The 110661-nt window shown below is 61.1% G+C and carries 108 protein-coding genes and 7 pseudogenes (1 of these 115 running past the window's edge); 64 read left to right on the top strand and 51 right to left on the bottom strand.

The window, feature by feature from the left end:
* The first annotated feature begins 80 nt into the window (after positions 1–80).
* The gene (locus C4J83_RS11970; protein ID WP_106580139.1) at positions 81–1007 is read left to right on the top strand and encodes an alpha/beta hydrolase; all 927 of its coding nucleotides are present in this window, start codon (positions 81–83) and stop codon (positions 1005–1007) included.
* A gap of 192 nt (positions 1008–1199) precedes the next feature.
* Here C4J83_RS11970 and C4J83_RS11965 read toward each other — a convergent pair whose 3' ends face one another.
* Entirely contained in the window at positions 1200–2360 is a 1161-nt protein-coding gene (locus tag C4J83_RS11965; RefSeq protein WP_119735376.1) for an alpha-hydroxy acid oxidase, read from the bottom strand.
* Between the two features lie 121 nt (positions 2361–2481).
* Here C4J83_RS11965 and C4J83_RS11960 point away from each other — a divergent pair, with 121 nt between their 5' ends.
* Entirely contained in the window at positions 2482–3267 is a 786-nt protein-coding gene (locus tag C4J83_RS11960) for a DeoR/GlpR family DNA-binding transcription regulator (protein ID WP_119735377.1), read from the top strand.
* On the opposite strand, the gene C4J83_RS11955 is transcribed toward C4J83_RS11960, so the two are convergent.
* The 3 genes from C4J83_RS11955 to C4J83_RS11945 are packed head-to-tail and all read right to left on the bottom strand — an operon-like array spanning position 3232 to position 4603.
* Positions 3232–3960, bottom strand: coding sequence for a DUF72 domain-containing protein (locus C4J83_RS11955; RefSeq protein ID WP_256660663.1), 729 nt, complete (start codon positions 3958–3960; stop codon positions 3232–3234). The genes C4J83_RS11960 and C4J83_RS11955 overlap by 36 nt on opposite strands.
* Positions 3957–4388 (bottom strand): DNA methylase, encoded by a 432-nt coding sequence (locus C4J83_RS11950; RefSeq protein ID WP_106580142.1) that lies wholly within the window; start codon positions 4386–4388, stop codon positions 3957–3959. The genes C4J83_RS11955 and C4J83_RS11950 overlap by 4 nt, the downstream gene beginning before the upstream one ends.
* A 2-nt stretch (positions 4389–4390) precedes the next feature.
* Positions 4391–4603: a hypothetical protein gene (locus C4J83_RS11945; RefSeq protein WP_119735379.1), complete on the bottom strand. Its 213-nt coding sequence runs from the start codon at positions 4601–4603 to the stop codon at positions 4391–4393.
* Positions 4604–4805: 202 nt separating this feature from the next.
* Here C4J83_RS11945 and C4J83_RS11940 point away from each other — a divergent pair, with 202 nt between their 5' ends.
* Together C4J83_RS11940 and C4J83_RS11935 are read left to right on the top strand one after the other, a co-directional pair.
* Complete coding sequence (locus C4J83_RS11940) at positions 4806–5309, top strand: DUF4142 domain-containing protein (RefSeq protein WP_106580144.1); 504 nt, start codon at positions 4806–4808, stop codon at positions 5307–5309.
* A 30-nt stretch (positions 5310–5339) separates the two neighbouring features.
* Positions 5340–5900, top strand: coding sequence for a type 1 glutamine amidotransferase domain-containing protein (locus tag C4J83_RS11935; RefSeq protein ID WP_106580145.1), 561 nt, complete (start codon positions 5340–5342; stop codon positions 5898–5900).
* 60 nt (positions 5901–5960) lie between these two features.
* Here C4J83_RS11935 and C4J83_RS11930 read toward each other — a convergent pair whose 3' ends face one another.
* On the bottom strand, positions 5961–6167 hold the full coding sequence (locus C4J83_RS11930; protein ID WP_106580146.1) for a PLD nuclease N-terminal domain-containing protein: 207 nt from the start codon (positions 6165–6167) through the stop codon (positions 5961–5963).
* Positions 6168–6328: 161 nt separating this feature from the next.
* Between C4J83_RS11930 and C4J83_RS11925 the strand changes: the two genes are divergently transcribed.
* The 4 genes and pseudogenes from C4J83_RS11925 (at position 6329) to C4J83_RS11910 (ending at position 8195) form a co-directional block, all read left to right on the top strand.
* A complete protein-coding gene (locus tag C4J83_RS11925; RefSeq protein ID WP_119735380.1) occupies positions 6329–6886 on the top strand; it encodes an ATP-dependent Clp protease proteolytic subunit in 558 nt (185 codons plus the stop codon).
* Positions 6887–7075: 189 nt separating this feature from the next.
* Positions 7076–7552, top strand: coding sequence for a PA2171 family ribosome-binding persister protein (locus tag C4J83_RS11920; RefSeq protein WP_106580148.1), 477 nt, complete (start codon positions 7076–7078; stop codon positions 7550–7552).
* 170 nt (positions 7553–7722) lie between these two features.
* A pseudogene (locus tag C4J83_RS31115) lies at positions 7723–7833 on the top strand (KGG domain-containing protein); the annotation flags it as partial.
* A gap of 59 nt (positions 7834–7892) precedes the next feature.
* Positions 7893–8195 (top strand): hypothetical protein, encoded by a 303-nt coding sequence (locus tag C4J83_RS11910; protein WP_124417129.1) that lies wholly within the window; start codon positions 7893–7895, stop codon positions 8193–8195.
* Between the two features lie 91 nt (positions 8196–8286).
* Here C4J83_RS11910 and C4J83_RS11905 read toward each other — a convergent pair whose 3' ends face one another.
* Together C4J83_RS11905 and C4J83_RS11900 are read right to left on the bottom strand one after the other, a co-directional pair.
* Positions 8287–8832, bottom strand: coding sequence for a putative natural product biosynthesis protein (locus C4J83_RS11905; protein ID WP_124417128.1), 546 nt, complete (start codon positions 8830–8832; stop codon positions 8287–8289).
* Positions 8833–8894: 62 nt separating this feature from the next.
* Positions 8895–9278, bottom strand: coding sequence for a DUF2946 domain-containing protein (locus tag C4J83_RS11900; protein WP_119735384.1), 384 nt, complete (start codon positions 9276–9278; stop codon positions 8895–8897).
* Positions 9279–9457: 179 nt separating this feature from the next.
* Between C4J83_RS11900 and C4J83_RS11895 the strand changes: the two genes are divergently transcribed.
* From C4J83_RS11895 to C4J83_RS11885, 3 genes are all read left to right on the top strand, one after another.
* The gene (locus C4J83_RS11895) at positions 9458–10066 is read left to right on the top strand and encodes an SCO family protein (protein WP_119735385.1); all 609 of its coding nucleotides are present in this window, start codon (positions 9458–9460) and stop codon (positions 10064–10066) included.
* Positions 10066–10533: a copper chaperone PCu(A)C gene (locus C4J83_RS11890; protein ID WP_106580154.1), complete on the top strand. Its 468-nt coding sequence runs from the start codon at positions 10066–10068 to the stop codon at positions 10531–10533. The genes C4J83_RS11895 and C4J83_RS11890 overlap by 1 nt, the downstream gene beginning before the upstream one ends.
* Positions 10534–10959: 426 nt before the next feature.
* Positions 10960–12582 (top strand): argininosuccinate lyase, encoded by a 1623-nt coding sequence (locus tag C4J83_RS11885; protein ID WP_124417127.1) that lies wholly within the window; start codon positions 10960–10962, stop codon positions 12580–12582.
* Between the two features lie 55 nt (positions 12583–12637).
* Here the strand turns inward: C4J83_RS11885 and C4J83_RS11880 are convergent, their stop codons facing one another.
* Positions 12638–13852 (bottom strand): cation:dicarboxylate symporter family transporter, encoded by a 1215-nt coding sequence (locus C4J83_RS11880; RefSeq protein ID WP_124417126.1) that lies wholly within the window; start codon positions 13850–13852, stop codon positions 12638–12640.
* Between the two features lie 117 nt (positions 13853–13969).
* On the opposite strand from C4J83_RS11880, the gene C4J83_RS11875 reads away from it, so the two are divergent.
* Positions 13970–14884, top strand: coding sequence for a LysR family transcriptional regulator (locus C4J83_RS11875; RefSeq protein ID WP_106580158.1), 915 nt, complete (start codon positions 13970–13972; stop codon positions 14882–14884).
* Between the two features lie 3 nt (positions 14885–14887).
* On the opposite strand, the gene C4J83_RS11870 is transcribed toward C4J83_RS11875, so the two are convergent.
* Entirely contained in the window at positions 14888–15217 is a 330-nt protein-coding gene (locus C4J83_RS11870; RefSeq protein ID WP_119735388.1) for a DHCW motif cupin fold protein, read from the bottom strand.
* Positions 15218–15357: 140 nt separating this feature from the next.
* On the opposite strand from C4J83_RS11870, the gene C4J83_RS11865 reads away from it, so the two are divergent.
* On the top strand, positions 15358–15876 hold the full coding sequence (locus C4J83_RS11865; RefSeq protein WP_124417125.1) for an HIT family protein: 519 nt from the start codon (positions 15358–15360) through the stop codon (positions 15874–15876).
* Positions 15877–16562: 686 nt separating this feature from the next.
* Here the strand turns inward: C4J83_RS11865 and C4J83_RS11860 are convergent.
* Positions 16563–17045, bottom strand: coding sequence for a GNAT family N-acetyltransferase (locus C4J83_RS11860; RefSeq protein ID WP_124417124.1), 483 nt, complete (start codon positions 17043–17045; stop codon positions 16563–16565).
* A 176-nt stretch (positions 17046–17221) separates the two neighbouring features.
* Here C4J83_RS11860 and C4J83_RS11855 point away from each other — a divergent pair, with 176 nt between their 5' ends.
* Positions 17222–17557: a hypothetical protein gene (locus tag C4J83_RS11855; RefSeq protein ID WP_124417123.1), complete on the top strand. Its 336-nt coding sequence runs from the start codon at positions 17222–17224 to the stop codon at positions 17555–17557.
* Here the strand turns inward: C4J83_RS11855 and C4J83_RS11850 are convergent.
* Positions 17547–19160, bottom strand: a complete 1614-nt coding sequence (locus tag C4J83_RS11850; protein ID WP_124417122.1) for an ATP-binding response regulator — start codon at positions 19158–19160, stop codon at positions 17547–17549. The genes C4J83_RS11855 and C4J83_RS11850 overlap by 11 nt on opposite strands.
* Before the next feature lie 114 nt (positions 19161–19274).
* Here C4J83_RS11850 and C4J83_RS11845 point away from each other — a divergent pair, with 114 nt between their 5' ends.
* Positions 19275–19877 carry a LuxR C-terminal-related transcriptional regulator gene (locus C4J83_RS11845; RefSeq protein ID WP_106580164.1) on the top strand — a complete coding sequence of 201 codons (603 nt, stop codon included), beginning with the start codon at positions 19275–19277 and terminating at the stop codon, positions 19875–19877.
* On the opposite strand, the gene C4J83_RS11840 is transcribed toward C4J83_RS11845, so the two are convergent.
* On the bottom strand, positions 19874–20308 hold the full coding sequence (locus C4J83_RS11840; RefSeq protein WP_119735394.1) for a GNAT family N-acetyltransferase: 435 nt from the start codon (positions 20306–20308) through the stop codon (positions 19874–19876). The genes C4J83_RS11845 and C4J83_RS11840 overlap by 4 nt on opposite strands.
* Positions 20309–20525: 217 nt before the next feature.
* Here C4J83_RS11840 and C4J83_RS11835 point away from each other — a divergent pair, with 217 nt between their 5' ends.
* From C4J83_RS11835 to argE, 4 genes are read left to right on the top strand one after another with little or no spacing between them, the layout of a single operon-like run.
* Positions 20526–21857: a flavin-containing monooxygenase gene (locus tag C4J83_RS11835; protein WP_372239300.1), complete on the top strand. Its 1332-nt coding sequence runs from the start codon at positions 20526–20528 to the stop codon at positions 21855–21857.
* A 23-nt stretch (positions 21858–21880) separates the two neighbouring features.
* Positions 21881–22291: a RidA family protein gene (locus C4J83_RS11830; protein WP_010171793.1), complete on the top strand. Its 411-nt coding sequence runs from the start codon at positions 21881–21883 to the stop codon at positions 22289–22291.
* 10 nt (positions 22292–22301) lie between these two features.
* A complete protein-coding gene (locus tag C4J83_RS11825; protein ID WP_106580167.1) occupies positions 22302–22979 on the top strand; it encodes a DUF1028 domain-containing protein in 678 nt (225 codons plus the stop codon).
* On the top strand, positions 22976–24121 hold the full coding sequence (argE, locus tag C4J83_RS11820; RefSeq protein WP_124417120.1) for an acetylornithine deacetylase: 1146 nt from the start codon (positions 22976–22978) through the stop codon (positions 24119–24121). Before C4J83_RS11825 ends, argE begins: the two co-directional genes overlap by 4 nt.
* Before the next feature lie 71 nt (positions 24122–24192).
* Here the strand turns inward: argE and C4J83_RS11815 are convergent, their stop codons facing one another.
* Positions 24193–25272, bottom strand: a complete 1080-nt coding sequence (locus tag C4J83_RS11815; RefSeq protein WP_124417119.1) for a LacI family DNA-binding transcriptional regulator — start codon at positions 25270–25272, stop codon at positions 24193–24195.
* A gap of 305 nt (positions 25273–25577) precedes the next feature.
* On the opposite strand from C4J83_RS11815, the gene C4J83_RS11810 reads away from it, so the two are divergent.
* From C4J83_RS11810 to C4J83_RS11800, 3 genes are read left to right on the top strand one after another with little or no spacing between them, the layout of a single operon-like run.
* Positions 25578–26900 (top strand): MFS transporter, encoded by a 1323-nt coding sequence (locus C4J83_RS11810; protein WP_124417118.1) that lies wholly within the window; start codon positions 25578–25580, stop codon positions 26898–26900.
* 23 nt (positions 26901–26923) lie between these two features.
* On the top strand, positions 26924–27910 hold the full coding sequence (locus tag C4J83_RS11805) for a dihydrodipicolinate synthase family protein (RefSeq protein WP_124417117.1): 987 nt from the start codon (positions 26924–26926) through the stop codon (positions 27908–27910).
* Entirely contained in the window at positions 27900–28829 is a 930-nt protein-coding gene (locus tag C4J83_RS11800; RefSeq protein ID WP_124417116.1) for a PfkB family carbohydrate kinase, read from the top strand. The genes C4J83_RS11805 and C4J83_RS11800 overlap by 11 nt, the downstream gene beginning before the upstream one ends.
* Here C4J83_RS11800 and C4J83_RS11795 read toward each other — a convergent pair.
* Positions 28826–29737, bottom strand: a complete 912-nt coding sequence (locus C4J83_RS11795) for a LysR substrate-binding domain-containing protein (protein WP_124417115.1) — start codon at positions 29735–29737, stop codon at positions 28826–28828. The genes C4J83_RS11800 and C4J83_RS11795 overlap by 4 nt on opposite strands.
* Before the next feature lie 250 nt (positions 29738–29987).
* On the opposite strand from C4J83_RS11795, the gene C4J83_RS11790 reads away from it, so the two are divergent.
* From C4J83_RS11790 to C4J83_RS11780, 3 genes are all read left to right on the top strand, one after another.
* Positions 29988–31403 (top strand): purine-cytosine permease family protein, encoded by a 1416-nt coding sequence (locus C4J83_RS11790; protein WP_124417114.1) that lies wholly within the window; start codon positions 29988–29990, stop codon positions 31401–31403.
* 407 nt (positions 31404–31810) lie between these two features.
* Positions 31811–33250, top strand: a complete 1440-nt coding sequence (locus C4J83_RS11785) for an ATPase domain-containing protein (RefSeq protein ID WP_119735403.1) — start codon at positions 31811–31813, stop codon at positions 33248–33250.
* A gap of 23 nt (positions 33251–33273) precedes the next feature.
* The gene (locus tag C4J83_RS11780) at positions 33274–33651 is read left to right on the top strand and encodes a response regulator (RefSeq protein WP_124417113.1); all 378 of its coding nucleotides are present in this window, start codon (positions 33274–33276) and stop codon (positions 33649–33651) included.
* Between the two features lie 183 nt (positions 33652–33834).
* Here C4J83_RS11780 and C4J83_RS11775 read toward each other — a convergent pair whose 3' ends face one another.
* The 4 genes from C4J83_RS11775 to C4J83_RS11760 form a co-directional block, all read right to left on the bottom strand.
* Positions 33835–34239: a DUF6896 domain-containing protein gene (locus tag C4J83_RS11775; RefSeq protein WP_124417112.1), complete on the bottom strand. Its 405-nt coding sequence runs from the start codon at positions 34237–34239 to the stop codon at positions 33835–33837.
* Between the two features lie 210 nt (positions 34240–34449).
* On the bottom strand, positions 34450–35073 hold the full coding sequence (locus tag C4J83_RS11770; protein ID WP_124417111.1) for an SMI1/KNR4 family protein: 624 nt from the start codon (positions 35071–35073) through the stop codon (positions 34450–34452).
* A 17-nt stretch (positions 35074–35090) separates the two neighbouring features.
* Complete coding sequence (locus C4J83_RS11765; RefSeq protein WP_124417110.1) at positions 35091–35786, bottom strand: YwqG family protein; 696 nt, start codon at positions 35784–35786, stop codon at positions 35091–35093.
* A 263-nt stretch (positions 35787–36049) separates the two neighbouring features.
* On the bottom strand, positions 36050–36970 hold the full coding sequence (locus C4J83_RS11760) for a LysR family transcriptional regulator (protein ID WP_124417109.1): 921 nt from the start codon (positions 36968–36970) through the stop codon (positions 36050–36052).
* A 174-nt stretch (positions 36971–37144) separates the two neighbouring features.
* Between C4J83_RS11760 and C4J83_RS11755 the strand changes: the two genes are divergently transcribed.
* The 6 genes from C4J83_RS11755 to C4J83_RS11730 all read left to right on the top strand — a co-directional run bounded on the left by C4J83_RS11755 (position 37145) and on the right by C4J83_RS11730 (position 43647).
* Positions 37145–38359, top strand: a complete 1215-nt coding sequence (locus C4J83_RS11755; protein WP_124417108.1) for an MFS transporter — start codon at positions 37145–37147, stop codon at positions 38357–38359.
* Positions 38360–38448: 89 nt separating this feature from the next.
* Positions 38449–39387: an alpha/beta hydrolase gene (locus tag C4J83_RS11750; protein ID WP_124417107.1), complete on the top strand. Its 939-nt coding sequence runs from the start codon at positions 38449–38451 to the stop codon at positions 39385–39387.
* Between the two features lie 777 nt (positions 39388–40164).
* Positions 40165–40776 (top strand): DUF6037 family protein, encoded by a 612-nt coding sequence (locus tag C4J83_RS11745; RefSeq protein WP_124417106.1) that lies wholly within the window; start codon positions 40165–40167, stop codon positions 40774–40776.
* Between the two features lie 651 nt (positions 40777–41427).
* Positions 41428–41919, top strand: a complete 492-nt coding sequence (locus C4J83_RS11740) for a GNAT family N-acetyltransferase (protein ID WP_124417105.1) — start codon at positions 41428–41430, stop codon at positions 41917–41919.
* Positions 41920–42019: 100 nt separating this feature from the next.
* Positions 42020–43165, top strand: coding sequence for a hypothetical protein (locus C4J83_RS11735; RefSeq protein WP_124417104.1), 1146 nt, complete (start codon positions 42020–42022; stop codon positions 43163–43165).
* A 56-nt stretch (positions 43166–43221) separates the two neighbouring features.
* The gene (locus tag C4J83_RS11730; protein ID WP_124417103.1) at positions 43222–43647 is read left to right on the top strand and encodes a GNAT family N-acetyltransferase; all 426 of its coding nucleotides are present in this window, start codon (positions 43222–43224) and stop codon (positions 43645–43647) included.
* Here C4J83_RS11730 and C4J83_RS11725 read toward each other — a convergent pair.
* Positions 43634–44131, bottom strand: a complete 498-nt coding sequence (locus tag C4J83_RS11725; RefSeq protein WP_256660662.1) for a hypothetical protein — start codon at positions 44129–44131, stop codon at positions 43634–43636. The genes C4J83_RS11730 and C4J83_RS11725 overlap by 14 nt on opposite strands.
* Positions 44132–44134: 3 nt before the next feature.
* Positions 44135–44674 (bottom strand): GNAT family N-acetyltransferase, encoded by a 540-nt coding sequence (locus tag C4J83_RS11720; protein ID WP_256660661.1) that lies wholly within the window; start codon positions 44672–44674, stop codon positions 44135–44137.
* 47 nt (positions 44675–44721) lie between these two features.
* Between C4J83_RS11720 and C4J83_RS30465 the strand changes: the two genes are divergently transcribed.
* A complete protein-coding gene (locus C4J83_RS30465; protein ID WP_164487898.1) occupies positions 44722–44874 on the top strand; it encodes a hypothetical protein in 153 nt (50 codons plus the stop codon).
* Between the two features lie 75 nt (positions 44875–44949).
* The gene (locus C4J83_RS11715; protein WP_124417101.1) at positions 44950–45840 is read left to right on the top strand and encodes an AraC family transcriptional regulator; all 891 of its coding nucleotides are present in this window, start codon (positions 44950–44952) and stop codon (positions 45838–45840) included.
* On the opposite strand, the gene C4J83_RS11710 is transcribed toward C4J83_RS11715, so the two are convergent.
* On the bottom strand, positions 45782–46369 hold the full coding sequence (locus C4J83_RS11710) for a LysE family translocator (protein ID WP_124417100.1): 588 nt from the start codon (positions 46367–46369) through the stop codon (positions 45782–45784). The genes C4J83_RS11715 and C4J83_RS11710 overlap by 59 nt on opposite strands.
* Positions 46370–46594: 225 nt before the next feature.
* Here C4J83_RS11710 and C4J83_RS11705 point away from each other — a divergent pair, with 225 nt between their 5' ends.
* Complete coding sequence (locus C4J83_RS11705; RefSeq protein WP_119735414.1) at positions 46595–47437, top strand: alpha/beta fold hydrolase; 843 nt, start codon at positions 46595–46597, stop codon at positions 47435–47437.
* A gap of 64 nt (positions 47438–47501) precedes the next feature.
* Positions 47502–48080: a TetR/AcrR family transcriptional regulator gene (locus tag C4J83_RS11700; protein ID WP_164487924.1), complete on the top strand. Its 579-nt coding sequence runs from the start codon at positions 47502–47504 to the stop codon at positions 48078–48080.
* Positions 48081–48091: 11 nt separating this feature from the next.
* On the opposite strand, the gene C4J83_RS11695 is transcribed toward C4J83_RS11700, so the two are convergent.
* Positions 48092–48652: a phospholipase D-like domain-containing protein gene (locus C4J83_RS11695; protein WP_124417098.1), complete on the bottom strand. Its 561-nt coding sequence runs from the start codon at positions 48650–48652 to the stop codon at positions 48092–48094.
* A gap of 34 nt (positions 48653–48686) precedes the next feature.
* Between C4J83_RS11695 and C4J83_RS30460 the strand changes: the two genes are divergently transcribed.
* The gene (locus C4J83_RS30460) at positions 48687–48824 is read left to right on the top strand and encodes a hypothetical protein (RefSeq protein WP_164487923.1); all 138 of its coding nucleotides are present in this window, start codon (positions 48687–48689) and stop codon (positions 48822–48824) included.
* Between the two features lie 138 nt (positions 48825–48962).
* Here the strand turns inward: C4J83_RS30460 and C4J83_RS11690 are convergent, their stop codons facing one another.
* Positions 48963–49397: a winged helix-turn-helix transcriptional regulator gene (locus tag C4J83_RS11690; protein WP_106580186.1), complete on the bottom strand. Its 435-nt coding sequence runs from the start codon at positions 49395–49397 to the stop codon at positions 48963–48965.
* A 105-nt stretch (positions 49398–49502) separates the two neighbouring features.
* On the opposite strand from C4J83_RS11690, the gene C4J83_RS11685 reads away from it, so the two are divergent.
* Complete coding sequence (locus tag C4J83_RS11685) at positions 49503–50201, top strand: SDR family oxidoreductase (protein ID WP_124417097.1); 699 nt, start codon at positions 49503–49505, stop codon at positions 50199–50201.
* Here the strand turns inward: C4J83_RS11685 and C4J83_RS11680 are convergent.
* The gene (locus C4J83_RS11680) at positions 50191–51075 is read right to left on the bottom strand and encodes an NAD(P)/FAD-dependent oxidoreductase (protein WP_106580188.1); all 885 of its coding nucleotides are present in this window, start codon (positions 51073–51075) and stop codon (positions 50191–50193) included. The two genes, C4J83_RS11685 and C4J83_RS11680, sit on opposite strands and share 11 nt — an antisense overlap.
* 144 nt (positions 51076–51219) lie before the next feature.
* On the opposite strand from C4J83_RS11680, the gene C4J83_RS11675 reads away from it, so the two are divergent.
* Positions 51220–51657 carry an Rrf2 family transcriptional regulator gene (locus tag C4J83_RS11675; RefSeq protein ID WP_106580189.1) on the top strand — a complete coding sequence of 146 codons (438 nt, stop codon included), beginning with the start codon at positions 51220–51222 and terminating at the stop codon, positions 51655–51657.
* 4 nt (positions 51658–51661) lie between these two features.
* Here C4J83_RS11675 and C4J83_RS11670 read toward each other — a convergent pair whose 3' ends face one another.
* The 3 genes from C4J83_RS11670 to C4J83_RS11660 form a co-directional block, all read right to left on the bottom strand.
* Positions 51662–53107: a mechanosensitive ion channel family protein gene (locus C4J83_RS11670; protein WP_124417096.1), complete on the bottom strand. Its 1446-nt coding sequence runs from the start codon at positions 53105–53107 to the stop codon at positions 51662–51664.
* A 167-nt stretch (positions 53108–53274) separates the two neighbouring features.
* Positions 53275–54141 (bottom strand): pirin family protein, encoded by an 867-nt coding sequence (locus C4J83_RS11665; RefSeq protein ID WP_124417095.1) that lies wholly within the window; start codon positions 54139–54141, stop codon positions 53275–53277.
* Positions 54142–54217: 76 nt separating this feature from the next.
* Entirely contained in the window at positions 54218–55423 is a 1206-nt protein-coding gene (locus tag C4J83_RS11660) for a multidrug effflux MFS transporter (RefSeq protein ID WP_124417094.1), read from the bottom strand.
* 100 nt (positions 55424–55523) lie between these two features.
* On the opposite strand from C4J83_RS11660, the gene C4J83_RS11655 reads away from it, so the two are divergent.
* The 6 genes and pseudogenes from C4J83_RS11655 to C4J83_RS11635 all read left to right on the top strand — a co-directional run bounded on the left by C4J83_RS11655 (position 55524) and on the right by C4J83_RS11635 (position 63631).
* A complete protein-coding gene (locus tag C4J83_RS11655) occupies positions 55524–56630 on the top strand; it encodes an efflux RND transporter periplasmic adaptor subunit (protein WP_124417093.1) in 1107 nt (368 codons plus the stop codon).
* A 2-nt stretch (positions 56631–56632) separates the two neighbouring features.
* Positions 56633–59716: an efflux RND transporter permease subunit gene (locus tag C4J83_RS11650; protein WP_124417092.1), complete on the top strand. Its 3084-nt coding sequence runs from the start codon at positions 56633–56635 to the stop codon at positions 59714–59716.
* A gap of 146 nt (positions 59717–59862) precedes the next feature.
* A pseudogene (locus C4J83_RS31260) lies at positions 59863–61082 on the top strand (type IV secretion protein Rhs); the annotation flags it as partial.
* Positions 61076–62599, top strand: a pseudogene (locus C4J83_RS11645) (RHS repeat-associated core domain-containing protein); the annotation flags it as partial. The pseudogenes C4J83_RS31260 and C4J83_RS11645, both read left to right, overlap by 7 nt.
* Positions 62596–62910: a contact-dependent growth inhibition system immunity protein gene (locus C4J83_RS11640; protein WP_124417091.1), complete on the top strand. Its 315-nt coding sequence runs from the start codon at positions 62596–62598 to the stop codon at positions 62908–62910. The pseudogene C4J83_RS11645 and the gene C4J83_RS11640, both read left to right, overlap by 4 nt.
* Before the next feature lie 406 nt (positions 62911–63316).
* On the top strand, positions 63317–63631 hold the full coding sequence (locus C4J83_RS11635) for a hypothetical protein (protein ID WP_124417090.1): 315 nt from the start codon (positions 63317–63319) through the stop codon (positions 63629–63631).
* Positions 63632–64031: 400 nt separating this feature from the next.
* On the opposite strand, the gene C4J83_RS11630 is transcribed toward C4J83_RS11635, so the two are convergent.
* The 4 genes and pseudogenes from C4J83_RS11630 to C4J83_RS11615 form a co-directional block, all read right to left on the bottom strand.
* Positions 64032–65261, bottom strand: a complete 1230-nt coding sequence (locus C4J83_RS11630; protein ID WP_106580195.1) for a M20/M25/M40 family metallo-hydrolase — start codon at positions 65259–65261, stop codon at positions 64032–64034.
* A 49-nt stretch (positions 65262–65310) separates the two neighbouring features.
* Positions 65311–66369, bottom strand: a complete 1059-nt coding sequence (locus C4J83_RS11625; protein ID WP_124417089.1) for a diguanylate cyclase — start codon at positions 66367–66369, stop codon at positions 65311–65313.
* 88 nt (positions 66370–66457) lie between these two features.
* Positions 66458–67091 (bottom strand): annotated as a pseudogene (locus tag C4J83_RS11620) (LysE family translocator).
* On the bottom strand, positions 67088–67927 hold the full coding sequence (locus C4J83_RS11615) for a sugar phosphate isomerase/epimerase family protein (protein WP_124417088.1): 840 nt from the start codon (positions 67925–67927) through the stop codon (positions 67088–67090). Before C4J83_RS11615 ends, C4J83_RS11620 begins: the two are co-directional and overlap by 4 nt.
* A 136-nt stretch (positions 67928–68063) precedes the next feature.
* Here C4J83_RS11615 and C4J83_RS11610 point away from each other — a divergent pair, with 136 nt between their 5' ends.
* Entirely contained in the window at positions 68064–69476 is a 1413-nt protein-coding gene (locus C4J83_RS11610; RefSeq protein WP_124417087.1) for an aminotransferase-like domain-containing protein, read from the top strand.
* Here C4J83_RS11610 and C4J83_RS11605 read toward each other — a convergent pair.
* From C4J83_RS11605 to C4J83_RS11585, 5 genes are all read right to left on the bottom strand, one after another.
* Positions 69454–70533, bottom strand: a complete 1080-nt coding sequence (locus tag C4J83_RS11605) for a sigma-54 interaction domain-containing protein (protein ID WP_106580200.1) — start codon at positions 70531–70533, stop codon at positions 69454–69456. The genes C4J83_RS11610 and C4J83_RS11605 overlap by 23 nt on opposite strands.
* Positions 70534–70630: 97 nt before the next feature.
* Positions 70631–71296 (bottom strand): methionine ABC transporter permease, encoded by a 666-nt coding sequence (locus C4J83_RS11600; protein WP_124417086.1) that lies wholly within the window; start codon positions 71294–71296, stop codon positions 70631–70633.
* Entirely contained in the window at positions 71293–72039 is a 747-nt protein-coding gene (locus C4J83_RS11595) for a methionine ABC transporter ATP-binding protein (RefSeq protein WP_124417085.1), read from the bottom strand. The genes C4J83_RS11600 and C4J83_RS11595 overlap by 4 nt, the downstream gene beginning before the upstream one ends.
* Entirely contained in the window at positions 72036–72830 is a 795-nt protein-coding gene (locus C4J83_RS11590; protein ID WP_124417084.1) for a MetQ/NlpA family ABC transporter substrate-binding protein, read from the bottom strand. The genes C4J83_RS11595 and C4J83_RS11590 overlap by 4 nt, the downstream gene beginning before the upstream one ends.
* A gap of 13 nt (positions 72831–72843) precedes the next feature.
* Positions 72844–73875, bottom strand: coding sequence for an isopenicillin N synthase family dioxygenase (locus tag C4J83_RS11585; RefSeq protein WP_124417083.1), 1032 nt, complete (start codon positions 73873–73875; stop codon positions 72844–72846).
* Between the two features lie 248 nt (positions 73876–74123).
* Between C4J83_RS11585 and C4J83_RS11580 the strand changes: the two genes are divergently transcribed.
* The 5 genes and pseudogenes from C4J83_RS11580 to C4J83_RS11560 all read left to right on the top strand — a co-directional run.
* Complete coding sequence (locus C4J83_RS11580) at positions 74124–74864, top strand: response regulator (protein ID WP_106580205.1); 741 nt, start codon at positions 74124–74126, stop codon at positions 74862–74864.
* Positions 74861–76165, top strand: a complete 1305-nt coding sequence (locus tag C4J83_RS11575) for an ATP-binding protein (RefSeq protein ID WP_124417082.1) — start codon at positions 74861–74863, stop codon at positions 76163–76165. The genes C4J83_RS11580 and C4J83_RS11575 overlap by 4 nt, the downstream gene beginning before the upstream one ends.
* Before the next feature lie 175 nt (positions 76166–76340).
* A complete protein-coding gene (locus C4J83_RS11570; RefSeq protein ID WP_124417081.1) occupies positions 76341–77423 on the top strand; it encodes an LLM class flavin-dependent oxidoreductase in 1083 nt (360 codons plus the stop codon).
* Positions 77424–77763: 340 nt separating this feature from the next.
* A pseudogene (locus C4J83_RS11565) lies at positions 77764–78071 on the top strand (LLM class flavin-dependent oxidoreductase); the annotation flags it as partial.
* Between the two features lie 279 nt (positions 78072–78350).
* Positions 78351–78659 (top strand): annotated as a pseudogene (locus tag C4J83_RS11560) (LLM class flavin-dependent oxidoreductase); the annotation flags it as partial.
* A gap of 672 nt (positions 78660–79331) precedes the next feature.
* Here the strand turns inward: C4J83_RS11560 and C4J83_RS11555 are convergent.
* The gene (locus C4J83_RS11555; RefSeq protein ID WP_106580745.1) at positions 79332–80126 is read right to left on the bottom strand and encodes a class II aldolase/adducin family protein; all 795 of its coding nucleotides are present in this window, start codon (positions 80124–80126) and stop codon (positions 79332–79334) included.
* A 122-nt stretch (positions 80127–80248) separates the two neighbouring features.
* On the bottom strand, positions 80249–81154 hold the full coding sequence (locus C4J83_RS11550; RefSeq protein WP_124417080.1) for a LysR family transcriptional regulator: 906 nt from the start codon (positions 81152–81154) through the stop codon (positions 80249–80251).
* Between the two features lie 224 nt (positions 81155–81378).
* Here C4J83_RS11550 and C4J83_RS11545 point away from each other — a divergent pair, with 224 nt between their 5' ends.
* The 7 genes from C4J83_RS11545 (at position 81379) to C4J83_RS11515 (ending at position 88859) form a co-directional block, all read left to right on the top strand.
* A complete protein-coding gene (locus tag C4J83_RS11545; RefSeq protein ID WP_119735435.1) occupies positions 81379–81990 on the top strand; it encodes a cysteine dioxygenase family protein in 612 nt (203 codons plus the stop codon).
* A complete protein-coding gene (locus C4J83_RS11540; RefSeq protein WP_124417079.1) occupies positions 81987–83570 on the top strand; it encodes a rhodanese-related sulfurtransferase in 1584 nt (527 codons plus the stop codon). The genes C4J83_RS11545 and C4J83_RS11540 overlap by 4 nt, the downstream gene beginning before the upstream one ends.
* Positions 83571–83669: 99 nt before the next feature.
* A complete protein-coding gene (locus tag C4J83_RS11535; protein WP_106580741.1) occupies positions 83670–84644 on the top strand; it encodes an ABC transporter substrate-binding protein in 975 nt (324 codons plus the stop codon).
* 14 nt (positions 84645–84658) lie between these two features.
* Complete coding sequence (locus C4J83_RS11530; RefSeq protein ID WP_124417078.1) at positions 84659–86023, top strand: LLM class flavin-dependent oxidoreductase; 1365 nt, start codon at positions 84659–84661, stop codon at positions 86021–86023.
* Positions 86020–86703 carry a peroxiredoxin-like family protein gene (locus C4J83_RS11525; protein ID WP_124417077.1) on the top strand — a complete coding sequence of 228 codons (684 nt, stop codon included), beginning with the start codon at positions 86020–86022 and terminating at the stop codon, positions 86701–86703. Before C4J83_RS11530 ends, C4J83_RS11525 begins: the two co-directional genes overlap by 4 nt.
* A gap of 22 nt (positions 86704–86725) precedes the next feature.
* The gene (locus C4J83_RS11520; RefSeq protein ID WP_124417076.1) at positions 86726–87898 is read left to right on the top strand and encodes an acyl-CoA dehydrogenase family protein; all 1173 of its coding nucleotides are present in this window, start codon (positions 86726–86728) and stop codon (positions 87896–87898) included.
* Positions 87899–87911: 13 nt separating this feature from the next.
* Complete coding sequence (locus tag C4J83_RS11515) at positions 87912–88859, top strand: D-isomer specific 2-hydroxyacid dehydrogenase family protein (protein ID WP_124417075.1); 948 nt, start codon at positions 87912–87914, stop codon at positions 88857–88859.
* A gap of 659 nt (positions 88860–89518) precedes the next feature.
* Here the strand turns inward: C4J83_RS11515 and C4J83_RS11510 are convergent.
* From C4J83_RS11510 to C4J83_RS11470, 6 genes are all read right to left on the bottom strand, one after another.
* Positions 89519–90406, bottom strand: a complete 888-nt coding sequence (locus C4J83_RS11510; protein WP_119735442.1) for a LysR family transcriptional regulator — start codon at positions 90404–90406, stop codon at positions 89519–89521.
* A gap of 181 nt (positions 90407–90587) precedes the next feature.
* Entirely contained in the window at positions 90588–91205 is a 618-nt protein-coding gene (ycaC, locus tag C4J83_RS11505) for an isochorismate family cysteine hydrolase YcaC (RefSeq protein ID WP_106580735.1), read from the bottom strand.
* A gap of 21 nt (positions 91206–91226) precedes the next feature.
* A complete protein-coding gene (locus C4J83_RS11500; protein WP_124417074.1) occupies positions 91227–93065 on the bottom strand; it encodes an amidohydrolase in 1839 nt (612 codons plus the stop codon).
* Positions 93062–93652: an antibiotic biosynthesis monooxygenase gene (locus tag C4J83_RS11495; RefSeq protein ID WP_119735444.1), complete on the bottom strand. Its 591-nt coding sequence runs from the start codon at positions 93650–93652 to the stop codon at positions 93062–93064. Before C4J83_RS11495 ends, C4J83_RS11500 begins: the two co-directional genes overlap by 4 nt.
* Positions 93653–94109: 457 nt before the next feature.
* Positions 94110–94601, bottom strand: a complete 492-nt coding sequence (locus C4J83_RS11480; protein ID WP_124417071.1) for a hypothetical protein — start codon at positions 94599–94601, stop codon at positions 94110–94112.
* A 453-nt stretch (positions 94602–95054) separates the two neighbouring features.
* Positions 95055–95963: a LysR family transcriptional regulator gene (locus C4J83_RS11470; RefSeq protein ID WP_124417070.1), complete on the bottom strand. Its 909-nt coding sequence runs from the start codon at positions 95961–95963 to the stop codon at positions 95055–95057.
* Between the two features lie 204 nt (positions 95964–96167).
* Here C4J83_RS11470 and C4J83_RS11465 point away from each other — a divergent pair, with 204 nt between their 5' ends.
* Together C4J83_RS11465 and C4J83_RS11460 are read left to right on the top strand one after the other, a co-directional pair.
* The gene (locus C4J83_RS11465; protein ID WP_106580720.1) at positions 96168–96566 is read left to right on the top strand and encodes a helix-turn-helix domain-containing protein; all 399 of its coding nucleotides are present in this window, start codon (positions 96168–96170) and stop codon (positions 96564–96566) included.
* A gap of 58 nt (positions 96567–96624) precedes the next feature.
* Positions 96625–99387, top strand: a pseudogene (locus C4J83_RS11460) (ATP-binding protein).
* On the opposite strand, the gene C4J83_RS11455 reads toward C4J83_RS11460, so the two are convergent.
* Both C4J83_RS11455 and C4J83_RS11450 read right to left on the bottom strand, forming a co-directional pair.
* A complete protein-coding gene (locus tag C4J83_RS11455; RefSeq protein WP_124417069.1) occupies positions 99334–100833 on the bottom strand; it encodes an ATP-binding protein in 1500 nt (499 codons plus the stop codon). The pseudogene C4J83_RS11460 and the gene C4J83_RS11455 overlap by 54 nt on opposite strands.
* A gap of 95 nt (positions 100834–100928) precedes the next feature.
* Positions 100929–101879, bottom strand: a complete 951-nt coding sequence (locus C4J83_RS11450; RefSeq protein WP_106580723.1) for a GlxA family transcriptional regulator — start codon at positions 101877–101879, stop codon at positions 100929–100931.
* Positions 101880–102059: 180 nt separating this feature from the next.
* On the opposite strand from C4J83_RS11450, the gene C4J83_RS11445 reads away from it, so the two are divergent.
* Together C4J83_RS11445 and C4J83_RS30925 are read left to right on the top strand one after the other, a co-directional pair.
* Positions 102060–102782, top strand: a complete 723-nt coding sequence (locus tag C4J83_RS11445) for a pirin family protein (RefSeq protein ID WP_106580724.1) — start codon at positions 102060–102062, stop codon at positions 102780–102782.
* Positions 102783–102929: 147 nt separating this feature from the next.
* Positions 102930–103355: a hypothetical protein gene (locus C4J83_RS30925; protein WP_124417068.1), complete on the top strand. Its 426-nt coding sequence runs from the start codon at positions 102930–102932 to the stop codon at positions 103353–103355.
* A 62-nt stretch (positions 103356–103417) separates the two neighbouring features.
* Here the strand turns inward: C4J83_RS30925 and C4J83_RS11435 are convergent, their stop codons facing one another.
* Positions 103418–104416, bottom strand: coding sequence for a quinone oxidoreductase family protein (locus tag C4J83_RS11435; protein WP_124417067.1), 999 nt, complete (start codon positions 104414–104416; stop codon positions 103418–103420).
* 102 nt (positions 104417–104518) lie between these two features.
* Here C4J83_RS11435 and C4J83_RS11430 point away from each other — a divergent pair, with 102 nt between their 5' ends.
* Positions 104519–105382, top strand: coding sequence for a LysR family transcriptional regulator (locus C4J83_RS11430; RefSeq protein ID WP_124417066.1), 864 nt, complete (start codon positions 104519–104521; stop codon positions 105380–105382).
* A 1-nt stretch (position 105383) separates the two neighbouring features.
* On the opposite strand, the gene C4J83_RS11425 is transcribed toward C4J83_RS11430, so the two are convergent.
* Positions 105384–106343, bottom strand: coding sequence for a GlxA family transcriptional regulator (locus C4J83_RS11425; RefSeq protein WP_124417065.1), 960 nt, complete (start codon positions 106341–106343; stop codon positions 105384–105386).
* A gap of 107 nt (positions 106344–106450) precedes the next feature.
* On the opposite strand from C4J83_RS11425, the gene C4J83_RS11420 reads away from it, so the two are divergent.
* A complete protein-coding gene (locus C4J83_RS11420; protein WP_124417064.1) occupies positions 106451–106993 on the top strand; it encodes an acyl-CoA thioesterase in 543 nt (180 codons plus the stop codon).
* A gap of 2 nt (positions 106994–106995) precedes the next feature.
* On the opposite strand, the gene C4J83_RS11415 is transcribed toward C4J83_RS11420, so the two are convergent.
* Positions 106996–107472 carry a (R)-mandelonitrile lyase gene (locus C4J83_RS11415; RefSeq protein WP_124417063.1) on the bottom strand — a complete coding sequence of 159 codons (477 nt, stop codon included), beginning with the start codon at positions 107470–107472 and terminating at the stop codon, positions 106996–106998.
* Positions 107469–108464, bottom strand: coding sequence for an aldo/keto reductase (locus C4J83_RS11410; RefSeq protein WP_124417062.1), 996 nt, complete (start codon positions 108462–108464; stop codon positions 107469–107471). Before C4J83_RS11410 ends, C4J83_RS11415 begins: the two co-directional genes overlap by 4 nt.
* Positions 108465–108574: 110 nt before the next feature.
* On the opposite strand from C4J83_RS11410, the gene C4J83_RS11405 reads away from it, so the two are divergent.
* The gene (locus C4J83_RS11405) at positions 108575–109468 is read left to right on the top strand and encodes a LysR family transcriptional regulator (protein ID WP_124417061.1); all 894 of its coding nucleotides are present in this window, start codon (positions 108575–108577) and stop codon (positions 109466–109468) included.
* A gap of 498 nt (positions 109469–109966) precedes the next feature.
* Here C4J83_RS11405 and C4J83_RS11395 read toward each other — a convergent pair whose 3' ends face one another.
* Positions 109967–110661 carry the 3' portion of a hypothetical protein gene (locus C4J83_RS11395; protein ID WP_124417059.1) on the bottom strand. It continues 61 nt past the right edge of the window, so the window shows 695 of its 756 coding nt (coding positions 62–756); its start codon lies beyond the right edge, outside the window; the stop codon is at positions 109967–109969.

The raw sequence follows: 110661 nt of genomic DNA, 5'->3' as shown, positions 1-110661 counted from the left end.
CATTCACGACTGTCGAATTAATTCCTGCCCCTTAAAGCCATCTGGTAAAACCCCAGCTTCGCTTTTGTCCTGGAACCTTCATGTCATCTCGTTTTTTGTCTCGCCTGGGCCTGCGCTGGTTTCCCCTGCTGTGCATGGCCATCCTGATCATCGGCCTGCCGGTAGGTTGCGCGGTGCTTCAACACAAGGAGCGTGAGCTGGTGTTTCGCATTGAGCCGGGTACCGCCGGCTGGTACACCGGCTTGCCCAAGGCCGTGCAGGAATTCGATATAAAACCCGCCAGTTTCAAATCAGGCCAGAACCTGCATGGCTGGTGGTACCCGGCCGACAAGCAGGATGCTCCGGCGATTCTGTACCTGCACGGCGTGCGCTGGAACCTCACCGGCCAGCTGTTTCGCATTGAACAACTGCACGCACTGGGCTTTTCGGTGCTGGCCATCGACTACCGCGGTTTCGGCCAGAGTCACGGCGACTTGCCTTCGGAAACCAGTGTGTATGAAGACGCCCGCATCGCCTGGGAGCGCTTTCAGGTGCTGCAGCCAGACCCGAGCAAACGCCTGATCTACGGGCACTCGCTGGGTGGCGCGGTGGCCATCGACCTGGCGGCGCAGTTGAGTCAACAGACGCCGGTGCCCGTGCGCGGCCTGGTGATCGAATCCACTTTCACCTCGCTGGGGGACGCGGCCGCGGCCGTGGCCAACACCTCGCTGCCGGTGCGCTGGCTGCTGTCGCAGAAGTTCGACTCCATCGACAAGATTGCCGGCGTGCACATGCCGCTGCTGGTGGTGCACGGGCTGGCCGACCCCTACGTGCCACCACGTTTCAGCCAACAACTGTTCGACGCCGCTCAAGAGCCCAAACGGTTGCTGCTGGTGCCTGGCGCCACGCATAACAACAGCATGAGCCTGGCCGGGCGCAACTATGGGCAAGCGCTGGAAAAACTGATGCAAGCGCAGATGCCCGCACAGGTGGTGACGCACTCCACAGGTCGCAACGGCGACTCTTGAAAGTACTTTTCGGCACTGGGTCCGCGCTTGGCTGTCAAGCGTAAACCCTGCCCATACTGGCCCGCGTCGCAAGTTGATCAAATATTAACCGAGGGTTAAATCGCCAACCCTGCCGGGCCTTCGCAAAGTTATCCACAGAGATACCCACGGTTTTCGTGGACAACTCTTTTTACTTTTTTACGATCTTTTTGCTCAGCAAACCCCTTGGGGAAAGGTGCCGGGCAGCAAAATATCGCGATTCACATCGCGTATATCGTTATAGCCGCACAGCGCCATCGACACATCCAACTCACGGGCAATGATGTCAAGGGCCTTGGTCACGCCCGCTTGGCCCATGGCGCCCAAACCATACAGGTGCGGTCGACCAATCATGGTGCCTTTGGCGCCCAGTGCCATCGCCTTGAGCACGTCCTGGCCGGAACGAATGCCGCCGTCGAGCCACACTTCAATCTGATTGCCCACCGCCTCGACAATTGCCGGCAGTTGGCTGATGCTCGACGGTGCACCATCGAGCTGGCGCCCACCGTGGTTACTCACCACCAATGCATCAGCGCCGGAGTTAGCCGCCAGCCGTGCATCCTCGACGTCGAGAATGCCCTTGATAATCAGCTTGCCACCCCAGCATTTCTTGATCCATTCCACGTCGTCCCAGCTCAGGCGCGGGTCGAACTGCTGGGCGGTCCACGACGACAGCGAACTCATGTCCGCCACGCCTTTAACGTGGCCGACAATGTTGCCGAAACCACGGCGTTTGGTGCCCAGCATGCCCATCACCCAGCGCGGCTTGGTTGCCATGTTGAGGATATTGGGCAGGGTCAGTTTGGGAGGCGCTGACAAGCCGTTGATCAAGTCCTTGTGGCGTTGCCCAAGAATCTGCAGATCGAGGGTCAGCACCAGCGCATCCACACCCGCAGCTTTGGCGCGCTCGATCAATTGCTCGATAAACCCGCGATCTCGCATCACATACAGCTGGAACCAGAATGGCTGGCCAACCTGTTCGGCGATGTCCTCAAGAGAACAGATGCTCATGGTCGACAGCGTGTAGCGCAGGCCAAAAGCGGCGGCGGCGCGGGCAGTCAGGATTTCGCCATCGGCGTGCTGCATGCCCGCAAGCCCCGTGGGCGCCAGCGCGACCGGCATGGCCATGTCCTGGCCGATCATGCTGGCGCGGATCGAACGTTGATCGATGTTGCGCGCCACGCGCTGACGAAATTTGATGCGGGCAAAATCGCTTTCATTCGCCCGATAGGTGCTTTCAGTCCAGGAGCCGGAATCGGCGTAGTCGTAGAACATCCGTGGGACACGTTTTTGCGCCAGCTTGCGTAAGTCTTCGATGGTTGTAATCAACGACATCTAGGTCACCTCTCCCTGAACTGAGCCCAGAGAGTAACCGCCGATCAGCCGCGCAACCAGTCATTGCGTTTATATCGGCAGAAGCCTAATCTCGCACAAACCCGCATAAAGACGCATAAACATGCAAAACACTCATCAAGCCATTGACCTGCCTTCGTTGCGCAAACAGAAGATCCTGTTGCTGCTGGAGCGCGACGGCAAAGTGACCGCATCCGAATTGGTGGATCACTTTGCCGTGTCCCAGGACACCATCCGCCGCGATCTCGGTGAACTGGCCGCCGCCGGCCTGTTGCAACGCGTGCACGGCGGTGCCCTGCCCCGGCCCAAAGACACCGGCAAAGACTTCTTCACCCGTGTGGGCGAGACCAATGAGGTCAAACGCCACCTTGCGCGCCTGGCCGCCGATCGCGTGGAAGACGGCCAGATCGTGCTGTTCGACTCCGGCTCGACCACGCTGCAAATCGCGCAATCCCTGCCACGCGCGATCCGCCTGACGGTGGTTACGCCGTCGCCGATGATTGCCATCGCCCTGGCCGACCACCCGGATGTGAAAGTGATTGTGGCGGGCGGCCAACTCAACCCTGCCACCTTGTCCACCAGCGGCCACGAAACCGTGCGCCTGATCCAAAGCATCAAGGCCGACCTGCTGTTTACCGGCGTGTGCGCGTTGCATCCGCAGGTGGGCATCAGCTCGTTGCATTTCGACGAAGTGGCGGTCAAGCAAGCGTTGCTCGACAGTGCCTCCCATGTGGTGGCGGTGACCATGGCAGACAAGCTCGGCGCGGTGGAGCCCTTTGTGGTGGGCCCGTGCAGCCGCATCCATACGCTGATCACCGAGTGGCACGTACCGAGTGTCGAAGCCTATGAGCAGTTAGGGCTGGAAGTGCTGCGCGTGGAGGTTGAGTAGGTACAAGGCATCGGCGGTGGCATGACCGCTGGCGGTGTTGTCGAAGATGCACCAGGTGGGAATGCCTGCGGCAACGTAGTGGCTCAGTTGCTGCGAGAATGCCTGCACGCGTTCCGGCCCATACGCGCTGTGATAAATACGCGGCGAGCCGTGCAATCGCCAATACTGCACGCCCTGCCAGCCGATGCCCGCGTCGATGACCGGCGGGTCGGCGACCACACGACCTATGTGTAAATCCTGCAATAACGCCTCGGCCTCAAGCCAGCTGGCATGGCGCGGTTCCAGGACCACGGCACCGGCAAAACGTTGGCGTAGCGCGGTGAAAAACGGCGCAGCAATCGCCGCGTCATAGCCGAAAGACGGTGGCAATTGAATCAGCAGGCAGCCCAGCTTTTCACCCAGTCTCAAGCACTGCTCAAGGAATTCATCCAGCGCGGTTTCGCAGCGCTGCAAGCGCAATTCATGGGTGATGCGCTTGGGCACCTTGACCGAAAAACGGAACGCCGGCGGCACCGATTGGGCCCAGCGCTCATAGGTCTTGGGCAGGTGCGGGCGATAAAACGAACTGTTGATTTCCACGGCGTTGAAACGCGACGCGTAACGCTGCAGGTGTGTACCCTCGCTCGCAAACGCCGCCCACTGTTCACGCGGCAAACTCCACCCCGCGCAACCCACATACAGCGCTGCCGTCAAAACAGCACCTTGGCGGCATCGCGCATGAAAATCTCGATGGTCTTGGGCCCGACTCCCGCAAATTCACCCAGGCGCTTTTCGAAGGCCTCACGGTCTTCGCTGGCGCTGCGAATATGGCTGATCTTGCCGCCATACTCGGCATTCAATTTGGCACTCAGGTCGAGCAAGCGCTGCGCCGTGGTTTCGTCATAGCGCACGTAATGCGCGCGCCCAAGCATCGACACCAACTCCCTGGAGGTGCAGTGCTGCAACTTGCGCGCGGTATCGCGGCCTTGCTCTTCAACAATCACCTTGTATGCCTGGGCAGCGATCGGCGCCTGAATGCGCTTGCCCATCAGGAAGCTGGCGATAAACCACTTGAACAGGCTGGCGTCGTCTTCAGGCCTTAATTCGATGCCCAACTGCGCAGCCGTAATCGACCTGGCCATGCTCAGTGGCCCAACTTGCGCTCAGCCTTGGCGGCTTGCTCGTTGATGGCGTCCGTTTGGCGTTCGATGTCTTTGATCGACGTGGGCGTCAGCACCTTGTCGACACTTTCAGTTTTTGGGTTCGGGCGTTCCAGCGTGTGGCCCTTGTCGGCTTTGTCGGTGCCTTTTTGGGCGTCTTCGGAACTGATCGGGGTTGGGGTTTTATCGGCAGTCACAGTCTGTCTCCAGGCAGTTGAAGGCCCACAAAAAATAGCAGGCGCTTATGCAGCAGAGCCTGTCGAATTTCGATAGTTCAAGGAAATTGGCATGCATGACCACCGGAGAAAAAACCGCGAATTAATTTAAACCTTTTGCCGAGGCGCCCCCTCAACAGTCAGGTACGGCATCACGCCACTGTCGATTTCAAGGAGATCCACCATGACTACTCTGCTGATGAAACAAATGGGCCTGACCTTTGTGCTGGTTGCAGGCTCGATTTCCACGGCCATGGCCGCAACGTCCAACAGCTTTGTCGACGACGCCGCCCAGGGCGGTATCACCGAGGTGGAAGCCGGCAAGCTGGCCCTGGAAAAAAGCAGCTCGGCCGACGTAAAGACTTTTGCGCAGCACATGGTTACCGACCACACCAAAGCCAATCAGGAACTGACGGCATTGGCGAAAAAGCTGGATATCGAAGTCCCCGATGACGCCGCCCTGACCGACAAGGCCAAAAAAGCCATTCTCGAAATGCGCGACGAGTCGTTCGACAAGGCCTACGCCAACAACCAGGTCGCCGCTCACGAAAAAACCGTCGAATTGTTCCAGAAAGAAGCCGCCTCCTCGGACAACGCCGAGCTGAAGGCCTTCGCCGCCAAGACCCTGCCGACCCTTGAAGCCCACCTGAAAATGGCCAAGGAGCTGCAAGCCAAGCACGACCACTAAAACCATCCCTGACCCAGGAGACACTCGACCATGAGTTCGCAACTCAACGGCAAGAAAATCCTCATCATCACCTCCAATACCGGTATCGAACGCGATGAGCTGGTCAAGCCACTGGAAGCGCTGCGCGGTTATGGCGCCACGGTGACTCATGCGTCCAGCAAAGGCGGCACCACTCAGACCTTCGTCGGTGACACCGAGAAGGACAAGACTGTGGAATCCGACGTGCAATTGTCTCAGGTTACCAGCAGCGACTTTGACGCCCTGGTTATCCCGGGCGGCACCGTCAACGCTGACACCTTGCGCCAGGATGCCGCCGCGCTGCGCCTGATCAATGACTTCGTCAAGGCCGGCAAAACCATCGCGGCGATCTGCCACGGGCCATGGACGCTGATCGATGCTGGCGTGATCAAGGGCAAAACCCTGACCTCGTACAAAAGCGTGCGGATCGACCTTGAAAACGCCGGAGCCGCCGGTTGGGTGGATGCCCAGGTCAAGGAATGCAAGGCCAATGGCTGGACCCTGATCACCTCGCGTACCCCGGATGACTTGCCGGCGTTCAACGAAGCGATTGCTAAAGCTGTTGCGGGCTAAACCACCCGCTTGAACGTAAACAGGCGCCCAATGGGCGCCTGTTTGCGGTCTTCAATGGACTCAGCTTTTACGCTGCTCGGCCATTTCACGTTTTGGCCCGAACAAGGCCCAGACAATCAGCCCGAACAGCGGCACGAAAATAAGAATGATCAACCACAGCCCTTTGGTCTCCCAGCCACCGGTGCTGCGTAATACGACGTTGATCGCCCATAGTTCCAAGATCAGCAGAATCACGGCCAGAATGATCCAGATAGTTTCCAATTGCATAGCTCACCTCCTGAGGTCTATGCATTAGGTCAAGCAGATGGCCTGAGGGTTCCATTCGATTTTCAGCAAGGGCTCACGCCCAACGGTTGCAGCTAATCCTGCGTGACCTTCTAGACTCAACACTGAATCACCTCGCCTGCACTGACTTAAGGAGGTTCAGGATGACCGAGCACGTTATCCACTTTCACTGCCAGATCGACCAGAGCACCACCGAGCGCTTTCGCGACTGTTGCCTGGACGCTATCGGCGAAGGCGCCAGTTCCCTGCTGCTGAACCTGTCGACCACCGGTGGCAGCACCAATTTCGGCTTTACCCTCTACACCTTCCTCAAGGCGTTGCCGGTGCCCTTGTGCGCGATCAACGCGGGCAACATCGAGTCCATGGGCATCATCATGTTCCTGGCGGCGAACCGACGCATCACCACGCCACACTCTCGATTCTTGATCCATCCGATGAACTGGTATTTCAGCCAGAGTTCAGTCGATCACCAGCGTCTGCGGGAATACCTGTCGAGCCTGGATAACGACCTGGCGCGCTATGTGAAAATCTATGAGTTGGAGACCACTCGTGCCGAGACCCAGCTGGACATTTTCAAGTGCCTGTCGGCTGAGGAAAAAGTCATCGCTGCGCATGAATCGCTGGCCTATGGCATCGCCCACGAGGTGCAACAGGTAGTGTTCGCCGAAGACATCAAGCATTGGAAGGTCAGCGGCGCATAGAGGCGGCGTATTGCAATCTGCCGCCCGCCCAACCATGCAAGCTGCACGAATTCGCTGCCTTGCATATCTTCTTATCTCATTGATTAATATAGATTTATTAAATTTATTCAAGTTGGTACAACTGATGCAACCTCCAGGGCACGAGGCGTGCACTTCGACATGCCCGAATGCTATCCGTGAGGTTTCACCATGAATGCAATCGACCTTCTCAAGGCTGACCACGAACGCGTCAAAGCGCTGCTGACCCAACTGAGCGAGTCCACCGAGCGTGGCGTCAAGAAACGCACTGAATTGCTGGCCAAACTCGAGATGGAAATCAGCCTGCACACCCGACTCGAGGAAGAGATCCTTTACCCGGCCTTCCGCAAGGCTGGCGGTAAAGAGCAGGACATCATGTACCACGAAGCCAAGGAAGAGCACCGCACCGTCGATGCCCTGGTGCTGCCCGACCTGAAACAGACCGAGCCGTCCACCACTGAGTTTTCCGGGCGCGTCAAAGTGGTCAAGGAACTGTTGGAGCACCACATCGAAGAAGAGGAATCCGAGATGTTCCCGCAGGCCAAGAAGCTGTTGGGCAAGACCGTGCTCGAAGCCCTTGGCGCAGAAATGGAAGCGATGAAAGCTGCGCACAAGAAAGCCCAGGGCGCCAAGCCGATCGCGGCCTGATGCCCGTTCGTCGCATGGCCACGAACTATTTCAAACTTTGATTTGGCTTACGCATTCCCAATTAGGCGACACCGTTGATTCATTCATTGAAGAGGGATTTTGAAATGGCTACCAGCGGAAAAACCACGACAGGTGCAGGCGGTAAAGCCAAGCCAGACACGGCCAAGAAAAGTGGCGGTCAAGGCTCCGGCGGCAATTTTGCCAACGACCGTGAAAAAGCTTCTGAAGCCGGCAAAAAAGGCGGAGCCCACAGCTCCGGCGGCGGCGCCAAGAAGTCTTGATTGAAGCACCACCGGGGCCCGGGTTTCCCGGGCTTCGGCCCACGCAAGGGGATTGAGTCATGAAGACCAGTATTTCCCACAGGATGTTGCTCGTCGTCGGCGTCTCAGCGCTGCTGGCGAGCCCTGCTTTCGCCGCCTTTGGCGATGCCGTCGCCCCCGCCGCGAATTCACTGAGCGGTAACAGCGCAGCAGGTTCTGCTCTGCCGCCAGGCACCTATCCGAGCAGCCCTTCCGACAGCGACAAAAAAACGGAAACGCCACCCAAAGAGAAGGCCTCGACGAGCGGGACTTCACACAAGCAACTCGACGCGAAAAAAACCCAGAAAAAGACGCCGCGCAGCAGCGGCGGCAGCAGCAACTAGCCACTCACAAGGGCCAGGTGAAACGCCTCGCCAGCTACCTTGCTGCCGAGGCCACGGCGTGGCCTGGGACCCGCCGCGACCTCCCAGGGACTCAGGGCACCGGCAACCAACCGCTGAAATCACCCTGACGGTTCAACGGGCACCAGCCAAAGTCATCCAGCGGCGCTGGCAATGGCTGATGTTCGACGCCTTCCAACCCACTGCCCTTCCAATCGAAAATCCTCGCCCCTCGCCACCCCAGAACCACGCCCTGCGCCTGGCTTTGATCGGTAGTGATCCAGCGCGCCGCCGCGGCCGCCATGAAAGCCTCGATGGGCTCCTCGTCAATCTGTGATCGATACCCCGAGGCGAGCAGCCAGCGGCAGACGTTGAGGTGGTACGTCCAATCCAGCGGCGGCTGGTTGTGATAGGCCCAGGTCATGAAACTGCGAAACAGGTTCAACCCTTCCGGAGGATCCAGCTTGAGCAAGGCCGGGCAGATGTCGAACAAGGTGTGCCAATACGGCAATAAACGCGCATCCAGGTGCACGAAACAGCGCGAATTGCTCGGGTAATCAGGCAGCGTCGGTTCGGCGCGCATACGCCGAGATGCCTTGCTGACCAGGCGACTGGCGCCTGCAGGCAATACAGAGATCATCAAATACACTCACAGTCGTGACGATAGAACGCCTCCTGAACACAGGAGACCCAAGGCACACGTCAGAATGCGGGGGAAGCGCGAGGGTTGGCCGAGGGCCAGGAATAACGCGGCGGCGCCTTGTTGCGCCGCTCATGGGCAGGACGTGGGGCGTGTCCGAGCCCCAACAGCCAGGCCAGCCCGATGAGGAACACGATGGCCACGGTGACGGCAGCGCATACCGGGCAGGCAAAGTAGTTCGAGATGTTGCCAGAAGACGGGTTACCCAACCCTTTGTCGGAAAGTGGCGCCTGGCTGCCGTCCACCGAGCAGAACGCACCGCCAATGCCGTTGAGCTGCTCGCCAAGCATCTGTCCATGGCCCAAACCGCAGACGAACAGGTTCATCAGCACGCAGAAGTACAGGGCCCAGGCGATCAGCGAACGGTCGGGGTGGCTCAATTTCATGGCGGCGACTCTACCACTGAAGCGCCAAAGGGATGAAGCACGGCGCGCCCTGTGGCAGAACGTCGCAGATTACGTGGGCTGGCCTGGGTTGGTAGACTGTGCGCCCGCATCATTACTCCTTTTCAAAGCCTGCTATGCCGTTGCAGAGTCATCCAGGCGTTTCACAGGATGCACAGTTGATGAGTACGTTATTCACCCGCCGCAAAGTGCTGACCGGTATGGGCCTGTTGGGCCTGGGCAGCCTGCTGGGCGGCTGTGATTACAGCCCCAAGCTGAACTTCAAGTACGGCAAGGACCTCAGTGACAAGATCATGGGCCGCACCTTCAAGCTCAAGAACACCGACGGTGAAACCGTCACCCTGAGCTCGTTCCGTGGCTTGATGCCGGTGGTGTTCTTCGGCTTTACCCAGTGCCCCGCCGTGTGCCCGACCACTCTGGCCCGCGCCGCCCAGGCCAAGAAGCTGATGGGCCGCGACGGCGAGATCATGCAAGTGGTGTTCATCACCCTCGACCCCGAGCGCGACACCCCGGCGATTCTCGACAAGTACGTCAAGGCCTTCGACCCAAGCTTTGAAGCGCTCTACGGCACCCCGGAAGAAATCGCCGTGGCCGCCAAGGAGTTCGGGATCTTTTATGAAAAGATCCCCGCCGGCGACACCTACACCCTGTCGCACACGGCCACCAGTTTCGTCTTCGACACCCGCGGCAACCTGCGCCTGGGCCTGTCGGCATCCCTTACCGCTAAAGAGTGCGCAGAAGACCTGCTCACCGTCATGGAGGTCTGCTAATGACTGCTGTTCAACACCTCAAGCGCACCCTGATCGGCCTGTCCCTGCTGGGCCTTGCGGCGCACGCCAGTGCCCAGGTGCTGGTGACCGACGCGTGGGTTCGCGCCTCTGTGCCGGGCCAGCCGTCCAGCGGCGCGTTCATGACCGTCACCGCCGACAGCGACAGCAAACTGCTCAGCGTGGCGTCGCCGGTGGCCAAGGACGTGCAGATCCATGAGATGAGCATGAAGGACGACGTGATGCGCATGGGCCCGGTGGACTCGGTCGCCCTGCCTGCGGGCAAAGCGGTCAAGCTCGACCCCAATGGTTACCACGTGATGCTGATGGGCCTGACCGGGCAAATCAAGGAAGGCGACCAAGTGCCGCTGACCCTGACGGTGGAGAACGCCAAAGGCGAGAAACAGTCGATTGAAGTCAAAGCGCCAGCCCGTGGGCTGGACGGCATGGACCACAGCACGATGCACTAAGCCACCTCGTGGCGAACCGCGCTTGTTGCAACGAGCCGGCTTGGCGTGTCGAGCAGCTTGTGGTGGATAGCGGGCTTAGCGTGGCGAGCGGGCTTGCCCCGCGTTGGGCTGCGCAGCGGCCCCAGTCAATCCACCGCAATCCATCAGCAATAACGCGGCGCCTGGTTTCAGGGCCGCTTCGCGCCCAACGCGGGGCAAGCCCGCTCGCCACAACAGGCCCGCTCGCCACCCCAAGGCCGCTCGCCACGATAAGCTAGCCCAACACAACAAGCCCTTCCCAGCCCACGCCAACGCCATATCCAAAAGCTCTGCCCTCAACACTTTCTATATATTTTCAATCTACAAACAGACCCGATAGCCTGATGTTGACGCGCGCGCCTCACCGCGTTCGACGGCTCATAATTCCAACAATAATCGGGTACCACTGTGAACACATCTCCCCGCGCCCTCAAAAGCCTGCTTCACCTGGCTGTGGCCTTCGCCCTGTTCCACAGCGTCGGCGCCCAGGCGGCCAACACCGGCGAACTGCCCTGCGCCACCACCGAACAATGCGCGGCCCAGGCGGCCAAAGTCGGTGCCACGCCCGACAGCGCGCAAACCGGGCACAACGCCAAGGGCGACCCGACCCAGACTCAATTCGCCTGGCTGAACCGCATCAACAAGGCCTCGATCGTAATGCTCACCGAAGAAGGCATCGTGGCGCCGGCCATGGGCCAGAAGATCGCCGGTGGCGTGCGTTACGCCATTGCCCAGGCCGACCAGCCCGGCGGCAAGCGCCCCAGCGATGTGCTGCAGCTGGAAAAAATCATGACCGACAAGATCGGCCCTGAAGCCTCATTGATTCACTCCGGCCGTAGCCGCCAGGACATGCTCGCCACCTACCGCCTGGCCGCCCTGCGCAGCCAGGTGCTGGCCTACAGCGAGGCACTGAACGCCACCCGCCTGCGCCTGCTCGACATTGCCGACAAGAACGTCGACACCCTGGTGCCTGCCTACACCAACGGCGTGCAGGCCATGCCCATCAGTTACGCGCATTACCTGCTGGCGTTTGAAGCCGCCTTCGACCGCGATGGACAGCGCATCCGCGAGCTGTACGCCCGCTTGAACCAGAGCCCGATGGGCACTGCGGTGCTGGCAAACTCGGCTTACCCGCTGAACCGCGAGCGCCTGGCTGAACTGCTGGGCTTTGATGGGGTGCGCGAGAACTCGCTGGATTCGAGCCAGGTCTCGACCTACGACATTCCCATCGAGGCGGCCAACCTGGCGTCATCCTCGGCAATTCGCGTGGGCGCGATGATCGGCGACATTCACACCCAGTACCACCAGATCCGCCCGTGGTTGTTGCTCGATGAAGAAGCCACCTACACCAGCAGCGCCATGCCGCAAAAACGCAACCCGGGCTTGCTGATGCGTGCACGTGAAAGCGCCTCGGACGTGGTCGGCCTGGCCCAGGCCGTGACGCTGCGCGCGCACAACGTCACCACGGGCATGACCGATTACAAGTTTGCCTTCGACTCGCTCGGCGTGTTCCGCTCGACCACCGAAATGTTCGAGGCCATGGACGCGGTACTCGACGCCCTGCAGATTAACCCGCAGCGCGCGCTGGAAGAACTCGAATCGGAATGGACCACCTCGATGGAGCTGGCCGACACCCTGGAGCGCCAATACAAGGTGCCGTTCCGCATCGGTCACAGCTTTGCCTCGTTGATCGTCACCCAAGCGCGCAGCAACGGCACCACGCCGAAGACCTTCGCGTACGCCGATGCGCAGAAGCTGTATAGGCAGGCGGCGGACACGTACAAGTGGACACCGAACACCTTGCCGCTGGATGAAGCGGGCTTGCGAGCCGCGCTGTCGCCGACCACCATGGTGCAGACGCGCAAAGGCACCGGCGGCCCGCAACCGCAGGAGGTCAAGCGCATGCTGGTGGAGGCGCGCAAGACGTTGGAGGGGGATCAGCAGTGGCTCAAGGAGCGACGTGAAAAGCTCAAAGGCGCCGAAGAAAACCTCGACACGGCGTTCGACAAACTGGCCAACACCAACGGTTGAAGCGCATTCCAAAGGTGAGAGCGGGCTTGCTCGCTTCCACCTTTTTGCGCCGGGTTCAGTCTGAAATCGCCATTTGCCGGCGCAACATCTCAGGATCTATCGACTTCTGCCGTCGGCATATCGCCAGGCATGCCACACAGTTGCCCAGCACATTGGTCAGCGAGCGGCATTTCATCAGCCGCTCCACTCCCAGCAATAATCCCACCGCTTCCAGCGGCACCCATTGCAGGATGTTCAAGGTCGCGATCAAGGTGAGCAGCGCCGAACCTGCCACGCTGGTCGAACTTAATGAAGTGATCAGGCACACCAGCAACACCGCGGCCAATTGCGGCACTGCCATTTCCACCCCGCCCCTGTGCGCCAGAAACATGATGGCCGTGGTCAGGTACAGGTTGGTGCCGGCCAGGTTGAAGGTGTAGCCGGTGGTCAAAACAAGCCGCACTAATTGACGGTCACAACCTGCCGCTTCAAGTTTGCTCACGCAACCAGGAAGTGCTGCCACGGAAGAACCGGTGAAGGCCACCAGTAACAATTCTTCTTTTAAATAAACAATAAGGCTGGGCAACTTGATACCCACCCACCGCGTGATAGCCGCGAACACAATCATCACAAATAAGGCACAGGTTATATAAATAACCAGCACAAACTTTATCAAGGGCACTACCGAACTAACGCCATACTTGCCCACCACAAACGCCATGGCGCCAAAGGCCGCCAACGGTGCCCATTGCAAGATAATCCGCAACAGATAAAACAACCCTTGCACCGCGGTTTCCAAACCGTTCAGGCAGCGATTGGCGAAGGCGCCGCCACGCCCCAGCAGCAGCCCGCAGATGATCGCCGCCAGCATCACTTGCAGCACCAGGCTTTGCGTAAACACGTGATAAAGCGTTGACCACGAGCACAGCAGGGACAGCTCAGTCATCCCCAGTGCAGGTGCAGGCGGCGCGGGCAAGGCGCCATGCCCGAGGTTGAACGCCCAGCCGGTGGCCATGCCGACCAGCAGCGCAGCGCAGGACATCAATTGGAAATACACAATGATCCGACGCACCACATGCCGCTGACCGGGCGCGCGCTGGATACCCGCAACCCCGGTGGCCACCAGTACAAACAGCAGAAACGGCATCAATAAACCGACTAACTTTATAAAGCCGTCACTGAGCAGTTTCAGGTCAACTGCCCGCTCCGGATACGCCCAACCCACCGTTATGCCGAGTGCGATGGCAATCAAAATAGACAGGCTTGTGTTGCTGGCGTATCGGATCGACATCAGCGCTCTTGCCTGTTTTTATTTATTGTTATTGTCGTTAACCGCCGCGTTCGGCATATTGACCGCCTGGCCGCTTCTAGCCGCAGATAATAAAGTCTTGTCACGGGATACACCACCATGGAACTTCGTCATCTGCGCTATTTCATCATGGTGGCCGAAGAGCGACATTTCACCCGTGCCGCCGCGCGCCTGAACATGCAGCAACCGCCCCTCAGCCAACAGATTCGCGCCCTCGAACAGGAACTGGGTTTCGACCTGTTCAAACGCCATCCCAAGGGCGTCGACCTCACCGCCGGCGGCCTGGTGTTTCTCGACGAAGCCCGCGTGATCCTCGCCCGCGTCGAGCACGGCGCGCTCAAGGCCTCCCGTGCTGCCCAGGGCATCGAAGGCACGCTGGTGATCGGTTTTACCAGCTCGGCTGCCGCTCACCCGCTGATCCCGCGCATCATCCGCGCCTACCGCGAGCGCTACCCCGGCGTGGAACTGTCGATCAACGAAGGCAGCGCCCGGGAAGTGACCGAGGACGCCATCGAAAAACGCATCGACATCGGCATCCTGCGCGCGCCGGTCAGCACCCATCAAAGCCTGACATTCCACCGTCTGCTCAACGAAGAAATGCTGCTCGCCCTGCCCACCGGGCATCCCTTGCTCAAAGAGCCTGGCAGCACCCTGCCGCTGATCGCGCTCAAGGACGAACGCTTCATCCTGGTCCGCCGCCCCGGCGCGCCGGGCATGTACGCCAACCTGATCACCGCCTGCCAGAACGCCGGGTTCGAACCGAAGATCGCCTTTGAGGTGGAACGCATGCTGACCAACGTCAGCCTGGTAGCGGCTGGCGAAGGCATCTCGGTGGTGCCGGCGTCGATGCGCGATGTGCACCGCGAAAGTGTGGTGTATTGCCGGATCAGCGACGCCAGGCCCAAGCTGCTGGCGCCGATTACCCTGGTGCGGCGCGCGTTCAACCCGTCGGCGCCGCTGCAGAACTTTATTGACCTGGCGCGGGCGTCTGCTGGGGTGTATCGCAAAGGGTGAGGCTCAATCCACGATAAACAGCTTCGCGCCGGTGAGGGTGGATGAGCGATGCCCTTCCATGTCATTGCCCACCTGGTAACTCATCCCGGCCGTGAGGGTGAACTGGCGGCCGTCTTCCAATTGCGTGTGCAATTGCCCTTCCAGACACAGCAACACATGCCCGCGCCAGCACCAATGATCGGCCAGGTAACCGGGCGTGTATTCGACCATGCGCACACGGGTGGTGCCGAAGTGGCACGTGCGCCACAGGGCATTGCCGGTGACGCCTGGGTGCAGTTCAGGTTCGAGGGTGGACCAGTCGGTGGTGGCAAACGGGACGGCGGTCAGTTGCATGGTGGGCTCGGTCATTATTTAACGTGGCTCGACCCTATCCGCCCGCCACGCGCAGCGGTAGACACAGATCGCCGGCTTTTGTGGGATACAGGAGCTCGCGCTTGTTATCCTGCCCGCCCGGCTCTCATGGACGCGTGCTTATGCCGATCGACCCCGCTTTCATCCTTCACCAAACCGAGCACTGGCGGCTCAATCATCACCTGGCGTCAAAGCTGCCGGGCTACCTGATGCTGGGTGCCAAGGCACCAATCGACTCGCTCGCCGACATGCCGGAAGCCGCGCTGGCTGAGCTGGGGGGCTTGCTGGCTAAAACCCAACGGGTGATCGAGGCGCAGCTGCAGCCCAAATGGCTGTACATCAGCCGCTACGGGCACATGCCCGGCTTCCCGCTGCACTTTCACTTCATCCCGGTGTACGACTGGGTCGAGCAGACGTTTTGGCAGGACCCGCGATACCGCGTGCTGCAACGTTTTGGCACCCAGGAGCCAGCGCAGACGCTGACCGACGGGGCCGAGTTGACGCTGTTTGTATGGCGCGAGTTCGGCGAAAGCCCAACGCCGCCGGCGGTTCAGGGGGACTCGGTTAAACAGGTTATCGAGCGACTGCGCACGGCCCTTCAAGCCCACCCCCGATCCCCTGTGGGAGCTGTCGAGCTTTAGCGAGGCTGCGAAGGCGGCGGCACTGCCGAAATAATTGTTGCCTGAACCACCGCTTTCGCAGCCTCGCCGCGGCTCGACAGCTCCCACACGGACCGCGCCCATGCCCAGACGCCGGCGAGCCTTCGGTTGATCCCCTGCGCACGCCCCCCCTCAAGCCCGCCCCCAATCCCCTGTGGGAGCTGTCGAGCTTTAGCGAGGCTGCGAAGGCGGCGGCACTGCCGGAACAACGGTCGCCTGACCCACCGCTTTCGCAGCCTCGCCGGGGCTCGACAGCTCCCACACGGACCGCGTCCATGCCCAGCGCCGCCGAGGCTTCGGTTGATCCCCTGCGCACGCCCCCTTCAAGCCCGCCCCCGATCCCCTGTGGGAGCTGTCGAGCTTTAGCGAGGCTGCGAAGGCGGCGGCACTGCTGAAATAATTGCTGCCTGAACCACCGCTTTCGCAGCCTCGCCGGGGCTCGACAGCTCCCACACGGATCGCGTCCATGCCCAGACGCCGCCGAGGCTTCGGTTGATACCCTGCGCACGGCCCTTCAAGCCCACCCCCGATCCCCTGTGGGAGCTGTCGAGCTTTAGCGAGGCTGCGAAGGCGGCGGCACTGCTGAAATAATTGTTGCCTGAACCACCGCTTTCGCAGCCTCGCCGGGGCTCGACAGCTCCCACAGCGATCATCGATGTTAGCCGGAGCTAGTTCGCGTCCTCGGCAACCAGTCGCTTGGTCATCGGTATACACGCCAGTGTCAGCCCCGACGGCGAGTGATACACCGCTTGTTTGTCGCCCGCATAACCGCACGCTCTGTAGAAGCTCGCCGCGTTGAGCGTCGAATCCAGCACGACGTGCTCAATGGCCAGTTCCCGCGCGAGGTTTTCCAAGTGATCAAGCATTGCCTTGCCGTACCCGCGTCCGGCAAATTCAGGGAGCACAAACAGCGCGCCCACTTCGTGGTTATCCGGGTCGAGCATCCCGGTGACCACGGGCTCGCCATTCACCCAGCCCAGGTAAAACGGCTTGTCCATCAGCGCGCTGTAGCCGTCTTCGGCGCGGCCGCGGGTCCACAGCAGCATCTGTTCGCGGCTGTAGGCGCCGATGCATTGGCTGCGGATGGCCAAGAGGCGAATGTCGAACGCCGCCTGGGCGTCCGCTTGGGTGGCGCGTTTAATCTGCAGCATGCTTCTCTCCGTCCATGACCTCATCGTGCCATTAGCACACTTGTGCTAATCGACCCCTTTGCCCGGCGGCGCTATATTCCACGGCACTTCCAACGCTCCCCCCGGCACCGCACGCCTGTTGCGCGAGGGTGCCTTGCGCGCTGGAAAAACCCTGACAATCCCAAGGAAGAACCCTCATGAACCTGCACGCCTGCGTTACCCGTCTCACCCTGCTTGGCGCCCTGATCATCAGTGTCGCCGGTTGCAGCAACGTCAAGCCCAATGAAGACCATCTCAAGACGCTGTCGGAAACCAACCTCGGTGAGCCGGTCAAGCGTATCTCCAACGTGCGCAATGACTCCATGACCACCTACTACATCGCCAGCACCGCGTCTGGTGATTACAACTGCACCGTGCCCAGCGGTGCCAGCGGCGGCTTGTTCACCGTGGCCAGCTTTGGCTTGATGAAACCCAGCGCCTGGTGCATGCCCAAAGGCGCCAAAGGCGGTCAGGCCGCACCGTTCATGCAGTGACGGCTGGCTGGCTGAGGTCACGCAGCGTGCCGCGTAGCTCCGCAGGCCGCACCGGTTTGGACAGAATCGCGATCTTGCGGTCATGCAGGGCCGCCTGGATTTTTTCCACGTCGTGCCCGGTCAGGATCAGCGCCGGCACCGCCCAGCCGCGTTGCTGGCACAGGGCATCGATGCACTCGATGCCGGTGGCGTGGTTGCCCAGGTCATAGTCGGCGACGATGATGTCGCAGTCGCTGACCAGGCCCTGCCCGCTGGATTCGGCCTGCACCTCGCAGCCCCAGCGCTCCAGCAAGGCCTGGGTGGCCAACAGCACGTTGTGGTCATCTTCCACCAGGCAAACTTTCAGACCCGTCAGCAAGCCGGCCTGGCGCGGGTCGTCTCGCGCCGCCGGTTGGCGCGGCGCCGTCGCCAGTGCCAGGCCGTACAGGCTCACGGAGGTGCCATGGCCCAGCCCAGAACGCAGGCTCACGTGCACGCCCATCAACTGCCCCAGCCGCTTGACGATGGACAGCCCCAGGCCCACGCCTTCGACGTCCTTGTCACGCAGTTGGCGTACCCGATAGAACTCTTCGAAGACCTTCGCCTGATGCTCCTCGGCAATGCCCCGCCCCTGGTCGTGCACCTGAAGCGACACGCCGCCGTTGCGAATGCGCGCGCCGATCAGTACTGGCCGCTGCGCGCCATATTTGAAGCAATTGGAGAGCAGGTTTTGCACCATCGTCGCCAACATCGCGGGGTCGACCTGCACCCAATACGCACACGGCCGCAGGCGCAGTTGCACCCCGGCCCAGTGCGCCGCCTCGGCGTGCTGGTGCACCAGGTCGGCGAGGAATTCGCCCAGGTGAATCACTTGGTATTTGGGCAACAGCCTGCCGTTGTCGAGGGTGTAGAGGTCGAGAATCGAACGGAACAGCTGCGACACGTTGAGCAGCGAGCGGTCGATATTGTCCACCAACCGCTGTTCGTCATGCCCAAGCTTTGCCTCACGCAAACACGCCGTAAACAGCCCGATGGAGTGGATCGGCTGGCGCAGGTCGTGACTGGCCTGGGCCAGGAACCGCGATTTTTCCAGGTTGGCCGCGATGGCCTCTTCGGACGCCTTGCGCGTGCGCTCGAGCAAAATATGCGCGTACACCGGGATCACCGTGCTGGTGATCATCAGCATCAGCACCATGAACGGTTGCGCCTGCCACAGGGGCGTCAGCCGGTACACGATCAGCAGCGCGAGCAACGCCAGCCCCGTGGCAATCGCCAGGTAGCGCGAGCCGTAGCGCATGCCGTTGCCCAGGTTGACCCACACCATCACGGCATACAGCGGCAATGCCGCTTCACCGCCCACCACCAGCCCGAACGAGGTGCCGGTGTAGTCGTGGATCATGCCCAGCACCCGCCGCGTCGGGTAATGCCCGGGCCAGCGCGCGATGACCTGGCGCAGCGCGATGGAGGCCAGCAGGAACGCGACGATGTACAGGATCACCGGCACGTAGGTGTCCACCGACTGACCGGGAAAGAACCCCAGCGCGCCGATGTAGATAATCGCGATGGCGGCCACCACAATGCGCAGGTTGGCCTGATCGAGTTCGGAGTGGGTCTCATGACTCATGGATGACGTCCTTGTGCGGCAATCGATCTGTCCGGAACGCGCCAGAAGCGTCCCTGTGGCGCGGTGCTAAAGTAGCATGGCACAACACTCGCTTGCCCCAGGAAGGAGCACACCATGACCGGCCGGATCATCATAGCCGACGACCACCCGATGTTTCGCGAAGGCATGCTGCGCACCGTGCAGCGCCTGCTGCCCGAGGCCGTGGTGCAAGAGGCCGGCGACCTGGACGCGGTGCACGCATTGACCCGCGACGGCAGCGATATCGACACACTGATCCTCGACCTGCGCTTTCCCGGCCTGACCTGCATGAGCCAGCTGGCCGAGCTGCGCCAGCACTTGCGGCGCAGCACCTTGATCGTGGTGTCGATGGTGGATGACCCGGCGCTGATCGAGCAGGTTATGGCGCTGGGTGCCGACGGGTTTATCGGCAAGAACATCACCCCGGACGAAATCGGCCAGGCGCTCCTGGCGATTCGCGACGGCGAAGTGCTGGTCAAGTTCGCGCCCTCCGGCCTGCTGCCCCTGGGCACCCCCACCCTCACCGCGCGCCAGCAAGAGGTGCTGCGCCTGATCGCCCAAGGCAAGACCAACAAGGAAATCGCCAAAGCCCTGGCGATCTCGCCATTCACCGTGCGCATTCACGTGTCGTCGCTGCTGCGCAGCTTGAAGGTGCCCTCGCGCGCGGCGGCGGCCGTCAAGTACTGCGCCGAGCGCTAGGCGTTTTCGTTGCCGGGGCGCGTGAAGGAATAACGGTCGATGTCCGTTCGCAGCGTCCAGCCCTGCCCTTGCCAATACGCGGCGGCATGGGTGTTGGTCTTGAATACATCGAGGTGGCATTTGTCGATGCCCAGTTGCTCCAGCGCACCGAGGCAGCGCTCGATCAGTGCCTGGGCGATGCCTTGGCGGCGATAGTCCGGCAGCACCAGCAGGTGTTGCAGATAGCCACGCCGGCCATCATGGCCGCACATCACGCAGGCGATCACCCGGCCGGCGGCGTGGGCGACAAAACTCATCTCGGGGTTGCGCGCCAGGTAGCGCTCGGTGGCCTCGCGGGAATCGGCGTCGCGCAGGGAAATGCCCGGGGTGTTTTGCATCAGGGCGAGGACCGCGTCGTAGTCGGCGGGGGTCATTACACGGATCGTAGGCATGGCGTCTGTCCAATGTGGGAGCGGGCTTGCTCGCGAAGGCGATGGCTCAGTGAAAGCTATATTGACTGAAATCCCCCATGCGCGGGCAAGCTCGCTGCCACGTTCGCTCTGCGCCATTCAGCGCGATCGTGTCAGCCGCTCTGCATCCGATATTTATGCTCTGTTCCCAGCTTAATAATATTTTATTAAAAATCGCCCTCCCCCTAGCCTTGACGCCATGCCCAAGCTGAATCCAACTGCATTACGCAAGGACAGACACATGACGCAAGCAATAACAAAAACAGACACCCTGGTTGTGGGAGCCGGTCAGGCTGGCGTGGCCATGAGCGAACACCTGAGCAAGCACGGTGTGCCGCACCTGGTGCTGGAGCGCAGCCGCATCGCCGAGCGCTGGCGCACCGGGCGGTGGGATTCGTTGGTGGCCAATGGGCCGGCCTGGCATGACCGTTTTCCAGGCCTTGAATTCGATGACGTCGCCGCCGATGGTTTCGCGCCTAAAGAGCGCGTGGCCGATTACTTTGAAGCCTATGCGCGCAAATTCAACGCACCGATCCGCACCGGCGTGGAGGTGACCTCTGTGGTGCGCAATGTCGGCCGCCCGGGCTTTACCGTGCACACCAGCGAAGGCGTCATCGAAGCCAACCGCGTCGTCGCGGCCACCGGGCCGTTCCAGAAACCGGTGATTCCAGCAATTGCGCCCAAAGACTCCGCGCTGCACCAGATCCATTCCGCCGACTATCGCAACCCTGCGCAACTGCCCGCCGGCGCCGTGCTGGTCGTGGGTGCCGGCTCGTCCGGCGTGCAGATCGCCGATGAATTGCAGCGCTGCGGCCGCCAGGTGTACCTTTCGGTCGGCGCCCACGACCGCCCGCCGCGTGCCTACCGCAACCGCGATTTCTGCTGGTGGCTGGGCGTGTTGGGCGAATGGGATCAAGCCGCGATGAAGCCTGGCCGCGAGCACGTGACCATTGCAGTGAGCGGTGCCCACGGCGGCAAGACCATCGATTTTCGCGAGCTTGCCCAGCAAGGCATGACCCTCGTCGGCCTGACTCAATCCTTCAACGGCAGTACCGCCACCTTCCAGGCGAATTTGGTGGACAACCTGAAACGAGGCGATGAGAACTACCTGGCCCTGCTGGACGCGGCAGATGCCTACATCGAGCGCAATGGCCTCGACCTGCCGATGGAACCCGAAGCACGCCGCGTGTTCCCCGACGCCGAATGCATCAAACACCCGATCCTGGAACTGGACCTGGCAGAGGCCGGTATCACCTCGATCATCTGGGCCACCGGCTTTGCCGTGGATTACAGCTGGCTGAAGGTCGATGCCTTTGACGCCGCCGGCAAGCCGCAGCACCAGCGCGGCGTGGCCCCCGAATCGGGGATTTACTTCCTCGGTTTGCCTTGGCAATCGCGCCGTGGCTCGTCCTTTATCTGGGGCGTTTGGCATGACGCCAAGTACGTGGCCGACCACATTGCCATCCAGCGCCAATACCTTGAGTACCGTGAACCCGCACCGATTGTTCAACCCTCACCTGTCAGCGCCTGATCACTTTTTTCTGGAGTTTTTTGATGCCTACTCACACGCGTATCCGCATGTTCAACACCAAGGAAACCTACCCCAACCAGAGCCTGGACAACGACCTGTGCCAGGCCGTGCGCGCCGGCAATACGGTGTATGTGCGCGGCCAGGTGGGCACTGATTTTGACGGCAACCTGGTTGGCCTCGGCGACCCGCGCGCGCAAGCCGAGCAAGCCATGCGCAACGTCAAGCAACTGCTTGAAGAAGCCGGTTCCGACCTGAGCCACATCGTCAAGACCACCACCTACCTGATCGACCCGCGCTACCGCGAGCCGGTGTACCAGGAAGTCGGCAAGTGGCTCAAAGGCGTGTTCCCGATTTCCACCGGGTTGGTGGTGTCGGCCCTGGGCCAGCCGCAGTGGTTGATGGAAATTGACGTGATCGCCGTCATCCCCGAATAAGGAGCCACACATGACCTTTTCAATCGTCGCGCGCTGCGCGGACACCGGCCAGCTGGGCATCGCCATCAGCTCATCGAGTATCGCCGTGGGTGCGCGCTGCCCGTGGCTGCGGCCCGGTGTGGGCGCGGTCTCGACCCAGAACATCACGCTGCCGGCCCTGGGCCCGGACGTGCTCGACCTGCTCGAACACGGCCTCGCACCGGCCGAGGCCGTCGACAAGGCCCTGACCCGCAACGGCTACAGCCAGTACCGGCAACTGACGGCGATTGATCACCTGGGCCGCAGCGTGCATTTCAGCGGCAGCGAAACCCTCGGTACGCACCACGCGGTGTCGGGCGAACAATGCGTGGCGGCGGGCAATATGCTCGCTGACCGCGCGGTGATCGAGGCGATGGTCACGGCCTTCGAGCAAGGCGAAGGCCAACTCGCCGACCGCCTGCTGGCCGCCATGCACGCGGCCATCGCCGCCGGTGGCGAAGCCGGCCCGGTGCACTCTGCCGCCTTGGTGGTGGTGGGCGAACTGACGTGGCCGATCATCAACTTGCGGGTGGACTGGGCCGATGAACAGCCGATCGGCGAACTGCAAAAACTGTGGGACGCCTACCGCCCACAAGTGCAGGACTACATCGACCGCGCGCTCGCCCCCGACCGCTCGCCCGGCTACGGCGTGGCCGGGGACGAGCGATGAGCACCAGCCGCCAATTGCTGCAGACGCTGGTGGGCTTCGACACCACCAGCCGCGAATCCAACTTGCAGTTGATCGCGTTCGTGCGCGACTACCTGGCCGAATTCGGCGTGACCAGCGAGCTGGTCTACAACGCGCAGCGCAGCAAGGCCAACCTGTTTGCCAGTGTCGGCCCGACGCAGCTGCCGGGCATTGTGCTGTCGGGGCACACCGATGTCGTGCCGGTGGATGGCCAGCCGTGGACCGTGCCGACGTTTGAGTTGACCGAGCGCGACGGCAAGCTGTTTGGTCGCGGCACGGCGGATATGAAGGGGTACATCGCCTGTGTGCTGGCGCTGGTGCCGGCGTTGGTGGAAGCCGACTTGCGCCTGCCGGTGCATATCGCCCTGTCTTACGACGAGGAAGTCGGCTGCCTGGGCGTGCGCTCCTTGCTGGCGGTGCTGGAGCAGAGGCCAGTGAAGCCGATGCTGTGCATCATCGGCGAGCCGACCGAACTCAAACCGGTGCTCGGCCACAAGGGCAAATTGGCGATGCGCTGCGATGTACATGGCGAGGCCTGCCATTCGGCGTATGCGCCGTCTGGTGTGAATGCGATTGAGCATGCCGCCGAGTTGATCGGTGAGCTGGGGCGGATCGGCCAGCGACTGCGCGAGCAACAGGATTCGCGCTTTGATCCGCCGTTCAGCACGGTGCAGACCGGAATGATCTCGGGTGGCAAGGCGCTGAATATCGTACCGGCAGACTGTCGGTTTGATTTTGAGATTCGCGCCTTGCCGTCGCAGGACCCAGGCGACGTGGCGTCAGCGCTTCGGGCCTACGCCGAACAGCAGGTGCTGCCGCGTATGCAGGCGGTGAGCGCGCAGAGTGCGATTCGGTTTACCGAGTTGTCGGCGTATCCGGGGCTGGTGACCGATGAGCGCAGCCAGGCAGCGCAGCTGATCGCAGCGTTCAGCGGTTCGCGGGATTTCGGCACCGTGGCGTTCGGCACCGAGGGCGGGTTGTTTGATGCGGTGGGTATTCCCACAGTGGTGTGTGGGCCCGGGAGCATGGACCAGGGGCACAAGCCGGATGAGTTTGTCAGTGTGGCGCAGTTGCAAGGCTGCGATGCCATGTTGCAACGGATGCTGGACTCGATTCGCGCCTGAGCCGCCAGGCTGTCAAACCCGCACAGCAACGGTGAGGGGGAGCAAGTCCCCTCTCACCCTCAAGGGTGTGTTCAATCCTGGCGTGGCGCCGCGCCCGTCGACTCGCGCTCAATGAGTTGCACCTCCAGCATCGGCGGCGCCTCACAGGCAAGCCCGGCGAGACGATCAATCAGGTACTGCGCGGCCAGTTCGCCGATCTGCCGGTCGGGCACCTGAACAGTGGTCAAGGCTGGCCGACTGTGGGCCGCGATCTCGATGTCGTCGAACCCGCAAATGGACAATTGACCGGGCACCGCAATGCCCAGCGCCTGGGCTTCCAGCAATGCGCCGATGGCAAGCATGTCGTTACCACAAATGATCGCAGTGGGCGCCGGTTGTTGGCTCATGATGTGTTGGAGGCTGGCGCGGGCAAACGCGACGCGCCCCTCGTTCAGGCTCTGGGCGCGAATGGCCTGATGCTGAGGCCGCAGGGCCAGCCCTTGTTCGGCCAGGGTGGCGTGCACGGCCTGCAGTCGGTCCTGGATGCGGCCGTTGTCGGTGACCGACTGGAAAATGATGCCAAAACGCTGATGCCCCAACGCCAGCAGGCGTCGGGTGATCATTGCGTAGGCCTGCCCATGGTCAAACCCCGCGCAGGGGTGCCGTGCACCGGCGCGCTTGCCAAAGGTGACCACATACGGCGTGCCTTTGGCATCCAGCTGATCAAATAACGCATCGGGGTAATCATCCCCAAGCAGTGCCAGCGCATCGACGCCGCGCGCCAGCATGCCTCTGGCCTGACGATAACCTTCGCCCGGGTCATACGCCGAGCAGGCGACAAACACCGCCAGCCCCTGGGCACCCAAACGGTTCTGGAACGCCTGCAACTGCTGGTGAAATTTCTCGTGTTCCAGGGTCGGCACGATCACGCCGATGGTGTACGAGCGCCTGGAAACCAACGAACGCGCCGCCGCGTTAGGCACCCAGTCCAGTTGGTCGATGGCCGCGCGTACCTTGGCGCGGGTTTTCTCACTGACGCGTTGCGGCTCATTCAAATAGCGCGAAACCGTTGCGGTCGACACATTGGCGATCCGGGCGACATCGGCGAGCACCGGTTCCTGGGTAATGGGCGCATGAGGCGTGTCGCGGGGCGTGGTGATTGCTGCGGGCATAGGTGGCTTCATGTCAAAAAGTAAGCGTTACGCACAACCTAAGCGGGCACCTCGGCGCAGTCAATGAATCGTTGACAGCCAGCAAACTGAAAATCTAGGATGTAAGCGCTAGACAAAAATAAACATTTTCAACATATGCTGTTTATATTGGGCACTCTGCGTTAAAGGTTCGTGCAACCACGGACGATTTTTGTCGGGATGGCAAACGATTACATAATGCCATGTGCTGCCACGTCAGCCGGGAAGCCGGGCCAACGTGCCGGGTCAGCGCACGCTGTCAAAAACAATAAAAAGAGACATCCATCATGAGTCAGACACCTGCACACCCGATTGCGCCACCGCGCATTCGGCGCCAGCAAACCCTTGCCCTCAGCCTGCTGGTGCTCAGCGGCCTCATCAACTACCTGGACCGCGGCACGCTGGCCGTTGCCAATGAATTCGTGCGCGCCGACCTTGATCTGTCGCTGGGCGAAATGGGCATCCTGCTCTCGGCTTTTTCCTGGAGCTATGCGCTTTGCCAACTGCCCGTCGGCGCCCTGGTCGACCGCATCGGGCCACGCTGGTTGCTGGGCGGCGGCCTGGTGCTGTGGTCCCTGGCCCAGGCGGCTGGCGGCCTGATGTCGAGCTTTGGCTGGTTCTTGCTCGCCCGCGTGCTACTGGGGATCGGCGAGTCGCCGCAATTCCCGTCTGCCGCGCGGGTGGTGAGCAACTGGTTTCCACTGCGCTCACGCGGCACGCCCACCGGCATCTTCAATTCAGCCTCGCCGCTGGGTATCGCGCTGGCCCCGCTGTGCCTCTCGGCGCTGATCGCGGCACTCGACTGGCGTTGGGCGTTCTACCTCACCGGCGCCGCCGGGCTGTTGGTCGCGGTGGTCTGGCTGGTGGTCTATCGCGACCCGGTCAAGGACACGCTCACCGAGGAAGAACGTCGCTACCTGTACAGCGATGAACCCCACGTCACCCCCCCCAAGGTCACGTTCGCTGACTGGCGCGCACTGTTCTGCCACGCGACAACCTGGGGCATGATGCTCGGCTTCATGGGTTCGGTGTACTTGAACTGGGTCTACCTGACCTGGCTGCCCGGCTACCTGCGCAGCGCCCGGCACATGAGCCTGGAGATGAGCGGCGTGGCTGCTGCGATTCCGTTCCTCTGCGGGTTTATCGGCGCGCTGGTCGCCGGCTGGGTGTCCGACCGCATTACCAGGCGCAGCGAAACCGCGGTGCTGGGACGCCGCAACGCAATGGTCGTCGCGATGGTGGGCATGGTGATTTTCACCATCCCGGCCGCGCTGGTAGAGAGCAATGTCATCGCCGTGGCCTGCATTTGCGTGGTGATCTTTTTGGCCAACGCGTCCTCGGCGTGCGCCTGGTCTTTGGCCACCGCCGTCGCGCCGGCCAATCGCGTGGCTTCACTGGGGGCGATCCAGAACTTCGGCGGCTTCCTGGGCGGCGCACTCGCGCCGATCATGACCGGCTACATCGCCCAGACCTGGTCGTTCGTGCCCGCACTGCTGACCGGCGCCGCCATCGCCATGATCGGCGCCCTGTCGTACCTGTTCCTGGTACGCCACCCCATCCCCGACACCCCGCCCGCCTGCGCGGTCACCGCCGTGGCGGCTCACCCATGAACATTCATCCAGAGGACGCCGCTATGCCCCGCCCTGCCCAACCTGTCATCGAAGGCATCGTGCCGGTGATGCTCACGCCCTTTGACGAGACTGGCCATATCGACTTCCCCGGCGTCGACCGCTTGGTCGAGTGGTACCTGGGCCTTGGCTGCGACGCGTTGTTCGCAGTGGCGCAGTCCAGTGAGATGCAATGGCTGAGCCTCGACGAGCGCACGCAACTTGCCCGGCATGTGGTTGAGCGAGTGGCCGGGCGGGTGCCGGTGGCGGTGTCCGGCCATATCAGCGACTGCCTCGAGACCCAAGTGCACGAGCTTAATGCGATGGCCGCCAGTGGCGCCGACGCCGTGGTGCTGGTGACCAACCACCTTGACCCGCAACGCCAGGGCAGCAAGGTGTTTCTCGATAACCTGCACACCCTGCTCGAACGCCTGCCCGTTGACGTGCCCTTGGGCCTCTACGAGTGCCCGGCGCCCTACCGGCGCTTGCTCAGCGACGAGGAGCTGCAGGCCTGCATCGACAGCCAGCGCTTTATCATGCTCAAGGACGTGAGCTGCGACCTGCAAGTGGTCAAGCGGCGCGTTGCCTTGGCGCAGGGCTCGTCGCTGCGCATTCTCAACGCCAATGCGGCGATCGCCTGGGACGCCCTGCAAGCCGGGGCCGCAGGCTTCAATGGTGTGTTTACCAACTTCCACCCCGACCTGTATCAGTGGCTGCGCCTGCATGGCGCACAACACCCGCCACTGGCGCAAGAGCTCGCGACCTTTCTGGTGCTGGCGGCCACCACAGAAGGCATGGGCTACCCGGCCCTGGCAAAAATCTACCACCAGCGAATCGGCACCTTCGCGTCCATACGTTGCCGGGTGATCGACTACGACGTGCGCGAACGCCATTGGGCCCTGGACGCCGTGCTCGATAAAATCGTCGCGGGTACCGAACACTTTCGCGCCAGAATCCGCGCGCTCGATACCCTGCAGGCGACACTGCCGGGAGAACCGCGCCATGGCGGATAACCGTGTCATCTGCGTGGGTTGCGCGCTGTGGGACACCATCTTCAGCGTGGATCACATCCCGTCGCGCGGCACCAAGATTCTCCCCCGCCAGGCGGTCCAGGCCGCGTCAGGCATGGCCACCGCCGCAGCGGCAAGCATTGCGCGCCTGGGTGGCCCGGTTGCCCTGTGGGCGCGTATCGGCGACGACGCCACCGGCACAATGCTCCTCGATGACCTGAGCCAGTCCGGCGTCTGCACCGCATGGATTCGCCAGGTGCCTGGCGGGCGCACGCCGTTCTCGACCATCCTGGTGGACCGTGACGGCGAGCGGCTCGTCGTGCCGTTCATCGACCCCACACTGGAAGCCGACGCCGCCTGGCTGCCCCTCGACGACATCGCTGGCGCGGCGGCGGTAATGGCCGACATGCGCTGGCTGCAAGGGGCTCACGCAGCTTTCAGCGCCGCCCGGCGGCTGGGCGTGCCGACCCTGCTGGATGCCGACGTCGCCGCCGTGCAAGACCTTAACGCGCTGATCCCCCTGGCAGATCATGTGCTGTTTTCCGAACCGGCCTTGCAGTTGCTGGCTGGCAACGTCCCGCCCGAAGAGGCGTTATTGGCCCTGGCGTCGCGCTGCGAAGCCAAGGTGATCGGCGTCACCCTGGGCGAACGCGGCTCGCTGATCTGGCAGCGCGAAGCGGCGAGCACTGCGGTGCAACACTTCACGACACCCCGCATTCGCGCAATCGACACGCTCAACGCCGGGGATGTCTGGCATGGCACCTATGCGTACGGCCTGGCGCATGGCTGGACGCTGGCCGAGCGCGTGCGCGCCGCGAGCGTTGCCGCCGCGATCAAATGCGAAGTGTTTGGCGGCCACCGGGGCGCGCCGACCCTGGCACAATTGGTCGCGCGCCTGGGCGCAGAAATGTCGCCGTGCTAACCCAGCAGCCGCGCGAGCTCTTCGCGGCAGTAGTCGACGAACAGTTGCACCGGCTTGGTCAGCGGCGCACGACGCAGCCAGACTGCCGATAGCCCTGAGCCGGTCACCGTCTCTGCCAACGGTACACACACCACCTTCTGGCCATCGTAGGTGTATTCGGTAAACGGCTTGGTCACCAGGATCGAAAACCCGAACCCCCTGCCCACCATGCCCCGCACCATCTCGATCGACGGCGAGCTGAACACGATATTGGGCGTCAGCCCGCGCTCTTCAAAGATGCTCACGAAGTAGGTGCGGCTCGGCAGCACATCCAGCAAGATCATGGGCTCCAGCACCAGGTCCGCCAGCGACACCCTGGCCTGCTGCGCAAAACGGTGATCCGCCGGCAGCAAGGCATACGGCTGTTGCGGCGGCATCAGCGGCGTGGTTTCAATCGTGCCGCCCAGGTCATGCTCGAACAGCATCGCCACATCGATACTGCCCGCCGTCAGCGCCTGCACCAGTTCTTGCTGCTCGCCATCACGAATACGGATTTCCACGCCCGGCCACAGCGCCTTGAAGCCCGCAATCAAACGCGGCAGGTACAAGGGCGCCACCGTTTCGAAGCAGCCAATATCGATCTGCCCCGCCACCACATCATTGTCGGCCAAGGCGTTCTGCTCGAACTCATGGGCCACCCGCAACAGCTCCAGCGCCTTGCGATAAAACCGTGCGCCGCTGGGCGTGAGTGAAACGCCCTGAGCGTGATGGCGGATAAACAACTGCACGCCAAAGCTGTCTTCCAGTTGCTTGATCGCGGTGGAGACCGACGGCTGCGCGATATACAGCTTGCGCGAGGCCTCGGCGACGCTGCCGCACTCGGCCGTGGTAACAAAATATCTGAGCTGGCGCAGGTTATAGGCAGCCATCGGGACCTCCGGAAACGTGGGACTTCGCCCCAAACAAGTGCGCGAAAATCGGCTTTTTCACACTGATTCAAGCCCCTGCAACATACCGGAGCAAAAAATCCGGCGAGATACTTTTTTTAAGGTCTATAGCAACAAACTTACTAATTTACCTCCCTGCGTCCATTGCAGATGATCACTCCAACAACAAAGCGTCGCCCACGCGTCGCACAGCGAAGTACGTCAACGTACTCACCTTGCCTTGGAGCTCGTCATGGTTACCACTGCAACATCCTCCGCCCCGCTTATCGAAAAACACACGATTGGATACGTGCCCCCGGAAGATCGCCACGGAAAGGTAAGAGACCTGTTCACCCTGTGGTTCGGCGGCAACATCGCACCGCTGCCCATCGTCACCGGCGCGTTGGGTGTGCAGCTGTTCCACTTGAACCTGGTGTGGGGCATCGTCGCCATCCTCGTCGGCCATCTGGTCGGCGGCGTGCTGATGGCGTTGCACTCAGCCCAAGGCCCGCAAATGGGCATCCCGCAAATGATCCAGAGCCGCGCCCAGTTCGGCTCGCTCGGCGCCCTGCTGGTGGTGATCATCGCCGGCGTCATGTACATCGGTTTCTTCGCCTCCAACATCGTGCTGGCCGGTAAATCCCTGCACGGCGTGGTCGACAGCGTGCCCGTGCCGGTCGGCATCGTCATCGGCGCCATCGGTTCCGGGATCATCGGCATCATCGGCTACCGCTTCATCCACGTGCTCAACCGCATCGGCACCTGGGTGCTCGGCGCCGGCATCGTGCTGGGCTTCGGCTATATCTTCACCCATGTGCAGACCACGGATTTTCTGACCCGCGGCAGCTTCAACATTTCCGGCTGGCTGGCCACCGTGTCCCTCGCGGCGCTGTGGCAAATCGCCTTCGCACCTTACGTGTCGGATTATTCGCGCTACCTGCCGGCCGACGTCCGCGTGGCGTCGACGTTCTGGACCACCTACCTGGGCTCTGTCCTTGGCTCCAGCCTGGCCTTCATCTTCGGCGCCGTCGCCGTGCTCGCCACCCCGGTCGGCATGGACACCATGGACGCCGTCAAACTCGCCACCGGCGCCATCGGCCCACTGATGCTGGTGCTGTTTTTGCTCAGCGTGATCAGCCACAACGCCCTTAACCTCTACGGCGCGGTACTGTCGATCATCACCTTGGTGCAGACCTTTGCGTATCGCTGGATTCCTACCGCCAAAAGCCGTGCGGTGATCTCGATTCTCGTCCTCGCCGCCTGCGCGATTGCGGCGGTGTTCGCCTCCAAAGACTTTATTGGCCACTTTGTCGACATGGTGCTGGTGCTGCTGGTGGTATTGGTGCCGTGGACGGCGATCAACCTGATCGACTTCTATGCGATTCACAAAGGCAAATACGATATTGCCTCGATCTTCCGCGTGGATGGCGGGATTTACGGCAAGTACAACCCACAGGCGCTGCTGGCGTATGCCATCGGGATTGCAGTGCAGATTCCGTTTATGAATACGCCGCTGTATGTAGGGCCGATTTCCGAACACATCAATGGCGCGGATTTGTCCTGGGTGGTGGGGTTGGTGGTGACGTCGCCGTTGTATTTCTGGTTGGCGAGTCGCGACAGTGCGTATAAGCGACGCATGGAGGGGGGCAAGTTGGTGGGTGGCATTTGAGGTAAAAGGCTGAAGCGTTCTTGGAGTAATGGGTGGAACCATCCCTATCGTGGCCTTGCAGCTGCGGTATGGGTGGTTTTTTTCGTTTGGGCTGCGGTTACGCGCGTGAAGGCTGTGCACGCGTGCACGTGCGCAGCGGTTGATCAGCCTGTTGAGGTGTTATGGCCAACGATGACCCAAGTTCAATTCGAGGGCTGGCTTAGTCTGGCAAAGCTGCTGAAACGTAGCGCGCTGCTTAGTCTGCTTTGGGCCATAAGTTGCCACTCGTGAGGGGTTCTTGCGACATAACAACGGCGACTTGCGCGACAACTTTCCATTTAACCCTAATGGCTCCCGAGCCGAAATGGAGTAGCATTCCACCCAGTAGCTTGGTTTAAACAGATTGTTTTTCGGATCAGGGTCGCATTGTGGAAAAGCTAAAACGCCTTCAAAGCGGAATAGAAGGGCTCGATGCTCTGCTCAAGGGCGGATTGGTCGAGGGTGCTTCATATATTATTCAAGGACGCCCAGGGTCTGGAAAAACGATCCTTGCCAACCAGCTGGGGTTCCATCATGCGAATAATGGGGGCCGGGTTCTGGTCGCCACGCTGCTGGCAGAGTCACATGACCGTCTTTTTCAATTTCTTTCTACGTTGAGCTTTTTTGATTCATCCAAAGTCGGTGCCGAAATTCAATTTGTCAGCGCCTTTGACACGCTGGAAAACGACGGGCTGGATGAAGTAGTCAAGCTGCTTCGGCGTGAGATAAGCCGCCAAAAAGCCACCGTGATGGTAGTAGACGGGCTGCTCAACGCGCGTTCTAAAGCCGATTCGCCCATAGACACGAAAAAATTCATTTCAGAATTGCAAGGGCACGCCGCTTTCGCCGGTTGCACGGTGCTGTTTCTTACCAGCTCCCGACTTGATGACGGAAGCCCTGAGCACACCATGGTAGATGGCGTCATCGAGATGGGCGAAGAGCTGTATGGCACTCGCTCGGCACGTCGCATCCAACTGCGTAAAACCCGCGGCAGCGGAGCAATGACCGGTCTTCATGAGTGCGAAATCACCGACCATGGCTTGGTGGTTTACCCTCGCCTCGAAAGTCTTTACAGCCACCCGTCCGCCCCGGACAGCGCTGACATGACGCGCATCGCCAGTGGCGTTGGATCACTGGACGGCATATTGGGCGGAGGCCTTTACAGTTCCAGTGTGTCTCTAGTCATAGGGCCCTCCGGGATTGGTAAAACGACCCTGGGTCTGAAATTTCTGTCCGAGTCGACGGTGGATATGCCAGGGCTGCATTTTGGCTTTTACGAGAGCCCACAAAGGTTGCGGCTCAAAGGTCAGTCACTGGGTATCGATATCAAAGCCATGGAAGACAGCGGCGCGCTGAGCATTGCCTGGCAGCCAACCACCGAAGGCCTGCTGGATGGGCTGGGAGCACGATTGCTGAGCATCGTTGAGGAAAAGGGCATCAAGCGCCTGTTCATCGACAGTCTCAGTGGCATGACGCGAGTCTCGACCAACCCGGCGCGCATTACCGACTTCTTCAGTGCGCTGATGAACGAGTTGCGGTCCAGGGGCGTTACGGTTTTTGCATCCTGGGAAATGCGGGATTTGTTTGGCTCCGAGGTCAGCGCACCCAGTTCCGACCTGTCCAGCATCGTCGATAACCTGATGCTGATGCGGTTCTCTGAGAATCGCGATGAACTAAGCAGGACGTTATCCATTCTTAAGGTACGAGATAGCGCTTATGACCCCTCTCGATTCGAGGTCGTCATCCAAGATCAAAATGTTTTTCTGAGAAAGGCTTCAAGTCATGAACCTTCAGTCATCACTGAGTCATCACCTGGTTCAATTTCTTAAGCTTTCGAGTGGGTTGAACTAACATGACCACCATTCTGGTCGTCGACGACGAGTATTTGATCGCTGATATTCTCAGCTTCGCGCTGGAGGATGAGGGGTTCATGGTGGTAACGGCCAGCAATGGTCGAAAAGCACTCGAGGTGCTGGACAGAGAACGCCCTGCCCTGATCATCACCGACTTCATGATGCCGGTCATGGACGGCCAGGAGTTCGCCACCGCTGTCCGCGCCCTTCCCGCAGGCAATCATTTACCGATCATTTTGATGAGCGGCGCTCAGGCGCACATTGGCATGCAGCGATCGGACTTGTTTGATGTTGTGCTGCCAAAGCCCTTCGATATCGATTTGATCATTGCCGAAGTCAGGAAGCTGTTGTCCTCTGATCAATCAGTCGTTCTCTGAGTCATGAGGCGGGTGGGTAATTGAACGTATTTGCCCGCCCAGTGGCCTTTAACTGAAGCTGACCCCTCGCACTGCAAGGTTATCAGCGGCGTAGAACCACCCGCGGCGGGCCAGGTGAAGCCTGCCTTGCGTCGACCGGCGCTTGGTCTGAGAACTTCGAACGGACTGTGTCGACACGAGTTGTCAGGTGGCATCCGCCAAGTAGTAAAGGATGTACCCGCAATACATAAGAGCACCGGCCTCCACCTCTGCCTCAAAGCACTTTTTGAGTGCATCCTCATCAGCAAAACCGTACGCCGACAACTTGTCACCGGCGAAATCAGCAAGTCGCCACACGTCGAAACCATCGATCTCACCGTGGGCCCCAAAGTCGAAGTCCACCGTGCCTGTGGGGAGGCTGACCGCGCAGCCGTAGCCGTGCTTGAAGTAACGAACGCCGCCTTCAAGCTCGCCGTGCTGAGGAATGTCATTTACCACCCAATCCACATTCGTCGCGGGCAGCGGGATGCCAGACCGCTGCATCATGGCCACCGCGACGCCGACACTTGCCTGGTAGTCGCTGATCAAAATGGCGAGTTGATTATTCATACCGTCTCACTGTTATAGATGTCCGTGATGGCCAGAAAAATAGTTGGCCCGTTCAGTAGTGTTGGCGCTCGGTAGCAATCCCGTGCGTTCAGGGTGTGAACCGCGCCCGCACTGTTCAAGTTTGACTTCACACTCATCAATCATCAGGGCATCTGCAGGTAACAAACCTGTTCAATTTGATAGAGGATTCAAAGCGCCCGAACGCTTGTATCAGATCGGCCTGTCCACAATCCGTGCATTCCAGAGGTCCCGATAGCGCTCGCGCCAACCCGGGCTGCCTTGATCCAGCCACGCCACTGTCGCCTCGATCGTATCCGCGCTGATGACAAAGTGATTGATATGCTCGGCAATCCGCTCCTGCGACAGGTGCAGCATGTCCAGGTAGGCATTGAAGCTGTCCGCCAACACCACGTACTCATCGCCTTGCTGGCGACGCCCCGTCCATGCGGGTAAACCCGCGACCATCGCGCCCACGTCCTGACGGCCCTCGCGCAGGTCAAGCAGCAACAGGCTCGCACCGCCATCGCGGCCGATCGGCAACACCCCCGTAGTGGGGAAGTCAGGTTGCTTGCGCAGTTGCTCCAGTTCATAAGGGTTGGATTCATAGCCTTCGCCGGGCTGCAGCCCATACAGCGAAAAGCTCAGCAATTCCTTATCGCCATTACTCATGGTGGCCAGCACGTCGTAATCCACGGTGCCGCCGTTGCACACCTTGAGAAACTGCCGGTAATCGTCCGGCAGGCGGGCACCGAGCAGCGCCTCCAGTTGCGAGATGGCCTGCTCGGAGGCGCCTTCGCGGGTGTCGTCGAGCATCAATCCACGGTAGTCAGTCATTAAGCGCTCGCAGAACCTTAGTAAAAATCATAATAAAGTGCCCATTCACCGGTTTCGATGTGCTTCCAGAACATCAGGCTCCCGCTGTGGACCACGTTCAGATTGATCTTTGCGTCGGACGAAATCTGGAACACAAACTCGAAGCCTTCACCCGGATCAACCCCCGACTGGCAGAACGAGGGGTAACCGCCGATCTTGTGTTCGTAGGTGTGAGTGACCAGGTCGTAATAGCTGGGTATCTCGCCCGCCCGTTCCAGCGTAAGTATGGCTTGCTCAATGTCGGCCGGCACACCGCCGCCATCCCACAGTGGAAAGTCTTCCGGCACCGCTTGCGCTTTGAGCGGGAAGGGTTTGAGAAACGAACCGTCCACCGGCAGCGCCTTGCGAACCAATACATCATCCGCCGCATATTCGCGGACAACCCAGTTGTTCCCCATCGGCTCAAAGGGCTCTGGAAGCGGATTTGAAATAAACACCGTCAGCACACGAACCCCTTCCAGCAGCGGGCTGCTGAAGGGCATGGCGGGCAGAAAAAATTGCGCATAGGGAAGCAATGGCTGCCCCGCCTGATTGGTCGGCACGCCTTCATCAGGTCGGAACACAAAGACATTCCCCAGCCAGCTTTCTTCATCGGTGCCAGAGGGACGAAAGCCGCCAGCAACGAACTTCACTGCAGGGCGGGCCAGGCGTTGCTTGATCAGTTGAATGTCCATGGCGATGTAAACCTTCCTTTTTGCGACTCACCTGACAGGTTGGGTTTTGGCGATAGCTGCCGTTCGCGGCTGGTAGCTACCGGCCAGAGGCAGACATTGCTACACAGCCAGATCTCAATTATTTACCAAGCGATATAGCGCGTGAACATGGGTTCTCGCGAGCCCCGCACGATGACGTAATCCTGTTCAGGAATGCCCTATCGGTAGTCGGCTTGAGTTAATCAGGCAGGAGCCTCGCGACTTCTGCTGCCAGGGTCGAATAGCTAGCCTGAAAGCGCCCCGTCAGAAGCCTGCGCACTGGCGCTCTCGTTGAAAAGCCCAAGGATGAAATCGCGTATATGCACGATGCGCGGATTGCGCATCGAGGCCTTGTTCCACACCAGGTACAGATTGTTGGTGGGCGCGGTCTTCTCCGGGGTGATCGAAACCAGTCGTCCCGACGCCCGCGCCTCGTTGCATTGGTAGTCAGGCAGCACGCTCCAGCCATGTCCCTTGATGACCAGGTCCTGGATGATACGAAGATCCGGGACGGTCAGCGCCGCCTGCAGCGTGGGCGCAAACTGGAACATGGCTGTCCACACCGGCCGGATCAGTGGCAGGTCCTCGTCATACGCGATGAGCGGAACACTCGCCAACTGTTCCGCGGTCGGGCGTTTGCCAAGCACGCTGGCAATCTGCGGCGCGAGCACCAGCAGAAACCGCTCGGTGAGCAGCCTGGCGAATCCGTGCGAATGCTCATCTGGCATGGAAGCGGTGATCGCCAGGTCGGCCGTCGAGGCATTAAGCAGGCTGTAGATACGTTCCCGGTTGCCGGTGTGCAGGCGGATCCGGAAACCTTGAGCCATCAATGGTGCCAGCCCCGCAGCGACCTTCGCATTGATGAAGTCGGAGGGCCCGGCGATATGCACGGTGCCGCCTCCCTCGCTCCCCAGGCGGTAGGAGGCCAACCGCATTTGCAAGCCGTCGAGCATCGGCCCGATCGCGCGCGCCAATTCATCGGCCGCCTCTGTCGCTGTAACGCCTCGGGCGCGCCGCACGAACAGGGGCTTGCCGACAAACGCCTCCAGTGCCTGGATGTGCTGGGATGCCGCCGGCTGAGTAATACCCAGCGCCTCTGCCGCGCGGGTAAACGACTGCAGCCGATAGGCCTCAATGAACGTACGAAGGTGATCCAGATGGCTCATGAGGTCATCGCGTCCTGGCTGTCACGCTCTCACGACAGAGAATAGCGTCGACTCTAGCCATAAAAATATTTATCCGAAGACCAAAGAATAATAATTTTTTCAATTTCAGGCAATTCTCTAAGATTTCGTATCCGTCGGACCTGCTCCGACCACCTGCCGTTCGAGAGATACGTCATGCCATTTGTTGTTTACATCTTTTCACTCAGCGCATTTGCACTGGGCCTTGCCGAATTCGTCCCCATCGGCCTGACTGACGTCATGGCCCACAACCTGAATATCGATGTCAATCAGGTCGGTAGCGCTGTGACCGCCTATGCACTGGGTGCAACTTTCGCCGCCCCGTTCCTGACCGCCCTGACGGCAGGGTGGTCGCGAAAGCGGGTCATGCTGATGACTGCGCTGGTCTTCACCGTCGGTAGCGTGGCTGCTGCCTTTGCGACGAACCTTTCTACCCTGCTGATTGCGCGCTTTGTGGCAGGCATGGGGCACGGCCTGTTCCTTGCGGTGGCTTCCAGCACGGCGGCGCGCCTTGCCGGTCCGAAGAAGGCAGGCAGCGCGGTGGCGGTGGTGTTTGGCGGCTTCACCCTTGCCATGGCGATAGGTGTACCCGTCAGCACGTACCTGGGTGGCGTGATCTCCTGGCGCCCGGTGCTTGGCGCAATCGGGGCATTCGGGGCATTGGGCTTCCTTGGGCTGCTGCTGGGCATGAAGGAGCCAACGGAGGCTCAGGGTCGGGAAGGTGCCGGCGACGTGGGTCAAGCCTTTAAAGCGATCTTTAACCCAGTTCTGCTGTTCGCGGCCCTTGTGACCGTACTCGGCTATGCTGGCTCGTTCACTGCCTATACCTACATCGCCCCGTTACTCACCCAAGTGACACAGGTCAGCAGCCACACCGTCGGCGTTTTCATGCTCGTCTATGGCGTGCTCGCCGCAACCGGCAACGTGATTGGTGGCGCACTGAGCGATCGGTTCGGGGTAAACCGCACAAGCGTAGCCTTGATCGCCGGCATTGCGTTGATCACTTTGGGGATGTGGGGTTTCGCGTCCTCGACGATTGCGATGGGCATCCTTGTCGGGCTGCTAGGCATGTTTACCTTCGCCGCAGTGCCGGCCCTGCAAGCCCGCCTGATCGGCGTTGCCGAGTTGCATGCGCCGCACGCCCACGGTGTAGCCGCCGGGCTGAACATCGCGGGGTTCAACTGCGGTATCGCGCTGGGCTCGTGGGTAGGCGGCGCGACGCTCGGCACGCTGGGTATTTCGTACACCGGCCTCGCGGGCGCATTGGTTTCGGCCCTGGGCCTCGTGGTGCTGCTCTTGCAATTGGCACGCCGTAGTGGCGGCAAGTATCGCGAAACGGTGTGTAAAGACCTCCCGGCGTCACCAGGATGACGAGAGAGTAGCCAAATCGAAGCAGGCGCAGCGTCGCGTGCTGTTGCAGCACAGTTGGCGCCAATCGTAATGACTGGAAGGTAACGATCATGACAAGCCTCACCCACAACGCTCCCGAGCGCATCACTGTCCGAATTCCGACCGCGTCGGGTGACGAGATCGAGGCGTGGGTCTACCTGCCAGGAGGCACTGGCCCTCATCCCGTGGTGGTAATGGCCCACGGCATCGGCGCGATCAAGGCATGCGGGCTGGCCCCGTTCGCCGAGCGTTTTCGCGAGGAGGGATTCGTCGCCATCGCCTTCGACTACCGCAACTTCGGTGGCTCCGATGGGCAGCCGCGGGAAGTACTCTCTGTTCCGCGCCAGCGCGAGGATTATGCAACGGTCATCGGCTGGGCCGCCGACCAGCCCTACATCGATCCGCGCAAGGTCATTATCTGGGGCACATCGTTTGCCGGTATGCATGTCGTCGAGCTGGCTGCTTCGGACACTCGCCTGGCAGGTGCAATCACTCAGGCGCCACTCACGGACGGCTTGGCCGCAGCAATCATGGCCCCGCCCAAACTTGGCGTTCGGCTGTTCGGGTTGGCGCTGCTCGATGTACTCGGCGCCCTGGTGGGCCGCCAGCCGATCTACATTCCCGGTCACGGCAAACCCGGGGAACTGTCCATCGGTGCCACACCTGACGGCGTGTTCGGGGAAAGGCTCATGACGCCGAAGGATGGGACGCCATGGCATAACCGGGTGGCCGCGCGGTCATTGCTGAGTTTCTCGTGGCGCCGCCCCGTGCGCCGTGCCGCGTCAGTGCGCGTTCCCTTCCTGCTCGTCGTTCCGGAGTCAGACTCGATTGCGCCAGTGCCGGCTGCGCTCAAGGTTGCACGCAAGGCTCCGCGGGCTGAATTGTTCCGCAGCGCTGGTGGTCACTATGACGTCTACGAAGGCGGGGCAGGTTTCGCCGACGTGTTACGCACGCAGGTCGAGTTTCTCCATCGACACTTCGGGGCAGCAATCGAAAAAAAACATGTTTGAGGCACGTTCCGGACAGGCATTCGGTGCTGTCGAAAGAGAGGAATAGGATCAGACCACTATGTTGATAGGCATAGTGTTAAAGGGGGTCTGACCCCGTTTTATTCGTCTCCGCCGTTTCTTCTGCCATAGTCCTACCGTGAATAGTTATATGGGGTTGAACTCAAACTTTAGACCAAGTGGATCGCTCCGGTTTTGAGCTCACTTGAACCCGGCTGCTTTTGTCCGCTGTTGGCCGAGAGTGGACGTTTACGGATGACTTGAAGACGTTTGGAAGCAAGGTACTATTCAATCGCTCCTTGCTCCCAGCTCCAAGATGAAACGGGTAAAGACTGAGGGCCAGCCATGTAACAAACTCGCTAACTCCGCTGACCCCATCTCCAGAGGGTGGCGCATCCGGTGGTAGAGCAGGAAATAGCGTATCCAGTACCAGTAGGTCTTCTCGATGGGAATGCTGTAGTGATTCACCCCAATAACGTTACAAACTGCTCTCGCAGGCGTGTCTTGTATATATCGCATTCATGCTGTATTTTTGATTGCACAAAAATAAAAAGTTAAACGAATACAGGTTGTATGCAGCAGCAACAAGATAACCAATTGTTTTATAGAGAGAACTTACGTACTGAATCGACCGGGCGAGGTATTGTTATGAAGAAGTCACTAACATGCAATCATAAAGCCGCCTACCAACTCAACCGTTATATTCCATAGGAATCGTGCCTCCCAATAGTTGCATTCTATTCAATACAAAAGGCACGACTGATCAATAAGAGTAAAAAGATGAGTGTATTTGAAAGCTTCAAGTTGTTAAAAGCGGACATGATTGCAAACGGTTGGGCTATAGAAGGTTTCCCTTTCAATTACAAAGGCCTTGACTACATCGTCTTAGCAAAATTGTACGAGAAAGGAGAAATAAAGCCGAAATACGCCCTGCTAAAAATAGAGATATTGAAGAGTCAAAATATTAATGAACGACTGATTTCAGCTGTTAACGCAAATGGTTTTCTTATTGAACCGAAACTATTGAGAGAGTTTTTTAATATAGAGTATGGTGAAAACCTTGGAGATATATTGAGTCAGTTTAATGAATACTTTGCTCAATTTATTCCAACTCAAATAACTTTAGGTAAACCACCACGGATTGAGGAAGCAATGATTGCATCTCTATCAAAGAGTGATAGCCAAGACCCTAAAAAGCGCTACTGTTATGGTGTTAGGAGAAATCAAGATGGGCGAGCAAGAACACCGTTCAATGACAATAAAACTAGACTTCTAAGACCTACTTTATACCAAGAGTTCAGTGCAGATCAATCAATAAGCTTTTGCTACTCAATCGACACTAATGATCACAAGTCTGATGCAGTAATAATTCAGAATTTTTCTAATAGATGATTTCCAGATTTTGAATATAACAAAGCCATCAAGAGCGGACGCAAAAGCTTGGCTTGCGCTCCTTCGTCGCTAATTTTAGCCAAGCCTTTTTCGCAACTTATGGCGGCGTTAGGCTCTCAGGGCAACCAGAACACCCGTAAATTTTTCCCATGCATATTAAATTGATGAGAACAATTCGTCTCATAGCACTAGAGCGGAAATAGGGGTCAGACTACCATTATTGAAAACGTGGTCTGACCCCTATTCTCGCTCAGGATGCCGCGGATGTGTTTTCTGTGATTGAGACGCGGGGAGTTGATGTGCCTGCTGTGGCTTGATGAAAGGTGAGTTGTGAGAAAACCCGCTTCGGCGGGTTTTCTGGCTTTCGGCGGTCGGTTCAAGCCCACCTTTTTTGTGGTGAGCGGGCTTGCCCCGCGTTGGGTTGCGCAGCAGCCCCAGAAACAGCCACTAAAATTTGCCTGGCGTACCGCGTTGGTTTTGACTGGGGCTGCTTCGCAGCCGAACGCGGGGCAAGCCCGCTCGCCACAAAAAGCCCGCGCGCGGCGTTGAATGGGCCGGCGTACTGCAACAAGGCAGCTCGCCACAATCCGTGTCAGGCCCTTGATGTTTCTTTATGATGTGGCCTTTCGCTTAACGTCCCAGGAAATACCCATGCCCGCCCTCACCTTCCGTAACGCCCTCCCCGCCGATGCCGCGCGCTGCTTTGAAATCGAAATCAGCGCTTACGAAGGCGATGAGGCCGCGACCCTGGAGAAAATCGCTACGCGCATTGCGCAGTACCCCGAAGGCTTTTTGATTCTGAAAGCAGATGGCGAGGTGGTGGGTTTTATCAACTCTGGCTGCGCCCATCAGGTGGTGATGTCGGACGAGGCGTTCAAGGAGTTGGTGGGGCATTCGGCCGACGCGCCGAATGTGGTGATCATGTCGGTGGTGGTTGACCCGGCGCAGCAGGGCAAGGGCTATTCCAAGCGGTTGATGACCGAGTTTGTGCAACGCATGCAGGCCATGGGCAAGCAGACGATTCACTTGATGTGCAAGGAGCAGCATGTGCCGTTGTACACGCGCATGGGTTACAGCTATGTGCAGCCTTCGCCTTCTGACCATGGCGGGATGGCGTGGCATGAGATGGTGATGGCTTTATAATAGCCACCCTTATAGTTCATCCTTTTGCCGGCGCCCGACAATGCGTCCTGAACTGATTCGGAGCAGTTCGTTCGTCCTCACTTCTGGGAAGGAACCCCACGTGATCAACGCAAGACCGATTACCTTTCAACAAGCGTTGAAGAAGAACCTCAAGCGCGCACTGACCTTCTGGGCGCCGCTCAGCGTGATTTTTACCGGGCTGGGCACGCTGCTGGGGTTTTATACGCTGTCGACTTACGCGACCGCGATTGGTCGCCCGGATGTGATGGCGGCCGCACTGGAGGCCAAGTCTGCGCTGATTCCCTGGCTTGCTACTGTGATTGGCATGCTCGCCGTGTACATTCTGATCCTGGTGTCGACCACGGTACTATTCGGGCTCACGGTGTCTTTGTTCAATGATGTCCCGTCGCTGCAGCCCAAGCTGGTAAGCATTCTTTTGCTGCCTGTATGGGTGGGGATTGTCGCCTTGCTGTGGCAGATCTTCGAAGGACCACGCCTGAGTGACGGTGAGAAACTCTTATGGGTCCTGCTGTTGCTAGGGCTCGCACTTGGCTCAATGCTGGCGCGCACCACTTTCAGATTGGCAGTCGACACTTGCGCCACCATGGCCGGCCCCGGCAATGCCAAGAGCTGGCCGCTACGCTGCTGGTTCATGCTGATGCTGTCTTTGCTGCTGGTCAGCACGGTGTTGTCCGCCATATTCCCCGCCAGCCTTATTCTTAAGGCCTATATAGGCGAGGACACGCCCGATGCAATCACTCGGCTGATGCTGATCTCGATGTTCGCCGCCTGCATCACCCTGCTGCCAGTAGTGATTTTCTATGTCAGCCGGGCGGACCTGTTCAAGCGACTGACACTTGTTCTGGCGGCCGTTCTCGGGAGTGGAGGGATGATCATCAGTATTTCGCCCGGCGGGTCGGCGGCCCTGGTTTATTCGGCAGCGTTTGTCATGAATGCTCGAGCCCCTGCGGAGTCCAGGTTCTTGCTGACCAAAACCTATGCGACCGAAGATTTCGACACCCGCGTGTGGGGAAATGTAGAAACGTTGCGTGGTCAACCCGTCGTCTCTGCGTTCCCGCTGTTTTCTTTCGGCGACGTGCTGTTGTTGTGCCCTACCAGCCTGATCAAAACACAGCGCAAAGAATGGCCGGAACAGTCTGCCTACTGCGCGCTCACCCAAAGCGGCAACGCGATTCGCGTACCCAAGAAATTGAAACCGGTCACGCCCCCCCAGACGACACCATGAAACAGTCGACCCCACGGGATAGTGTCAAGGCGTTGCAAAGCGAGGAACCCAACACGATGCCGCACCCCCAGATTGAAATCAGCGACCAACCCAAACCCGACGCCGAGCGCCTGCTCGGCAACGGTCTCGCCGCGTTCAATGAAGCCATCACCGGTGCCAACGACCGCCAGCCACTGACGGTGCTGGTCAGGGATCCGGGCACTCGGCAGATCCTCGGCGGCATCACCGGCAAAACCTCTTTGGGCATGGCCTTCCTCGACCTGTTCCACTTGCCCGATGCCCTGCGCGGCTCGAGCCTGGGCAGCCAATTGCTGCAAGCCTTCGAAGACGAAGCCCGGCGCCGGGGTTGCTTGAGCGCGGTGCTGTACACCCTCAGTTTTCAGGCACCGGCGTTTTACCAGAAGCAGGGGTGGGTGCGGTTTGGTGAGGTGCCGTGCTTGCCTGCGGGCAGCAGCCGGGTGTTTTTGTCTAAGGCGCTTTGAGGGTTTGCCAGTCGAGGCCCGCAAAGTGTTGCGTGAATTCGAGTAGCTCGCGGTCGATGACTTCGGCATGCCCATGCACTCCGCTGTCCGCCAGGCTGTACGCATCATCAAAATACCCGCACGCCTGCAGGGTGCCGGGTAAGTCGTAGCCTGACCGGGTCCATAGACGGTAAATGCCCTCGGCCAGGCGTCGCCCGAAGGCGGGGTCACCAAGAAGTCGGCTGTGCGCAACCGACAGCACATAAGGCAGCATTTCGTCTTCGGCCATGGCCGGCGCGGCGACTTGCAATAGCTGCCACATGACCTCCTCGCGACTCGACCTGCTCATGAGCGCGAGTTCTATCAGCGCATAGGGAGGATGCTGCAGTGTCGCCAGTGTCGTATCCGCCCATTGAATGACCGCGGCCACATCGATAACGCCGATGTCCAGGGCGCACCTGAGGTAGGCGACGGTTACACCAAAGGCTGCTTCATCCTCGCTCATCATTCACCCGCCGGCGCTCAGGGTTTTACCAAACAACCGGTTCTCGTGGGTTTCGCCCTGGAACGTATAGGTCGGCGAGCCCAGCAGTTCGTAGCCGCGGCGCGGGTAAAAACCCAGTGCCCGTTCATTGCCGACCCACACCGTGGCCCACAACAGTGAAGCCCCGGCCAGCGCTGCGTGTTGCTCGGCCGCTTGCAGCAGTTGGTAGCCGATACCCCGGCCGGTAAAGCGCTCCTGGATGTACAGGCGTTGTAGCTCGGCAACGTTGGAGGATGGAAGCATTGCGTGCCCGGCGCGCAGTTTGATTTGAGCAAAACCGACGAGGTGGCCGTTGGTTTCTGCCACCACCAGAGCGCTGCCGGGTTCGGTCATCAGCTGCGAGATGGTAGCCGGCGCAAAGGCTTGCAGCGCTTCGGTGGCGATGGCGCTGCGAATGCCTTCGGTAGCGTAGGTATCGAGAAATACCTGCATGCCCAGCACGCCGATGCATAAGGCATCCTGGGGGCTCGCGGCGCGAATCTGGATGGGCGAAGACGATGTCATGTGCGGCTCTAGGGCTGAAAACGGCGTGAGCAGGGTTTTTAGCATAAATGGACCTTGGCCGGCGTATTCCACCCGCAAGCCACTCCCATTTTGCGCACAAGGGGTTTGAGGCTGAACTGTCGGGTGGAGTACTCGACGGCTGGCACCTGCCGACCGGCTACACCTACCAACACACTCGCGATGCCGACGGCTGCGTGTAGAGCTCAGCGTTGCTGACGGCCCTGGCGGTCTGTGTAATGATCGCCCTTCGTTCCTCAAGGGATGGAGCCACCGCCATGTCGCTGAACACCGCTGACCCCGCACAAGCGCCGCGCTTCTGGCGTGATGCGCGCATGCCGTTCATCGAAGCGCGGACCATAGCCGATGGGCGCAAGGTCACTTATACCCGTCACGCCCACGAGCATTTTTCCATCGGCGCGATCACCACCGGGCGCAGTTATTACCACTACGGCGCGCAGACGTTTGAGATCAGCGCCGGCACGGTGGTGTTGATGAACCCCGGCGATGTGCATGCGTGCAATCCGATCTACGACCAGCCTTGGTCGTATCACATGATTTACCTCGACACGCCTTGGCTGACCGACCTGCAATACCAGCTGGGATTCAGTACCGATCAGGGTTATCGGCCGTTCAACACGCCTTACACCCGCGATCCGGTACTGTTCAACGGTTTGATCGAGCTGTACGCAATGCTGCTGGATGAGCACGCCGAACTGCTGCAAAAACAGAGCGCGCTGGTGAGTTTTTTCACCGAGGTGCAACAGCGTCTGAACCCTTCATTGACGCCAGTGCGGGAGGTCAACCACAAGCTGGAGCGGGCCGCCGAGTACATCCGCGCGCACTGCACCGAGGCGTTGAAGCTCGAGGAGATTTGCCTGGCGGCCGAGCTGTCGCCGTCGTATCTGATCCGTGCGTTCAAGCAGTATTACGGGCTGACGCCGCATGCCTTTCTGGTCAACCGGCGTATCCAGTTTGCCCGAACTCAATTGCGCAACGGCGAGTTGATCGCTGACGTGGCGCTGGCGGCAGGGTTTGCCGACCAGGCGCATTTTCAGCGCGCATTCAAACAGCATTTCGCCGCTACGCCGGGGCAATACCGCGACTTGCTCAAGCCATCAGCAAATAACCCACACTGGCCACCAGCAACGCGGCCATTGAGCGGTTGAACAGGCGTACGCCTTGCGGGTTGCTCAGGTAGCGTCGCAAGAACGTCCCGGCGTATGCCCAGCACGCCACCGACAGGTAGCAGATCACCAGGTAGAGCGCCGCAAACAGCCACACTTGGCCCGCATCGCCGTCCGCCACAAACAACCCCATCCCTGCCACACAGGCCAGCCAGGCTTTGGGGTTGAGCCATTGCATGATCGCGCCGTAAAGCATCGACGGCGCAGTGGCGATCCCATCAGCGTCGAGCCGGCCATCGTCCACCGCCAGCTTCCAGGCCATGTACAGCAAAAACGCGACACCGCCCCACTGGATCAACTGGGTCAGGATCGGCCAGCGCACCAACACTTCATGCAGGCCCAGGCCGATCAGCACCAGCAGCAAGGTGAAGCCGACGGCGGCGCCAAACACGTGTTTCTGGCTGGCGGCAAAGCCGAAGCGCGCGCCGGCGCTGAGCGCGACCACGTTGACGGGGCCCGGTGTGATGGAGGTGGCCAGGGCGAAGGCGGCCATGGAGAGGATCAAGCTCATTGCGATTCCTTTTTGTTGTGTCAAGCGAAGATGGCACCACGGTAAAGCGCTGAACGTGCGTGGTATTGAAGAAAATCACCCTGAGCACTTAGACGGTTTTATTCCATTGATATAACTGCATTTTTTTCTCTCATTCGGTGAGTTTCGATAGACAAAAATGCATATTTTCAACACCGAGGCCAATGCTAGAGTTCAGCGCCTTCTCACTGCAAAAAAGGAATCGCCATGTCACGTCGCCTGCTGGCAGTTGCCTGCCTGATGCTGTCTTTCTCTGCGGTCCACGCTGCCGAACGCTGGGAAACCCTGCCGCCCACCCCAGCACCGGTGGCCGGTGCCAAAACCGGTTACGCCGCCGTCAATGGCATCAAGGTCTATTACACACGCACCGGCCACGGCTCGCCGGTGGTGTTGCTGCACGGTGGCTTGTCCAATTCGGATTACTGGGGCAACCAGGTCAAGGCCCTGGCGGCCAAGCACACGGTGATCAGTATCGACAGCCGTGGCCACGGGCGCAGTTCGCGGGATGACAAACCCTACGGCTACGACTTGATGGCGGATGATGTAGTGGCTGTGCTCGACAGCCTGAAAATCCCGCGTGCCGATATCGTCGGCTGGAGCGACGGCGCGATCATCGGCATTGACCTGGCGCTGCGCCACCCGGACCGCATCGGCAAAGTGTTCGCCTTCGCCGCCAACACCCAGACGTCCGGCGTCAAAGACGCGGTCGAGAAAAACCCGACCTTCGCCGCCTTCATCGAACGCGCTGGCAAGGAGTACGCCAAGCTGTCGCCGACGCCCAAAGAGTACGACGCGTTTGTCGAGCAGATCAGCCATATGTGGGCCAGCCAACCGAACTGGACCGACGCGCAACTGGCGAGCATCAAGACCCCGATTCTGGTGGTGGATGGCGACCATGACGAAGCGATCAAGCGCGAACACACCGAGTACATCGCCGCGACCATTCCGGGTGCCGGCCTGCTGATTCTGCCGAACACCAGCCACTTCGCCTTCCTGCAAGACCCGGCGTTGTTCAATGCCGCGCTGTTGGACTTCCTCGACAGCAAATAGACCCTGTACCCTGTCGGCGCGCACCGGTTGCGCGCCCACAGTTCCCAGCCACGTCAGGACGCCAATGCCCAACCCCATTCCTCGCCGGCGCGATGCCGCCGTCACCCGCGAAGCCATCGTGTCGTCTGCGCGCAAGGCGTTTGCCCGATCAGGCTACGATGACACCGGGCTGGGAGAAATCGCCGCAGGCGCGGGGGTGACCGTAATGCTGGTCAACCGCTATTTCGTCTCCAAGGAGCAGCTGTTTGCCGAAGTGATCGCCGAGGCGCTGGCCAACCCGCGCGCCCTGACGCAAGGCAACCTCAGCGCGGCAACCCTCGGCCGCACCCTCGCCACCGCGTTAGTCAGCATCACCGAAGCGGGCAGCACGCCGCTGGATGGCTTCCTGATTATGCTGCACTCGGCGTCGAGCAAGCGCGCGACGGCGATTGGCCGCGAGCACGTCGAAAAAGGCCACCAGGCGACCATGGCCGCCGCGCTCCAGGGCGCGCATCGCGAAGAGCGCGCAGCGCTGGTGATGGCGCTGGTGTCAGGCTTTCAAGTGATGCGCCAGATGCTCGAACTGTCGGCGCTGGCCAAGGCCGACCCGCAGGTGTTGATCGACTTGCTGACGCCGCTGTTTCAACAACTGGTGGACGGCTGAACCTGGCTACTTCACGAACAATTCCGGTCCCGCGCCTTCACATGGCCGGGGCGATGGCAGGCATCGAACCAGGGGTTCTCCCCGCAGCCGGCGGTTTGGCCAGGCGCAAGGCGTGCAGCACGCAGGGCTGGCCGGCATTGACGCGAAAGTGGAAGTGATCGAGTAGGCGCAACGCCTCGATGGCATGCACCACGGCGATCTTGGGCGTCACGCACCTTGCCGTTGATCTGGCTGAGGAACACGATGGAATACAACACCGAACTGCTGGCTTGCCCGATGCTGGTGGCGATAGGGTTCAGGGACAGCGCGCCGTCGGCGTGGGGCGCAAAGCACAGTGAGACTTTTGAGCCGGGCTGATCGCGCACCTCCCAGCACTGCGGTGAAAGCGGATGCTTGCGCAAGGTCGCGGGCGCGGTCCGGTAGGCGTCGAATACCTCGGCACACTTGCCGGCCACGTTTTCATCGTCGAACAGCAGCACGTTGTTGGCCTGAATATACAGGCCGCGCAGGGCGAGACTGGTGGAGCCGCCGAGCACACGTATGGCCTTGCCCGCGCGCCCCACAATCAGCACTTTGTTGTGCTGCTGGCTGGGAAAATGCAGGCGCTTGACCTGCGCCCCAGTGGTTGGCGCCGGGGCAGCGCACTTCGATGCTGAAGCCCACGAAGGCGGGCGGCGCCAGGTCTTGCGCGAGGTCGAACGCCAGCAGCGCAGCGCCCTCGCCGCGGTACAGCTTGACGGTTAGCCCCTGGGAGCTGGTCTTGCTTTCAAAGTCGGTGATCATGGCGTGTCTCCTCTCCTGGAAGACCTCCGTACACCGGACGGGGCGTTAACCCGCTCACCACTGGGAGGCGGTCTTGTACAGTCCAGCGACTACGCCGCATCAAGCCACCGGCGCTTGCGTAACGATGTCTTCCAGGCCCAGCACCCGGCCATCCTCAGACACGATCTCGACCTTGCGCAGCGGCTTGAGCGAACGCGCATCCAGCACGCGCGCACTGACATGCTCAGGCTCAGTGTGCGCCTCGCCCCATTGAGCCAGCGTGACCAGCACCGGCATCAGCGCGCGGCCCTTGTCGGTCAGTTGGTATTCATTGCGCGCGCCGACCTCACTGGTGTGCAGCAGGCCTTGCTCGACCATGTCCTTGAGGCGGGTGGCGAGGATGTTTTTCGCTACGCCCAGGTGTTTCTGAAAGTCGCCGAAGCGTGTCACCCCGGCAAACGCGTCGCGGATGATCAACAGCGTCCACCAATCCCCCACCACATCCAACGCACGGGCGACCGGGCAGCCGTCGCCTTCCAGGCATTTGCGTTTCATCGTCGGGCCTCCAGCAATCAGAAATATTCGGTTGCATTATAGGACCAACAGGCTCAGGATAAAAAAGGTTTCATTATTAAACCTAATTTATCGCGGGAGCTGATCATGGATATTCGTGGAAAAGTGGTGTTGGTCACCGGCGCCAACCGTGGCCTGGGCAAAGCCTTTGTGACTGCGCTGCTGGCAGCGGGCGCGGCCAAGGTGTATGCAGCGGCGCGCGACCCGGCCAGCGTGAACATTCCCGGCAGCACGCCGATTGCTCTGGACATCACCGACCCGGCCAGCGTGCAGCGCGCCACCGAGCAGTGCACCGACGTCAGCGTGTTGATCAACAACGCGGGCTTTCTGAAGTACGGCTCGTTGCTCGCCGACGACAGTGTCGAGAACCTGCAGCAGCACTTTGAAGTGAACACCTTCGGCACCCTGCGCCTGAGCCGCGCATTTGCGCCAATCCTGGCCAAGCAAGGCGGCGGCGCGCTGATCAATATCCTCTCGGTATTGAGCTGGCTGAGCCCGCCCGGCTCCGGCGGCTACAGCACGTCGAAATCCGCCCAGTGGGGCCTGACCAACGGCCTGCGCGGTGAACTGCGCGAGCAAAATACCCTGGTGATCGGCGTGCACCCGGCCTATATCGACACCGACATGGTGGCCGATGTCCAGGCACCGAAAAGCACGCCCCAGGAAGTGGTCGCGATCACCTTGCAAGCCCTGAGCGAAGACCGTGAAGAAGCATTGATCACTGACATGACCCACGCGGTGAAAGCTTCGTTGTCCACCGCCAGCCCGGTCTACCTCACCCGTTGATCAACGAAAAGTGCGCGCCCACGCCGGCGCGCACGCCCTCGCCCACCGCCAGCGCCACGGAGCCGGCGGCAAGCGAGGTATCGCCACAGGCAAACACACCGGTCACGGAGGTCTGGCGCGTTTCATGGGTGTGCACATAGGCGCCCGTGGGGCCGTCGGCCAATTCACACCCCAATTGCGCAGCCAACGGGCTGATGCGGGTGCGCGACAGGGTGAAGACACCGTCCAGCGCAATGACGCGGCCATCTGCCAATTCCAGGTCGGCGCGTTCGCCGCTGATGCGCGTGACGGTTGTGCTTTCCACTGAAACTCCCCGTCGATCCAACTGCGCCTGCTGTTCGGCATCCGGCGTGAACACGCCATTGGTGAACAAGGTGGTGGTGCCCCAATCCGGCAGCATCAGCGCGTGATGCATCGCCAGCGCGGAGGTGGCCAATACGCCGATGCGGCCTTGGTCGAGTTCATAGCCGTGGCAGTAAGGGCAATGAAACACGCGTGTGCCCCAGCGTTCCTGCAGGCCTTCGATGGCGGGTAATTCGTCGACCACACCGGTGGCGAGGATCAGGCGTCTGGCCTTGAACTCGCCATTGCACTGGGTGCGCACACTGAAACCGCCCTGCTGCACGACGGCTGTGATCACGCTGTCCTGCACCCAGGTTACCGTCGGGTACTCCATCAGTTGGCTGCGGCCCTCGGCGGCGATGACATCGGGTGACTGGCCGTCCTGACCGAGAAAACCATGGGAGGTGGCGGCAAAGCGATTGCGCCGCTGACCGGCATCGATCATCAACACCTTGCGCCGCGCCCGCGCCAACTGCAGGCCTGCAGACAGGCCGGCATAGCTGCCGCCCACAATAATGACGTCGTGCACCATGAACGTGACCTCGTGTGTTGCGCGCACGGTTATCCGTGCGCTTTCACGACACACCGTAAGTTACGTAAAAATACCGCGTCAAGCGTCTCGCAACTTTTCAGGTTACAAACGATACTTTGCGCCGACTCGACTGGGGATTATTTGATGAGAAACGACACCCGCCTCTCGCGCATGCTGCATGTGCTGATCCATATGGGCCGCCATGAAGAGCGCGCCACCTCGGAAACCATCGCGCAGATGCTAGGCACCAACCCGGTGGTGGTGCGACGCACCCTGGGGTTGCTCAAGGAAAAGGGCTATGTGCGCTCGGAAAAAGGCCATCAGGGCGGCTGGACGCTGGGCAAACCCTTGAGCGACATCACCTTGCTGGATATTCACAACGCGCTGGGCACGCCGTCGATTTTCGCCATTGGCCTGTCCACCGACCACCCGCAATGCCTGGTGGAACAGGCCGTAAACGCGGCCCTCACGGACGCATTCGACCAGGCGCAGGCGCTATTGATCGCGCGCTTGGGCGATGTAACGCTGGCGCAGTTGGCGGATGATTTTGACCAGCGCTACCGCGTCGCGATGGCGCCCTGAGCGCTTACAACCCGCGACTGCGCAACCACTGCAAAAAGCCTTTTTTGACTGGCACCACCGGCGATTCCTGGGTCATGGCCTGCGCTGCGTGCACGCGAAAATCCAGCAGCGCCTTCATCGCTTCGCTGATGTCATGCCGCGCGTCCAGGCAGGGTTTGAGGTATTCCTTCTCGATGCGGTACAGGGTGCAGAAGGTCTTGGCGGAAAAGTCCGCCAGCGCCGCCTGGTCGGACAGAATCCCCGCCTCGCCAATCACTTCACCCGGCCCCATGCGCCCGGCTTCGAATTTGTGACCGCCCTTGATCAGCATCACCGAGACCACACCGGACTCGACGATAAACAAATGATCGCTGACCTCCCCCGCCGGCAGGATCATTTCGCCAGCACGGTAAGTGTGCAGCGTCATGTTCTGGCTGAAGGTGTCTTTCTCCTCCTGGCGCAGCGTGGAGAAAATCGACGAGCGCTCCAGCAATGCGCGTGCGCCGGACAGCGCTGGCGGCGCGCCGCTTTCGGTGGCGGACAGCAACCCCACACCCGCCGCCTGCAGGTGCCTGAAAGCCAAATCGTAAAGCTGGTTACGCACTTCACGCTTGAGGGTCATGGCTGGCACAAAGCCGCTGATTTCATACTCGACGCCGCCACTGGCGGAGGTCTTGAATGCCACGCTCGGCGCGGGGTTGGCCAGCAGCGGCCGGCACCCTTGCATGGCGCGCTCGAGCGCCTCAATCACGATTTGCGGACGCGCATGCGGGCTGACTTGCAGGCTGACGGCCAGGCCGAACATGTCGGCGGGGCGTGAGAAGTTGATGATCTTGGCCTTGGCCGCCAGAGAATTGGGGATCACCGCCATGCTGCCCTGGGAAGTCTGCAGGCGCGTGGCACGCCAGTCGATATCGGTGACGCGGCCTTCGGTGCCGTCGATGGAGATCCAGTCATCCAGCTGATACGGCTTGGTGGTGTTGAGCACGATCCCGGAAAACACGTCGCTCAAAGTGCTTTGCAACGCCAGGCCGACAATGATCGCCACCGCGCCGGAGGTGGCGAGCACGCCCTTGACCGGCAGGTCGAGCACGTAGGCCATGGCGGCGATGATCGCGATCAGGAAGATCACCGCGCCCATCAAATCCTGCAGCAAGCGCCCACCATGGCCGACCCGTTGCATCATCACCGCACCGAGCAATACCGTCAGGGTTCGTGCGGCGAACAGCCACCAGCCGATCTGCAAAGCAGTAGCCGACAGGTGCAAGGCGGTGTTGTCGGTGTACGGCGCGAGCTGCATGGGGTTCATGCCGTCGTTGAACAGCACGGCGCTGTACACGGCAAAGATCGCCAACCGCGCCGCCAGCTTCCAGTTGGCGAGGTTGACGGAAATAAGCCGCCACACGGCAATGTCGATAAAGATCAGCGCCACGGCGCACAACATCGGGTGATCAGCAATAAATGAGGGCATCCAGGCGACTCCAGGGCGAATGCTCAGAAGATCGCATGAATCGGGAACGCTGGAAAACAAAATGTGGGCGCTGGCTTGCCGGCGATACCGACACCTCGGTGTATCAGTGGCTCCGAGGTGATGCTATCGCAGGCAAGCCAGCTCCCACAGGGGTTTGCGCTCGACCGTCAAGCCTGCATCTGTCCGAAACGACCGGACTGGTAGTCGGCAAATGCCTGGTGGATTTCCTGCTCGGTGTTCATCACGAACGGGCCGTGGCCGACGATAGGTTCATCAATCGGTTCACCGCTGAGCAGCAGCACCTTGGCGTCGTCGTTGGCCTCAAGGGTGATGTGCTCGCCGTCGCGCTCGAACAACGCCAGTTGCCCTTGGCGTGCCACTTCCTCGCCATTGACCAGCACGGTGCCACGCAGGATCACCAGCGCAGTATTGCGCCCGGCGTGCAGGTCCAGCGTGACCGCTTTACCGGCGTTCAGCCGCAAGTCCCACACGTCTATCGGCGTGAACGTGCGCGCCGGCCCTTGAGTACCGGAAAATTCACCGGCGATCAGGCGCAATTGCCCGGCGTCGTTGGCCAACGGCAGCACCGGAATGTCGCCGTCGACGAGGGTCTGGTAACCGGCGTCGGCCATTTTGTCCTTGGCCGGCAAGTTGACCCACAGCTGCACCATTTCCAGCGCCCCGCCGCTGCGGGCAAAGGCTTCGGAATGGAATTCTTCATGAATGATGCCTCGCGCGGCGGTCATCCACTGCACATCGCCGGGTCCGATCGTGCCCCCGGCACCGGTGGAATCACGGTGCTCCACTTCGCCGTCATACACGATGGTCACGGTTTCAAAGCCGCGATGCGGGTGCTGGCCTACACCGCGACGTTGTTCGGTGGGGGTGAAATCGGCCGGGCCGGCGTGGTCCAGCAACAGGAATGGGCTGATGTGCTTGCCCATCGCGTCGTAGGAAAACAGCGTGCGCACCGGAAAGCCGTCACCGACCCAATGGGCGCGGGGGCTGGTGTAGATGCCGATGATTTTTTTCATGGTGTACCTCCAAAGTGCCTACACCCTAAGTCCGTCGGCCTCTGAACACTAGCCGGCAAAAGCAGCCCTGATCGTCCTACGTATAGGACAGTCCCTTGACCGGACGTTGGCGCAACAAGTGGAACGCGACAAACGCCGACACCGCAAAGCTGGCCTCAATGACGATCATCGGCGTGGCACTGCCATCGCGCAAATGGCTCAGCAACAGGCCGCTGCAGGTCGCACCAAACATCTGCGAAAACCCCATCAGGCCAGCGGCCAGCCCCGCGCGGTGAGCGTTGGGCATCACCGCGCCCGTGACCGAGCCGGGGAGCACCAGGCCACCGCCCAGGGTCACCAGCGCCACCGGAATGTCCAGGCCCAGCACCGACAGGCCGAACAGCTCGTAAATCAGCACCGCCGATACGCCGCCGATGGCCACCAGTGTCACGCCCATCGCCACAATCCGCTGCGGTCCCAGGCGCATGATGTTCCGCCGAGTGTAGGTGGAACCGACGATCAACATCGACACAATCACGCCAAAATTGATGCCGTATTCAAGGCTGCTGAAACCCAGCAGGTTGATAAACACCGCCGACGAACCCGCAATCACCGAGAACATCGCGCCATAGGTACAGGCCAATGCCACGGCGTACGCCCGGTATTGACGGCCCTTGAGCAAATCCAGGTAGTGCCCGCCGAGGGTACGCCAATGGCCGGCCGTGGGATCGAGGCAGTGGTTGCTCTCGCGAAAGAACAGCACAGCCAACACCAGCACCACACTGCCAATGATCAGGGCCACAACAATCGGCGCGTGCCAGCCCAGCAGCTTGATCAGCAGCCCGCCAATCATCGGCGCGACGACAATGGCGTAAAGCATGCCGATCATGGTCAGCGCCAGGGCCGGCCCGGCTTCGGCTTGCCACACGTCACGCACCACGGTGCGCGCCAACACCAGCGCGGCGCAGGCGCCGAGGCCTTGCAACACGCGGGCGGCAATGAATTGGCCAATGTCGTTGACCAGCAGCATCGAGAAAGTCGCCAGCACATACAGGACCAGGCCGCCGATCAGCACCGGACGACGGCCGATACGGTCCGACAACGGCCCGAACAGCAACTGCCCGAGGCCGAATGCAGCAACAAACGCCGACAACGCCATCAGCGCCGAACCGGCTGGCGCCGCCAGCGCCTGCTCGATAGCGCCAAGGCCTGGGATGATCAATTGAGTCGACACTTCACCCAGTGCCGTGAGGGCCACCAATAAAAATAACAAGCTTCGCGAGGGGGCCGGGACGTTTGCCATGGGGAATATCCGGGGGCTGGATTAATTTATATTTCGACCATAATATGCGTAAAAAATTATGTCCATAATTTTTTATTCACTGGTTAGCCCGGAGCCCGTCATGATCCCTCTTCCCCTGCGTCTTCTCACGCCTTTAGCCCTGTTGATCCTCCTCGGCGGCTGCAACAGCAAGGCCGACACCGCCGCCGAAGTGCCGCTGCCCCGCCCCGTGCGCGCGGCCAAAGTCGAAGCCGCCGGCACCCAGCAAAGCGCGTACACCGGCGTAGTGGCTGCGCGCACAGAAAGCGACCTGGGCTTCAGGGTCAGTGGCAAGGTCATAGACCGCAAGGTCGACCCCGGCCAACATGTCTCCCGTGGTGACACCCTGCTGGTGCTGGACATCGGCGACTTCGAGCTGGCCCTGCGCTCGGCCAGGAACCGCGTGAACGCGGCCCAGGCGCAAGTGCGCCAGCGCCGCGATGATGAAAACCGCTACCAACGCCTGGCCAGCACCGGCGCCGTGTCGCGGCAGATTTTCGACCAGTCGGCGACCAACCTGCGCGTCGCCGAGGCTGAGCTGGCTTCGGCGCAATCGGACGCCAGCCAGATCGAAAACCGCCGCACCTACTCGGTGCTCAAGGCCGACGGCGACGGCATCATCACCGATGTGCGCGTGGACCGCGGCCAAGTCGTCGCCGAAGGGCAGATCGTCGCGCGCCTGGCCCATGACGGCGCTCGCGAAGCCATCGTCAACCTGCCCGAAAACCAACGCGACCACGCCTCACAAAAAGCCTTGGCGTTCCCCTTCGGCGCGCCGGACCAGGCCGTGACTGCCACCCTGCGCGAGCTGTCCGCCAGCGCCGACCCGACCACCCGCACCTACCGCGCGCGCTATGTATTGCACGGCGCCGTTGACCGTTTCGCCCTTGGCTCGACCATCACCGTTCGCCTGCAAGGCAACGGCCAGGCCCAGCAAACCCGCGTGCCCATCGGCGCGTTGCAAGACGCCGGGCAAGGCACCGGCGTGTGGCTGATTGGCGCTGACGACACCGTCAGCTTCGCCCCCGTCAAGGTCGCCAGTCTCGGCCAGGAGGATGCCCTGCTCGACAGCGGCCTCACACCCGGCCAGACCATCGTCGCCCTCGGCGCGCACCTGCTGCACAGCGGTGACGCGGTGCGCCTGCTGCCCGCACAAGCACTGGCCCTCAACCGTAAACAGGACCACTGAGCATGCGCGGCATCAACCTCTCCGAACTGGCGGTGAAACACCGCGCAGTCACGCTGTTTCTGATCATCGCAATCCTCGCCGCCGGCGTCTTCTCGTTCGGCCAACTGGGGCGCGCCGAAGACCCTTCATTTACCGTCAAGGTCATGACCATCACCGCCGCCTGGCCCGGCGCAACCGCCCAGGAAATGCAGGAGCAAGTCGCCGACCGCCTGGAAAAACGCCTGCAGGAACTGGACTACTACGACCGCGTCGAGACCATCGCCCAGCCGGGTTTCGTGTCGATGCGCATGACCTACAAAGAGTCCACGCGCCCCAGTGAAATCCAGGATCTGTTCTACCAGACCCGCAAAAAGCTCAGCGATGAAGCGTCGAAACTGCCCAAAGGCGTGATCGGGCCGTTCTTCAACGATGAATATTCCGACGTGTATTTCGCCCTTTACGCACTGGAAGCCGAGCACTTGCCACATCGCCAGCAAGTGCAAATGGCCGAAGAACTGCGCCAGGGCTTGCTCAACCTGCCGGGCGTGAAAAAGGTCAACATCCTCGGCGAGCAGGCCCAGCGGATCTTTGTGGAGTTTTCCTACGAGCGCCTGGCAACCCTGGGCATCAAGCCCGATCAGATCTTCGCCGCCCTCGCCGCGCAGAACGCCGTAGCGCCATCGGGATTCGTCGAAACCGCCGGCGCCCGCGCCTATATCCGTATCGACGGCGCCTTCGACAGCCTCGCGCTGATCGAAAACGTGCCGCTGGAAGTCAACGGCCGTGTGCTGCGCATTGCCGATGTGGCCACCGTCAGCCGTGGCTATGAAGACCCGCCCAGCTACCGGATTCGCCATCAGGGCGACCCGGCGCTGATGCTCGGCGTGATCATGGAAAAGCACTGGAACGGCCTGGAGCTGGACAAAAGCCTCAAGGCCCAGGAAGCCAAAATCCAGGCCGATCTGCCGCTGGGCGTGAACTTCGCCAAGGTCTCCGACCAGGCGAAAAACATCAGCCTGGCCGTGAATGAATTCATGCTCAAATTCTTCGTCGCCCTGGCCGTGGTGATGGTCATCAGCCTGCTGGCGCTGGGCTTTCGCGTGGGCCTGGTGGTGGCCGCCGCAGTGCCGCTGACCTTGTCCGTGGTGTTTGTGATCATGCTGCTGACCGGGCGTGAATTCGACCGTATTACCCTCGGCGCGCTGATTATTTCCCTGGGTTTGCTGGTGGACGACGCGATTATCGCCATCGAGATGATGGTAGTGAAACTGGAGGAAGGCGTTGACCGGATTCACGCCGCCACGTTTGCCTGGAGCTCCACCGCCGCGCCGATGCTGACCGGCACGCTGGTGACGATCATCGGCTTTCTGCCGGTGGGTTTTGCGCGCTCGGGCGCCGGGGAATATGCCGGCAATATCTTCTGGATCGTCGGCTTTGCGTTGATTTCGTCGTGGCTGGTGGCGGTGGTGTTCACGCCGTACCTGGGCGTGAAATTGCTGCCGCAGATCAAACCGGTGCCGGGCGGCCACGACGCCATCTACGCCGGCCGTTACTACCAGAAACTGCGTGATGTGGTCCAAGCCTGTGTGCGCAGGCGCTGGTGGGTGACGGGCTTGGTGGTGGCGGCCTTTGTGCTGTGCGGCTTGGGGATGGGCGTGGTGAAGAAGCAGTTCTTCCCCAACTCTGACCGTTCCGAACTGATCCTTGAGGTGTACATGCCGCCCGGCAGCGCGTTCAAAAGCACCGAGGCGGTGGCGGCGCAGTTGGAGAAAGCCCTGCTGCAAGAGCCACAGACCCGCCTGGTCGATACCTATGTGGGCGGCGGCGCGCCGCGCTTCTTCCTGTCGCTGAACCCCGAGTTGCCCGACCCGGCGTTTGCCAAGCTGATTGTGCAAACCCCGGACTCGCATGCCCGCGATGCGCTGAAACTGCGCATGCGTGAGCGCATAGCGGCCGGTGAATTCCCGGCTGCGCGTGTGCGTGTAACGCAATTGCTGTTCGGCCCGCCCGTGCCGTTTCCGGTGGTGTTTCGTGTGTCCGGGCCAAACGTGGATGTACTGCGCGGCGTGTCCGAAGAGGTGCGTCGCATTGTCGCCGCCAACAAGCTGACCAAAGACGCCTTTCTCGATTGGGGCGAGCGCACCAGCGGCTATCGCCTGGTGCTTGATCAGGACCGCCTGCGCCTGCTGGGCTTCACGCCCAATGAGGTCAAATCGCAGCTTAATGCCTTGCTCAGCGGCAACCCGATCACCGAGGTGCGCGAAGGCAATCGCACCGTCTCCGTGGTCGCCCGCGCCCAGGGCAACCAGCGCGAAGACCTCGGCAATCTCAACAATATGACCCTGACCAACAGCGCTGGCACCTCGGTGCCGCTGGCTCAGGTCGGGCATTTTCAGGCGGTCATGGAAGAACCGATCCTCAAGCGCCGCAACCGCGCGAGCACCGTGGAAGTGCGCGCCGACATCATCGACGGCGTACAACCGCCCGACGTGGAAATGGCCGTGTACAAAGACCTGCAACCGCTGATCGCAAAGCTGCCTGTCGGTTACCAGATCGACATCGGCGGCCCGGTGGAAGAAAGCGCCAAGGCCAACGTCGCGCTGGCCGCACTGTTCCCGATCATGATTTTGCTGACGCTCACCGTGATCATGTTCCAGGTGCGCTCGTTCGGCGTGATGTTCATGGTCTTCGCCACCGCGCCCCTGGGCCTGATCGGCGCGGTGCCGACCTTATTGCTGTTCAACCAGCCGTTCGGGTTTAACGCGATTCTGGGCCTGATCGGGATTGGCGGCATCCTGATGCGCAACACGCTGATCTTTACCGATCAGATCCGCCAGAACCAGGAGCACGGCATGGCGATTCGCGAGGCGATTGTCGAAGCCACCGTGCGCCGCGCACGGCCGGTGATTTTGACGGCGTTGGCAGCGGCGCTGGCGTTTATCCCGCTGACGCTGTCGGTGTTCTGGTCTTCGTTGGCCTATGTGCTGATTGGCGGCGTGCTGGTGGGCACGGTGTTGACGCTGTTGTTCCTGCCGGCGCTGTGCAGCTTGGTGCTTGGGCGGGAGAGGACGAAGACTACCGAAACATCCCACGTAACCGCCGGATAAGCTCTACAGATATCGCCTGAAAACCTCTGCAAAGTCCTTTGCCTGATCACACAGTGCGAGGGATTGCAGATGGTTTCTTCGGTTAAAGCCTCGGTTCATGGGGCTGCCGCTTGAACACGGCCATCGGCAGGCTGGCCCTGGCCCCAATGGATGCAAAGACGGTCGATGTTGAAACCGTCTTGCGTGACTTTCGGGAATGCCTGAACACCTTTGATGAATGGGCGTCCAGCTTCTGGAGCTTTTCGGCGCTGGATGTCGAGCAGGTGTTTAAAGTCGGGGAGGAAGTGGCGCTGGTCGCCCCCATTAACCGCTCGATCATTCCCAGCAGCACCGTCGTCACCTGCCAGGCCAACGGCACGTTGACCCTGGTGCACATGTTCCAGAGTACTCAGTTCGTGCCCATTGGCAACACGCCCGTGGTGTTGCAACGCATCGACCCCAACGGTGGCCCCCTGGGCGAGCCGATCCACAAGACCATCGGCCCCAGCGGCATTCTCGAAATCACCGAGTGTGATCGCAACCAGTAGTACCGAATCAATTTCTATCCCAACGTTTCCAAGGATCACGTCAAGGCGCTGTATGCGTCTTATCAGTCGGTGATCGGAGATCTGGACGTGCGTCTGCGCGACGAGTGGAACGGCACGTTTCAGGCGCAGTGGAAAACCTATACGGACGCTACTCCGCTGGACCGGCGTCGGCTGCTGGAGGCAGCCTTTCTCAATGGCATGGGCAAAGCGCTTTACAGCCTGTGGGACAACATAACGCAGCTGTACGACATGTTGGCGGACATCAAGCCTAACAGCGAAAAGTTGCTGCACTACATCTCCCAAACCGAACTCGATGAGCTGCTGAAGCTCGGCAACGACGCGATCGCCATCGGCCTGCTGGTGCTCAGCGATGAGCCGCTGTTGTTCATTATGTGTCGGCGATGGTCAGCTGGATGCGCATGCTGCCACCGCAAGAAATGAATGAGCTGATGGGGCAAATCACTGGCGAGGTGTTGATCAACCTGCTGCTGATCTGGGCGACGGCGGGTATGGGCGTGGCGGTGCGTCTGGGTACGCAGGTACTGGGGCACATGAAGTCTGGACGCGGGCGGGATTTGCTGGAGTTGCTGGCTAAAAAGCTGGTGATGCCCCGGTTGGAGTCGCATGCCGAGGTGGTTAAGCCGTTGCTGTTGAGTAGTGCGGCGACGCCGATCAAGACGGTGCCGGTTGCGCCGTTAAAGGCTGGGGATCAGTTGGTATCCAACCCGGTGCCTGCGGTTCGCAGCAAGACGCAGCGGACGGCGTTGGTGCGCCAGGAACATGTGGATGATGTGCCGGCCGCTGCGAAGAACCCGCAGGGAGATGCAGCGGCGCCTGCGGCCAGCTGAAAAACCTGCGCCTGCCGGATAACAACCGCCTCACCTTCAACCACGACAAAAGCGGCCACCTCGCCACCGTCGAGCTGAACGGCAAAACCCTCACCTCTCACCTGTTCAAAACCGGAAAAGAACGCCAACGCCAACAAGGCCAGCTCCTCAGCCACTACGACTACGACGACCAAAACCGTCTACACGCCCACGCGGTGACGCAAGAGGAACACAAGCTCTACCGCCGCCACTACGACTACGACAAATCCGGCAACCTCACCCGCCTGCTCGACACTCGTAAAGGCGAGCATCACTACCACTACGACCCCCTCGCCCGCCTGACTCGAGCGGATCACTCGCAAGACGTGCAAGAGCGCTTCGGCCACGACCCGGCCGGCAACCTGCTGATGCAGGACCGACCCGGCCCGGACATCGTGGCGGGGAATCGGTTGGTGATCCAAGGCGATCATCATTATGACTATGACGCGTTCGGCAATCTGATCCGCCAAAGACGCGGTAAGGGCCATCAACTCGTTACCGAGTACCGCTACGACTGCCAGCATCGGCTTATCGGCATTACCCAGCCGAACGGGCAAACGGCCAGCTATCGCTATGACCCGTTCGGTCGGCGTATCAGCAAAACCGTTGATGGGATAACCACTGAGTTTTTCTGGCAAGGCGACAAGCTGGTTGCGGAGCATCACGCGGAAAGGCATCGCAGTTACCTCTACGAACCGGACAGCTTTCGGCCCTTAGCACTGCTGGAAGGTTTCGGCCCGAAAGACACCCAGCCCTTCCACTACCAACTCGACCACCTCGGCACCCCGCAGGAGCTCACCGCCCCGACGGCGGAATCGTCTGGTCCGCGCACTACCGTGCCTATGGCCAGATCAGTCGCCTCGACATAAACAAAGTCAACAACCCGCTGCGCTTCCAAGGCCAATACTTCGACGAAGAAAGCGGCCTGCACTACAACCGCCATCGCTACTACAATCCAGATATTGGTCGTTACCTGACACCCGACCCGGTGAAGCTGGCGGGTGGGATCAATGCGTACCAGTACGTACCTAACCCGACGGGGTGGGTAGATCCGTTGGGATCTGAGTTGTAAGAACACGAACTGTCCTGAAGGTCCGTACAGCAAAATAGTTCCAGGAGGAGGTTTAGCCGCGCACGAGCGGGCAGGAGGGCATCTAATGCAAAAGCATATCGGTCGAACTGATAGACAATTGCTGGATCGATTACAGCAGGAACCAAACATCCCAGCGGCTTCTACTTTTCATGATCGCGCCACAGCAGAGTTCGCAGTATCAACTGTACTAGATGACAACAAAACCCAAATAAATAACTTCCTTGCAGGGCAAAACAATCAGATCGTCATTATTCAAAAAACTGAAGAACCTCTAGGTACTAGCTTTAAAAAGAACACGACAGCAGCCGTTCCGGGAACAGAAATCTACCTTATCATTCGCAGAGATGAAAACATGCATAATGGTTACCGAATTCATACTGGATTTCCAAACCCATGAACCAAGACTATCCCGAGCTACAGCAATTCCTTGCAGGGTATTTCAATCAGGATTGGATGGAAGACCACAAAAGCGCGAGCGATGTAATTGACTTCTTTATCTCTGACGTCTCTGCAGACACATTATTCAAAGTGCAATCAGAATTACATAGATTAATAACATCCCAAAAAACCGAACAAGCGCCCCAAGATTATCTATTCGCCGATATTGGATGCTACTACTATTACCTTAACGAATGGGAGAGCGCCCGAACGTGGTTGAGGCACGTTGCTTCAGCATTGGAAAGTAGTAAAGCCTCAAATAAAAAATAAAGAAAACAAACTTATAAACCAATCAATCTTTGGCCCCTTTGGCGAGCTTGACCGCGCTGGGTCGTCCGGCAGCCAAAAGAGGGGCGACGCGATTTAACCGGCCGATAAGCGTCCAGTTTTGGGGCTGCTACGCAGCCAACGGTGGGCAAGCCCGCTCATCACGTAAAACTGGCTTCCGCATTGAACACGACGATAGAAGTGGCGCTCTTATAAACGTCTGGTCTGCCAAGAAAAAAGGGCCGCATTATCTTTTCGATACAAACCAAAAAATGGTAATAAAGCTGACCAAAAGGTTTGAAACAAATGAACTATTTTGATGAATAACTCATTAAAGAGTTTAAAAGCCTCAATATAAATTTTACCGTTCTCTCTGAAGCTAAGCATGTAGCAATAGTCGATAGCATCAATGATGACAATGCCTTTCTCCGGAAGCCAAATTGCCTGGAGCAAGTTAACAAATAGCATTAACTTTGGACTTCAAGCCTCAGATCTGGCTATATCGCTACTGATCGAAGAGCTCAACAAAGTAACCAACGACAACCTGTACTTCGTCGGCGACGTATGCTCGGACGGTTATTTAGTCGATCATAGAGGCCTGAGTCAGGTGGTGAAAATCCTCTCTGAATTTCCTCAGCACACCTACATCGTGCCGGAACCGATGACGTGGATCGCATGCCTTTCATTTGAAGGCTATATTGACTACGCAACTATTTGTGAATAGAAACTAATGGGTAAATGTTCGTGTCGGCTGATGCACCTCCCAGCAAGTCGAAATAATAGATCCTCGTGAGTAATTCACCGACATCTACCAATTAGTCAACGAGGTCTGGAAAGACGACCTTCAAAAAGCCAGCCTCGAAGACCAATCCACATGGTGAATGCCACCGGCATCACTGACGCGCCTAGAAATACTGTGGCGGGCAGGCTTGCCCTGCTTGGGACTGAAGCCCCAACAAGGGCGACGCGCCTCTTAAGCCAAAACCGCGTCGCCAGTTTCGGGCCTGCTGCGCAGCCCAACGCAGGGCAAGCCTGCTCGCCACAATAAACCCGCTAGTCACAACAGGCCTACTCACCGGATACCAAGGTTCACCCTCAAAAAATGAGTGAACCCAGCGCAGCAATCAACGCTTCGAAAGCTCCATAATCATCCGGCTAAGCAAGTAAATTCGCGGCGCTACACTCTCCACTTCCGCATATTCCTCTGGGGTATGTATGTTGCCACCGACAATCCCGAACCCATCCAGCGTCGGTGTCCCAACCCCGGCAGACAAACTGGCATCCGCTGCCCCGCCGCTGCCTTCGATGGTCAACTTACGCCCCAACTCCCCGTAAATCCCCTGGGCGATTGCGACCAGCTTGTCCGACTCCGGCGTCTGCGGCATTGGCGGTAAACCGCGCAGCAAACTGGTTTTCACTTCGGTGTCCGCAATCAACTTATTCGCCGAAACACGGGCCAGGTCCTTCTCGATCCGGTCGAACTCTTCCGGCAATGCCGCGCGTACGTCCGCCTTGGCCGTCGCCTGGTCGGGGATGACGTTGACGCGGTCGCCGGCCTTGAGCACGGTGAAGTTGATGGTGGTTTTCTTCTCTTCGTCGCCCAGTTTGCCCAGTTGCAGGATCTGGTGCGCCGCTTCCATCGCGGCGTTGCGGCCCAGTTCCGGGGCGACGCCGGCGTGGGCGGCTTTGCCTTTAACTTCAACCACGGCGGTGGCGCTGCCTTTGCGCCATACCACCAGGCCGTCGGCTGGGCGACCGGGCTCGAGGTTGAGGGTGACGTCGTGGCCCTTGGCGGTGGTGCGAATCAGTTCGGAGGCAGCGTCGGAGCCGGTTTCTTCGCTGGCATCGAGCAGGAAGGTGATCTGTGCGTAGTCCTTGAAACCCTGATCTTTCAGCACCTTCAGCGCATAGATGCCAGCGACGATGCCACCTTTGTCATCCATCACACCGGGGCCATAGGCGCGGCCGTCCTTGATGTGGAACGGGCGTTCGGCGGCCGAACCTTCCTTGAACACCGTGTCCATGTGGGCCATCAGCAAAATCTTGGCTTTGCCGGTGCCTTTGAGGGTGGCGATCACGTGACTGTTGTTGGCCGCTTTGTCCGGCACCAGCTCGATGCTGAAACCGAGCTGCTTCAATTCTTCTACGGCGATGTCGCGCACTTGGGTCAGGCCGGGCTCGTAGCCGGAGCCCGAATCAATATTCACCAGACGCTCAAGCAGCTTCAGCGCTGGGGCCTTGTATTGTTCGGCGCCGGTCTGGATCTGTTTGTGGGGTTCAGCGCTGTAGGCCGGCACGGCGAAGGACATGGCCAGGGTCGCGGCCAGGAGGGTACGGGAGAAGGTGAAGAGCATGGACCGATCCTTGTTTTTTTGTTGGGGGGTGCGCCAACACCCTACCCCACTAGACCGATCGCAACCAACTCCCTTGCACTGAACTCACACGGTTGCGCCCGCTGCTCTTGGCCTCATACAACGCCTGGTCGGCGTCGTTGAGCCAACTGGTCGAATCCGCGTGCGCAGGTTGATACGGCGCCAGGCCAATGCTAAGGCTGGCGCGCAGTGTCGGGTCTTGGGTGTACGCCAATGCGTTGAAGCGGTCGCGCAAGGCGTCCATCACTTCGGTGGCGCGGTGCAGGGGCATGTCCGGCAGGATCACGCAGAACTCATCGCCGCCATAGCGCCCGGCAAGGTCGGTGGTGCGCAGGTTCTGTCGCAGCACTTTGCTCAGTTGGCGCAGCACGATATCGCCGGTAACGTGACCATAGGTGTCGTTGATAGTCTTGAAATGGTCGATGTCGATCAGCGCAATGGCCGCGCCCACCTGCTCTCTGCGACAGCGTTGGAATTCGATCTCCAGGTGGTCCTTCCAGGCACCGTGGTTAAGCAGGCCGGACAGGCTGTCGGTGCGGCTCAGCGCCAGCAACTCGCGTTTGTGCCGGGCGAGGGTCACGGCCTGGCGATAGCAGATCCAGCCCAGAACCAGCGGGTACACCATCAGAATCGGCAAGCAGGCGTAAAGCTGGGTTTCAGTGGTAACGGCAATGAACGCCGGGGCGAACACCAGCAACGACGCGCCGACACCCAAGGCCTGCGCCACCCAGCCTGCCAGCATGAAGCGCGGCCCACCAATGGCGACGTTGTTCATGGTCATCATCGACAGCGTGGTGACACTGTGCAGCGGGTTGAAGTGCATGGCGCCGACCCAGAACCCGCCGCAAAAGGAATCAAACAACAGGTTACGGCGTTCGCTGCGCAGTGAGTTGCTGGCGCGGCGCGACCATTGATAGGCAATGTGCGGCCAGACAAAGGCGTTGATCAGCATCCACGCCCACACCCACAGCGGGGGATGCAAGGGGTACATGCCAAACACCACGCACACAAAACCGAGCGTCAGCCCCAGCGTGCGCGACTTATACAACCGTGAAGCGAGCGGAAGTCCATTTCCTCCGGCGGTTGACATGGCTTGATGTGATCCTGGATGAATGCCTGGAGTCTATCAGGGCAACGTCAAATCGCCACTACCGCTCATAAACCTGCGAATCGCGCCCTCAGTGCGAAAAACCGCGCGCCAGCATCAGCGCCACACCCAGCAACAGCACTGCCGTGACCCGTTGCAGCAACACCCTCCGCCTGGGGGTTTCCAGCACGTGCTTGATGCGTTGGCCGAAAATAGCAATACAGGCAGCCGCTGGCAAACTGCAGCAACAGGAACGTCAGCCCGAGGATGGCGATATCTGCCGCGCGGCTGTGCCCTCCCGCCCCGGCAAACTGTGGGAACACAGCGCTGAACATGATGAGTGTCTTGGGGTTGGAAAACCCGGTCAGCAAGCCCTTGCCGAACAGGCTGCGCGCGCCCTGCGCGGCACCGTCCCGGTTGATCGATACGCCGCTGCTGGTCCACTGCCGGTAGGCCAGGTAGAGGATGTAGGCCACACCCACACACTGGAGGGTCTGAGTGATGGCAAGGTTGCCCTTGATCAATTGCGAGAAGCCTACGGCAAAGATCAGGATCGAAATCAGGTACGACACACTGGCGCCGATCTGCGCCGGGATCGAGCTGCGCAGGCCGTCCTTCAACCCCAGGCTCAACAGCAGCAGGGTCATCGGGCCGGGGCTGAAGGTCATGGTGGCGCAAAACAGCAGAAAATAGACAAACGAAGAAAGCGTCAACGTACTGGTCATGAGCCCAGACCCGGGTTGGCAGAAACAACGGCGAAGGTGCGCGCCAGGTCGGCCAGCGCGGCCTGCGCACTGTGGTGACAGGTTTCAAAGGCCACCAGGCCTTTCCAGTTCGTCTCGACGATAGCTCGCAGCACCGCGGCGTACGCGCAGTTGTCAGCGTCGTGCCCCTCCTTGTGGTTGCTGAAGGAAATACCCTTGATCAGCGCGGGGTACTTGCGCATCACTTGCGCGGGCAAGCGGCTGTCGATGTGTGTGTGGCCGGCGTCGAGCAAGCAGTACACATTGCTGTGCGCTTGCAGGTGCTCGAACACAAAGGCGAATTGCGCTTGGTGGGTGAAAATCCGGTAGTTGACGTAGTTGGACAGACTCTCCAGGTAGATATCCGTGCCCTTGGCCTCGGCGTACTGCGCCAGCTCCCTGACCGATTTGAGGTAATGCTCAAGGGCGATGTCCTTGGCCTCCAGCACCCTTTGCGGACCCACGATGCAGCCGCCGTGGATGATCAATGGCGCGCCCAAACGACTGGCGACATCGACCTCTCTTTCCACGTACTCCACCGCCGCCGCACGAAAAGCGCCGACATCGCTGCCCAGCGGCGCCTTGAAGTTACTGTGGAATATTGGCTGAACACCGCTGGCGGCGATCTTCTCCTGCAGGCTGGCGATGCGCGCATCAGTCCAGTCCTCGACCCTTTCGCCTAACAGGCTGGCGTCGATGTACCAATGGCTGTAGCCCCCGTCAATGGCGCTTTGCAGGCCCTTTTCGGCCCCCAGGTATTTATGCTGGGCCACCCCCAGGCAGAACGGCACACCGGGGTTGATCAGTTGGCTGTCCATCACGTAATCCCTGTCATTGATGGCCCGCAGTCTAGAGCGGCAGCCTTGCACAGGGCAGGTAAAGTAATGCCTAATCCAGCCGAACTTTACCGGTAAAAATCACCGGTAAAATTACCGGCAAATACCAGGAAGGTTTATGTTTGTACCCGCCATCGCCTTTGTTGACGGCACACCCAAGGTTCAGCAGATTGTCGACGCGTTCAGCCAGGCCATCGAGCACGGCGACTGGGCGCCGGGCAGCAAATTGCCGTCGGTGCGTGAATTGACCCAGACCCTGGGCGTGGGCAAATTCACCCTCAATGAAGCGCTGGACCGCCTGCGCGGGCGTAACCTGCTGACCTCCAGCCAAGGCCGCGGCTACTTCATGGCGATGGACAGTGCCCGCCCCGCCTCGATGACCTGGGTCGACCTGTTGCCCCAAGACCTGCTCAGCGTGTTGCGCCGCCCTTTGGTCACCGCCGGCGGCGAGCTGCGTCCCGGCAGCGGGCACTTGCCGGAGGGCTGGTTGAACAACGACGCCATCCGCCAAGCCCTGCGCAGTGTGGTGCGCGCGCCGTCGTTGCGCATCGCCGGGCTGGGCGCGCCGGCCGGGCTGTTGCCGCTGCGCCAGGCGCTGCAACAAAAGCTGCACGCTGAAGGCCTGTCAGTGCCGGTGGAACAAATCATCACCACGCCCAACACCGTGCAAGGCCTGGACATGCTCATGCGCCTGCTCGCCCGCCCCGGCGACACCGTGCTGCTGGACGCGCCGTGCTACTTCAACTTCCACGCCAACCTGGCCTTGCACGGCGTCAACGTGGTGACCATCGAGCGCCGCCCCGATGGCTTTGACTTCGCCGCCCTTGAAGCACTGCTGGCCGAACATCGCCCCAGTCTGTACCTGACCACCAGCGTGCTGCATAACCCCACCGGCCATTCCTTCAGCCCCAGCCAGGCGTTTCGCCTGCTGCAACTGACTCAGCAATACCACTGCCATATCGTCGAGGATGACCTCTACGGCGACCTGCACCCAAACCCGCCCCCGCGCCTGGCGGCTCTCGCCGGGCTGGACCAGGTCACGTACCTGTCTGGTTTCTCCAAGATTCTGAGCGCCAACACCCGCGTCAGCTATGTGGTGGCCGCGCCGCAACTGGCGGCGAACCTGACCAATATGAAGTTGATGAGCGGTGGCGTGACCTCAGAGCTGTTCGAGCAACTGGTCTATCGCATGCTCAGCGAAGGCAGCTACGCCAGGCATCGCAAGCGCATGGTGCAAAGGTTGATGGAGTCCGGCGGACGCGTCGAGCAATGGCTCAAGCGTTGCGGGTGCGAGCTGCCGATGGCGTATGAGGGCGGGATGTTTATCTGGGCGCGGCTGCCGCAGGCGGTGGACGGCGAACTGCTGGCCCAGCACGCGTTGAAACACAGCATGGTTCTGGCGCCGGGCGCCTTGTTCGGTTATGACCCGGCGCACCTCAATGCGATGCGTTTTAATGTCGCCCACAGTGATGAACCGCGCGCGCAGCAACTATTTGAGACACTGCTGCTCAAGGCCGTGCGCGCCCCTTGAGCATGCCGTGGTTGACCAGCAAGGTGCGCATCGCGTTGCGGGTGATCCCCAGCAAGTCTGCGGTGCGTAGTTGGTTGAAGCCACAAAACGCAAACGCCTCGCGCACGATCAGGTCCTCGATATCGTGCAGCAAGGTGTCTCCCGGCACCTCGAACAACCTCAACAGCTGCTCGCGCATCACCTCCTGCGGGATGCGCGGCGCACCACTATTGGCGCTCGCGTGCAGCGCGCTGAGCCCGGCGGAGAACTTCAGGTGGCTGGGCATGATCGGCTTGTCGCCGGCCACCAGCAGCGCCAGGTGCACGACGTTTTCCAGCTCGCGGATATTGCCCGGCCACGGGTACTCCAGCAGCGCCTGGGTGGCGGATTCGGAGAGCATCGGCTCGGCGATCTTGAGCTTGGCGCTGTACAACCGGCGAAAGTGCTCCACCAGCGGCAAGATGTCCAGCGGCCGCTCGCGCAGCGGCAGCACCTGCACCTGCGCAACGTTGATGCGGTAAAACAGGTCCAGACGAAAATTGCCGGCCTCCACCGCCTGTTCCAGGTCGATGTTGGTGGCTGTCACCAGGCGGATATTGATCTTGACCGGCTTGCGCGAGCCGACCCGCACCACCTCCTGTTCCTGCAGCACACGCAGCAACTTGACCTGCAGAGGCAGTGGCAGGTCGCCGATTTCATCCAGGAACAGGGTGCCGCCATCGGCCTCTTCAAACCAGCCGATCCGCCGCCCGGAAGCACCGGAAAACGAGCCGGCTTCATGCCCGAAAAACTCGCTTTCGGCCAGGTTCTCGCTGATTGCGCCGCAGTTCACCGGCACAAACGCGCCAGTGCGGCCGCTGGCGCTGTGGATGTAGCGCGCCACCAGCTCCTTGCCGGTGCCGGTTTCGCCATTGATCAACACCGGCGCTTCACTGGGGCCGACGCGTTTCAAATAATCGAGCAGTTGCAACGAGCGCGGGTCGGAAAACACCAGGGCCTTGGCACGGATCGACAGCGGGTCTTTTTCGCCCTGGGGCAAGGTCAGGATCGGCGTGGGCTGCCCGTGGGGACGGTTCATGAACAATTTCCCGGCGGCGAGATAAAAGAAGTGACGGTGACTTTACCCAGCCGCGCATATAACTAGAAATATTAAAAATTCATTAGTACATAACCGTTTATCGGCGGTGCGCCAGCGAACTCACACAGCGATCCCCCAGGCTTTGCACGCCCTGCACCAACACCACCAGCACGATGACCGTGACCACCATGATCTGGTTGTTGAAACGCTGATAACCATAACGAATCGCCAGGTCGCCCAGCCCGCCGCCACCGATCACGCCAGCCATGGAGGAAAAGCCGATCAGCATCACCAGCGTCAGCGTGACGCCGGCCACCAGCGCGGGCAAGGCTTCCGGCAGCAGCACTTTGAGGATCACATGGCGCACGTCACCGCCCATGGCGACGATGGCTTCTATGCGCCCCTTGTCCACTTCATCCAGGGCGGTCTCGACGATGCGCGCAAAAAATGGAAAAGCGCCAATCGTGATCGGCACCACGGCCGCCGTACTGCCCAATGTGGTGCCGACGATCAGGCGCGTCAGCGGGATCAACGCGATCAGCATCACCACAAACGGCAATGACCGCCCCAGGTTGATCACGGCGCCCAACGCCCGGTTGAGCCGTGGCAAGGGCAGCAAACCGCCGCGTCGGCTGACAAACAGCACCACGCCCAGCGGCAAGCCGATCAACAGCGTGAACAGGCCCGCCAGCAGCACCATGTACAGGGTTTCGCCGGTGGCGTTGAGCAGCAGTTGAACAATCTCGTTCCAGTCGGTTTTCATACGGCCCTCACCACGGGCAGGGTTGGCGCCAGCGAACGGCCCAGGCGCGATGTCGGGTCGGCTTGCAACTGCAGCAGCGTGCCGCTTTCCACCACGCGGCCATCGGCCAGCGACACTGCGCTGTCACAGATGGCCTTGACCACGTCGAGTTCATGGGTGATCAACACGATGGTCACGCCGAACTGCCGATTGATGTCGCGCAACAACTCAAGAATCGACGCGGTGGTTTGCGGGTCCAGCGCGCTGGTGGCCTCATCCGATAACAAATAGGCTGGACGCGCCGCCAATGCCCGGGCAATGCCCACACGTTGTTTCTGCCCACCGGAAAGCTGCGAAGGAAACGCCTCAGCCTTGTCACTCAAACCCACCAACGCCAGCAACTCGGCCACCCGCGCCGCGCGCTCGACCTTGGGCACCTGGGCGATTTCCAGCGGCACCGCGACGTTGCCCGCCACCGTGCGTGAATGCAGCAGGTTGAAGCCCTGGAAGATCATGCCGATGCGCTGGCGTTGCTCGCGCAGTTGCTTGTCGCTCAGTTGGGTCAGGTCCTGGCCATCCAAAAGGATGCGCCCGCAGGTGGGCCGCTCCAGCAGGTTAAGGCAGCGCAACAAGGTACTTTTACCCGCCCCGCTGCGGCCGACGATGCCAAAAATCGAGCCATCGTTTATCTGCAACGACACGTTATCCAGCGCCGCCGGCTGGCCGTCGGCGTAGGTTTTGCTGACGCCTTCGACGACGATCATTCGGCCGCCACCGGAATCACGGAGCCCGCATATTTTTCGCTGATGAACGTGGCCACCTCCGGCGAGCGCAGGTCCTTGGCGAGCTGCTTGATGCGCGGGTCATCGACCAGTTTTGGCGTGGTCACCAGGATATTCGCGTACGGGTTGCCCTCGGCTTTCTCCAGGCCCAAGGCGTCTTTGGCCGGCACCAACCCGGCTTCCAGAGCGAAGTTGCCATTGATTACCGCCAGGTCCACATCGTCCAGCGCCCGTGGAATTTGCGGCGATTCAATCTCCAGAATCTTCAAGTGCTTGGGGTTCTCGGCGATGTCCTTGGGCGTGGCCTGCTCCTTGGACGCGTCATTGAAGCCCGGCTTGAGCGTGATCAGGCCGTTCGCTTGCAACAGGTACAAGGCGCGGCTGAGGTTGGTGACGTTATTTGGCACCGCCACCGTGCCTTTGTCCGGCACCTGAGCGAAGCGTGTGTGGCGATGCGAATAGATGCCCAACGGCTCGATATGCACGGTGGCGGCCACGGCAAACTTCTGGCCGAGGGCCTGTTCCTGGGCGTTAAGGAATGGCAGGTGCTGGAAGTAATTGGCGTCGACATCACCGTGCGCCAGCAGCTCGTTGGAGTTCACGCCGCTGGGGATCTCGATGATTTTCAGGTTCAGGCTCGGGTCGATTTTCTGCACATACTCGAGGATCTGCGCATGGGGAATCGGGTCGGCGGCGACACGCAGCGCATCGGCGGCCGACACACTCAATGAGGCCAGCAATGCCGCCAACGTCAGTGCGGTTTTCTTCAACATGGTGATCTCCTGATCAGGCGGACAGTGCGTGGGGAAGTGTGGCGTCGGCGTAAAAACGTTGGGCGACATCCGGGTGCGAGCGCAGGCGGCCCTTGAGGTAGTTCCAGCCGACATCGCGCAGCAACGGGTTGCGCGGGTCACTGGTGGGGCCGTGGGCATCACGCAGCAGTTCGGGGGCCAGGTCATACACCGGCACCACCGCATCCAGCTGCGCGCCGAGGAAGAACGCCAGGGACAGGCGCTCGCTACCGAGCGGCGGCGACACCACGCGGTGTACGGTGGCGCGCAAGTACCCGTTGCTGGCCAGCTCAAGCAGTTCGCCGATATTCACCACCAAGGTTGCGGGGCGTGGCGACGCATCAATCCAACGGCCCTCCTCCACTTCCACCTGCAAACCGGCCTGCTCGTCCTGCAGCAAGAAGCTCAAAAAGCCGGAGTCCTTGTGCGCGCCCACGCCCTGGCGGCTTTGTTGCGCGTGGCGGCCGGGGTAGCGAATCAGCTTGATGTGTTCGTTGGGTTGGTCGCCGTACAGTGCGTCAAACGCGTGCTCGGGCAGCGACAGCGCCTGGGCGAAGGCGCGTAGCAAGCGCAACGACATGTGCGTCATTGCCTGCTGCCAGGCCAGCACCAAGGGCTTGAGTTCGGGTAAGGCCACAGGCCATTGGTTCGGGCCTTGCAGACGGGCCCACGCGGCCGGGTGCTCAGCCCCACTCAACGGCTCGCGTTCGGCGCCGACGTCAAACTGTTCGCGCAGGTCTGGCTGGCCGCGAGTGATCTCCGACGCGGCGCGGTTGTAGCCGCGAAAGTGCGCGGAGTTGAGCATGCCGACCGCCAGTTTGTCGGCCTCGGGCAAGGCAAAAAATGCGCGCGCCTGCTGCTGCACCTGAGCCAGCAGCGCCGGATCGATGCCGTGACCGGTCAGGTAGAAAAAACCGATCTGCCGCGCAGCAGAGCGCAATGCATCGAGAAAGTCGCCGCGTTGCTCAGGCGTGCCGTCAAGCTGCGACAGATCCAGCAGCGGCAAGGTGGTGATTGATTGCAGCATCGGCGGCTCACTCCATAAGCGTCTTGGGTTGGAGCAACCAAGCTAAACGATCTTAAAAAACCTTAATAAATACCTTTTTAGCATTAGCTTAGGCGTGCGGGTGAACGACGCCGGACGCTAGCCTGTCGGTTTTTTTGCCTCGCTGTGTATCTCGTTATCGCCAGATACACTGCAATACAAAGGGCACAAGGCAAAGCCTGCGGCGATGGCTAGACTGCGGCCCATGAGCATTTAACGAGGAACGCAGCATGGACCATGTCGACCATATCCTGATCGTCGATGACGACCGCGAGATCCGCGAACTGGTGGGCAATTACCTGAAGAAAAACGGCATGCGCACCACGGTTGTCGCCGATGGCCGTCAGATGCGCAGCTTCCTCGACACCACCCCGGTTGACCTGATCGTGCTGGACATCATGATGCCCGGCGACGACGGTTTGCAGCTGTGCCGCGAGCTGCGGGTGGGCAAGCACAAAGCCACGCCGGTGCTGATGCTCACCGCGCGCAACGATGAAACCGACCGCATCATCGGGCTGGAAATGGGCGCCGACGATTACCTGGTCAAACCCTTTTCCGCCCGCGAACTGCTGGCACGGATCAACGCCGTGTTGCGCCGCACGCGCATGCTGCCGCCGAACCTGGTGGTGAGTGAAACCGGACGGCTGATCCGCTTCGGGCGCTGGCGCCTGGACACCACCGCCCGCCATTTGCTCGACGAAGACGACACACTGGTGGCCTTGAGCGGCGCCGAATACCGCCTGCTGCGGGTGTTCCTCGATCACCCGCAGCGCGTGCTCAACCGCGACCAACTGCTCAACCTGACCCAGGGTCGTGACGCGGATCTGTTCGACCGCTCCATCGACCTGCTGGTCAGCCGCCTGCGCCAACGCCTGTTGGATGACGCACGTGAACCGGCGTATATCAAGACCGTGCGCAGCGAGGGTTATGTATTTTCCCTGGCGGTGGAAATCCTTGGAGCCACGCAATGAAATGGCGGTTGGGTTGGCCGCGCACGCTGGCCTCGCAGTTGTCACTGATTTTCCTGATCAGCCTGGTGTGCGCCCATGGGTTGTCGTTCAGCGCGCAATTCTACGAGCGCTATATCAGCGCGCGCACCGCGATGCTCGGCAACCTGGAGAACGATGTGTCGACCTCGGTGGCAATCCTCGACCGCCTGCCCGCCAACGAGCGCGCCAGTTGGCTGCCGCGTATCGACCGCCAGAACTACCATTACCTGCTCAATGCCGGCGAGACCGGTGAGCCGATGAGCAGTGACGACGTGCCGATGGCCGCCACCTCGATTGCGGATGCGCTGGGCGAGCAGTACGCGTTGACCTTTCGCACCATTCCCGGCCTGCAGAAGCACTTCCAGGCGCACCTGACCCTGGCCGACGGCAACCCGATCACCCTCGACGTACGCCCGGCCGCCCTGCCCGTGGCGTATTGGTTGCCGGTGGTGCTGATCCTGCAATTGGCGCTGTTGCTCGGCTGCACCTGGTTGGCCGTGCGCCTGGCGATTCGCCCGCTGACGCGCCTGGCCCGCGCGGTAGAAACCCTCGACCCCAACGCTCATCCGACGCCGCTGGACGAACACGGCCCGACCGAAGTGGCGCATGCGGCGGCGGCGTTCAACCAGATGCAACAACGCATCGCCGAATACCTCAAGGAGCGCATGCAGATCCTCGCGGCGATTTCCCACGACCTGCAAACGCCGATTACCCGCATGAAACTGCGCGCCGAGTTCATGGAAGAGTCTGCCGACCGCGACAAACTCTGGAGTGACCTGGGGGAAATGGAACACCTGGTGCGTGAAGGCGTGGCCTACGCGCGCAGCGTGCACGGCGCTACCGAAGCCAGCCATCGCATCAACCTCGACGCGTTTCTGGACAGCCTGGTGTTTGATTATCAGGACATGCACAAGCAGGTCAGCATCACCGGTAAAAGTGCGCTGGTGCTCGACACCCGCCCTCACGCTTTGCGGCGGGTGTTGGTGAACCTGCTGGACAACGCGCTGAAATTCGCCGGCAGCGCAGAACTGGCAGTCGGCTCGACGCCAAACGGGCAGCTGTCGATCAGCGTATTGGACCGCGGACCCGGGATTGCCGAGGACGAACTGGTGCGCGTCATGCAGCCATTTTATCGGGTAGAAAGCTCACGCAATCGCGGCACCGGCGGCACCGGGCTGGGCCTGGCGATTGCGCAGCAACTGGCGGTGGCGATCGGTGGCTCACTGACTTTGAGCAATCGCGCGGGCGGTGGGCTGTGCGCGCAGATTCGGCTGAGCTTGTAGCTCGCCTTTTAATGCACGTTACTAATAAATAAATCGAATGATAATTCCATATTTTAATACTTAGGTTAGAACCAACAGGCATTTTACAGACCCGGCTTCTGCCCTTACTTTTGAGCCGAGTGACCGACCCCACGCCCGGAGGAGGTGTTGATCCCGTACCTGACAAGGACTGACCATGAGCATTGAATTCATCGGCTATATCGGCGGCCATCACGCCTCTGAGATCCACCCGCGCAGCGGCCCGACCCTGCAACCGGACTACGTCGAAACCGTGGCCCGCGCCCACGAAGAGGCGGGCTTCGACCGCGCCTTGGTGGCCTTCCATTCCAGCAGCCCGGACAGCACGTTGATCGCCGCGCATGCCGCCAGCGTGACCCAAAAGCTGCAGTTTCTAATCGCCCACCGCCCAGGCTTTGCTCAGCCCACGCTGGCTGCGCGCCAGTTCAGCACCCTGGATGTTTTCAACGGCGGGCGCACCGCCGTGCACATCATCACCGGCGGCGATGAACGCGAACTGCGCGCCGATGGCAGCCACATCGGCAAGGACGAACGCTACGCACGCACCGACGAGTACCTCAGCGTAGTGCGCCAGGAATGGACCAGCGAGCAGCCCTTCGATTTCGCGGGTACGTACTACCAGGTGGAAGGCGCGCACTCGACGGTGAAGTCACCGCAGCAGCCGCACATTCCGCTGTATTTCGGTGGCTCCTCCGCGGCAGCGATTGCGGTGGCGGGCAAACATGCCGATGTGTATGCGCTGTGGGGTGAAACCTATGAGCAAGTGCGAGAAGTAGTGACTCAGGTGCGTGCCGAAGCGGCCAAGCATGGGCGCACGATCCGCTTCAGTTTGTCGTTGCGCCCGATCCTTGCCGAGACCGAGGAACTGGCGTGGGCGCGCGCCGAGACGATCTTGCAACAGGCCACGGCGCTGGCTGAGAAGAACGGATTCGTGCGACGGGAACCGCCGAACGAAGGCTCACGCCGGTTGCTGGCAGCCGCGGCGCAAGGCTCGCGGCTGGATAAGCGGTTGTGGACCGCAGTTGCCGGGCTGCTCGGCGCCCAAGGCAACTCCACCTCACTGGTGGGCACCGCCGAACAAGTCGCTGAAGCCCTGTTGGATTACTACGATTTGGGGATTACCACCTTCCTGATTCGCGGCTTCGATCCGCTCAATGATGCAATTGATTACGGCAAGCGCTTGATCCCACTCACCCGCCAATTGGTCGCAGAGCGCGAGCAGGCCCGGCAGGTCGCGTAAGTGGGACCTGGCTTGCCTGCGGTGGCATCAACTGGTTATGCCTGATAGACCGAGGTGCCTGCATCGCAGGCAAGCCAGCTCCCACAGAAAAGCCAAGCAGTGCGGTGCTGGCAGCTGAACTCGGTCAACTTGTGGGAGCGGGCTTGCTCGCGAAGGGGGTGGGTCAGCCAGCACATGTGTAGCTGACACACCGCCTTCGCGAGCAAGCCCGCTCCCACATTTGGAGCTCAGTGCATCAGACAAAGATGTGTTGCTGTGCTGTTGATCCGCTTTTGCTTCAACCACTCAGGTCGGCTTTCAGGCCGCCGTGCTCTGCTTTTGATTTTGATCTGACAGGCCCCGTCAACCACGCTGGCCGAACGCAGGCTCACGCCGGTTGCTGGCAGCCGCGGCGCAAGGCTCGCGGCTGGATAAGCGGTTGTGGACCGGATTGCCGGGCTGCTCGGCGCCCAAGGCAACTCCATCTCACTGGTGGGCACCGCCGAACAAGTCGCTGAAGCCCTGTTGGATTACTACGATTTGGGGATTACCACCTTCCTGATTCGCGGCTTCGATCCGCTCAATGATGCAATTGATTACGGCAAGCGCTTGATCCCACTCACCCGCCAATTGGTCGCAGAGCGCGAGCAGGCCCGGCAGGTCGCGTAAGTTGGAGCTGGCTTGCCTGCGATGGCATCGATTGGGTGTTACTGATACACCGAGGTGCCTGCATCGCAGGCAAGCCAGCTCCCACAGAAATGCCAAGCAGTGCGGTGGTGGCGGCTGAACTCGGTCAACTTGTGGGAGCGGGCTTGCTCGCTCCCACATTTGGAGCTCAGTGCATCAGAAAAAGATGTGTTGCTGTGCTGTTGATCCGCTTTTGCTTCAACCACTCAGGTCGGCTACCAGGCCGCCGTGCTCTGCTTTTGATTTTGATCTGACAGGCCCCGTCAACCACGCTGGCCGAACGCAGGCTCACGCCGGTTGCTGGCAGCCGCGGCGCAAGGCTCGCGGCTGGATAAGCGGTTGTGGACCGCAGTTGCCGGGCTGCTCGGCGCCCAAGGCAACTCCACCTCACTGGTGGGCACCGCCGAACAAGTCGCTGAAGCCCTGTTGGATTACTACGATTTGGGGATTACCACCTTCCTGATTCGCGGCTTCGATCCGCTCAATGATGCAATTGATTACGGCAAGCGCTTGATCCCACTCACCCGCCAATTGGTCGCAGAGCACGAGCAGGCCCGGCAGGTTGCGTAAGTTGGAGCTGGCTTGCCTGCGATGGCATCGATTGGGTGTGCCTGATAGACCGAGGTGCCTGCATCGCAGGCAAGCCAGCGCCCACAGAAAAGCCAAGCAGTGCGGTGCTGGCAGCTGAACTCGGTCAACTTGTGGGAGCGGGCTTGCTCGCGAAAGGGGTGGGTCACTCAGCACATGTGTAGCTGACACACCGCCTTCGCGAGCAAGCCCGCTCCCACATTTGGAGCTCAGTGCATCAGACAAAGATGTGTTGCTGTGCTGTTGATCCGCTTTTGCTTCAACCACTCAGGTCGGCTACCAGGCCGCCGTGCTCTGCTCTTGATCTTGATTTTGACTTTGATCTGACAGGCCCCGTCAACCACGCTGGCCGAACGCAGGCTTGAATCCGTGGGTAACCCGGCAGGACGCCGGGTTAGCCGTGTTGGGCCATGGATGGCCCGTCACGGCGGCCCACGGATTCAAGCCTTCGTTCGGGCACACCGAGCCCGAGCGAGGTGCCGAGTGGTGGGGCAAAGACCTTTTGGTTACTTTTGGGGCGTTTGCCAAAAGTGACCCGCTGTAAGAGCGGAACCGCCAGCCGCCGTGACCGCAGCAACGGATCTGCCCCCAATCTACCTAAACACCCCCCCTCACAAACAAACACCCCCCCAAGCCCCCCCACCACTACCGACGTCAGTTTTTATACTCGGTATCAGTACGCTCCAACTGCCGAACCAACGCATTCCAATGCCGCGCCACACCCGGCCCGGCCCCGTTGCTGAACACCTTGGCCTGCTCTTCAACCTTGGCCACCACCTCCGCCGGCGGAAAGATCAACTGCGCATTCCCGCCCGCCTGCGCCGCCACCTGGATATTGCACGCACGCTCCAGCCCCTGCAGCTGCTGAAACGCATGCTCAACGCTCACCCCCGCCGTCAACAACCCATGGTTACGCAAAATCATCACACTCTTGTCCCCCAGGTCCGCCACCAACCGCTCACGCTCGTCCAGGTCCAGCGCCACGCCTTCATAGCCGTGGTACGCGATACGCCCGGAGAACGCGATAGAGTGCTGGGAAATCGGCAACAGCCCGTCCTTCTGCGCCGACACCGCAATACCGTCACGGGTATGCGTGTGCAGCACCGCTTGCAGGTCATGCCGCGCGCCGTGGATGGCGCTGTGAATCACATAACCTGCGTAATTGATGCCCAGGCCCGTAGGGTCGTCGACAATCGTGCCGTCAAGGTCAACCTTGACGAGGTTGGACGCGCTGATTTCATCGAACAACAAGCCAAAGGCATTGATCAGGAAATGCTCATCCGGACCCGGCACGCGGGCCGAGAAGTGCGTGTAGATGTGATCGGTCCACTTGTACAACGCCGCCAGCCGATAGGCCGCGGCCAGTTTGACGCGCACCTCCCACTCTTCGGGCGATACGCGCTGGCGGACGTTGCTGGAAACGCTGGATAGAGAGGTGACGCTGCTCATGGCAAAACTTCCTGGATGGCCTTAAGTACTTCCAGGCAGCCTAGGGGATGCCGAAAAATAATAAAAAGCACATTTTAATCTAAGCTAATTATTATTTTTTTTTATAAAAAACACGTCCTCGCTCAGGCGGCGTTGCGGATCTTGTGCAGCGAGTCCGCGACCAGCTTGCCGAATGCATCCACCGGTCCCTGCAGGTTGCCGAGAAAATGCGGATAGATCAGCCACAAATCCATCACCGGCTTGAAATCCTTGAGCGGCATGACCGCCAGCTGCTCACGGTGAGCGCTGCGCTCCAGCAAAGGCCGCGGCACCAGCCCCAGGCCCAAACCGTCTGCCACCAGCCCCAATTGCAACTCGGTGCCGAAGGTTTCCAGGTTCACCCGCAATGCCAACCCCTGATCAGACAAGGTGCGCTGCAAGCCGGCCCGGAAACCGCAGCCATCCGGGTTCAGAATCCAGCCGTTCTGGTACACATCGGCCAACTTGCACGGCTTCTTCGGCAACTGCGCCTTGGCACACACCACCACCAACTCCATTTTGCCGATGGACTCACCGACGATGTTGTCCGGGAAAATCTTGCCTGCCGGAAACAGCGCCACCGCCGCGTCCAGTTCACCGCGCTCGATCTTGCCGACCAGTTGGCTGCCCCAACCCGTGGCGACTTGCGTGCGCAAGTCGGCGTATTCGGTGCGCAGGTGCTTGAGCGCATCGAGCAGCACCACGTCGCCGATGGTCTGCGGCACGCCCAGGCGCAATACGCCGGTCGGCGGCGCATCGGTGGCCACCAGTTCGCGCAGGGCATCCATTTCGCGCAGGATCAGCCGGCATTGTTCATAAACGCGCGTACCGATCAGCGTAGGCTTGAGGGGCTTGGTGTTGCGGTCGAACAGCTCCACACCCAGCGCCTGCTCGAAGTTCTGCACGCGGCGGGTAATGGCCGGCTGGGTCAGTTGCAACGACTCGGCGGCATGGCTGATGGACTGGCAACGAATCACTTCGACAAAGGCATCGATATCGTCAATTTTCATTTGGGCCGCACATAGAGAACAGTCATTAAGATGTGTGCGAAGCATAGTTGCAGGAACGCTGCATGGATAGTCCACGCTGTGATCGATAACGTCTAACGCTATGCAGAGCGGTTCTAAATTACCTAAAGCTATAAGCTAATCATTAAAAAATAGCATATTAACTATAAACATTATGCTTATATAAACCCATCAAACCCTCCCGTTAAAGCAGCGATGGAAGTGCCATGACCCAGGCCCGACACCCCGAGAGACTCAGAGCCTTTATAGGCGCCCTGGCGGAATTGATCGACGGCAATCCACGCGAAGGCGACCTGCTGCACCGTGGCGGCAAGCTCTTGGCGCAACTGGTCAGCCACGATGACTGGCTGCCCGACGAATACGCCCAACCCGACCCCGCGCGTTACCAGCAATTTCTGCTGCATGCCGATTCGCGCCAGCGCTTCAGCATCGTCAGCTTTGTGTGGGGGCCGGGGCAAAGCACGCCGATTCATGACCACCGCGTGTGGGGCTTGATCGGCATGCTGCGCGGTTCGGAATTTTCCCAGGGCTTTGAACGCGCACCCGACGGCCGCCTCGTTGCCGAGGGCAAGCCGATTCAGTTGGTGCCGGGTCAGGTCGAGGCCGTGTCGCCCAAGGTCGGCGATATCCATCAGGTCAGCAATGCCCACAGCGACCAGGTGTCGATCAGCATTCATGTATACGGTGCCAATATCGGTGCGGTACGCCGCGCGGTGTATCAGCCCGACGGCAGCGAGAAACTGTTTATCTCCGGTTATTCCAACGCCTACCTCCCGAACATCTGGGATTTGTCCAAAGAAAAGAGCCCTGCCCTATGACCACCGTATCGAACCGCAGCTTCGCCCAGATCCGTCAGGCCCTGTTGGACCGTGAAGAAGTCGCCCTGGTCGATGTGCGCGAAGAAGCGCCGTTTGCCGAGTCGCACCCGCTGTTCGCTGCGAATATCCCGCTGTCCAAACTGGAGCTGGAGGTGTACGCGCGCATTCCACGCCGCGATACCCAGGTCACCGTCTACGACAACGGTGAAGGGCTGGCGCAGCGCGCTGCCGAGCGCCTGGTTGCGCTGGGCTACACCCAGATCAGCCTGCTTGAAGGAGGGTTGGACGGTTGGCGCGAGGCCGGTGGTGAGCTGTTTATCGACGTCAATGTGCCGAGCAAGGCGTTTGGCGAGCTGGTCGAGAGCGAGCGCCATACGCCGTCCCTGGCCGCCGAAGAAGTCCAGGCCCTGCTCGACAACCAAGCCGACGTGGTGGTGCTCGACGCGCGCCGCTTCGACGAATACCAGACCATGAGCATCCCCACCGGCATCAGCGTGCCCGGTGCCGAGCTGGTGCTGCGCGCGCGTGAACTGGCGCCGGACCCGTCCACCCGCATCATCGTCAACTGCGCCGGGCGCACGCGCAGCATTATTGGCACTCAATCGCTGATCAACTCTGGCATCGCCAACCCGGTGTCGGCGCTGCGTAACGGCACTATCGGCTGGACCCTGGCCGGCCAAAAACTCGCCCACGGCCAGTCGCGGCGCTTTGCGCCAACCCGCGAAGAACACCGCCAGATCGCTGCCCGGGACGCGCGCCGCGTGGCCGACAAAGCCCGCGTCGGCCGTGCGACTTTGGCTGATCTGCAACGCTGGCAGCAGGAACCGCACCGCACCACGTACCTGTTCGATGTGCGCACCCCGGAAGAATTCGAAGCCGGCCACTTGCCTGGCGCACGCTCTACTCCGGGTGGCCAGCTGGTGCAGGAAACCGATCACGTCGCCAGCGTGCGCGGTGCGCGCCTGGTGCTGGCGGATGACGACGGCGTACGTGCCAACATGTCCGCCTCCTGGCTCGCGCAACTGGGCTGGGAGGTGCATGTGCTCGACGACCTGCAAACGGCGCACTTCAGCGAAACCGGTGCCTGGGTAGCACCCGTGCCCGCGCCGCAGCAAGCCGAGTTGATCAGCCCGCACACCCTGGCGGAGTGGCTCGCCCACGGCGACACGGCGGTGCTGGATTTCACCCCCAGCGTCAATTACGTCAAGCGCCACATTCCCGGTGCTCACTGGGTCTTGCGTGCGCAATTGCCCGAGGCGCTGGCCAAGGTACCGCCCGCCGAGCGTTATGTGCTGACCTGCGGCACCAGCCAACTGGCACGCCTGGCGGTGACCGAAGTCGAAGCGCTGACCGGCAAGCCGGTGTTCCTGCTGCAAGGCGGCACCACGCACTGGATCGCCGAACAACTGCCGCTGGAAACGGGAGAAACGCACCTGGCCTCAGCGCGTATCGACCGCTACCGCCGACCGTACGAAGGCACCGACAGCCCCAAGGAAGCCATGCAGGCCTACCTGGATTGGGAGTTCGGCCTGGTCGAGCAGCTAGCCCGCGACGGCACCCATGGTTTCTATGTGATCTGAGCCCCCTTAACGCCTGCCCCGGACCGGGGCAGGCCGCACCGACCCCTTTCCAGGCGGAGGTAACCCACACCTTTTCGATCTGTCTGGAATCTATCGCTCATGACCTTTACCCCTGCGTTCAAACGCCTGTTGCTGGGCACCGCCCTCGCCTTTGGCCTGCTCACCACCGCCCAGGCCGCCGACCTGCAACCGCTGCGCGTGGCCAATCAAAAATCCACCATCAAGGCCCTGCTGGAAGCCTCGGGCGAAACCCAAAACGTTCCCTATACCCTCCAATGGTCGGAATTCCCCTCCGCCTCACCGTTGGGCGAAGCCCTGAATGCCGGCGCCGTGGATGTTGGTGCGCTCGGTGATGCGCCGTATGTGTTTGCTCTGGGCGCCGGCGCCTCGCTCAAAGTGGTCAGCATCATCCACGCCGAAGGGCGCAACACCACCGCCCTGGTGGTGCCCAAGGATTCACCGATCAAGACGGTGGCCGACCTCAAGGGCAAGAAAATCGTCACCGGCCGCGGCTCCATCGGCCACTACCTGGCGATCAAGGCCCTGGCCAGCGCCGGGCTGACCACCCAGGATGTGCAATTCATTTTCCTGCTGCCTGCCGAATCGCGGTTGGTGCTCGATAACGGCACCGTCGACGCCTGGGCCACATGGGACCCGTACACCACGGTGGTCACCTCACAAAGCCAGGCCAGGGTGCTGGTCAGCGGCAACCCGTTGCTGAGTAACCACCTGTATTTTGCGGCCACCCAACAGGCCATCAGCGAAAAACGCGCGCAACTGGACGACTTCGTCGCCCGCGTCGATCGCGCTTATGCGTGGGCCAATGCGCACCCCAATGAATACGCTGCCGCCCAATCGAAAATCACCGGCCTGCCGTTGGCGGTGCACGTCGAGGTGGCCAAGGACACTCATCTGAGCCCCGTCGTGATCGACGACAGCGTGATCAGCGGCCTGCAAGCCACGGCCGACACCTATCAGAAGGAAGGCCTGCTGCCCAGGCACATCGACGTGTCGCAGGGTTTCGACAAGAGCTTTAACGCCGAGCGTTTTCCCACTTCTCAAGCATCGCGCTAAGCAAGGAGCTACACATGAGCAAGCCAGGTCAATTGCAGCCACGCCATTTGAAGCTGGGCGCCATGGTTCACGGCGTCGGCCACGGCTGGGGTGAATGGCGCCACCCGCAGGCGCAACCGAATGCCAGTACGAATTTTGGTTTCTACAAGCAGCAGACTGAATTGGCCGAAGCCGCCAAATTCGATTTCGTGTTCATCGCCGACAGCCTGCATATCCACGCCAAGTCCAGCCCGCATTACCTCAACCGCTTCGAGCCGCTGACCATTCTCTCGGCCCTCGCCGCACTGACCACGAACATTGGCCTGGTGGCCACGGTGACGGTCAGCTACAGCGAGCCCTATCAGGTGGCACGCCAGTTTGCGTCGCTGGACCACATCAGCGGCGGCCGCGCCGGTTGGAACGTGGTCACCTCATGGCTCAGCGGCACCGCCGACAACTTCGGCAAGGCCGAGCACCCACCGCATGCCGTGCGCTACCGCATCGCCAAGGAACACCTCAACGTGGTCAAGGGCCTGTGGGATTCCTGGGAAGACGACGCCTTTACCTACAACAAGCAAAGTGGCGAGTTTTTCACCCCGCACAAGCTGCACGCGCTGAACCACAGAGGCGAGTTTTTCTCGGTCAAAGGCCCGCTGAACATCGCGCGTTCGCGCCAGGGCCAACCGGCAATTTTCCAGGCCGGCACCTCGGAGGATGGGCGCAACTTTGCGGCGCAAAACGCCGATGCGATTTTCGTGCACGTCGAGCACATTGAAGAAGCCAAAGCCTACAGCGCCGACTTGAAGCGCCGCGCCAAGGGCTTTGGCCGCGACGCCCACAGCCTGTCGATCCTGCCGGGCATCCGCCCGATTGTCGGGCGTGACGCCGCCGAGGTGCAAAGCCGCTATCAGCAGGCCGTGGACCTGGTCACCGTGGAGGACGCCATTGTCGCCCTCGGCCGCCCGTTCAACGACCACGACTTCAGCCAATACCCGCTGGACGAACCCTTCCCGGAACTCGGCGACCTGGGCGCCAACAGCCAGAAAGGCGGCTCTGAGCGCATCAAGCAACTGGCCAAGGACGAAGGCCTGACCCTGCGCGAAGTGGCCCTGCGTTTCTCGCGGCCCAAACGCGATTTTGTCGGCACCCCGGAGCAAGTCGCCGATGCGATCCAGACCTGGTTCGAAACCGGCGCCAGCGATGGTTTCATCATCAACTCGGTGCTGCCGGATGGCTTGCAGTACTTCACCGAGCTGGTGGTGCCGGTGCTGCAACAGCGCGGCCTGTTCCGCACCGAGTACAACGGCCACACGCTGCGCGACAACCTGGGCCTGGACGTGCCGGCCAACCGTTACAGCGTCGCCACCGAGGTCGAAGAACAACAGAAGGCGCTGGCATGAGCGAATCCCTCAACCGTCAATTAGCTGAGCTGCATGCCGAACGTGTGGCCACCTGGGCGCCGGCGGCGTTGCAGGTCAATATCGACCAGCGCCAGCGCCTGGTGGATGAAGCGCAGCCCGACGCGTATGTGCAGGTGGGCGATGCGCTGGACCCGTTCACCTTGCTCAATGTGGAAGGCGGCGAACTGAACCTCGACCTGCTGCTGGCCGACGGGCCGGCGGTGTTGATTTTCTTCCGTTTTGCCGGCTGCCCGGCGTGCAACATCGCCCTGCCCTATTACGAGCGCCAGCTCTACCCACGCCTGCGTGAATGGGGCGTGCCGCTGGTGGCGGTCAGCCCGCAAGTGCCACAGCGCCTGGTCGAGATCAAGACCCGCCATAGCCTCAAACTGCTGGTCGCCAGCGACCCGGACAACACCCTCGGGCGGCGCCTGGGCATTCTTTACAGCTTTGACGAAGCCTCGCGCAACGCGGCATTGGCCAAGGGCAGCAGCATCGGCGAAACCACCGGTACCGGTACGTGGGAATTGCCGCAGCCAACCGTGGTGGTGATTGCCCAGGACGGCACGGTGGCGTTTGTCGAGGTCAGCCCGGACTGGCTGGTGCGTACCGAGGCCGAGCCGGTGTTGCAAGTGGTGGAGCGCTTGTTGAGCCAACAGCCCGTGCGTATCGCTATCTAAGACCACATTTTTGACCGAGTACATGCTCATGACGTCCCAACCTTCCTTACGCTGCGTGGAAGTCGCCAACTTCGAAACCCTGCTCGAACGCCTCAGCGCCGAGCTGGCAAGCACCGCGCACCTGTACGACGCCAGCGGCGCCTTCCCCCACAACAATTTTAAGCTGCTGCATGACCACGGCCTGGTCGCCCTCACTGTGCCCAAGTCCTTGGGCGGCGGCGGTGCCAGCTTGCCCCAGGCGCGCAAGGCGATCAGCGCGATTGCCAAGGGCGAGCCCTCCACCGCGCTGATCCTGGTGATGCAGTACCTGCAACACACGCGCTTGCAAGACAGCAAGACCTGGCCCCAGCACTTGCGCGTGCAAGTGGCCGAAGACGCGGTGCGCAACGGCGCGCTGATCAACGCCCTGCGCGTCGAACCCGACCTCGGCACCCCGGCGCGGGGCGGCCTGCCGGCGACCACCGCCGTGCGCACCGCCGAAGGCTGGCGCATCAGTGGGCGCAAGATTTACTCCACCGGCAGCCATGGTCTGAGCTGGTTCAGCGTATGGGCGCGCAGCGATGACGCCGACCCGCTGGTGGGCGCCTGGCTGGTGCGCAAGGACAGCCCCGGTATAAGCATCATCGACACCTGGGACCACTTGGGCATGCGCGCCACCTGCAGCCATGAAGTGTTGCTCGACAACGTGCTGGTGCCGCTGGACCACGCCGTCAGCGTGAGCCCCTGGAGTGCGCCGCAGCCAGAGCTGGATGGCGATGGTTTCCTGTGGATGTCGGTGTTGCTGTCTTCGGTGTATGACGCCGTGGCCCAGGCTGCAAGGGACTGGCTGGTGAAATGGCTGGAGGAGCGCAAGCCATCCAATCTGGGCGCAGCGCTGTCGACCTTGCCGCGCTTTCAGGAAACCGTCGGCCATATCGACACGCTGCTGTTTGCCAACCGCAGCCTGCTGGATGCCGCCGCTGAAGGCCACACACCGGCCGCGAATGCCGCGCAGTTGAAGTACCTGGTGACCGGCAACGCGATCCGCGCCGTCGAGTTGGCCATCGAAGCCTCGGGCAACCCCGGCCTGTCACGCCACAGCCCGCTGCAACGCCATTACCGCGATGTGCTGTGCAGCCGCGTGCATACCCCACAAAACGACGCCGTGCTGCAAGGCGTCGGCAAAGCTGTGTTCGCCCAACGTGGCCCACAATGAATAAGGAACGCTCATGAGTCAGGTGATTATTGCCAGCCAGCTGGACGAAGACTACAACGCGGTGATCCGCGAACGCCTCGCCTCGATTCATCCTGAAGCCCAGGTGATCGGCGTGCCTGCTGGTGTGCCGAGTGACTTGCCGCCCCAGGCCAATATCCTCTTGCTGCGCCCGATCAACGTGCGCGGCTACACCGCACCGGACACCCCGCCGCCGGGCTGGCCGTACCGCGTGCAGTGGGTGCATCTGGTCTCGTCGGGCATCGACTTCTACCCGCAGTGGCTGTTCAACGGCCCACCGGTAACCACCTCGCGTGGCAGCGCCGCCGACAACCTCGCCGAGTTCGCCCTGGCGGCGATCTTTGCCGCGTCCAAGCATTTACCGGCTATCTGGGTGAAGGATGCCCACTGGAATTTCACGCCATTGCGCCCACTCAAGGGCACTACCCTGGGCATTCTCGGCTTTGGCGCAATTGGTAAAAGCCTCGCGCAAAAGGCGTTGGCGCTCGGCATCAACGTGGTTGCGTTGCGTCAAAGCCATGCCTCTTTTGACGTCGACGGCGTCGAAGCCGTTCGGGATATCCACGACCTGTTCGCCCGCGCCGACCATCTGGTGCTGGCGGCGCCGCTGACCGAGAGCACGCGGCATATCGTTAACCGCGATGTGCTCGGCAGTGCCAAGCCAGGGCTGCACCTGATCAACATCGCGCGCGGTGGTTTGCTGGATCAAGAGGCGTTGTTGGAGGCGTTGGATAACGGTCAGGTTGGCCTGGCATCGCTGGACGTGACCGAGCCGGAACCGCTGCCGGATGGGCACCCGTTGTACAGCCATCCGCGGGTGAGGTTGTCGCCGCACACCTCGGCGATTTCGACCAACAGCCAAGAGGAGATTGCCGATACGTTCCTGGCGAATTTAGAGCGTTACGTGCAGGGCTCGGAGCTGGCCAACCTCGTCGATCTCTGAGCCAAACCTCAATCAAAATGTGGGAGCGGGCTTGCTCGCGAATGCGCTGGATCAGCTACAGATACGCTGACTGACACACCGCTTTCGCGAGCAAGCCCGCTCCCACAGGTGTGCGATGTTGTGTCAGTGGTTCAACAACCACCCGCCAGGCGTTCACGCAAGAATTCCACCAGCGCCAGCCAAGAGGAGATTACTGATACGTTCCTGGCGAATTTGGAGCGGTATGTGGACGGTTCGGAGTTGGCCAACCTCGTCGATCGCTGAGCCAAACCTCAATCAAAATGTGGGAGCGGGCTTGCTCGCGAATGCGCTGGATCAGCTACAGATACGCTGACTGACACACCGCTTTCGCGAGCAAGCCCGCTCCCACAGGTGTGCGATGTTGTGTCAGTGGTTCAACAGCCACCCGCCAGGCGTTCACGCAAGAATTCCACCAGCGCCTGCCAAGAGGAGATTGCCGATACGTTCCTGGCGAATCTGCAGCGATATGTGGACGGTTCGGAGCTGGCCAACCTCGTCGATCGCTGAGCCAAACCTCAATCAAAATGTGGGAGCGGGCTTGCTCGCGAATGCGCTGGATCAGCAACAGATACGCTGACTGACACACCGCTTTCGCGAGCAAGCCCGCTCCCACAGGTGTGCGATGTTGTGTCAGTGGTTCAGCAACCACCCGCCAGGCGTTCACGCAAGAATTCCACCAGCGCCTGCACCGGCCTAGAGCTTTGCCGGTGCTGGGGGTACACCGCCGACAAGGTCAGCGCTTCAGGGGCGAAGTCTTCCAGAAGCGTAACCAGGCGCCCGTCCTTCAACGCCTCAGCCACGATAAACGTCGGCAGGTAAGTAACACCCAATCCGGCAATCGCCGTGTCGCGCAACAACTCGCCGTTGTTCACGCGCATGCGCCCGCTGACATTCACCGACTGCAGTTTGCCCTTGGTCTGGAAGCGCCACTGCACCTGGCGGCCGTGGCCGTAGGGCAGGCAATCGTGGTCGGCCAGGTCTTCGGGCTTGAGCGGCGTGCCGCGCCGGGCCAGGTACTCGGGGCTGGCGCAATACACCCGCTCGACACTGGCGATGCGGCGCGCGATCAAGGTCGAGTCTTCAAGGGTGCCGATGCGCAGCACCAGGTCGTAGCCTTCGCCGATCAGGTCAACAGGCCGGTCACTGAGGTCGACTTCCACCGACACGTGCGGGTAGCGCTGCAGAAATGACGGCAACAGGCAACCCAGGTGAGCCATGGCAAACGACAGCGGCGCACTCAGGCGCAGCGTGCCGCGCGGCTCGCTGTTCTGGCCGGCGATGCCCTGCTCCACTTGCTCGACGTCACTGAGCAATCGCAAGGCGGATTCGTAATAACTCTGGCCCAGCGGCGTGACGTCCAGGCGGCGCGTGGAACGGTTGAGCAGGCGCACGCCCAGGCGGTCTTCCAGCTGAATCAGGCGGCGGCTGACAAATTGCTTGGACAGGCCCAGTTGCTCGGCGGCGGCGGTAAAGCTGCCGGACTCCATGACCTGGCAGAACAGGCGCATGTCTTCGAAGGGGTTCATTGTCGCTTCTCGGTGGACATTTTGCTGATTTATAACCGGTCAGTCATGGCACCACAAATCAAATGTGGGAGCCGGGCTGGCCCGCGACAGCGCAGCGTCAGCCAACCGTGATGTCGACTGATGCTGCGCCGTCGCGGGCCAGCCCGGCTCCCACAGGGTTCAGCGGCGTGCTGTCTGCGGGTTACTTGGCAGTAAACGCCGAGTAGCTGTTCATCAGGTTGCGGTAGTTGGGAATGCGTGGCGACAGCAGGTTGGCCAGGCCTTCCATGTCGTTGCGCCAGTCGATCTGCAGCTCGCAGGCCACCGCAAACCAGTTGACCAGGTGCGCACCCGCTGCGCTCATGCGCGCCCACGACGCACGTTGCACGGCCTCGTTGAACGTCCCGGAAGCGTCGGTCACCACAAACACCTCGAAGCCTTCAGCCAGCGCGGCCAAGGTCGGGAACGTCACGCAGACGTCGGTCACCACACCGGCGATGATCAATTGCTTGCGGCCGGTGGCCTTGACGGCCTTGACGAAATCTTCGTTGTCCCAGGCGTTGATCTGGCCAGGGCGCGGGATGTACGGCGCGTCCGGGAACAGCGCCTTAAGCTCCGGCACCAGCGGGCCATTGGGGCCGGTTTCAAAGCTGGTGGTGAGGATGGTCGGCAGCTTGAAGAACTTGGCCACATCCGCCAGCGCCAGCACGTTGTTCTTGAATTCGTTGGGCGAAAAATCCTGCACCAGCGAGATCAAGCCAGTCTGGTGGTCCACCAACAGCACCACGGCGTCGTCTTTGTTCAAGCGTTTGTAAGTCATGGGGTAGCTCCTTTGGGGGTTTTAGAAGGCAAAGCACGAGCAGCCAAACGCGCCCCAGAAACCCTGGAAGTCGCTGACCGGCACGCTGGAAAGGCGCGCTTTTTCATGGCCATGGGCATGCACGCCACATGGGCCGCTGCATTGATGGACCTGGGCTTGTAACGCTGAACTTGGGCGCCAGTGCCCCGGCACCTTGACCACCGGCGACCAGTCCGGCAGCACCGGCACGCGTGGTGGTGCGAAATCCTCGAAGTCGCCGGCGCCGTACACCACCTTGCCGCCGACCACGGTGAGCACCGACTCGATCCACTTGATGGCCTCTTCATCGACACTGAAAAAGTCTGCCGACAGCGCGGCAACGTCCGCCAACTGGCCGACCTTGATCTGGCCCTTCTTGCCCTGCTCCGACGAGAACCAGGCACTGCCGTGGGTGAACAGCTCTAACGCGGTGAGGCGCGGCAGGCCTTCGGCGTGCAGTTCCAGGCCGCCGACGGTGCGGCCGCTGACCATCCAATACAACGAGGTCCAGGGGTTGTAGCTCGACACCCGTGTGGCATCGGTGCCCGCCCCGACCGGTACGCCTTCAGCCAACATGCGCTTGATCGGCGGCGTGGCTTCGGCCGCCTTGGCGCCGTAACGCTCGACAAAATATTCGCCCTGGAACGCCATGCGATCCTGGATCGCGATACCGCCGCCAAGCGCACGCACACGCTCGATGTTGTGCGGGGTGATGGTTTCGGCGTGGTCGAAAAACCACGGCAGGCCATTGAACGGAATGTCGCGGTTGACCTTCTCGAACACGTCGAGCATGCGCGAGATGGATTCGTTGTAAGTGGCATGCAAGCGGAATGGCCAGCGCTGCTCGACCAGATGCCGAACCACCGGTTCCAGTTCCTGCTCCATGGTCAGCGGCAGGTCGGGACGCGGTTCAAGGAAATCTTCGAAGTCCGCCGCCGAAAACACCAACATCTCGCCGGCGCCGTTGTGGCGCAGGTAGTCATCGCCCTGATGCAGGGTGACGCTGCCGGTCCAGTGCTTGAAGTCGCTGAGTTCTTCCTTGGGCTTCTGGGTGAACAGGTTGTAGGCGATGCGCACCGTCAGCTGTTCATCTTTGGCCAGCTGCTCGATCACCGCGTAGTCATCGGGATAATTCTGGAAGCCACCGCCGGCATCGATCGCACTGGTAAGGCCCAGGCGATTGAGTTCACGCATGAACTGGCGGGTCGAGTTGACCTGATATTCCAGCGGCAATTTCGGCCCCTTGGCCAGGGTTGCATAGAGGATCATCGCGTTAGGCCGCGCCACCAGCATGCCGGTGGGGTTGCCGTTGCTGTCACGCACGATCTCGCCGCCCGGCGGGTTCGGCGTGTCTTTGGTATAGCCGGCCACCCGCAGGGCGGCGCGGTTGAGCAAGGCACGGTCGTACAGGTGCAGCACGAACACTGGCGTGTCCGGCGCGGCCTGGTTCAGCTCCTCCAGGGTCGGCATGCGTTTTTCGGCGAACTGGAATTCGTTCCAGCCACCGACCACGCGCACCCACTGCGGCGTAGGCGTGCGATCCGCCTGATCCTTGAGCATGCGCAGCGCATCGGCCAGGGACGGCACGCCTTCCCAGCGCAGTTCGAGGTTGTAGTTCAGCCCGCCACGGATCAGGTGCAGGTGCGAGTCATTGAGGCCAGGGATGACGGTGCGGCCCTTAAGGTCGATGACCTGCGTGCCACTGCCACGCAACGCCATGGCTTGGGCGTCGGTGCCGACCGCGACGAAGCGGCCCTGGTGAATAGCAACGGCGGTGGCCCGCGGGTTTTCACGGTCCACGGTGTGGAACTGGCCATTGAACAGAATCAGATCGGCGTTCATAGGGTTTCCTTTACAGAGGCTTCAAGCCAGGGAGCGAACAGGCGGGTGGCGGCCGGCATCAGCAGGTAGACCACCAGCAGCACGATGGTCAGGGTGACCAGGAAGGTTGCGACCACGTAGTTGGAGAGGAACGGATGCAGGCGTAACACCGGGCCCCAGACGATCGGAATCAGCAGGGTCAGCGGCAGGATGACAAACAAGGTCACCACGGCTTGTTTCCAGCGCGGTGGTTTGGCGGCGCTGTCGGCCAGGGGGGCGAACCAGAACTCATTGACGGCACCGACTTCGGTGTTGTCGCCGTCGGCGAGCATGGGCGTGGCTTCGTTGATCAGGGCTTGGCGCTCGGGGGAGTCGAGCCAGCGTTCGAGGTCGTCGGTGGAGCGGTAGCGCAGGACGCAGGTGAACAGCGCCAGGCGGTTTTGTTTGCTGCGCACGACGTCGACGCCGAGGTGGCCTGGGCGTTCGCCAGCGATGCGCACGATGCGGCGTAGCCAGGCTTCGTAGTCGGCTTCGCGACCGGGTTTGATCAGGTGTTTGACGACCAGGGTGACGACTTCGTCGGGGCTGGTTTTGGGTGTTGGGTCCATGGTTTTGATTCCCCCCTGGAGAGTTGTGCGATAGGGGGAGTTTGGGGGGCAATGGGGGGGTTGGAATTGGATGTATGTGCTGTTTGACGTGGCGGCCTCTGGGGGCCGGTTTTTACGGAGTACATATCCGTTATTTGAGTAACGGCCGCGATGGGTTCCGCTCTTACAGCGGGTCACTTTGGAAAAGCCCCAAAGTAACCAAAGGGCTCTTGCCCCACCACTCGGCACCTCGCTTAGGCTCGGTGTGCCCGAACGAAGGCTTGAATCCGTGGGCCGCCGTGACGGGCCATCCATGGCCCAACACGGCTAACCCGGCGTCCTGCCGGGTTACCCACGGATTCAAGCCTGCGTTCGGCCAGCGTGGTTTAACGGGGCGCCTAAGATCAAAGTCAAAAGCAGATCAAGATCAAAAGCAGAGCACGGCGGCCTGACAGCCGACCTGTTTTTGAAGATGAACTCAATCAAATGTGGGAGCTGGCTTGCCTGCGATGGCATCAACTGGTTGTGCCTGATAGACCGAGGTGTCTGCATCGCAGGCAAGCCAGCTCCCACAGAAAAGCAAAAGCAATGCACTGCGGTACTGGCGGCTGAACTCGGTCAACTTGTGGGAGCGGGCTTGCTCGCGAAGGCGGTCTGCCAGTGACACATGAGCTGACTGACCCACCGCATTCGCGAGCAAGCCCGCTCCCACATTTGGATTTCTGTGAATCAGATAGATGGGTGTCGGTTGCACTCGGTCAAAAGTGGGAGCTGGCTTGCCTGCGATGGCATCTACTGGTTGTGCCTGATAGACCGAGGTGTCTGCATCGCAGGCAAGCCAGCTCCCACAGAAAAGCAAAGCAGTGCAGTGGTGGAGGCTGAACTCGGTCAACTTGTGGGAGCGGGCTTGCTCGCGAATGCGGTGTGTCAGTGACACATGAGCTGACTGAACCACCGCATTCGCGAGCAAGCCCGCTCCCACATTTGGATCTCTGTGCATCAGATAGAAGTGTGTTGCTGTGCTTCTGCCCTGCTTTTGCTTCAACCACTCAGGTCGGCTTTCAGGCCGCCGTGCTCTGCTTTTGATCTTGCTTTTGATTTTGATCTGACAGGCCCCGTCAACCACGCTGGCCGAACGCAGGCTTGAATCCGTGGGTAACCCGGCAGGACGCCGGGTTAGCCGTGTTGGGCCATGGATGGCCCGTCGCGGCGGCCCACGGATTCAAGCCGGAGTGAGGGCATGCCGAGCCTAAGCGAGGCACCGAGTGGTGGGGCAAAGACCTTTTGGTTACTTTTGGGGCGTTTGCCAAAAGTGACCCGCTGTAAGAGCGGAACCCTAAGTGGCCGTGACCGCAGCAACGGATATGCACCCAACCCAACCCAACCCACCAACCCAACCTGGTCGGCCCAGAGGCCGCCACGCCTAAACCGCCCGCGACATATGCTCACTGATACGCGACCGCAGCCACCGCTCCGCCGGGTCATTATCATGCACCCCACCCCAAACCATCGACAGCTCCGCCGCCTCAATCTCAAACGGCGGATCCTGCGCCCGTAACACCGTCCCCTCAGTCAACGCACAGGCCGCATAATCCGGCACTGTCGCAATAATCCGCGTGCCCGCCAACAACGCCCGCAACCCACTGAATTGCGGCACCGCCAACACCACCCGGCGCGCCCGGCCGATCCGCGCCAGGTCCAGGTCGATATTGCCGCTCAAATCCCCCGAAAACGACACCATCGCATGCGGCCGCTCGCAGTAATCATCCAGGGTTAGCGGCGCCTCCCCGTCATCCCCACGCAGCACCTTGCATGGAATATCCCGCAGCTTCTTGCGCTTGGCATTCGCCGGCAATTCCGTGGTGTAACTCACCCCCACCGAAATCTCCCCGCTGGCCAACAACGCCGACATCAGCAGGTAGTTGGCCCGACGCACCACCACGATAATCCCCGGCGCCTCCTCACGCAGTTGACTGAGCAGCGGCGGAAACAACCCGAACTCCGCATCATCCGACAAACCAATACGAAACACCGCGCAGCTGGTGGAAGGGTCAAAATCCTTGGCGCGGCTGACCGCGCCGGAAATGGTGTCCATGGCCGGTTGCAACTCCTTGAGTATCGCCAGCGCCCGTGGCGTGGGCTCCATGCCCCGCCCATTGCGCAGCAGCAACGGGTCGTCGAACAAATCCCGCAAGCGCCCAAGCGCCGCACTCACCGCCGGCTGGCCCATAAAGAGCTTCTCGGCAACCCGGGTCAGGTTCTTCTCGAACATCAATGCTTCGAAAATCACCAGCAGGTTCATGTCGACGCGGCGCAAGTCGTTGCGGTTCATGGCGGCTTCCAAACGGTTTTCAGGCCGCCAGATAAGCAGATACCGCCATGCGGCGATTGCACGCCTGTGCTGTCTTTTCCGCGCCCTGACCTGGCGAAATTAACAACGATTAACTCGTCAGCCAGACGGTCCGGCGCCAAAAATGAAGCGGTCTACACTGGATCCATTCACCGGGAACGCTCCCATCGACTACGGATATTTGTCATGGCCCGACTTGAGTACTGTGCTCCGCGCTTCTCCGCGACCGGCGGCCTATGCCCCCGACGCGAGCGCATTGCCAAACAACTGATCCTTGCCAACCTCGGCGAAAGCCTGGCAATTGCCGACCTGGCGCAGGCTTGCGCGCTGTCGCGCAGCCACTTCTCCCGCGCCTTCAAGTGCACCACCGGGCTGTCGCCGCAGGAGTGGATTCGCCAACAGCGTATCCAGCGAGCCAAGGAACTGATCACCGGCTCTTCCTTGAGCCTCACGCAAATCAGCCTGGAATGCGGGTTTTGCGACCAGGCGCACTTCTGCCACATGTTCACGCGCAGCGAAGGCGTCAACCCGATGACCTGGCGAAACCACCACTTACGTCACAAGCCGCAAGTGATTGCGGCCTAGTGGTCTGTACGCACCTGGAATATGCTGGCCGAACCCTTTTTTCCGAGCATGGGCCACCATGAGTGACCTCAGCGACCAGGCCGTGCATTTCGGCCCCTACTGCATCCACCCGCGCCAACGCCTGGTGCTGGAGGCCGGTCGCCCGTTGCGCCTGGGACGGCGTGCGGTGGAGATTTTGCTGATCCTGCTGGAGCAGGCCGGCAATGTGGTGAGCAAGCAGGAATTGATCGCGCGGGTCTGGCCGAAAACGGTGGTGGAAGACGGCAACCTGCGGGTGCACATGGCGGCGTTGCGCAAGGCACTCGGCGATGGCCAGGCCGGGCAGCGCTACATCGTCACCGTGGCCCAGCGCGGCTACAGTTTTGTTGCGCCACTGAGCATCGAACCGATGACGATTCCTGCCGACGGCCTGCCCCACAGCCAGGGCCATAACCTGCCACTGCGGCGCACACGCATGATCGGTCGCCAGGCGCTGATTGATGCATTGGTGCAGCAACTGCCGCAGCAACGCTTTATCACCCTGACCGGCGCTGGCGGCATCGGCAAGACCACCGTGGCGCTGCGCGTGGCCGAATTGCTGATCGGGCATTACCGCGACGGCATTCGCCTGCTGGACCTCGCGCCGCTGAGCGCGCCGTCGATGATCCTGCCCAACCTCGCCGCGCTGCTCGACCTCACGCCCCAAGCGCATGCGCCGCTGCTGAGCTTCGCCCGCAGCCTGCACGCGCGTCAGCTGTTGCTGGTGATCGACAATTGCGAACACCTGCTCGACGACATCGCCCTGATCAGCGAAACCCTGCTGCGCCACGCGCCCCACGTGCACATCCTGGCCACCAGCCGCGAAGCGCTGCGGGCCGAGGGCGAATACGTGCAGCGCCTCGAGCCGCTGGCTTGCCCGCCCGCCACCGGCAACCGTGCCCAGGCCCTCGGCTACCCGGCGTTGCAGTTGCTGATCGAACGCGCCATGTCGCATCAAGACCGTTTTGAACTCAGCGAAGCGCAACTGCCGCTGGCCATTGATATCTGACAGCGCCTGGACGGCATTCCCCTGGCGATCGAGTTGGTGGCGGCGCAGATCCAGCGCTTCGGCCTGCCGGGGCTGCTGGTGCAGATGGAAGACAACTTTCGCCTGCTGGTGCGTGGCCGGCGCAGCGCCCTGCCCCGTCAGCAAACCCTGCGCGCCACGCTGGACTGGAGTTTCGAGCTGCTGACGGCCTGCGAGCAGATTTGCCTGCGGCGCCTGGCCGTGTTTCGTGGCGGGTTCAGCCTGGCCAGCGCAGCGGCGGTGATCGCCGGGGAGCGGATCGCGCCAAACGAGGTGCTGGGCTCGATCACCCAATTGGTGGCCAAGTCGCTGCTCAACGTCGAGGCTGGCGATGACGATGTGGTCTATCGCTTGCTCGACATCACCCGCACCTACGCGCTGGAAAAACTCAGCGTGGCCGCGGAGCTTGAGGCCACCCGCGAGCGCCACGCGGCACGCTGCCTGGCGCTGATGGAACAGGCCCGGGAGGACTGGGAACTGATCGCGACCCAGGCGTGGATCAGCCGCTATGCCCCGCTGCGCGAAGACATCCGCGCCGCCCTCGATTGGTGCCTGGGCGAGATGGGTGCGCACCTGCTGGGTATTCGCCTCACGGTCAGTGCGATGCCGTTGTGGCAGGAACTGTCGCTGCTGCACGAGCACGGGCTGTACGTGGGCAAGGCCCTGACGCGGCTGGCGCAGTCAACCGCGCCGAGCCAACGCCTGCAGATGGAATTGCAGCTGGCGCTGGGCAGTTTCTCCTACCACGCCCAGGGCAGCACGCCACAGACCATTCAAGCCTTTGCCGGCGCGCTGCGCCTGGCACAAGCGAGCAACGACCTCACCGGCCAGCTACGGGCGGTGTCGGGCCATATGGCGGTCAATTTGTGCAGCGGCAATTACCGTGAGGCGTTGGCACAGAGCCTGCACTTCGATCAGCTCGGCCCACAATCCGAGCCATTGCTGGACCTCAGCGCCCAGCGCCTGCGGGTGTTGGCGCAGCACTTTGCCGGCAACCAGGCACTGGCGCTGCACAACGCCGAACAAGTGATCCAGCGCATGGCCCACAGCGGCCATCTCAATCGGTTCACCCATGGCTTTGGCGTGCAATACGACCAGAGTGTGGCGTCGTTGACAATGCTTGCGCGCACCCTGTGGCTACGGGGTTTTGCGGAGCGTGCCTGGCGCACCGCCAACCAGGCGCTGGAGCTGGCGCTGCAGATCAACCACGGCACCTCGATCTGCTACACGCTGGCCCTGGCCGGCGTGGTGATCGCCCGCTACAACGGCGATACCGCCGCGGCGCGCTCGTTGCTCGACCTGTTGCTGCAACAGGCACAAAAACACTCGGTGCAGCTGTTTCATACCTGGGCGCAGCACTACGCGGGCACGGCGCCGCAGGCGGGTTTGCAAGGGCTGGGCCTGGTCCGGGACACGCTGGTGACGTTCAACGCCATCGACGTAGATGATGACGTGTTTGAACGCGCCAGAAGTGGCGCGGCCGGTTGGTGCAGCGCCGAGATTCTGCGCGTGCGAGCCGAGGCGTTACCTGACCTTCACGCGCGCGAAACGCTGCTGCTGGAGGCGCTGGCCCTGGCGCATCAGCAAGGCGCGCTGGCCTGGGAGTTGCGCAGCGCAACGTCGCTGGCAAGCCTATGGCAGAGCCAAGGACGGCGGCAGGCGGCGCGCGACCTGTTGAACGCCCTCTACACGCAATTCAACGAAGGCTTTGCCACCCACGACCTAGTCTGTGTACGCCGCCTGCTCGACGAGTTGCAGGACAAACGGCCGGCCTGAACTGCAGCCCAGGTAATGCCCATACCCCTTTTGCAACTGCGCGACTTGCGCCGGGTCGCGCAGTAGCGCCAGGGCGTAGCTGCGCACGCTGTTGAGCAGCCGGTAACGCGCAGGGCCGGGGCCCGGTTCCACCGCCAGCATCGAGGTGGCCGCCAGACGCGACAGCAGGTAGGACAGGTCGGCGTGTTCCAGCTCGGTGCCTGCCACCAGCTCGCTCAAGCGCGGCAAGGTCACGGCCATTTTGAACAGCGCCAACTGCAGGAACAGCCAACGCTGCGGCAGGCTCAGGCGCTGATACGACCAGTCCAGAGCCGCGATCAGGGATTGATGCCGTTCCACCGCCGTGCGCCTGCCGCGCGTCAACACCTGCAAGCCTTGGTGCAACTGCTCGTGCACACCCCGTATGCCCAGGGCATCGACCTGGGCCGCCGCCAGTTCCAGGGCCAGGGGAATACCGTCGAGGCGCCGGCAAATATCGCGCAGTGGCGCCAAATCCTGGGCACGCAGCACAAAGCCCTGCTGACCGGCACGCACCCGTGCGACAAATAACTGAACCGCCGCAGCGGCCATCGCCTGTTCGACACCGCGCCAGGCCGAGGGCATCGGCAGCGCCAGCCTGGGCACGTGTTGCACCCATTCGCCGGGCACCTGCAAGGCTTCACGACTGGTCAACACCACCGTCACCTGCGGCGCGTGTGCCTGCAACGTGCGCACCAGGTGGCGGCAGGCGCCGAGCAACACATCGGCGCCGTCGAGTACCAGTAGCATCTGGCGCACCGCCAACTGCTCGGCCAGTGCGTTGGCGCTGCCACAGGGTTGCAGGTTCAGCGTTGCGGCCAGATGAGACAGCATGTGGGTTGGCCCCTGCACCGCTGCCAGATCCACCCAGCACACGCCGTCGCGATAACGCGGCAACACGCGTTCAGCCAGGGCCAGGGCCACGGTGCTTTTGCCCACGCCGGCGCAGCCGGTGAGCATGATCAGGCGTTGGCTGTACAAGCGCCGCACCAATGAGCCCAACAGCTGATCACGGCCCAGCACCGGGCTGAGTCGCCCGGCCAGATTGTGCCAGGGCAGCGCCGATGCGGCGCTGGACGGCGCAACAAAGCAGTAGCCACGCAAGGGTTCATTGAGGATATAGCGTTGCCCGTCCAGCGCACGGCGCAGGGCCGCGATGTGCACGCGCAGGTTGTTCTCTTCCACCACGCTGCGCGGCCAGACCCGCGCAATCAGCGTGTCTTTGCGCACAAATTGCCCAGGCGTCTCCAGCAGTACCGCGAGGATATCCAGCGCACGCCCACCCAGCGGCACCGGCAGGCCTGCCTTGCTGACCAGGCGCTGTTGGCGGTGAAAGGTGTAGGGGCCAAAGCTGACTGCGTGTGGGTTGTGCATGCGGGTCAAAGCGCTGGAACACCCGGCCTTGGGCGTTTGCGCATCCTTTTCCATGGGCCTGTGGCTATCTTGCCAGCTCGCCATGACAGGACAATGCTGGCACGGGGAGCGCCACGGCCAATCAGGTGCGCGAAACAGACATCCTGTCGTTAACTGAACTGTTGTCGGTATTGCGTAGGGTTCAGGCCGAGCTTTTCACTGAACAGAAAACGCATATGCCGCACGCTGCCAAACCCTGCGCGAAACGCCACGGTCTTGAGTGGCAGGTCGGTGGTTTCCAGCAACTGCCGGGCGCGGTCGATGCGCGCGCCTTGCAGGAACGCCATGGGCGTCATCTGCACCTCCTTGGCAAACAGCCGCGTGAAGTGCCGCGCGCTCATGCCCGCCAACGCGGCCATTGAGTCGATGGTAAAGGGCTGGTCCAACTGCGCCAGCACCTGGTTCTGCACACGGGTGATCGCCGTTTCCAACGGCGCCACAGCCGCCGTCATCGGGCTGAACTGGGCCTGGCCGCCCTGGCGTTTCATCACCACCAGCAACACCTTGGCCACGTCCACCGCCACCTGTTTGCCATGGTCCTGGGCGACGACCGACAGCGCCAGGTCGATACCGGCGGTCACCCCGCCGGAGGTGATCAAGCGGCCATCCTGCAAATAGATACGATCGGTCTCGACGATAGCCTTGGGGAAGCCCTTGATCAGGCGTTCGGTGTAATGCCAGTGGGTGGTCACGCGGTGGCCGTCGAGCAGTCCGGCATGCCCCAGCACAAAGGCACCGGTGCAGATCGAGCCAAAGCGTCGCGCCCTGGGTGCGGCGGCCTTGAGCCAGGGCAACAGCGCAGGATGGCACTCGTTATAGGCACCGGGGCCGCCCGGCACCAGCAACAGGTCATAGGCGTCGTGAGCCTGCGCCAATAACAGGTCGGGTTGCACCTGCACACCATTGGAGGCGCGCAGCAGCCCAGGTTCGGTGCCAATGGTCAGGATCTGATAGTGAGCGTTCGCCGGCAGGTAGCGATTGGCGATGGAAAACACTTCGAGTGGACCGGCCATATCGAGCAGCAAAAAGTCCGGAAACAGCGCCATGGCCACGGTTTTCATGCAGAGAAAGTCCATCGAGAAGGAAGTCGAGGCGCCATTATGGCATGCCTTTTACTGTCAACTTGATAGAGACAGTTATTCAAGTTTCAGCTTCTTAATGAATTCCACGCTAACCATTAACCTTCTTCTCAACGCAAGAGCCCTGCATGACGCAGCCCGCTCTCACTTGAGGACAAGACCATGCTGACCCTTCGCAAAGCTTCGGACCGCGGCGCCGCCAATCACGGTTGGTTGAAGTCGTTTCACACCTTCTCGTTCGCCAATTACTGGAACCCGGCCGAGCAGGGTTTTTCTGACCTGCTGGTAATCAACGATGACCGCGTTGCCGCCGGCAAAGGCTTCGGCCAGCACCCGCACCGCGACATGGAGATTTTCTCCTACGTGCTCGAAGGCGCCCTGGAACACAAGGACACCCTGGGCACCGGCTCGGTGATTCGCCCTGGCGATGTGCAGTTGATGAGCGCCGGCAGCGGCGTGGCGCACAGTGAGTTCAACCATAGCCAACGCCAGGGCGTGCACTTCCTGCAGATCTGGATCGTGCCGAATGTGGTCGGCGCCGAGCCGCGCTATCAACAGGAACACTTCAGCGAGGCGCAGAAACGTGGGCGCTTGCAATTGATCATCTCGCCGGAAGGTGCCGAGGGTTCGCTGAATGTGCGCCAGGATGCGCGGGTGTATGCCGGGCTGTTCGACGGCGACGAAGCCGCGACGCTGGACGTGCCGCCGGATCGCCATGTGTACATCCATGTGGCCCGCGGCAGCGTTGAAGTCAACGGCCAGCGCTTGCAGGAAGGCGACGGTGCCCGCGTGCGGGATGAACGGCAGATCAACCTGAGCCACGGCGAGGATGCCGAGGTGCTGGTGTTCGACCTGCGCCCTCAGGAACGGCCGCAGATGCCTTGACCGTCACCGCGATGACCCGCCCCAAAACGGGTCATCGCTGGCATCGATAGTCACCATCAGCTCAATGAAGTTCTCTTAAAAAAACCAACGCGTAACATCAAACCCATGCCAAACGGCACCCAACTAGAACACTCGGAGCACACCACCATGAAACGCCAACTCTTGCTTAGCCTCGCTTTCTCGGTACTCGCTGCAAACGCTTTTGCTCACCCGGTTGTCGCTGCAGGTGGCGCGGATCGCCTGCAAGGTAACTCCGTAGCCGAAGGCGGTTCTGACCGTCTGCTGGACCGTCGTGTTGCTGAAGGCGGTGCGGATCGCCTGCAGGAACGCGGACTGGCTGAAGGCGGTGCGGATCGCTTGCAGGAACGCGGCCTGGCTGAGGGCGGTGCGGATCGCTTGCAGGAACGTGGCCTGGCTGAAGGCGGCGCGGATCGTCTGCAGGAACGCGGACTGGCTGAAGGCGGTGCGGATCGCTTGCAGGAACGCGGTCTGGCTGAAGGCGGTGCGGATCGTCTGCAGGAACGCGGTCTGGCTGAAGGCGGTGCGGATCGTCTGCAAGGGCACAACGCGTAACCCCGCACTGTTCGCGGGGCACCCCAAACCGGCCTGATCAGCCGGTTTTTTTTCGCCTGCGGTTAATGCAGCTCGCGGTCCACCCACAGTACCGCCTTGCCGATCTGCTGACGTGCCTCGATACGTGCATGGACCTGCTGCACCGTCTCCAGGCTGTAATGCCCTTCGATGTCCACTGTCAGCGTCCCTTCCAACATTGCCGCGAACACGGCGTTGGCACGCCGTTGCACAGTCGCGCCATTGGCCATGTGGTCAGCCAGCCGTGGGCGCGTCAGGAACAACGAGCCCGCCTCCCCCAATTCCATCGGGTCCAGGTCTGTCAGCGAGCCCGAGACATTGCCGTAGTTGACGATCAAACCGCGCGTGCGACAGGCGCGAAAACTCTCACGCAAGGTGTTTTTGCCGACGCAATCAAACACCACATCCACCCCTCGCCCGCCCGTGGCTTGCCGTACCTGATCGGCAAATCGGTCATAGGTCCAGGCTTGATGGGCGCCCTGCTGCAAGGCAATCGCACATTTATCGACGGTGCTGGCGGTGGTCAATACCGTTGCCCCCAACCGACGCGCCATCTGCACCAGCAATTGGCCGATGCTGCCGGACGCGGCATGAACCAGGCAGGTACTGCCCGCCTGCAAACGGGCCACATCGTCAATCAGGTAGTGCGCGGTGCAGCCCTGAAACATCGCCGCAGCGGCCTGATCGAAGCTGATTGCGCTCGGGATCTGCGCAATTTTCTCGACAGGCACATTCGCATACTCGGCATACGCGCCCCAGGCGATGCACCAGGCCACGCGGTCGCCCACAGCCAGGTGGCTGACGCCCGGACCGACTTCAACCACCACGCCGGCGCCTTCCATGCCCAAGGTGCACGGCAGGCGCACCGGGTACGTCGAAGAGTGTGCGTATTTGCCCTGGCGGGTATGAATGTCCATGAAATTGATCCCGGCGCAGGCCACCTTGACCAGCACATGCCCCGGTGTGGCCTGGGGTTTTTCAACGTCGTGGCGCAATTGGGCAACTTCGGGACCGCCGTAGGCTTGCAGGGTGATGGCTTTCATCGGGGAACAACTCCGTGTGCACTGGGAAACGGCCATGGTAAAAGGGCACGCTCGGTACGAATATTCCCCAACACCTCCCAGCCTCTGTGCGGAAATAACCCGATGTTCGATTGGCAGGATCTGTATTACTTCACCGTTCTGGCCCGCACCCAGTCGCTGTCGGCGGCCGCCCGCGAGTTGCAGGTGGAACACGCCACCGTCGGGCGCCGCGTCGATGCGCTGGAAAAAGCCCTCGGCGTAAAACTGGTAGACCGCCTGCCACGCAGCCGGCCGCTCACGGCTCAAGGCCTGGCGCTGGCCGAGCTGGCCGCGGGCATGGGCGAGATGGCCACCGACGTGCTGCGCCTGTCGCGGGTAGCTTCCATCGAACTGGCCGGGACGGTGCGGGTCAGCTGCCCGCCGTCCATCGCCAACCACTGCATTGCGCCTCACATAGCGCGGTTGCGGGCCCAGTACCCGCAGCTGAATCTGGTGCTGATACCGTCCACTCAACTGGCTGCGCTCGACAAGGGCGAGGCCGATATCGCACTGCGCACGGTGCGCCCCGACGAAGAGGCGCTGGTGCGCCGCAAGGTCGGCGTGGTGCGCTTCGGTCTTTATGGCGCGCCCGGGTTCACGCAGCTGCCTGCCGCCCAATGGACCTTCATCGCCTACGACAGCAGCCGTGATCACTTGCCGCAACAGGCATGGCTGCACCAACTGCGCGGCCAACGCCCGATCGTGTTTGCGGCCAGCGAGTTGATCACTCAACAGATGGCCGCACGCGCGCACGTCGGCGCAGTGGTGTTGCCAACATTGGTGGGCGACCACGATCCGCTGCTGGCCAGGTTGCCGACGCCCGGCGACGGGCCGGTCCGTGATATCTGGCTGACGGTGTACCCGGATATGCGTCGCTCGCCGTCGGTAAAGATGGTGATGGAGTTTCTGGTGGCATGCATCGAAGGTGAAGCGCAGCTGCGGCGCTGAATCAGCCGGCGGTGGCGAGGAATTTCTTGCGATACGCCGCCGGGAGCATCCCCACGCGCTGCTGGAACAGGCGGCGAAACGAATTGCTGTCTTCATACCCTACCGCGTAGGTGATGCTTTCGAGGGTCATGCGCGTTGACTCCAGCATCTGCTTGGCGCGCTCCAGGCGCAGGGTTTGCACATAGGCGATAGGCGTATACCCCGTCGCTTCCTTGAACCGCCGCTTGAAATTACGCACGCCAAAACCGAAGCGCCGGGCCACGTCATCGATGACCAACGGCTGGGCAAACTGTTGCTCCAGCCAATGTTGCACCCGCAGGACCTCGCCGTCGCCGTGGCTCTTGGGCAACGACCACATGGCGTACACCGACTGTTCGGTGCGCACGTTGTCGATCAACAAGTACTTGCCGCAGGTATGCGCCAGCTCCGGTGAACCGAAACGGCGGATCAGGTGCAACATCAGGTCCATCGCGGCACTGGCGCCACCGCAGGTGATCACGCGGTTTTCTTCGCAGAGGATCTGCGTATCATCCAGCACCACGTCTGCGTAACGGCGCCGGAAAAACTCGGCAAACGCCCAGTGGGTGGTGGCGCGCAGGCCCTGCAACATGCCGGTCTCGGCCAGCAGAAACGCCGCCGTGCACATCGACGCCAGCACTGCCCCTTGGGCGTGCTGTTGGCGTAACCAGAGCCCGTAGGCGGGAAAGCTCGGCAAGGCCTCTTTAAGGGTAAAAAGGAAGCCGGGGATCAGAATCAGGTCGGTTTGAAGAACCTGGGCAGCCGAGCACATCACCTGTAAACGCTGCCCGCCCCAGGCGTCCACGGCCTGGCCATCCAGGGACGCGACGACGATCTCGAATGGCGCGCGCTCGGCAAATAGGTTGGCTGCGCTGAGCATCTCCAGCGCCAGGGTGGCGCTGGCGGCGGAGCATTGATCGGCCAGGAGTAAAGTGATGTGCATAAAGGAACCTGTTTGCGCTTTTCGCATGTAATAAGTCATTTGCGCACCTACCTTAGCCGATTCCTCGCCCGTACAGTGCTGCCACTGATCAACTGTCTGGCGCGTTTATGAATCTCTGGTTTCGATTGCTGTACATGCTGTCCCGTCGCCCCTGGCGCAAACCGGCCCATGGTCTGGAGACCACTGTGGTGCGCATGCGCGTGTGGCCCCTGGACCTGGATTTGAACCGGCATGTCACCAATGGCCGGTATTTCTCCCTGGCCGATGTGGCGCGGATGGATTTTGTACTGCGTACCGGCGCATTTCGCGTGGCCTTGCGTAACAAAGCGCTGCCGATCGTGGGCGATACCTGGGGCAAGTTTCGCCGCGAACTGAAGTTGTTCGAAGTCTTCGAGGTGCACACCCGAATGCTCGGCTGGGACCACAAGTGGAGCCTGATGGAGCACCGTTTCGTCAGCAAGGGCCGGGTGGTGGGCGTGGTGGTGATGCGCGGGCTGTTTCGCTCAGCCAAAGGCACCCTGCCCCCGGCAGATGTTGTGCGGGAGCTGGGGTTGGCCGAGCAATCGCCGCCAATGCCGCAGTGGCTGAGCGACTGGGCGAGCAGTTGTGATGACATGAGTGCGCAGCTGCGTGAAGCAGAGCAGGTTTAACCTCACAGCGCCGGCGCGTACTGCCCATCACTGACCTGTTCCAGCCAATCCACCACCTTGCCATCCAGTACTTCGGCAATCGCGATATGGGTCATTGCAGTAGTCGGCGTCGCGCCATGCCAATGCTTGACGCCGGGGGCGATCCACACGGTGTCGCCGGGGCGGATGGCACGCACCGGCTGGCCCCATTCCTGCACCAGCCCGGCACCGGCGGTGACGATCAACGTCTGTCCCAAAGGGTGGGTATGCCAGGCGGTGCGTGCGCCCGGTTCGAAGGTCACCGTGGCACCACTGACGGGCGCGGCGTCGGTGCCTTTGAAGGGTGCGTCGACGCGCACGGTGCCGGTGAACCAGTCGGCCGGGCCTTGGGCTGAAGGTTGCGAGCCATTCGGGGTGATGGTGAGCATTGGGGTCTCCTGTGCGCGGGTTTCTTGGGCAAGCAATGACAGCGACAGCGCTGCGGCGACGAGGGTTTTCATAGGCCGGTCATCTTTTCCAGGGCTTCGGGATAGCGCTCGCCCTCCACCTGAATGCTGGACGCGGCCACGTCCAGGTCCTGAAGCTCTTGTGCACTCAGTTGCAGTTGCACCGCCCCCAGGTTTTCGCTCAGACGCGCGGCTTTGGTGGTGCCCGGAATCGGCACAATCCACGGCTTTTGCGCCAATAACCAGGCCAGGGCGATCTGTGATGGCGTGGCATTTTTGCGCTGCCCGACCTCACGCAACAACGCCACCAGCGCCTGGTTGGCCTTTAGGGCTTGCGGGGTAAAACGTGGCAGGCTGCTGCGAAAATCACTGCTGTCAAACGTGCTTTGGCTGTCGAATTTGCCGGTCAGAAACCCTTTGCCCAGTGGGCTGTAAGGCACCAGGCCAATCCCCAGCTCTTCGAGCAATGGCAGGATTTCGGTTTCAGGCTTGCGCCACCACAGCGAATATTCACTTTGCAGGGCCGTCACCGGCTGCACCGCGTGAGCCCGGCGAATGGTCGCCGCGCCCGCCTCCGACAGCCCGAAATGCTTGACCTTGCCTTCCTGGATCAAGTCCTTCACGGCACCGGCCACGTCTTCGATGGGCACGTTGGGGTCCACCCGATGTTGGTAGAACAGGTCGATCACATCGGTTTTAAGGCGTTTGAGCGAGGCTTCCGCTACGAGGCGAATATGCTCGGGGCGGCTGTTGAGGCCCGCCCCTTTCCCGTTGCTGGAGGGGTCGAGCGCGAAACCGAATTTAGTCGCGATTACCACCTGATCGCGCAACGGCGCGAGCGCTTCGCCCAGCAACGCCTCGTTGGTGAACGGGCCGTAGACTTCGGCTGTATCGAAGAAGGTCACGCCTTGTTCCACCGCGCCGCGCAGCAGCGCGATCATCTGCTGGGCGTCGGCCGGGGCGCCATAGCCGAAACTCATGCCCATGCAGCCCAGGCCCACGGCCGAGACTTCAAGCGAGCTGTTGCCGAGTGTGCGTTTGAGCATGCGGGTTCACCTGTTTAACGGCTGAATTCAAGGGTTGGTTCAATCTAACAGCACGCCATTGAGATAATTAGTCGCTAGAATCTGAATATACTTATGAGAGTGACTCACTAATGCTCAGGGAAAATGCCAATGACCTGCTCGCCTTTCTGGCTGTGGCGCGTGCGCGCAGCTTTACCAAGGCGGCGGCCAAACTTGGGGTGTCACAGTCGGCGCTGAGCCATACGATCCGGGCGCTCGAAGCCCGTCTGGGGCTGCGCTTGCTCACGCGCACCACGCGCAGCGTGTCGCCCACACAAGCAGGCCAGCACCTGATCGACACTGTCGGGCCGCACTTCGATGAAATCCAGATTGGTCTGGAAGGCCTGAGCCATTTGCGCGACACGCCTTCCGGCACGATTCGCATCAACGCCATGGACCATGCGCTGGAGCACATCCTCTGGCCGGTGCTCAAACCGTTTCTGGCGCAATACCCCGACATCGCCGTCGAAGTCTGCTGCGACTACGGCTTTGTCGACATCGCCGCCCAGGGTTTCGACGCCGGGGTGCGCCTGGGCGAAGATGTGGCCGACGGCATGATCGCCACCCGCATCGGGCCGGACATGCGCATGCGCGTCGTGGGTTCGCCGGCGTACTTTGCCAACCGACCACGGCCGACGACGCCGCGCGACCTCACGGGCCACGCATGCAACAACCTGCGCCTGCCTACCAATGGCGGCTTGTATGCATGGGAGTTTCGCAAAGCCTCGGAAAGCCTGAATGTGCGCGTGTCCGGCCAGGTGACTTTCAATGGTGTGTACCAGTTGCTCAAGGCGGCCGTGGATGGCTTTGGGCTGAGCTACATTGCGCAGGACCTGGTGGCGCCGTACTTGGCGGACGGTCGCTTGATCGCGGTGTTGGATGACTGGTGCGCACCGTTTGCCGGCTTTCACCTGTACTACCCGAGCCGGCGCCAGGCCTCGCCGGCGTTTGCGTTGCTGGTGGAAGCGTTGCGTTATCGCGGCTGAAGCATTGCGATCAGGCACCGGCCGATGCTTCAAACACGACTGCCATCCGGGGCACGCGTTGCGCAGTCCTGTGGATGGGGTGTTTGCTCGGGTGTTGGGGGATCGGAGGGAGGGGGAATATCCGTTATTGGGTGATGGCTGGGATGGGTTCCGCCCTTACGGCGGGTCACTTTGGAAAAGCCCCAAAGTAACCAAAGGGCTCTTGCCCCACCACTCAGCACCTCGCCTGGGCTCGGTGTGCCCTCACTCCGGTACTACGGAGCGGGCCGCCGCGACGGGGCGTCCCTGCCCCGTCGCGGCTAAACCGGCGTCCTGCCGGTTTACCCGCTCCGTACTACCTGCGTTCGGCCAGCGTGGTTTAACGGGGCGCCTGAGATCAAAGTCAAAGGCAGATCAAGATCAAAAGCAGAGCACGGCGGCCTAGTAGCCGACCTGAGTGGTAGAAGCAAAAGCAAAGCCGAGGCGGCCTGACAGCCGACCTGATCCTGGAAGCTGAACTCAATCAAATGTGGGAGCTGGCTTGCCTGCGATGGCATCAACTGGATATGCCTGATAGACCAAGGTGCCTGCATCGCAGGCAAGCCAGCTCTCACAGAAAAGCACAGCAATGCGGTGCTGGCGGCTGAACTCGGTCAAATTGTGGGAGCGGGCTTGCTCGCGAATGCGGCCTGCCAGTGACACATGAGCTGACTGAACCACCGCATTCGCGGGCAAGCCCGCTCCCACATTTGGATTTCTGTGAATCAGATAGATGGCTGTCGTTTGTACTCGGTCAAAAGTGGGAGCTGGGTTGCCTGCGATGGCATCAACTGGGTGTGCCTGATACACCGAGTTGTCTGCATCGCAGGCAAGCCAGCTCCCACAGAAAAGCAAAGCAATGTGGTGGCGGCGGCTGAACTCGGTCAAATTGTGGGAGCGGGCTTGCTCGCGAAGGCGGTGGGTCAGTGACACATGAGCTGACTGAACCACCGCCTTCGCGGGCAAGCCCGCTCCCACATTTGGATTTCTGTGAATCAGATAGATGGATGTCGTTTGTACTCGGTCAAAGGTGGGAGCTGGCTTGCCTGCGATGGCATCGCCTGTGTGTCGCTGATAGACCAAGGTGCCTGCATCGCAGGCAAGCCAGCTCCCACAGAAAAGCCAAGTAGTGCGGTGCTGACAGCTGAACTCGGTCAACTTGTGGGAGCGGGCTT

The sequence above is a fragment of the Pseudomonas sp. LBUM920 genome (assembly GCF_003852315.1).
Taxonomy (GTDB): Bacteria; Pseudomonadota; Gammaproteobacteria; order Pseudomonadales; family Pseudomonadaceae; genus Aquipseudomonas.
The sequence above is the reverse complement of the archived record's forward strand: the minus strand, read 5'-3'. Positions and strand labels throughout refer to the sequence as shown.

What these genes read in the sequence shown, in the direction of transcription:
- C4J83_RS11920 (WP_106580148.1), top strand. Translation starts at nt 7,076, where the DNA reads ATGAATGCAATCGACCTTCTCAAGGCTGACCACGAACGCGTCAAAGCG.
- C4J83_RS11715 (WP_124417101.1), top strand. Translation starts at nt 44,950, where the DNA reads ATGTCGCTGAACACCGCTGACCCCGCACAAGCGCCGCGCTTCTGGCGT.
- C4J83_RS11950 (WP_106580142.1), bottom strand. Translation starts at nt 4,388, where the DNA reads ATGGCCAGGTCGATTACGGCTGCGCAGTTGGGCATCGAATTAAGGCCT.
- C4J83_RS30925 (WP_124417068.1), top strand. Translation starts at nt 102,930, where the DNA reads ATGAAACGCCAACTCTTGCTTAGCCTCGCTTTCTCGGTACTCGCTGCA.
- C4J83_RS11805 (WP_124417117.1), top strand. Translation starts at nt 26,924, where the DNA reads ATGCCCCGCCCTGCCCAACCTGTCATCGAAGGCATCGTGCCGGTGATG.
- C4J83_RS11865 (WP_124417125.1), top strand. Translation starts at nt 15,358, where the DNA reads ATGCCGATCGACCCCGCTTTCATCCTTCACCAAACCGAGCACTGGCGG.
- C4J83_RS11830 (WP_010171793.1), top strand. Translation starts at nt 21,881, where the DNA reads ATGCCTACTCACACGCGTATCCGCATGTTCAACACCAAGGAAACCTAC.
- C4J83_RS11570 (WP_124417081.1), top strand. Translation starts at nt 76,341, where the DNA reads ATGAGCATTGAATTCATCGGCTATATCGGCGGCCATCACGCCTCTGAG.
- C4J83_RS11870 (WP_119735388.1), bottom strand. Translation starts at nt 15,217, where the DNA reads ATGCAACTGACCGCCGTCCCGTTTGCCACCACCGACTGGTCCACCCTC.
- C4J83_RS11410 (WP_124417062.1), bottom strand. Translation starts at nt 108,464, where the DNA reads ATGCTCAAACGCACACTCGGCAACAGCTCGCTTGAAGTCTCGGCCGTG.
- C4J83_RS11585 (WP_124417083.1), bottom strand. Translation starts at nt 73,875, where the DNA reads ATGCTGCAATCAATCACCACCTTGCCGCTGCTGGATCTGTCGCAGCTT.
- C4J83_RS11960 (WP_119735377.1), top strand. Translation starts at nt 2,482, where the DNA reads ATGCAAAACACTCATCAAGCCATTGACCTGCCTTCGTTGCGCAAACAG.
- C4J83_RS11765 (WP_124417110.1), bottom strand. Translation starts at nt 35,786, where the DNA reads ATGGACATTCAACTGATCAAGCAACGCCTGGCCCGCCCTGCAGTGAAG.
- C4J83_RS11515 (WP_124417075.1), top strand. Translation starts at nt 87,912, where the DNA reads ATGAGTCAGGTGATTATTGCCAGCCAGCTGGACGAAGACTACAACGCG.
- C4J83_RS11825 (WP_106580167.1), top strand. Translation starts at nt 22,302, where the DNA reads ATGACCTTTTCAATCGTCGCGCGCTGCGCGGACACCGGCCAGCTGGGC.
- C4J83_RS11600 (WP_124417086.1), bottom strand. Translation starts at nt 71,296, where the DNA reads ATGAAAACCGACTGGAACGAGATTGTTCAACTGCTGCTCAACGCCACC.
- C4J83_RS11415 (WP_124417063.1), bottom strand. Translation starts at nt 107,472, where the DNA reads ATGAAAACCCTCGTCGCCGCAGCGCTGTCGCTGTCATTGCTTGCCCAA.
- C4J83_RS11610 (WP_124417087.1), top strand. Translation starts at nt 68,064, where the DNA reads ATGTTTGTACCCGCCATCGCCTTTGTTGACGGCACACCCAAGGTTCAG.
- C4J83_RS11860 (WP_124417124.1), bottom strand. Translation starts at nt 17,045, where the DNA reads ATGCTGCAGATTAAACGCGCCACCCAAGCGGACGCCCAGGCGGCGTTC.
- C4J83_RS11725 (WP_256660662.1), bottom strand. Translation starts at nt 44,131, where the DNA reads ATGAGCGAGGATGAAGCAGCCTTTGGTGTAACCGTCGCCTACCTCAGG.
- C4J83_RS11905 (WP_124417128.1), bottom strand. Translation starts at nt 8,832, where the DNA reads ATGATCTCTGTATTGCCTGCAGGCGCCAGTCGCCTGGTCAGCAAGGCA.
- C4J83_RS11875 (WP_106580158.1), top strand. Translation starts at nt 13,970, where the DNA reads ATGGAACTTCGTCATCTGCGCTATTTCATCATGGTGGCCGAAGAGCGA.
- C4J83_RS11895 (WP_119735385.1), top strand. Translation starts at nt 9,458, where the DNA reads ATGAGTACGTTATTCACCCGCCGCAAAGTGCTGACCGGTATGGGCCTG.
- C4J83_RS11745 (WP_124417106.1), top strand. Translation starts at nt 40,165, where the DNA reads ATGAGTGTATTTGAAAGCTTCAAGTTGTTAAAAGCGGACATGATTGCA.
- C4J83_RS11670 (WP_124417096.1), bottom strand. Translation starts at nt 53,107, where the DNA reads ATGCCCTCATTTATTGCTGATCACCCGATGTTGTGCGCCGTGGCGCTG.
- C4J83_RS11435 (WP_124417067.1), bottom strand. Translation starts at nt 104,416, where the DNA reads ATGAAAGCCATCACCCTGCAAGCCTACGGCGGTCCCGAAGTTGCCCAA.
- C4J83_RS11590 (WP_124417084.1), bottom strand. Translation starts at nt 72,830, where the DNA reads ATGTTGAAGAAAACCGCACTGACGTTGGCGGCATTGCTGGCCTCATTG.
- C4J83_RS11550 (WP_124417080.1), bottom strand. Translation starts at nt 81,154, where the DNA reads ATGAAAATTGACGATATCGATGCCTTTGTCGAAGTGATTCGTTGCCAG.
- C4J83_RS11790 (WP_124417114.1), top strand. Translation starts at nt 29,988, where the DNA reads ATGGTTACCACTGCAACATCCTCCGCCCCGCTTATCGAAAAACACACG.
- C4J83_RS11690 (WP_106580186.1), bottom strand. Translation starts at nt 49,397, where the DNA reads ATGAAACGCAAATGCCTGGAAGGCGACGGCTGCCCGGTCGCCCGTGCG.
- C4J83_RS11720 (WP_256660661.1), bottom strand. Translation starts at nt 44,674, where the DNA reads ATGACATCGTCTTCGCCCATCCAGATTCGCGCCGCGAGCCCCCAGGAT.
- C4J83_RS11800 (WP_124417116.1), top strand. Translation starts at nt 27,900, where the DNA reads ATGGCGGATAACCGTGTCATCTGCGTGGGTTGCGCGCTGTGGGACACC.
- C4J83_RS11675 (WP_106580189.1), top strand. Translation starts at nt 51,220, where the DNA reads ATGAGAAACGACACCCGCCTCTCGCGCATGCTGCATGTGCTGATCCAT.
- C4J83_RS11420 (WP_124417064.1), top strand. Translation starts at nt 106,451, where the DNA reads ATGAATCTCTGGTTTCGATTGCTGTACATGCTGTCCCGTCGCCCCTGG.
- argE (WP_124417120.1), top strand. Translation starts at nt 22,976, where the DNA reads ATGAGCACCAGCCGCCAATTGCTGCAGACGCTGGTGGGCTTCGACACC.
- C4J83_RS11890 (WP_106580154.1), top strand. Translation starts at nt 10,066, where the DNA reads ATGACTGCTGTTCAACACCTCAAGCGCACCCTGATCGGCCTGTCCCTG.
- C4J83_RS11965 (WP_119735376.1), bottom strand. Translation starts at nt 2,360, where the DNA reads ATGTCGTTGATTACAACCATCGAAGACTTACGCAAGCTGGCGCAAAAA.
- C4J83_RS11935 (WP_106580145.1), top strand. Translation starts at nt 5,340, where the DNA reads ATGAGTTCGCAACTCAACGGCAAGAAAATCCTCATCATCACCTCCAAT.
- C4J83_RS11530 (WP_124417078.1), top strand. Translation starts at nt 84,659, where the DNA reads ATGAGCAAGCCAGGTCAATTGCAGCCACGCCATTTGAAGCTGGGCGCC.
- C4J83_RS11635 (WP_124417090.1), top strand. Translation starts at nt 63,317, where the DNA reads ATGATGACAATGCCTTTCTCCGGAAGCCAAATTGCCTGGAGCAAGTTA.
- C4J83_RS11700 (WP_164487924.1), top strand. Translation starts at nt 47,502, where the DNA reads ATGCCCAACCCCATTCCTCGCCGGCGCGATGCCGCCGTCACCCGCGAA.
- C4J83_RS11815 (WP_124417119.1), bottom strand. Translation starts at nt 25,272, where the DNA reads ATGCCCGCAGCAATCACCACGCCCCGCGACACGCCTCATGCGCCCATT.
- C4J83_RS11680 (WP_106580188.1), bottom strand. Translation starts at nt 51,075, where the DNA reads ATGGTGCACGACGTCATTATTGTGGGCGGCAGCTATGCCGGCCTGTCT.
- C4J83_RS11580 (WP_106580205.1), top strand. Translation starts at nt 74,124, where the DNA reads ATGGACCATGTCGACCATATCCTGATCGTCGATGACGACCGCGAGATC.
- C4J83_RS11575 (WP_124417082.1), top strand. Translation starts at nt 74,861, where the DNA reads ATGAAATGGCGGTTGGGTTGGCCGCGCACGCTGGCCTCGCAGTTGTCA.
- C4J83_RS11535 (WP_106580741.1), top strand. Translation starts at nt 83,670, where the DNA reads ATGACCTTTACCCCTGCGTTCAAACGCCTGTTGCTGGGCACCGCCCTC.
- C4J83_RS11970 (WP_106580139.1), top strand. Translation starts at nt 81, where the DNA reads ATGTCATCTCGTTTTTTGTCTCGCCTGGGCCTGCGCTGGTTTCCCCTG.
- C4J83_RS11500 (WP_124417074.1), bottom strand. Translation starts at nt 93,065, where the DNA reads ATGAACGCCGATCTGATTCTGTTCAATGGCCAGTTCCACACCGTGGAC.
- C4J83_RS11510 (WP_119735442.1), bottom strand. Translation starts at nt 90,406, where the DNA reads ATGAACCCCTTCGAAGACATGCGCCTGTTCTGCCAGGTCATGGAGTCC.
- C4J83_RS11940 (WP_106580144.1), top strand. Translation starts at nt 4,806, where the DNA reads ATGACTACTCTGCTGATGAAACAAATGGGCCTGACCTTTGTGCTGGTT.
- C4J83_RS11755 (WP_124417108.1), top strand. Translation starts at nt 37,145, where the DNA reads ATGCCATTTGTTGTTTACATCTTTTCACTCAGCGCATTTGCACTGGGC.
- C4J83_RS11525 (WP_124417077.1), top strand. Translation starts at nt 86,020, where the DNA reads ATGAGCGAATCCCTCAACCGTCAATTAGCTGAGCTGCATGCCGAACGT.
- C4J83_RS11545 (WP_119735435.1), top strand. Translation starts at nt 81,379, where the DNA reads ATGACCCAGGCCCGACACCCCGAGAGACTCAGAGCCTTTATAGGCGCC.
- C4J83_RS11730 (WP_124417103.1), top strand. Translation starts at nt 43,222, where the DNA reads ATGCCGCACCCCCAGATTGAAATCAGCGACCAACCCAAACCCGACGCC.
- C4J83_RS11455 (WP_124417069.1), bottom strand. Translation starts at nt 100,833, where the DNA reads ATGGAAAAGGATGCGCAAACGCCCAAGGCCGGGTGTTCCAGCGCTTTG.
- C4J83_RS11665 (WP_124417095.1), bottom strand. Translation starts at nt 54,141, where the DNA reads ATGAAAAAAATCATCGGCATCTACACCAGCCCCCGCGCCCATTGGGTC.
- C4J83_RS11625 (WP_124417089.1), bottom strand. Translation starts at nt 66,369, where the DNA reads ATGTCAACCGCCGGAGGAAATGGACTTCCGCTCGCTTCACGGTTGTAT.
- C4J83_RS11750 (WP_124417107.1), top strand. Translation starts at nt 38,449, where the DNA reads ATGACAAGCCTCACCCACAACGCTCCCGAGCGCATCACTGTCCGAATT.
- C4J83_RS11650 (WP_124417092.1), top strand. Translation starts at nt 56,633, where the DNA reads ATGCGCGGCATCAACCTCTCCGAACTGGCGGTGAAACACCGCGCAGTC.
- C4J83_RS11880 (WP_124417126.1), bottom strand. Translation starts at nt 13,852, where the DNA reads ATGTCGATCCGATACGCCAGCAACACAAGCCTGTCTATTTTGATTGCC.
- C4J83_RS11470 (WP_124417070.1), bottom strand. Translation starts at nt 95,963, where the DNA reads ATGAACCGCAACGACTTGCGCCGCGTCGACATGAACCTGCTGGTGATT.
- C4J83_RS11850 (WP_124417122.1), bottom strand. Translation starts at nt 19,160, where the DNA reads ATGAGTCATGAGACCCACTCCGAACTCGATCAGGCCAACCTGCGCATT.
- C4J83_RS11780 (WP_124417113.1), top strand. Translation starts at nt 33,274, where the DNA reads ATGACCACCATTCTGGTCGTCGACGACGAGTATTTGATCGCTGATATT.
- C4J83_RS11855 (WP_124417123.1), top strand. Translation starts at nt 17,222, where the DNA reads ATGAACCTGCACGCCTGCGTTACCCGTCTCACCCTGCTTGGCGCCCTG.
- C4J83_RS11465 (WP_106580720.1), top strand. Translation starts at nt 96,168, where the DNA reads ATGGCCCGACTTGAGTACTGTGCTCCGCGCTTCTCCGCGACCGGCGGC.
- C4J83_RS11555 (WP_106580745.1), bottom strand. Translation starts at nt 80,126, where the DNA reads ATGAGCAGCGTCACCTCTCTATCCAGCGTTTCCAGCAACGTCCGCCAG.
- C4J83_RS11930 (WP_106580146.1), bottom strand. Translation starts at nt 6,167, where the DNA reads ATGCAATTGGAAACTATCTGGATCATTCTGGCCGTGATTCTGCTGATC.
- C4J83_RS11810 (WP_124417118.1), top strand. Translation starts at nt 25,578, where the DNA reads ATGAGTCAGACACCTGCACACCCGATTGCGCCACCGCGCATTCGGCGC.
- C4J83_RS11760 (WP_124417109.1), bottom strand. Translation starts at nt 36,970, where the DNA reads ATGAGCCATCTGGATCACCTTCGTACGTTCATTGAGGCCTATCGGCTG.
- C4J83_RS11445 (WP_106580724.1), top strand. Translation starts at nt 102,060, where the DNA reads ATGCTGACCCTTCGCAAAGCTTCGGACCGCGGCGCCGCCAATCACGGT.
- C4J83_RS11710 (WP_124417100.1), bottom strand. Translation starts at nt 46,369, where the DNA reads ATGAGCTTGATCCTCTCCATGGCCGCCTTCGCCCTGGCCACCTCCATC.
- C4J83_RS11835 (WP_372239300.1), top strand. Translation starts at nt 20,526, where the DNA reads ATGCCCAAGCTGAATCCAACTGCATTACGCAAGGACAGACACATGACG.
- C4J83_RS11655 (WP_124417093.1), top strand. Translation starts at nt 55,524, where the DNA reads ATGATCCCTCTTCCCCTGCGTCTTCTCACGCCTTTAGCCCTGTTGATC.
- C4J83_RS11520 (WP_124417076.1), top strand. Translation starts at nt 86,726, where the DNA reads ATGCTCATGACGTCCCAACCTTCCTTACGCTGCGTGGAAGTCGCCAAC.
- C4J83_RS11740 (WP_124417105.1), top strand. Translation starts at nt 41,428, where the DNA reads ATGCCCGCCCTCACCTTCCGTAACGCCCTCCCCGCCGATGCCGCGCGC.
- C4J83_RS11705 (WP_119735414.1), top strand. Translation starts at nt 46,595, where the DNA reads ATGTCACGTCGCCTGCTGGCAGTTGCCTGCCTGATGCTGTCTTTCTCT.
- C4J83_RS11640 (WP_124417091.1), top strand. Translation starts at nt 62,596, where the DNA reads ATGAACCAAGACTATCCCGAGCTACAGCAATTCCTTGCAGGGTATTTC.
- C4J83_RS30465 (WP_164487898.1), top strand. Translation starts at nt 44,722, where the DNA reads ATGGACCTTGGCCGGCGTATTCCACCCGCAAGCCACTCCCATTTTGCG.
- C4J83_RS11450 (WP_106580723.1), bottom strand. Translation starts at nt 101,879, where the DNA reads ATGAAAACCGTGGCCATGGCGCTGTTTCCGGACTTTTTGCTGCTCGAT.
- C4J83_RS11910 (WP_124417129.1), top strand. Translation starts at nt 7,893, where the DNA reads ATGAAGACCAGTATTTCCCACAGGATGTTGCTCGTCGTCGGCGTCTCA.
- C4J83_RS11605 (WP_106580200.1), bottom strand. Translation starts at nt 70,533, where the DNA reads ATGAACCGTCCCCACGGGCAGCCCACGCCGATCCTGACCTTGCCCCAG.
- ycaC (WP_106580735.1), bottom strand. Translation starts at nt 91,205, where the DNA reads ATGACTTACAAACGCTTGAACAAAGACGACGCCGTGGTGCTGTTGGTG.
- C4J83_RS11840 (WP_119735394.1), bottom strand. Translation starts at nt 20,308, where the DNA reads ATGCCTACGATCCGTGTAATGACCCCCGCCGACTACGACGCGGTCCTC.
- C4J83_RS11925 (WP_119735380.1), top strand. Translation starts at nt 6,329, where the DNA reads ATGACCGAGCACGTTATCCACTTTCACTGCCAGATCGACCAGAGCACC.
- C4J83_RS11630 (WP_106580195.1), bottom strand. Translation starts at nt 65,261, where the DNA reads ATGCTCTTCACCTTCTCCCGTACCCTCCTGGCCGCGACCCTGGCCATG.
- C4J83_RS11845 (WP_106580164.1), top strand. Translation starts at nt 19,275, where the DNA reads ATGACCGGCCGGATCATCATAGCCGACGACCACCCGATGTTTCGCGAA.
- C4J83_RS11540 (WP_124417079.1), top strand. Translation starts at nt 81,987, where the DNA reads ATGACCACCGTATCGAACCGCAGCTTCGCCCAGATCCGTCAGGCCCTG.
- C4J83_RS11685 (WP_124417097.1), top strand. Translation starts at nt 49,503, where the DNA reads ATGGATATTCGTGGAAAAGTGGTGTTGGTCACCGGCGCCAACCGTGGC.
- C4J83_RS11775 (WP_124417112.1), bottom strand. Translation starts at nt 34,239, where the DNA reads ATGAATAATCAACTCGCCATTTTGATCAGCGACTACCAGGCAAGTGTC.
- C4J83_RS11405 (WP_124417061.1), top strand. Translation starts at nt 108,575, where the DNA reads ATGCTCAGGGAAAATGCCAATGACCTGCTCGCCTTTCTGGCTGTGGCG.
- C4J83_RS11430 (WP_124417066.1), top strand. Translation starts at nt 104,519, where the DNA reads ATGTTCGATTGGCAGGATCTGTATTACTTCACCGTTCTGGCCCGCACC.
- C4J83_RS11425 (WP_124417065.1), bottom strand. Translation starts at nt 106,343, where the DNA reads ATGCACATCACTTTACTCCTGGCCGATCAATGCTCCGCCGCCAGCGCC.
- C4J83_RS11900 (WP_119735384.1), bottom strand. Translation starts at nt 9,278, where the DNA reads ATGAAATTGAGCCACCCCGACCGTTCGCTGATCGCCTGGGCCCTGTAC.
- C4J83_RS11495 (WP_119735444.1), bottom strand. Translation starts at nt 93,652, where the DNA reads ATGGACCCAACACCCAAAACCAGCCCCGACGAAGTCGTCACCCTGGTC.
- C4J83_RS11660 (WP_124417094.1), bottom strand. Translation starts at nt 55,423, where the DNA reads ATGGCAAACGTCCCGGCCCCCTCGCGAAGCTTGTTATTTTTATTGGTG.
- C4J83_RS11595 (WP_124417085.1), bottom strand. Translation starts at nt 72,039, where the DNA reads ATGATCGTCGTCGAAGGCGTCAGCAAAACCTACGCCGACGGCCAGCCG.
- C4J83_RS11770 (WP_124417111.1), bottom strand. Translation starts at nt 35,073, where the DNA reads ATGACTGACTACCGTGGATTGATGCTCGACGACACCCGCGAAGGCGCC.
- C4J83_RS11615 (WP_124417088.1), bottom strand. Translation starts at nt 67,927, where the DNA reads ATGGACAGCCAACTGATCAACCCCGGTGTGCCGTTCTGCCTGGGGGTG.
- C4J83_RS11795 (WP_124417115.1), bottom strand. Translation starts at nt 29,737, where the DNA reads ATGGCTGCCTATAACCTGCGCCAGCTCAGATATTTTGTTACCACGGCC.